80 protein-coding genes are annotated in these 101,526 nt (G+C 45.5%); 47 read left to right on the top strand and 33 right to left on the bottom strand.

All coding sequences use genetic code 11. The features are described from left to right. Positions 1-456 (bottom strand): helix-turn-helix domain-containing protein (locus JFC06_RS08855; protein WP_198334752.1); only part of this gene is annotated, 456 nt, incomplete at its 3' end. 74 nt (positions 457-530) lie between these two features. On the opposite strand from JFC06_RS08855, the gene tnpA reads away from it, so the two are divergent. From tnpA to JFC06_RS08835, 4 genes are all read left to right on the top strand, one after another. Further along, entirely contained in the window at positions 531-929 is a 399-nt protein-coding gene (gene tnpA, locus JFC06_RS08850; RefSeq protein ID WP_198334751.1) for an IS200/IS605 family transposase, read from the top strand. 131 nt (positions 930-1,060) lie between these two features. Then, positions 1,061-1,384 carry a hypothetical protein gene (locus JFC06_RS08845; RefSeq protein WP_193006756.1) on the top strand — a complete coding sequence of 108 codons (324 nt, stop codon included), beginning with the start codon at positions 1,061-1,063 and terminating at the stop codon, positions 1,382-1,384. 91 nt (positions 1,385-1,475) lie between these two features. Next, positions 1,476-1,805 (top strand): hypothetical protein, encoded by a 330-nt coding sequence (locus JFC06_RS08840; RefSeq protein WP_198334750.1) that lies wholly within the window; start codon positions 1,476-1,478, stop codon positions 1,803-1,805. 35 nt (positions 1,806-1,840) lie between these two features. Next, positions 1,841-2,155: a TusE/DsrC/DsvC family sulfur relay protein gene (locus JFC06_RS08835; protein ID WP_193006807.1), complete on the top strand. Its 315-nt coding sequence runs from the start codon at positions 1,841-1,843 to the stop codon at positions 2,153-2,155. An 88-nt stretch (positions 2,156-2,243) separates the two neighbouring features. Here the strand turns inward: JFC06_RS08835 and JFC06_RS08830 are convergent, their stop codons facing one another. Next, positions 2,244-2,804 carry a tRNA (cytidine(34)-2'-O)-methyltransferase gene (locus JFC06_RS08830; protein WP_198334749.1) on the bottom strand — a complete coding sequence of 187 codons (561 nt, stop codon included), beginning with the start codon at positions 2,802-2,804 and terminating at the stop codon, positions 2,244-2,246. 257 nt (positions 2,805-3,061) lie between these two features. Between JFC06_RS08830 and JFC06_RS08825 the strand changes: the two genes are divergently transcribed. Further along, positions 3,062-3,202, top strand: a complete 141-nt coding sequence (locus JFC06_RS08825; RefSeq protein ID WP_193006759.1) for an entericidin A/B family lipoprotein — start codon at positions 3,062-3,064, stop codon at positions 3,200-3,202. A 101-nt stretch (positions 3,203-3,303) separates the two neighbouring features. Here the strand turns inward: JFC06_RS08825 and hemW are convergent, their stop codons facing one another. Beyond that, the gene (hemW, locus tag JFC06_RS08820) at positions 3,304-4,647 is read right to left on the bottom strand and encodes a radical SAM family heme chaperone HemW (protein WP_198334748.1); all 1,344 of its coding nucleotides are present in this window, start codon (positions 4,645-4,647) and stop codon (positions 3,304-3,306) included. Between the two features lie 358 nt (positions 4,648-5,005). On the opposite strand from hemW, the gene JFC06_RS08815 reads away from it, so the two are divergent. The 4 genes from JFC06_RS08815 (at position 5,006) to accC (ending at position 9,488) form a co-directional block, all read left to right on the top strand. Continuing rightward, entirely contained in the window at positions 5,006-5,497 is a 492-nt protein-coding gene (locus JFC06_RS08815) for an EVE domain-containing protein (RefSeq protein WP_198334747.1), read from the top strand. A gap of 307 nt (positions 5,498-5,804) precedes the next feature. Then, positions 5,805-7,172, top strand: a complete 1,368-nt coding sequence (locus tag JFC06_RS08810) for an MATE family efflux transporter (RefSeq protein WP_193006762.1) — start codon at positions 5,805-5,807, stop codon at positions 7,170-7,172. A gap of 400 nt (positions 7,173-7,572) precedes the next feature. Continuing rightward, positions 7,573-8,001 (top strand): acetyl-CoA carboxylase biotin carboxyl carrier protein, encoded by a 429-nt coding sequence (gene accB, locus JFC06_RS08805; protein ID WP_193006763.1) that lies wholly within the window; start codon positions 7,573-7,575, stop codon positions 7,999-8,001. 125 nt (positions 8,002-8,126) lie between these two features. Continuing rightward, positions 8,127-9,488, top strand: coding sequence for an acetyl-CoA carboxylase biotin carboxylase subunit (gene accC / locus JFC06_RS08800; RefSeq protein ID WP_193006764.1), 1,362 nt, complete (start codon positions 8,127-8,129; stop codon positions 9,486-9,488). A gap of 120 nt (positions 9,489-9,608) precedes the next feature. Here the strand turns inward: accC and JFC06_RS08795 are convergent, their stop codons facing one another. Together JFC06_RS08795 and leuA are read right to left on the bottom strand one after the other, a co-directional pair. Then, positions 9,609-10,220, bottom strand: coding sequence for a hypothetical protein (locus tag JFC06_RS08795; protein WP_198334746.1), 612 nt, complete (start codon positions 10,218-10,220; stop codon positions 9,609-9,611). Between the two features lie 315 nt (positions 10,221-10,535). Continuing rightward, positions 10,536-12,320, bottom strand: coding sequence for a 2-isopropylmalate synthase (gene leuA / locus JFC06_RS08790; protein WP_198334745.1), 1,785 nt, complete (start codon positions 12,318-12,320; stop codon positions 10,536-10,538). A gap of 217 nt (positions 12,321-12,537) precedes the next feature. Here leuA and JFC06_RS08785 point away from each other — a divergent pair, with 217 nt between their 5' ends. After that, a complete protein-coding gene (locus JFC06_RS08785; RefSeq protein ID WP_198334744.1) occupies positions 12,538-13,026 on the top strand; it encodes an Lrp/AsnC family transcriptional regulator in 489 nt (162 codons plus the stop codon). A 10-nt stretch (positions 13,027-13,036) separates the two neighbouring features. Here JFC06_RS08785 and JFC06_RS08780 read toward each other — a convergent pair whose 3' ends face one another. The 5 genes from JFC06_RS08780 to JFC06_RS08760 all read right to left on the bottom strand — a co-directional run bounded on the left by JFC06_RS08780 (position 13,037) and on the right by JFC06_RS08760 (position 19,345). Beyond that, entirely contained in the window at positions 13,037-14,287 is a 1,251-nt protein-coding gene (locus JFC06_RS08780; RefSeq protein WP_198334743.1) for a YbfB/YjiJ family MFS transporter, read from the bottom strand. 93 nt (positions 14,288-14,380) lie between these two features. After that, on the bottom strand, positions 14,381-15,733 hold the full coding sequence (locus tag JFC06_RS08775; RefSeq protein ID WP_198334742.1) for an ABC1 kinase family protein: 1,353 nt from the start codon (positions 15,731-15,733) through the stop codon (positions 14,381-14,383). A gap of 76 nt (positions 15,734-15,809) precedes the next feature. After that, a complete protein-coding gene (locus tag JFC06_RS08770) occupies positions 15,810-16,604 on the bottom strand; it encodes a HesA/MoeB/ThiF family protein (RefSeq protein ID WP_198334741.1) in 795 nt (264 codons plus the stop codon). Between the two features lie 147 nt (positions 16,605-16,751). Then, positions 16,752-17,624 (bottom strand): peptide chain release factor N(5)-glutamine methyltransferase, encoded by an 873-nt coding sequence (prmC, locus tag JFC06_RS08765; RefSeq protein ID WP_198334740.1) that lies wholly within the window; start codon positions 17,622-17,624, stop codon positions 16,752-16,754. Between the two features lie 59 nt (positions 17,625-17,683). Next, on the bottom strand, positions 17,684-19,345 hold the full coding sequence (locus JFC06_RS08760; protein WP_193006772.1) for an AmpG family muropeptide MFS transporter: 1,662 nt from the start codon (positions 19,343-19,345) through the stop codon (positions 17,684-17,686). 744 nt (positions 19,346-20,089) lie between these two features. Between JFC06_RS08760 and katG the strand changes: the two genes are divergently transcribed. The 5 genes from katG (at position 20,090) to JFC06_RS08735 (ending at position 27,742) form a co-directional block, all read left to right on the top strand. Beyond that, positions 20,090-22,282, top strand: coding sequence for a catalase/peroxidase HPI (katG, locus tag JFC06_RS08755; RefSeq protein ID WP_198334756.1), 2,193 nt, complete (start codon positions 20,090-20,092; stop codon positions 22,280-22,282). A 286-nt stretch (positions 22,283-22,568) separates the two neighbouring features. Then, positions 22,569-23,498, top strand: coding sequence for a LysR substrate-binding domain-containing protein (locus JFC06_RS08750; RefSeq protein WP_193006773.1), 930 nt, complete (start codon positions 22,569-22,571; stop codon positions 23,496-23,498). Positions 23,499-23,703: 205 nt separating this feature from the next. Beyond that, positions 23,704-26,247 (top strand): membrane-bound PQQ-dependent dehydrogenase, glucose/quinate/shikimate family, encoded by a 2,544-nt coding sequence (locus JFC06_RS08745; RefSeq protein WP_198334739.1) that lies wholly within the window; start codon positions 23,704-23,706, stop codon positions 26,245-26,247. A 292-nt stretch (positions 26,248-26,539) separates the two neighbouring features. Further along, positions 26,540-27,544 (top strand): LLM class flavin-dependent oxidoreductase, encoded by a 1,005-nt coding sequence (locus tag JFC06_RS08740; RefSeq protein WP_198334738.1) that lies wholly within the window; start codon positions 26,540-26,542, stop codon positions 27,542-27,544. A gap of 45 nt (positions 27,545-27,589) precedes the next feature. Further along, positions 27,590-27,742, top strand: coding sequence for a hypothetical protein (locus JFC06_RS08735; RefSeq protein ID WP_193006776.1), 153 nt, complete (start codon positions 27,590-27,592; stop codon positions 27,740-27,742). A gap of 222 nt (positions 27,743-27,964) precedes the next feature. On the opposite strand, the gene JFC06_RS08730 is transcribed toward JFC06_RS08735, so the two are convergent. The 6 genes from JFC06_RS08730 to ispF all read right to left on the bottom strand — a co-directional run bounded on the left by JFC06_RS08730 (position 27,965) and on the right by ispF (position 33,501). Then, entirely contained in the window at positions 27,965-28,924 is a 960-nt protein-coding gene (locus JFC06_RS08730; RefSeq protein ID WP_198334737.1) for an AEC family transporter, read from the bottom strand. A gap of 113 nt (positions 28,925-29,037) precedes the next feature. Continuing rightward, complete coding sequence (locus JFC06_RS08725) at positions 29,038-29,247, bottom strand: ChaB family protein (protein ID WP_198334736.1); 210 nt, start codon at positions 29,245-29,247, stop codon at positions 29,038-29,040. Between the two features lie 183 nt (positions 29,248-29,430). Beyond that, positions 29,431-31,329: a tRNA uridine-5-carboxymethylaminomethyl(34) synthesis enzyme MnmG gene (gene mnmG / locus JFC06_RS08720; RefSeq protein ID WP_198334735.1), complete on the bottom strand. Its 1,899-nt coding sequence runs from the start codon at positions 31,327-31,329 to the stop codon at positions 29,431-29,433. Positions 31,330-31,574: 245 nt separating this feature from the next. Further along, positions 31,575-32,111, bottom strand: coding sequence for a hypothetical protein (locus JFC06_RS08715; RefSeq protein ID WP_198334734.1), 537 nt, complete (start codon positions 32,109-32,111; stop codon positions 31,575-31,577). 384 nt (positions 32,112-32,495) lie between these two features. Beyond that, positions 32,496-32,846 carry a Grx4 family monothiol glutaredoxin gene (grxD, locus tag JFC06_RS08710; protein ID WP_198334733.1) on the bottom strand — a complete coding sequence of 117 codons (351 nt, stop codon included), beginning with the start codon at positions 32,844-32,846 and terminating at the stop codon, positions 32,496-32,498. Positions 32,847-33,000: 154 nt separating this feature from the next. Further along, on the bottom strand, positions 33,001-33,501 hold the full coding sequence (ispF, locus tag JFC06_RS08705; protein ID WP_193006781.1) for a 2-C-methyl-D-erythritol 2,4-cyclodiphosphate synthase: 501 nt from the start codon (positions 33,499-33,501) through the stop codon (positions 33,001-33,003). Between the two features lie 361 nt (positions 33,502-33,862). On the opposite strand from ispF, the gene mnmA reads away from it, so the two are divergent. Together mnmA and purB are read left to right on the top strand one after the other, a co-directional pair. Further along, complete coding sequence (gene mnmA / locus JFC06_RS08700; RefSeq protein ID WP_406947930.1) at positions 33,863-34,975, top strand: tRNA 2-thiouridine(34) synthase MnmA; 1,113 nt, start codon at positions 33,863-33,865, stop codon at positions 34,973-34,975. Between the two features lie 74 nt (positions 34,976-35,049). Next, the gene (purB, locus tag JFC06_RS08695) at positions 35,050-36,441 is read left to right on the top strand and encodes an adenylosuccinate lyase (protein WP_198334731.1); all 1,392 of its coding nucleotides are present in this window, start codon (positions 35,050-35,052) and stop codon (positions 36,439-36,441) included. A 121-nt stretch (positions 36,442-36,562) separates the two neighbouring features. Here purB and JFC06_RS08690 read toward each other — a convergent pair whose 3' ends face one another. After that, positions 36,563-36,757 (bottom strand): NF038104 family lipoprotein, encoded by a 195-nt coding sequence (locus tag JFC06_RS08690; protein WP_198334730.1) that lies wholly within the window; start codon positions 36,755-36,757, stop codon positions 36,563-36,565. Positions 36,758-36,888: 131 nt separating this feature from the next. Between JFC06_RS08690 and JFC06_RS08685 the strand changes: the two genes are divergently transcribed. Beyond that, positions 36,889-38,061, top strand: a complete 1,173-nt coding sequence (locus JFC06_RS08685) for a cupin domain-containing protein (RefSeq protein WP_198334729.1) — start codon at positions 36,889-36,891, stop codon at positions 38,059-38,061. A gap of 174 nt (positions 38,062-38,235) precedes the next feature. Here JFC06_RS08685 and JFC06_RS08680 read toward each other — a convergent pair whose 3' ends face one another. The 3 genes from JFC06_RS08680 to JFC06_RS08670 all read right to left on the bottom strand — a co-directional run bounded on the left by JFC06_RS08680 (position 38,236) and on the right by JFC06_RS08670 (position 44,196). Next, complete coding sequence (locus tag JFC06_RS08680) at positions 38,236-38,928, bottom strand: 1-pyrroline-5-carboxylate dehydrogenase (protein ID WP_193006786.1); 693 nt, start codon at positions 38,926-38,928, stop codon at positions 38,236-38,238. An 11-nt stretch (positions 38,929-38,939) separates the two neighbouring features. Beyond that, entirely contained in the window at positions 38,940-42,191 is a 3,252-nt protein-coding gene (putA, locus tag JFC06_RS08675; RefSeq protein ID WP_198334728.1) for a bifunctional proline dehydrogenase/L-glutamate gamma-semialdehyde dehydrogenase PutA, read from the bottom strand. A gap of 709 nt (positions 42,192-42,900) precedes the next feature. Then, the gene (locus JFC06_RS08670; RefSeq protein WP_193006788.1) at positions 42,901-44,196 is read right to left on the bottom strand and encodes an NCS2 family permease; all 1,296 of its coding nucleotides are present in this window, start codon (positions 44,194-44,196) and stop codon (positions 42,901-42,903) included. A gap of 455 nt (positions 44,197-44,651) precedes the next feature. On the opposite strand from JFC06_RS08670, the gene tolQ reads away from it, so the two are divergent. The 5 genes from tolQ to JFC06_RS08645 all read left to right on the top strand — a co-directional run bounded on the left by tolQ (position 44,652) and on the right by JFC06_RS08645 (position 50,267). Then, positions 44,652-45,386 carry a protein TolQ gene (tolQ, locus tag JFC06_RS08665; RefSeq protein WP_198334727.1) on the top strand — a complete coding sequence of 245 codons (735 nt, stop codon included), beginning with the start codon at positions 44,652-44,654 and terminating at the stop codon, positions 45,384-45,386. Continuing rightward, entirely contained in the window at positions 45,383-45,841 is a 459-nt protein-coding gene (tolR, locus tag JFC06_RS08660; RefSeq protein ID WP_198334726.1) for a protein TolR, read from the top strand. The genes tolQ and tolR overlap by 4 nt, the downstream gene beginning before the upstream one ends. Positions 45,842-45,916: 75 nt before the next feature. Then, entirely contained in the window at positions 45,917-46,909 is a 993-nt protein-coding gene (locus JFC06_RS08655) for a cell envelope integrity protein TolA (protein ID WP_198334725.1), read from the top strand. 136 nt (positions 46,910-47,045) lie between these two features. Continuing rightward, positions 47,046-48,338 (top strand): PD40 domain-containing protein, encoded by a 1,293-nt coding sequence (locus JFC06_RS08650; protein WP_198334724.1) that lies wholly within the window; start codon positions 47,046-47,048, stop codon positions 48,336-48,338. Positions 48,339-48,860: 522 nt separating this feature from the next. Next, positions 48,861-50,267 (top strand): nucleobase:cation symporter-2 family protein, encoded by a 1,407-nt coding sequence (locus JFC06_RS08645; protein WP_193006793.1) that lies wholly within the window; start codon positions 48,861-48,863, stop codon positions 50,265-50,267. Between the two features lie 80 nt (positions 50,268-50,347). Here JFC06_RS08645 and JFC06_RS08640 read toward each other — a convergent pair whose 3' ends face one another. After that, a complete protein-coding gene (locus tag JFC06_RS08640) occupies positions 50,348-51,013 on the bottom strand; it encodes a TetR/AcrR family transcriptional regulator (RefSeq protein ID WP_198334723.1) in 666 nt (221 codons plus the stop codon). A gap of 497 nt (positions 51,014-51,510) precedes the next feature. Between JFC06_RS08640 and uraD the strand changes: the two genes are divergently transcribed. The 6 genes from uraD (at position 51,511) to JFC06_RS08610 (ending at position 57,004) form a co-directional block, all read left to right on the top strand. Continuing rightward, complete coding sequence (gene uraD, locus JFC06_RS08635) at positions 51,511-52,032, top strand: 2-oxo-4-hydroxy-4-carboxy-5-ureidoimidazoline decarboxylase (protein WP_198334722.1); 522 nt, start codon at positions 51,511-51,513, stop codon at positions 52,030-52,032. 115 nt (positions 52,033-52,147) lie between these two features. Next, positions 52,148-52,513, top strand: a complete 366-nt coding sequence (uraH, locus tag JFC06_RS08630) for a hydroxyisourate hydrolase (protein ID WP_198334721.1) — start codon at positions 52,148-52,150, stop codon at positions 52,511-52,513. Between the two features lie 141 nt (positions 52,514-52,654). Next, positions 52,655-53,974: a urate hydroxylase PuuD gene (locus tag JFC06_RS08625; RefSeq protein ID WP_198334720.1), complete on the top strand. Its 1,320-nt coding sequence runs from the start codon at positions 52,655-52,657 to the stop codon at positions 53,972-53,974. Positions 53,975-54,306: 332 nt separating this feature from the next. Further along, positions 54,307-55,287, top strand: coding sequence for an allantoinase PuuE (gene puuE, locus JFC06_RS08620; protein WP_198334719.1), 981 nt, complete (start codon positions 54,307-54,309; stop codon positions 55,285-55,287). Positions 55,288-55,352: 65 nt separating this feature from the next. Next, the gene (gene alc / locus JFC06_RS08615; RefSeq protein ID WP_198334718.1) at positions 55,353-56,474 is read left to right on the top strand and encodes an allantoicase; all 1,122 of its coding nucleotides are present in this window, start codon (positions 55,353-55,355) and stop codon (positions 56,472-56,474) included. Further along, complete coding sequence (locus JFC06_RS08610) at positions 56,474-57,004, top strand: ureidoglycolate lyase (RefSeq protein WP_198334717.1); 531 nt, start codon at positions 56,474-56,476, stop codon at positions 57,002-57,004. The genes alc and JFC06_RS08610 overlap by 1 nt, the downstream gene beginning before the upstream one ends. Before the next feature lie 102 nt (positions 57,005-57,106). Here JFC06_RS08610 and guaD read toward each other — a convergent pair whose 3' ends face one another. From guaD to JFC06_RS08570, 8 genes are all read right to left on the bottom strand, one after another. After that, positions 57,107-58,531, bottom strand: coding sequence for a guanine deaminase (gene guaD, locus JFC06_RS08605; protein ID WP_198334716.1), 1,425 nt, complete (start codon positions 58,529-58,531; stop codon positions 57,107-57,109). 83 nt (positions 58,532-58,614) lie between these two features. Further along, entirely contained in the window at positions 58,615-59,661 is a 1,047-nt protein-coding gene (locus JFC06_RS08600) for an XdhC family protein (RefSeq protein WP_198334715.1), read from the bottom strand. Continuing rightward, positions 59,654-62,227, bottom strand: a complete 2,574-nt coding sequence (gene xdhB, locus JFC06_RS08595; protein WP_198334714.1) for a xanthine dehydrogenase molybdopterin binding subunit — start codon at positions 62,225-62,227, stop codon at positions 59,654-59,656. Before xdhB ends, JFC06_RS08600 begins: the two co-directional genes overlap by 8 nt. An 80-nt stretch (positions 62,228-62,307) precedes the next feature. Continuing rightward, a complete protein-coding gene (locus JFC06_RS08590) occupies positions 62,308-64,008 on the bottom strand; it encodes a xanthine dehydrogenase small subunit (protein ID WP_193006805.1) in 1,701 nt (566 codons plus the stop codon). A gap of 700 nt (positions 64,009-64,708) precedes the next feature. Next, positions 64,709-65,863, bottom strand: coding sequence for an RNA-guided endonuclease InsQ/TnpB family protein (locus JFC06_RS08585; RefSeq protein ID WP_198334713.1), 1,155 nt, complete (start codon positions 65,861-65,863; stop codon positions 64,709-64,711). 462 nt (positions 65,864-66,325) lie between these two features. After that, entirely contained in the window at positions 66,326-66,943 is a 618-nt protein-coding gene (locus tag JFC06_RS08580; RefSeq protein ID WP_193004811.1) for a flavodoxin family protein, read from the bottom strand. Positions 66,944-67,059: 116 nt separating this feature from the next. Then, entirely contained in the window at positions 67,060-68,034 is a 975-nt protein-coding gene (locus JFC06_RS08575) for a polyphenol oxidase family protein (RefSeq protein ID WP_198334712.1), read from the bottom strand. Between the two features lie 98 nt (positions 68,035-68,132). Continuing rightward, positions 68,133-69,371, bottom strand: a complete 1,239-nt coding sequence (locus JFC06_RS08570; RefSeq protein WP_227670174.1) for an RluA family pseudouridine synthase — start codon at positions 69,369-69,371, stop codon at positions 68,133-68,135. Positions 69,372-70,090: 719 nt separating this feature from the next. On the opposite strand from JFC06_RS08570, the gene JFC06_RS08565 reads away from it, so the two are divergent. The 10 genes from JFC06_RS08565 (at position 70,091) to yfaE (ending at position 84,050) form a co-directional block, all read left to right on the top strand. Next, a complete protein-coding gene (locus JFC06_RS08565) occupies positions 70,091-71,275 on the top strand; it encodes an outer membrane protein assembly factor BamD (protein ID WP_198334711.1) in 1,185 nt (394 codons plus the stop codon). A 191-nt stretch (positions 71,276-71,466) separates the two neighbouring features. After that, positions 71,467-73,635 carry a DNA primase gene (locus JFC06_RS08560; protein WP_198334710.1) on the top strand — a complete coding sequence of 723 codons (2,169 nt, stop codon included), beginning with the start codon at positions 71,467-71,469 and terminating at the stop codon, positions 73,633-73,635. Between the two features lie 526 nt (positions 73,636-74,161). Beyond that, positions 74,162-76,084 (top strand): RNA polymerase sigma factor RpoD, encoded by a 1,923-nt coding sequence (gene rpoD / locus JFC06_RS08555; RefSeq protein WP_198334709.1) that lies wholly within the window; start codon positions 74,162-74,164, stop codon positions 76,082-76,084. 280 nt (positions 76,085-76,364) lie between these two features. Further along, positions 76,365-77,291 carry a bestrophin family protein gene (locus JFC06_RS08550; protein ID WP_193004816.1) on the top strand — a complete coding sequence of 309 codons (927 nt, stop codon included), beginning with the start codon at positions 76,365-76,367 and terminating at the stop codon, positions 77,289-77,291. Between the two features lie 262 nt (positions 77,292-77,553). Continuing rightward, positions 77,554-77,931: a YbeD family protein gene (locus tag JFC06_RS08545; RefSeq protein ID WP_198334708.1), complete on the top strand. Its 378-nt coding sequence runs from the start codon at positions 77,554-77,556 to the stop codon at positions 77,929-77,931. A 513-nt stretch (positions 77,932-78,444) separates the two neighbouring features. Further along, a complete protein-coding gene (gene nrdA / locus JFC06_RS08540; RefSeq protein WP_198334707.1) occupies positions 78,445-80,721 on the top strand; it encodes a class 1a ribonucleoside-diphosphate reductase subunit alpha in 2,277 nt (758 codons plus the stop codon). Between the two features lie 122 nt (positions 80,722-80,843). Continuing rightward, positions 80,844-81,899, top strand: a complete 1,056-nt coding sequence (locus JFC06_RS08535; protein ID WP_198334706.1) for a DUF2971 domain-containing protein — start codon at positions 80,844-80,846, stop codon at positions 81,897-81,899. 241 nt (positions 81,900-82,140) lie between these two features. Continuing rightward, on the top strand, positions 82,141-82,518 hold the full coding sequence (locus JFC06_RS08530; protein ID WP_198334705.1) for a hypothetical protein: 378 nt from the start codon (positions 82,141-82,143) through the stop codon (positions 82,516-82,518). Positions 82,519-82,615: 97 nt separating this feature from the next. Then, complete coding sequence (nrdB, locus tag JFC06_RS08525; RefSeq protein ID WP_198334704.1) at positions 82,616-83,749, top strand: class Ia ribonucleoside-diphosphate reductase subunit beta; 1,134 nt, start codon at positions 82,616-82,618, stop codon at positions 83,747-83,749. 34 nt (positions 83,750-83,783) lie between these two features. Beyond that, the gene (gene yfaE / locus JFC06_RS08520; RefSeq protein WP_198334703.1) at positions 83,784-84,050 is read left to right on the top strand and encodes a class I ribonucleotide reductase maintenance protein YfaE; all 267 of its coding nucleotides are present in this window, start codon (positions 83,784-83,786) and stop codon (positions 84,048-84,050) included. 89 nt (positions 84,051-84,139) lie between these two features. Here the strand turns inward: yfaE and JFC06_RS08515 are convergent, their stop codons facing one another. Next, positions 84,140-85,468: a S1C family serine protease gene (locus JFC06_RS08515; protein ID WP_198334702.1), complete on the bottom strand. Its 1,329-nt coding sequence runs from the start codon at positions 85,466-85,468 to the stop codon at positions 84,140-84,142. 331 nt (positions 85,469-85,799) lie between these two features. Between JFC06_RS08515 and JFC06_RS08510 the strand changes: the two genes are divergently transcribed. Both JFC06_RS08510 and JFC06_RS08505 read left to right on the top strand, forming a co-directional pair. Then, positions 85,800-86,633: a Nif3-like dinuclear metal center hexameric protein gene (locus JFC06_RS08510; protein WP_193004826.1), complete on the top strand. Its 834-nt coding sequence runs from the start codon at positions 85,800-85,802 to the stop codon at positions 86,631-86,633. 1,025 nt (positions 86,634-87,658) lie between these two features. Then, positions 87,659-88,867 carry a transglycosylase SLT domain-containing protein gene (locus JFC06_RS08505; RefSeq protein WP_193004827.1) on the top strand — a complete coding sequence of 403 codons (1,209 nt, stop codon included), beginning with the start codon at positions 87,659-87,661 and terminating at the stop codon, positions 88,865-88,867. A gap of 119 nt (positions 88,868-88,986) precedes the next feature. Here JFC06_RS08505 and JFC06_RS08500 read toward each other — a convergent pair whose 3' ends face one another. The 3 genes from JFC06_RS08500 to JFC06_RS08490 form a co-directional block, all read right to left on the bottom strand. After that, the gene (locus JFC06_RS08500; protein WP_198334701.1) at positions 88,987-91,950 is read right to left on the bottom strand and encodes a LysM peptidoglycan-binding domain-containing protein; all 2,964 of its coding nucleotides are present in this window, start codon (positions 91,948-91,950) and stop codon (positions 88,987-88,989) included. 279 nt (positions 91,951-92,229) lie between these two features. Beyond that, a complete protein-coding gene (locus tag JFC06_RS08495; RefSeq protein ID WP_193004829.1) occupies positions 92,230-92,724 on the bottom strand; it encodes a nuclear transport factor 2 family protein in 495 nt (164 codons plus the stop codon). Between the two features lie 418 nt (positions 92,725-93,142). After that, positions 93,143-94,450, bottom strand: a complete 1,308-nt coding sequence (locus JFC06_RS08490; RefSeq protein WP_198334754.1) for a CNNM domain-containing protein — start codon at positions 94,448-94,450, stop codon at positions 93,143-93,145. 339 nt (positions 94,451-94,789) lie between these two features. Between JFC06_RS08490 and yajC the strand changes: the two genes are divergently transcribed. The 6 genes from yajC (at position 94,790) to JFC06_RS08460 (ending at position 101,378) form a co-directional block, all read left to right on the top strand. Beyond that, positions 94,790-95,119: a preprotein translocase subunit YajC gene (gene yajC / locus JFC06_RS08485; protein WP_193004830.1), complete on the top strand. Its 330-nt coding sequence runs from the start codon at positions 94,790-94,792 to the stop codon at positions 95,117-95,119. 369 nt (positions 95,120-95,488) lie between these two features. Then, positions 95,489-97,366: a protein translocase subunit SecD gene (gene secD / locus JFC06_RS08480; RefSeq protein WP_193004831.1), complete on the top strand. Its 1,878-nt coding sequence runs from the start codon at positions 95,489-95,491 to the stop codon at positions 97,364-97,366. A gap of 9 nt (positions 97,367-97,375) precedes the next feature. Next, entirely contained in the window at positions 97,376-98,647 is a 1,272-nt protein-coding gene (gene secF / locus JFC06_RS08475) for a protein translocase subunit SecF (RefSeq protein WP_193004832.1), read from the top strand. Positions 98,648-98,866: 219 nt separating this feature from the next. Then, a complete protein-coding gene (locus JFC06_RS08470) occupies positions 98,867-100,279 on the top strand; it encodes an MATE family efflux transporter (protein ID WP_193004833.1) in 1,413 nt (470 codons plus the stop codon). 18 nt (positions 100,280-100,297) lie between these two features. After that, positions 100,298-101,026: an AzlC family ABC transporter permease gene (locus JFC06_RS08465; protein WP_227670173.1), complete on the top strand. Its 729-nt coding sequence runs from the start codon at positions 100,298-100,300 to the stop codon at positions 101,024-101,026. Continuing rightward, a complete protein-coding gene (locus JFC06_RS08460; RefSeq protein ID WP_193004834.1) occupies positions 101,019-101,378 on the top strand; it encodes an AzlD domain-containing protein in 360 nt (119 codons plus the stop codon). Before JFC06_RS08465 ends, JFC06_RS08460 begins: the two co-directional genes overlap by 8 nt. Positions 101,379-101,526: the final 148 nt, after the last annotated feature.

Below are 101,526 nucleotides of genomic sequence, written 5' to 3'. Positions count from 1 at the left end.
ACGGCAGTATTTATCAAACTGAACCAAGCGAATGGAGTCACAGCCATCTGCTTTGTGTTTAAATTGTGGCATCAATGGGCGAAGTTGAATCTCTGTGCCATTAGCCAGCTTAAAGAACTTGGGCTTTTTGGGTTTCTTTTTATTTTCTTTTAATCTGGCGTGTACTTTTGGGTCAAAGAATCGTGACCAAGCAGACGCAAGATCACGTACCTTTTGTTGTAAGGTTACGGCATTAGAGCTAGATTTCAGAAAGGCAAAATCAGGGTTGTTCTTTAAGCCAGCAATTTTATTAACGAGGTTGGTGGCATTGATAAATTCATTTTTAGCAAACATCTCAAATGAGATTGCCAGCATGTGATTCCAAACAAAACGCGCTGAGCCGACAAGATTATTTAGAATAATCTCCTGCTCTATAGTAGGCTCAAGCCTAAATTTATACGCTTTGTTGAGTTTCATAAATGCTTTCTTTATTAATGAGTATGTATTTGATATTATGCTTATAATACTAGCATTTAAGGATATTTGTTGCAATGAGTGAGATATATAAAAATCGCCATGCCGCCTTTAATCTTCACGTTCACTTAGTTTTTATTACTAAGTACCGAAAAAAGGTTTTAGGTGAGTTGCATCATGAGTGTTTTAGTCAGTGTGTGGCTGAGGTCTGTAAAAGTTTTGATGCTGAGCTAAAGGAATGTAACGGTGAGGCGGATCACATTCACATGCTTATCCAGTATCCACCAACAGTGCAATTAAGCAAATTGGTTAATAACTTGAAGTCAGTCACAAGTAGGCGAATGAGGGGAGGTTTTATTGATTTAAGAGCAGCTTATTCCAAGCCTGTGCTTTGGTCACGTTCCTACTTTGCAAGCTCTTGTGGCGGTGCGCCATTAGATATTATTAAACAATATATTCAGAACCAGCAAGGCTAGCCAGCGATGCAAAATTCACCGCCACCCTAATGTCGGGTGGAGTCCTCTTTTGCTTTTTTGATAGACTGCAATGTTATAAAACGGACGCTACGATATCGATCCTAGCCGATCAAACAGATTAGGAACCAATCATGAAATTATTAATTCAGCTGCATACGCCGACAGAGATGGCCAGCTATGAAGGCTGTGCGCTTGCGCTAACGTTGGCTACCTTTGGCCATGAAGTACAGCTGTATTTAGACGCCCCAGTCTTTGGCCTATTGATGCAACCTGAGTCACGCTTGCATGGCATGATTCAGTCGCTTGAGCTGTACGATATGCCAGCCGCTTGGCTGCCTGATGATGTCTTTAGTGGCTGGGCCATAGGGATGTTGCCAGCCGATTTGGCCTCACAACTGACACTAGTTCCGGATGTGATAAACTCGCAAGCCTTTGAGCAGATACTGAGATTCTAATGGCAATACTCTCTGTTTAACCCGATATGAGCTGCCCTGTTTGATACGAGAATATTTGATACTAGAATAACTACCGCAATTGGACATCATTATGACAACATTATATCAATTACACAGTACCATGGACACGCTTAGGCGCAGTACCGAAGAGATGTCGCGCACGTGGCGTACTGGTGACAGTATTGTCTTGCTTGGCACCACGGTCGCTTTTATCGATTGGTTCGATGCCTACGTCGCTGATAGCGAGATACAAGGTATCGCGGGCATTTACGCACTAGCCGATGATGTGGCTCAGCTCACGACTAATACCAGCGCCAAGTTAAATCTATCCGCTAAATTAAGTGGTGTGTTGACAGACACAGAGTGGGTCAATCTGACTCAAGACAATCAGTTTGATAAAGTCGTGACCATAGCCTTATGAGCAACAATAATATGACCACCCCTACTATGACCGCTATGAACATTGAGCTAGATCAAGATGGCCATTTGTGTGACCATACTCTTTGGACACCCGATATTGCCCAGCAACTGGCGAACACGTTAGATGTGGATTTAGGCACTGAGCATATACAGATTTTGCAACAAGTACGGGCGTTTTTTGCTAAATTTAATCACGCGCCAGCGACAAGGCCGCTCATTAAGTGGCTACAAAAAACCTTGCCGGAGCAAGACATCAACAATCAAAAATTGCAGCAATTATTCAATACTGGCTTGGTCGCCCGCCATGTAAATCGCCTTGCTGGCCTGCCTAAGCCGCCTAATTGTTTATAAAAACTATTGTTTATAAAGACTAATGGGGACTGCTCCGCTCCGCATTAGTCCTTTAGCATTTTGAGCACACCAGTCAGCATCTGAGTGTTTATTTTGAGTCATAGACGGTTAATGTCTCATAACCGATACTACGGCCTTCATCGCCACGAAAGCCTTGCTGACGCCATATCTCATACAGGCATATTGCCACGCTATTGGACAAATTTAAACTGCGTGAATCAGCCAGCATCGGCAATCGCAACCAATTGCTCGCACCAATATCTTCACGAATCTCATCTGCCAATCCGGCGGTTTCAGAACCAAAAACCAGCGCAATATTAGGCATTAAAGCCTCACCTGTGGCCCCAGCCTCTTGCTGACCAATAAAGTCATAGTCATAGAAAGGTTGACTCAGTTTGGTGGTCAGAGCGGTAACGGTTTGGCAGTCAGCAGCTTGTAGTGCCTGTCTTGCTGCTGTCCAATCATCATGTAATTGTAGATGGGCATACTCATGATAGTCCAAGCCTGCACGGCGTAGCTTTTTATCATCAAGCTCAAACCCTAAAGGCCTGACCAAATGCAGCTGGGCGCCCGTATTAGCACATAACCGAATAATATTGCCCGTGTTACTAGGCATTTTGGGGGCTACCAGTACAATGTGAATGGTCATACTAACTCCTTAAGTGGTAAAGCCGAACTATGGTGAAATTGATGAGCTGTGTGTAAATAAAAGTTACAGTTTACTGGCAATAATTACATTTTGATACTGGGCAGCGTTTTTAACTTTCTCTATGATGTCTGTAACGGATAGCGAGATAATAGTTATACATTATCAGCGTGTCTAATACCCCTCAGTGAAGCTTGCGCCCAGCGCTTAGCGTCACTGTTATTATTTTTAACAACCCATTTATTTTTGAGGATACTATTATGAAAAAAGTAATCATCGCATCTTTAACTGCTATGTTTGTTCTAACTGGCTGCAACACTTTTAAAGGTCTAGGCCAAGACGTAGAAGGCGCTGGTGAAGCAGTAAGTAACACAGCGACAGACGTCAAACAAAAAATCTAAGTACTCACTTCTTAGACTTTTAAAAGGGCTTATCATTTATTTGATAAGCTCTTTTTTTATCCTCTTATCTTTTGACCCAAGAGTACGGGTAAAAGACCGTGCTATAAAAATGCTCGTAATATCTGATTGAGATAACGCTGTCCTAACGCTGTCGGCTGTAGCTGCTCAGAGCTGTCTATCAATAATCCCTGCTCCACGAGTTTGCTCACTTGTCCTGCAATGTCCTGATAACCAACTCCCGTTCTTGCGGTAAACAATGCCCAATCTACCCCGCCGTGTAACCGTAGCGCATTTAGCATAAACTCACTAACCAGCTCATCACTAGCAATCTTTTGCCAGCCCACCATTTTTGGTGCATTTTGGTGAGTATCAGAGTGCGCAGCTGGTTGATAGCGCATACCGTCTTGAAGCATATAATCTTTAGGCAAACGTGATTTGCTAAAACGATAAATACCTGCCTCTGCCAACCAGTCATTCTCTAGCACTTTATCTTTGTCGGACGGTCTCGACTCGTTACTATCTCGTGCTGAGGCGTTGTTGCCTATTGACACTTTGCCATGCGCGCCTGCGCCAATTGCGAGATAATCACCAAATTGCCAATAATTAACATTGTGCCGACATGGTTTATCTGATGCGCCCGCCCAAGCGGAGACCTCATAATTGTTGTAGCCCAATTGCTGTAGTAAGGTTTGACCTGCTTGCTCAATATCCGCCAGATTGTCTTCATCTGGCAGTATAGGCTGGCTACGATAAAACACGGTGTTGGGCTCAATCGTCAACTGATACCAAGAGATATGCGTGGCACCTGCATCGTGCGCCATTTGTATGTCAGCCAGCGCTTCATCCATGCTCTGCTGCGGCAACCCATGCATCAAATCCACATTGACCCGCTCAAAGCCAGCCGCACGCGCGGCCTGAATGGCTGATAATGCCTGAACAGGATCATGTATACGCCCAAGCGTTTGTAATTTATCAGCAGCAAAGCTTTGCACACCAATCGATAAGCGATTGATACCCACACTCAAATACTGGGCAAAAGGTGCGTGCTCTAGCGTGCCTGGATTGGCTTCCATCGTCACTTCGATGTCATCAGCAAATGTAAAGACATGGCGTAGGCCAGAAAATAGTCGTTGATACTGGGCAATGGGCAGCAAGGACGGGGTCCCCCCTCCAATAAATATTGAACCAATCTTGCGCCCTTGAGACAATGACTGTTGCATACTTGCGTCTAGCAATAGCGCATCTACGTACTCGTCATACATGGAGAGTTGGGTATCTATCGGCAGCTCGTGCGAGTTAAAATCGCAATAAGGACACTTTTTGACACACCACGGGATATGGATATAAAGCGCTAGTGGGATATCCTTTACGTCTATCGTGCCCACAGTGGCGTTATTAGGCGGGCTGATATTGTCTGATACGTGAACAGGTTTGGTATTTGACATAATTGAATGTCTCAATAAATGGTTAGCTGCTGTGATTAGCAAAAGTAGCGCTAGGATAACGGCTAGACCGCATAAAGAAAAGCACGATGATAACAAAAGTATCCATAAAGCCACTTACAAAAATGGGTGTTAATGCTGGTAACTTATCGGCAAGATATAGTCGATACAAGACATAGTTTTACGTTAATGTTGATGTGCGGCTGGGATAAATGCTGCGCCGCCTCTGTCAGCGTAGACACAGCATACAAGTAATCTTTATTCCAGTAGCTGTATATGATGTTTATGGTGGATTAACGCTATCCACAGCGCTTTGATATAAAACGGCTAATCAATAGCCAATAATGGAAGGAGGAAATAGATGGCTTACTGGTTGATGAAATCTAACCCTAAGTTTTTTGGGATTGAGGATTTGCGACGGTTAGAAACAGACAGTTGGGATGGTGTCCGCAACTACCGCGCCCGCAATTTTATGCGCGATGATATGCGTGTTGGTGACAAGGTTTTCTTTTATCATTCTAGCGCCAAACCCTCGGGGGTGGCTGGCATCATGACTGTCAGTAAAGCAGGCTATCCTGATCCCACACAGTTTCACCCTGAGCACCGTCACTACGACCCGCTCGCAACCGAAGACGCACCGCGCTGGTATATGGTCGATGTGACTTTTGAGCAGGCCTTTGTAGACGTTCTACCTTTGTCAGAACTGAAGTTTTTGCCCGCGCTTGAAGACTCGCTGTTGCTTAAAAAAGGCTGTGAGCAGTTGACCATTATGCCACTAGAGCCCAAACATTGGCATGCCATTATGGCCATGGCAGAAACCCTAGATCTTCTATCAGGTGACGCAAAACTTTGATGGTATCCATAAACCTTAATACCGTTGGTCAATTAAAACCACCGGTGAAGAAGCCGTTGACATCATACCCCAGCTTCTTTACCATCTTATTTATTTATGACCTGTCAATCTACTGCTTGGATTGACGGGTTATTTTTATTTTTGTGCCTTCACTTTTATTTTCGTACTCTGTTCATATGGGCTTGCTCATATTATTTATCGGAGTATTATCGGCACTATTCCTATTTTACTGTCTCGCTATTAACTTGTTGATGGCAGTGTTTGCTCATCAATAATAATGACTGCAAAGAATAAAAAGTTGCTCACTATGGTTTTCCCATTATCTTTTAGAGATTTCAAAAGTTACAGTTTACGTTTAGGCGTGCTTGCACTGCCTATTTTAATCACTCAGTTTTGCCAAGCAGCCCTTGGTGTAGTCGATGCCATTATGGCAGGTCAAGTTTCTGCGCTGGACTTGGCGGCTGTGGCTGTTGGCTCTGGGATTTGGCTACCACTGTTTTTATTAGCCACGGGTGTTTTAATCGCAACCACGCCTCTGATTGGTGAGGCGATAGGGCAAGATCAGCACAGTCAAGTACCCCATATCACGCAACAATCTTTATGGACGGCTGGCGTCATTGGTATTATTGGCTTTATTGTGGTCAATTTAGCACCAAGTGTACTTGGAATCATGGGTGTACCTGAAAATATCCAGCCGATTGCTACGCAGTATTTACATGGCGTGTCATTTGGCTTCCCAGCGCTGGCAGTCTATGCCGTGCTACGCAGTTATTGCGAGGCACTTGGGCGACCTGAGCCGGTGACCGTTATTAGTATCATTGGCCTGCTGGCCGACATTCCTCTGAACTATATTTTTATTCATGGTCTGTTTGGAATGCCTGAGATGGGCGGGGCTGGTTGCGGGGTCGCGACGGCCTTAGTGTTATGGATAAACGTGCTATTACTTGCCGCTTACACCAGCTTCACTAAGCGCCAGCAATTTGCCAGCACACGCTTTTTTTATGCCTTTGCTAGTCCGAATCGCACACAGATCAAAAAGCTGCTTAAGCTTGGTATACCTATTGGCATATCCATTTTCTTTGAGGCCAGTCTGTTTAGCTTAGGAGCGCTGGTCATTAGTCCTTTGGGTGAGTTGGCAACCGCCTCACACCAAGTGGCACTGGCCGTAACGTCACAGCTGTTCATGATACCTATATCGGTCGCCATGGCTCTAACCATCATGATCTCCAATCGCTTTGGTGAAAAAAACCTGATGGCGCTACGTCAAGTGCAAGCCACTGGTCTGATATGGACTGTATTGATCGCGCTCACTTGTATGCTGGGAATATGGCTATTTAGACCACAACTGGCAGCCGCCTTCACTGACAATCCATTGGTGATCGCGCAATCTATGCACCTACTTATCTTTGCGCTTGCTTATCAGCTGTTTGATGGGTGGCAAGTGAACGTAGCGGGTATATTACGCGGTATGCAGGACACCACCGTCCCAATGTGGGTCACGCTGTTTTGTTATTGGCTGGTTGCTTTACCACTCGGTATTTACTTAGTGCGCTTTACTGACGTCGGTGCACAAGGGTTTTGGATGGCATTAATCACAGGTCTATTTTTATCCTCTATTCTACTGACCCTACGACTGCGCTATCAACAAAAACGCTTAACCACAATCTGGCGTTGATTTAGGGTATGTTGATTTAGAGTATAGTTATAAGGCTTTAAAGTGATACAGAGCTACGGGCCAAGTTTCTTTGCTGTCTCTGTTACGCTTACAAATAGCGAGCTAAAATTTATACCCATAACATGAGTATCAGTGTAACCATTTTATGGAGTGCTAACTATGTGCCCGTTCAAATGTCGTCACTAGTGATAATGACTAGCACTCCATGGGCACATAGACTATGATAAATCATTGAATATTTCTTACTCGCAAGCCCGCTTACGTCATAATATGTAAAAAAACTCAGTTAACAACTGTACATCGATTGCTCATTGCCATGAATATAGGTATCATTAGCAGTTATCTACACAATATTTAGTTACACTATTTCTCGAATTTAGTACAAGGCAAGATTAAAACTATGGATATTGAAAAAATACGCACCCTAATTGCACTCATGGAAGAAAGCGAACTGGTTAATTTAGAAATCAGCTCAGACGACGAACATATCAGCTTGACTCGTCACTATGATACGCCCGCCCCTACAATGATGGCCGCTCCTACTGCAGGCGCGGCGCCTATTGCTGCTGCGCCAAAACCAGCAGAAAAAGCGGGTAGCGTTGAGACGTCTCCCATGGTTGGTGTTTTCTACTCAGCACCAAGTCCGAACGATCCCCCATTCGTAAAGATTGGGCAAAAAGTTCAAGCCGGTGATACCTTAGGCATCATTGAAGCCATGAAAATCATGAACCCTCTTGAAGCGACTCAAAGTGGCATTGTTGATGAAATCTTGGTAGATAATTCTGAAGTGGTACAGTTTGGCCAACCTGTCATACGCTATAAAGCGTAACGCTATTTGCCACCCTTTACTTCATTATGACTGATGTCTTTTGATATGTGTCACGTTATCTTTAATAGTACGATGCCATATATCGAGACTCAGTCGATGACTGCCGCTTCGACAAGGATGACCCCATGATAAAAAAACTGCTCATCGCCAATAGAGGTGAGATTGCCCTACGTATTGTTCGAGCTTGTAAAGCACTTGGAATAGAAACCGTTGGCGTCTATTCCACGGCTGATGCAAACTTGATGCATTTGCGCTTTGTTGATGAGGCAATCTGTATTGGCAAACCTAATGCCAATCAAAGCTATCTTGATATCAATACCATTTTGACCGCCGCTGAAATCACCGGTGCTGACGCCATTCATCCCGGTTATGGTTTTTTATCAGAGAATGCTGAGTTTGCTGAACAAGTTGAAGAAGCAGGCTTAACCTTCGTTGGTCCTAACGCTGATCACATCCGCCTAATGGGTAATAAAGTCTCAGCGATTAATGCCATGAAAAAGGCCGGCGTGCCGACAGTGCCAGGCTCTGTGGGTGCTGTCACACTACATAATGCCGAAGAACAAGCGCGCAACATTGGCTTTCCGCTACTGATTAAAGCGGCTTCTGGTGGTGGTGGTCGCGGCATGCGAGTCGTTGAGCGCTTTGATGAGCTCGTCGGACAAGTACAAGCCGCAAAGCAAGAAGCTGAGCTGTGGTTTGGCGATGATACCGTCTATATGGAACGCTATCTACAAAACCCACGTCACGTAGAAGTACAGGTACTTGGCGATGGTAACGGTAATGCTATCCATCTATACGATCGGGACTGCTCATTGCAGCGTCGTCACCAAAAAGTACTAGAAGAAGCCCCCGCTCCTGATATCCCTGATGACGTTCGTGAGCCCATCCTAAAAGCTTGCGTAAAAGCTTGTGAGCTGGTGAAGTATCGCGGCGCCGGTACGTTTGAGTTTTTATTTGAAAATAACGAATTTTTCTTTATCGAAATGAATACTCGGGTACAGGTTGAGCATCCAGTCACTGAAATGATTACTGGTATTGATGTGGTCGTTGAACAACTTAAAATTGCTGCGGGCTACGGCTTGTCTTATCGTCAAAGTGAGATTGAGATTCAAGGCCATGCGATTGAATGTCGTATCAATGCTGAAGATCCAGCGACCTTTATGCCGTGCCCTGGTACGGTCAACCAGTTGTTTGCCCCCAGTGGCGCGGGCGTGCGCTTTGACTCACACTTGTATCCTGGATACGAGATACCGTCGTATTATGATTCATTGATAGGCAAACTTATCTGTCATGGTCAAACCCGCCAACAAGCGGTCTCTAAAACGCTCCATGCCCTTGATGAGCTAGTGATTGAAGGTATCAAAACCAACATACCCCTGCATCGTGATGTCATTTTGGCCGATAAAAACTTTGTTCATGAAGCGCAAAACATTCACTATCTTGAAAGAGAGCTTTTAACCGCAAACCAAGCCAAAAAACCAGCATAACTTTGGCCATAAGCACTCTGCCATAACTTATACACATTAAAAAACCGCTATTGAGTAGCGGTTTTTTAGTGTAATCGAATGGATCTTTTCATAATCGATACGTTTTGTTCACGTCACTGCTTAGGGTAAAATTCTATTGAACCTCATAAAGCATTCTTTACCATCAGGGTCAGCACACCACTGCATGTGATTGTCATCATGATTTAAAAAGGCAATCAACGCTTCATCGGTCTGATCAATCTGATTACCAGAACAGTCTACTTCGTTGTTGTCATACACTGTTTTAAGCGCAATAATAGGCAGCCCTTCTTCACGGTGTGTGATTAAGTAGCGGCCGTACGTCCATTCTTTGCCACTAACTGACCACATCTCATTGTCAGCGCCAAAGTTATATAGCTCACGGCATTGGTTAGATTTTTTAGCAGATGCGATTAATTTTTTATTGGTATTGGGCTGTGTACTAAGAACACGTTTTTCTTCTTGAGTCAGAACCCCACCTTCTGTACCAGCAATCACTTTAGGTTCGTCACTCTTCGCCTTTTGGCTGCCTCTTAATTTAGCTTCCGCTTCTTTTGTCATCGTGACGCCACTATCTAAATCTATCTCCCATTGTCCAGCAATAGCCGGGCTAATGTGAGTGGTAATGGTCGGTTTGGTGATCACTTCACCATTTGCTGGCAATGACGCCAGAATAGATGCCAATGAAAATGAAGCAAATGATAGAGGTTCCATAATTAACCTTTTAATTATAATAATGTGCGCTATGTACATTAGCGTAAGTCTTAGACACCAAAAACACAAGTAACATTATGCTATTCGTCGCGATGTCTGCAAAAAAGACACGATAGATCATGATAACAACTTAGTGTGCTTTGTGTTGACTTACCTTAAAAACAATACAATTGACGTATCGGTCTATATCGAACTGCGTATCATACTAGCACTCTTATTTACTCAAAAAAATAACGTCATCGCTTTACTTGCAAGACACAAGAAGCAATGACGTTGAGAAAGAGCTAGTGTTAGCTGTTAAACCACCCTGTGACGTTAAGCAGCTGTAGTACTTACTGCTTGAGCAAAGGCAGATAAAGCGCCTTTTAGCATGGCCGATACCGTACTGCTGCAAGTACCAATGCCTGAGTAAACCTCACCATCTACATTGAGCTGAATGTAAGCTGCGGCATTCGCATTGGTCTTGTTATCACTATTGGTATCATCATCGATACCGTTACCGCTGTTGTGATGCGGATTAATCGCATGCTCAGCATAGTTAATAATGTGGAGTGATTTACCCGTGTGCTGTGCAAGACCATCAATAAATGATGATAATGGGCCATTACCGGTGCCATCAATATTGATGATTTCACCGTTCATTTGCACTTGACCGTTAAAATAAACGTCACCGCCTTTATTGTTAACACTATAATCTAATAGTTCAAACTTGCCTTGCTGTAGATACGTATCTTCAAAAGTCTGTAAGATTTCATCGTTCTGTAGCTCTCGCGCCGCCATTTCAGCTTGCTTTTGTACCACACCGCTGAAGTCAATTTGCATCCAGCGTGGTAAGTTAAAGCCATAGTTACGTTGTAAAATGTAGGCGACGCCGCCTTTACCAGACTGGCTATTAATACGCACCACATCTTGATAGCTGCGACCAATATGCGCCGGATCAATTGGCAGATAAGCCACATCCCAAACATTGTCGGTCTCATCTTGATGCTTCTCATTATAATCGAGAGACTTCTTGATGGCGTCTTGATGCGAACCGCTAAAGGCTGTAAAGACCAACTCGCCCACATAAGGATGACGGGGGTGCAAAGGTAAATTATTGCACTCACTCACGACCTGTACGATTTCGCTCATGTTACTGAAGTCCAGCTCAGGGTCGATGCCTTGGCTAAATAGGTTCATGGCCATGACCATAATGTCCATGTTACCCGTACGCTCACCGTTACCTAATAGCGTACCCTCGATGCGATCAGCACCAGCAAGGACGCCAAGTTCAGCAGCGGCCACCGCACAGCCACGGTCATTATGCGTGTGCAAACTGATAATCACATGCTCACGCTGGGCAAGGTTTCGGCAAAAGTATTCAACCTGATCGGCAAACACATTAGGCATAGAGGCCTCAACGGTCGCTGGTAAGTTAAGAATCACTTCCTGCCCTTGCTGTGGCTGCCATACTTCACAAACCGCATCACAGACTTCTACGGCATAATCCGTTTCTGTTTGGCTAAAGCTTTCAGGCGAGTACTGGAAAACCCATTCAGTCTCAGGATATTTAGCCGCGTACTCCACCAACAAATTGGCGCCCGCAATAGCAATCTCTTTAATCTCAGCTTTATCTTTACCGTACACTTTTTCACGTTGTACACGGCTGGTTGAATTGTAAACATGAACCACCGCACGCTTTGCGCCCTTTAATGATTCAAAGGTACGAGCAATCAAATGCTCACGAGCCTGTACTAAAACTTGCAACGTCACATCGTCAGGCACATGATTTTCTTCGATGAGTTTACGAGCAAAGTCAAATTCAACCTGTGCAGCTGACGGAAACCCGATCTCAATTTCTTTAAAACCAACGTCTACTAACGTTTTAAAAAAGCGCATTTTTTGTTCGATGGTCATCGGATCAATCAGCGCCTGATTGCCATCGCGCAGGTCCACACTTGCCCATATTGGTGACTTCTCAATCGTCTTGCTCGGCCAAGTGCGATCTGGCAGTGAAGGCGCAAACGCAAAAGGACGATACTTACGGAAGTCAAAAGCGGCGCTTTTTGGTGTCATCTTTGCAGTTTTTGAGGCTACATGACGTGTGGCTTGGTCAGACATAATCAATCCTTAGATGAGGTGGGCATTTATATTTTTGGCTGAAGGCTGCGATGAGACCATCTGTTTATCATACGAGACAACCCATACTTATACCATTATAATATCAAAATTTTTAGCACAGAAATCAGCTTTCTGTCATTAAAAACCTAACCTTTTTAGTGAAAAACATCTGATAACTGCCTATAATTAGATAAATGCACTAATAAATTAGCATATTATGCCAAACAGCCATTCTGATAATGAACTCTTAGCCGATATAGATGAGACCGATAGACAGTTATTACGCTTATTACAAACGCAGGCACGCATGAGTATTACTGAGCTTGCCGAACGCGTCAACTTATCAGCCACTCCTTGCGCGCGCCGTATTAAACGTTTAGAGGAGGCAGGGATTATTACCGGCTATCATACCAAAACGGATGCACAACAACTGGGCTACCCACTAGCGGTCTTTATTGCGATTAGTATGGACCGTCATACTGCCGAGCGCTTTGAGCAATTTGAAACGAAGATCCAAAGCTTTGATGAAGTCGTCAGCTGTAGTATTGTCACTGGTCGCACAGAAGATTATCTGATTAAAGTTCGGGTGCGTGATATGGCGCATTATGAAGAGTTTCTCTTACACAGACTAAATCGTATCGAAGGCGTCGCACAAGTACACACCAGTTTTGAGTTGCGAGAAGTATTTAGCCGTAGTGTAGTTTAGGTCATGCTCATCAGCTTTCGCGGTTGGTTTGCCGACGGAACAATAAAAGTAGTATCAAACCAATAAATAGACCTATAGCGGCAACGAGTAGCCCGGCATTGAAATTGCCGTTTTGCCCTGCTAAGCCCACTGTCACCAATGGCCCTAAAAACTGTCCTAACGCATAGGCCAGTGTGGCCAGCCCTATGAGCAAATTTGAGTAAGCGGGATTGATATTTTTAATCAACGTCAGGGTCATTGATACCATACCAACGAAAGTCAGCCCTAGAATGGCGGCATTACCATACAGACCCACAGCACCGTCAAACCAGAGCGGCAAACACATGCCAAACGCTTGTAATATGGTTAAGCCTATTAAGGTTTTTATTTCCCCGACTCGTTTGGCTAGGGCCCCCCATAAGGGGTTAGAGAGCATCGCAAAAATACCCACAACCAACCAAATGAGTAGCCCAGCATACGTCTGCGTTGTGAGGCGCTGGGCGGCCATAACAGGTAAAAAAGTCGCAGACGTAATATAGCCAAACCCTGCCAGCACATAGCTTGCTGACAATAAAGCAATGGCTTTATGATGACCCGCAATAGCTTCGTACAAGGCGTGTTTAAAGCTTAAATACGTTTGATATAGTGAGAGGCGCGGACTGGCATGATTTAAATCGATAGGGTCAGAGTTCTTGGGCCTTATGGCACAGAGTAACCATAAAAGCGGCAGGCTACTCAACCCCGCCACTAGCCAAATCACATCAAAATGATAGCCTAATACCAATAACCACCAAGTCAATATAGCCGAGGCACTGATCCCAACACCGATACCGGCATAATGTACTGCTGAGAGTACCGATCGGCGTGCAAGGGTTAAGCTTTGAATGACAAAGGATGAGCTTAAAATCATCGCTATCCCGCTTGCAACACCTGCCAACAGCCGAATCATATACCATAGGCTTAATGACATATCGGGCACAACCAGCAGCATCGTCGTCACGACACTCACCACCGTCCATAGCATCATTGCTTGCCATGTCGAGCGCTGAGGGACAAACATAGCAATGAGTGCGCCGATAAAGTAACCGATGTAATTGATGGAAGCAAGCCAGCCTGCAATCGTCGTCGATAACGACAGTTGCACCATAATATCAGGCAAGGTGGCGGTAAACAAAAAGCGCCCATAACCCATGACCACTGCCATGCAATAAAGACCGATAAAAGCAATAGCGGTCTCATTGGTAATCGTAGGAAACGCACGGCTTTTGAAAGCAGTCATCATGACAGAGCCATTTTGTGGCAGCTAGCACACAATCCTTTGTGTTAAAACAGTCGAAAGCAGTAACGAGCAGATCATTTAAAACATTATGAAAAATTAGGACACATCCAACGTTGACGCTGTATCCGTCTCGGTCTTTGTTTGTCCGAGCATTTGTACGCGCTGATCGTTGAACATATCCATGTCAGGCGCAAGTGTACGCATAAAGCGATCAAAATAGAGCATCTGCTTGGTCAACAAAGCAAAGTCACGGGGAAAGTGAATACCGTGACGCTTACCCACTTCGACAATCTCAAGCATCATTGTATTAAGCTCATCGGCTTGCTCTTTACTGTTAAAAGGCACACCGCTAGTAAAGGCTTTGTCTTCTGCCATGATATTTTTCATCATACGCTGTAAATCATCCCCCAGCGCCACCACGTCCACCTGATTGCCACCATGAGTCATTTCCATATCGATCATATGGCGCGCCATCGCTTGATAATCACTGTCCTGCATCGCTTGCATCATACCCATACACGCGCGCCAGCTTTCTGCTTTTAACTTGCCAACGATACCAAAGTCCAAAAAGCCAATGCGACCATCAGTCAGTAGCATTAAGTTCCCAGCGTGTAAATCAGCGTGGAAACTATTGCACAGCATAAGACTGGCAAACCATGTATTTAAAGTATCTGCCATAACTTGCGCAGGATCCGTGCAGTACTGACGCATTAGCGACTCATCTACCATAGAGACGCCGTATAAGCGACTCATGGTCAGTACCCGCTTGGTCGTTAGCGCCTCGTATACTTTTGGGGCCACCACACGGGTATTCCCTGATACCGCTAAAAACTGCTGAAAATCTCGAATATTCTGCGCCTCAGCGATAAAATCTGTCTCAGCAAGCATACGCAGACGGATCTCATCGATAATCGGCGCGATGCTGGCAAACTTCATCGATGGCATCAGTATCTCAAGCAATTTGGTGACACCATGCAAGACGCCTAAATCCGTCTGCATGATGGTCTCGACACCAGGTTTTTGTACTTTTAGCACCACCTCATCACCGTTGTGTAGACGTGCCGCATGGACTTGAGCGATAGAGGCTGATGCTAACGGTTCTGAGTCAATATGGGCGAACATCTCGTCAAGCGTCAGACCATCAATCGCCAACTCGTCTGTTAATACTTGCTCAATATAAGCGTAAGACAATGGCGTGGTTTGATCCAAACAGCTCTGGAACGCGGTGACATAATCACGTGGAAACAGTGAGGGCGTACTGGCAATAAACTGACCAATTTTGATATATGTCGTACCTAACTGCTCAAACGTCTCTTTGAGTAGCATCGCGTCAGGCTTTTCACCTTTGGCGACTCTTAGCGCCGATAGACCAGCAACACTCGCCGTCTGGCGAACACGATTCACAACATTAAAAGTGTGCTTTAATAAATGCGGACGATGAATTTTCATAAAAAACAACTATGGTAATAAAAAGAAGGTTAAAGGACAGGCAAGCATGCGTTAAACAGTCAGTGTTCAATAAAGATTAGTGACTGCTACAGACAGGACACTCTAGATCTTTGCGATAACCCATCAGCCGTTGCTGCATCTGCTTACCATCCCATAGTAGCAGCTTGTTTGTCAGTGGATTTTTGGTTAATCCCAAGTATTGCAAGGCGGCATTGGACTGTAGGTTGCCCATAATGGCCGTGGTACTGGCAAGCACGCCTGAATTGGCGCAAGTACGCTCATCACTTGCTTCATCAAGTACCACTGAACCAAACACACAGTGATAGCAACCCGTATTTAGATGCGGTTCAAACAACGCCAACTGCCCTTGCATTGCAATCGCTGAAGCCGACAATAGCGGAATTTGATAGCGCACACTGATGCGATTGATAATGTCACGCGTGGCAAAATTATCCGTACAGTCTAAGAGTAAATCAGGCTTACTCACTGCCATATCGAGCAACTCATAAGCGTTGTCTTCATTCAATCGTGCCACCGTACCGTGCGCCGTTATCAATGGGTTGATAAGCTTTAGCATTGTCGCCGCTGTCTGGGCTTTGGGTTGACCGATATTTTCGGGCAAAAACAACGTTTGCCGCTGTAAATTACTCGCCTCAATCACATCATCATCAATCAGATGAACCTGTCCCAGTCCTGCTCGCACCAAGGTCTCAGAAGCGGGACAACCGAGGCCACCTGCACCAATGATTACCACGCGCGCAGACTTCAATCTTAGCTGAGCATCAATATCCCAGCCATCAAGCAATATTTGCCGCGCATAACGCAGCAACTCTTCATCTAATAACTGCCCTGTCTCGAGTGAGTGCGTCATACTTATTTGAAACCTATGATTTATTTGAAACCGATGATTAAACAACTTTATTATGATAAAACTGACTACTGATTAAAAGAGACTATCAATTAAAAAATCTTCAACGATGATCATTATCTATTAAAGCGATGATTGTCAGCTATCTGCTTATTGACTCTGGCCAAGCGTCACGCGATCATTACCGCCATAATCTTGCACCGTCTTGACGGACTCAAAACCATTATCCAAAAACATGTGACGGACAGCAGCGCCTTGGTCGAAACCGTGTTCAATCGCTAGCAGCCCCCCTACGCGTAAATAAGGTAATGCTTGCTCTACGATATGTTCGATATCAGCCAAACCCTGCTTGGGTGCACTTAGCGCACTGATAGGTTCGGCTTTTAGCTGTGCTAAATGCGCGTCTGCCTCATCGATGTAAGGGGGATTGGAGACGATGACATCGAATGAATTTTTCTCATACATAAAAAGCTCGTTATACCAGCTGCTTTGTATGAATTCAATGTTGGCGACATCATTGACAACGGCATTATGCCGAGCAACGTTAAGCGCTTCTTGCGATAAATCAACCGCCACCACTTGCCAATTATCATGCTTTAATTCATGCGCAAGACTGATGGCAATACAACCTGAGCCAGTGCCTAAATCAAGTAGTTGTTTCTTACTGGTACACGTTGGCTGAGTACTTATCCAGCCTAATACTTGCTCGACCAATACTTCCGTATCAGGCCGAGGTATCAGCGTATGCTCATTGACAGTAAAGTTAAGGGACCAAAACGCTTGCTGACCCGTTAAATAGGCCAGTGGCGTCCCTTGCTGCATTTTAACCACACCCGCATTGAACTGCATAAGCTCACTACTCGTCAGCTCATAGCCTTCATCAGTGAGTAAAAACAGCGCAGGTTTATGAATGACATGGAGTAACCAATCCGTTAGCCAAAACGACGGTAACTGATTATCCGTGTCGCCATTCGTCAGTTGCTGAATGTGCTGCTTTATTTGACGAATGGTTACTGTGGTCATAAATTACTCTTTAAATATTGTAGGTGATAAACAAACTAACGTACTACTGAGTCCGTCCGCTACTCTGATGCGCGTGGTGGCTCTTTGGTATCTGTCAAGTTCGGATTGGCCTTGGCAAGTTTATTGGTGACGTCGTTACCACCGTCATCATTGCCATCATTATCCCCGTAGATATCATCGTTGTCACCAATGACGATATGTTTATCAACCAGATAAATCAGCACCAAAATTGGAATACCGATGGCAAAGGTGAAAATAAAGAAGAATGGATAACCCATATTATCAACAATAGTACCTGAATAACCGCCCAATACTTTCGGCAGTAAGGTCATAAGCGATGAAAAGATGGCGTACTGTACCGCCGTAAAACGAATAGACGTCAGTGCGGATAAGAAGGCGATAAAGACCGCACTGGCCAATCCTGCCGCTAAATTATCAAAAATCACCGCCATGTACATCACAGGCAAGCTGCCTTGATGATAAGTCAACAGCACAAACAATAAGTTGGTCACACAGGCCAAAATCGCGCCGACCATCATCGCTTGCATCATGCGCAGCTTTTGCGCCATGAGGCCACCTAAAAAGCCGCCCGCAATCACCATAACGACCCCAACTAACTTCACAGCGTTGGCAATATCTGTTTTAGTAAAGCCCATATCGAGATAAAAAACGTTGGAGATCACGCCAGCGACGATATCAGATATGCGGTAGAGACCAATCAGCGCCAGCAGTAACAGGGCTTTTTTGCCGTAACGACGAAAAAAATCTGCAATAGGCTCGATCCATGTCGCTCTTGCTACCTCTTCTTTGACCACGCCGACTTTTACTAGTGCATAACCAATGACTAACGCGGTAGTCAAACTCAACGCCAAATGCACCATTTCAATTAAAAAGCCCCATAGCGCGCTTTCAGTATCAGGCAGTATGGCCCCAACATTGGCAAACACCATGACAAAACCAATCACTGATAAAGCAAAGACCAAGACCAAACGCGTGTAGTCTGACGTCTGGCGCGGGACACGTACCTGCTCACTCACCGGCTCATGAATGATGAGCGTAGTGACCACACCAATCCCCATAACACCCGCCATAATCCAGTAGGTATTACGCCACGCCTCATAGCTATAAAGTGCTTCTGTCGAGCCAAAATAGTCTGCTAAGTACAAAGCGCCTGCGCCCGCAACAATCATACCCAAGCGATAGCCCGCCGTATACATCGCCGATAGTACAGACTGTAAACTTGGCGGTGCAAGCTCGATACGGTACGCATCGATGACGATGTCTTGCGTGGCAGAAGAAAAACCAAGCAGGACGGCACCAACTGCCATCCAAACCAGACTGCTTTCATCGACTGGATTGACACTAGCCATCAAACAAATGGCCAGAATAATCAGTAATTGAGCGACCAATATCCAGCTGCGGCGACGACCCAATAATTTAGTTAATATAGGCAGCGGTACCGCATCGACCAGCGGCGCCCAAATAAATTTGAACGAGTAACCCAAGGCGGCCCAGCTAAACATGGTCACGACGCTGCGATCGATACCTGCTTCACGAAGCCATAGTGACAAACTTGAAAAAATAAGCAGAATTGGAATGCCAGCAACAAAGCCCAAAAACAACATGATAATAGCGCGGCGATCGAGATACGCTTTCGCCGCCTCACCCCATGATTTTTTGGCAACGGTTTGGTTGGGTGGTACAGATTTGACAGCAGACATAATCACTCACTAACACTTGGGACAAAGAACACAACTGCGCACAATTTTTATCAATCATTTTTATCAGATGTCGACCATGAGGATCGATAAAAATTGCTTAACGTTGCACAAATACGGCCGTTACAACAAAATTCAATTATGGTACTTGAGAACGCCTACCTTGACTAGATGTTTTTGCATTAACTGACTGATTGCAAGGTTTAGGGAGGGCTTATTTTTCATAGGGTAACGCAGATGACGCTAGCTTTTCATTAAGGTTACATTGACCGATGTTTTCCTTTCTATCTTCTCTCATTAAAGATGGCTAGCAATTCACTACTTTACGTGTAATATATAAGTATAGGTGACAGTAGCGCCAGATCATTTAGCGATAGCGAATAAGGACGTTGATAGCGCATTGATAATTTAAAATGTTAAGATTTTTCACGATTAATTATTTAAAACTTATAATCCTTATATATAAGTTTTATAAATTATAAATACTTAGTTATGCTTAGTACATAAGCAATGGTTATGACGATTAACTGTTTATCCACCCTATCACCATAGTCTAGGAGTTACACAATGACCGACTCAACCGCTACCCCAAATGATAAAAAAGCGACGCCAGACATGGAGCGTTGCCCTGTAAATCACAACAGCAGTACGGCTGCTACTAACACCACCTATGATCAAGGTGACGACCAAGGTCCCACCATTCATAGTGAAAATATAGATCACGCTCACGCGCCACAGCGCCCTAGTATGGGTGGCTGCCCTGTCATGCACCAAGCCCACACCACCACTTCCTCTGCCGCCACTGATTGGTGGCCGAACAGTTTGAATTTAGACATCTTGCATCAGCATGACAAAAAGACCGATCCGATGGGTGCGGATTTTGATTATACGGAGGCTTTTAAGCAGCTAGATTTAGAAGCGGTTAAGCAAGATTTAAAAAACTTAATGACTGAATCACAAGAGTGGTGGCCAGCAGATTGGGGCCATTATGGTGGTCTTATGATTCGTATGGCATGGCATTCTGCTGGTACTTATCGTCGTGCTGACGGTCGCGGCGGCTCTAATACGGGTAACCAACGCTTTGCCCCATTAAACAGCTGGCCTGACAATGTCAACCTTGACAAAGCCCGTCGCCTATTATGGCCTATCAAGAAAAAATACGGCAGTAAATTGTCTTGGGCAGATTTGATGATTTTAGCAGGCAATATGGCCTACGAATCAATGGGTTTTAAAACCTTAGGTTTTGCTGGTGGACGCGCTGACATTTGGCATCCAGAAAAAGACATCTACTGGGGTTCGGAGCGTGAGTGGCTGGCCGCTACCGAAAATCGTTACGACAGCGATGAAAACCGTGAGTCGCTTGAAAACCCATTAGCAGCCGTACAGATGGGCTTAATCTATGTCAACCCTGAAGGTGTGGATGGCAATCCTGACCCACTAAAAACCGCTAAAGACATGCGTACTACCTTTGCTCGCATGTCCATGAACGACGAAGAAACTGTGGCATTGACCGCGGGTGGACACACCGTTGGTAAGTGTCATGGTAATGGCGATGCGACTGTATTAGAAGATGAACCAGAAGCCGCTGATGTGACTGAGCAAGGCTTAGGCTGGCGCAACCCTAAAGGTCGTGGCAATGCAGGCGACACCGTTACAAGTGGTATTGAAGGTGCCTGGACAACCAATCCTACTCAATGGGATCATGGCTACTTCGAGCTTTTGTTAGGTCACAACTGGGCATTGACCAAAAGCCCAGCAGGCGCTTGGCAGTGGGAGCCGACCGACATCAAAGAAGAAGACCGCCCGCTAGATGCGCACGATCCAAGTGTACGCCGCAACCCAATCATGACTGATGCGGACATGGCCTTGATCAAAGACCCTATATATCGTGAGATTTCAGAGAAGTTTCATCAGAATCCAGACTATTTCGATGAAGTCTTTGCAAAAGCATGGTTTAAACTGACGCACCGTGATTTAGGTCCTAAGTCTCGCTATTTAGGCCCAGACGTACCAGAAGAGGACTTTGTCTGGCAAGACCCTACTCCAACAGGCAACACTGACTTGACGGCTGATGATATTGCAACTTTAAAATCGCAAGTGTTAAATAGTGGGCTGAGCCGCCGTGAGCTAATCATCACGGCATGGGATAGCGCACGTACTTTCCGCGCCTCAGACTATCGCGGCGGCGCCAACGGTGCGCGCATTCGTCTAGCACCGCAAAAAGACTGGGTAGGTAACGAGCCAGAGCAGCTCCAACGTGTGCTTGAGACGTTAACACGTATTCAAACGGAATTTAGCAAAGACGTCAGCTTAGCTGACCTGATTGTTTTGGCTGGTAATGCGGCGATTGAGCAAGCCGCAGACGCCGCTGGCGTAGACATCACTGTCCCATTTAAAGCGGGACGCGGTGATGCAACCGACGCCATGACTGACACGGACTCATTCTCAGATTTGGAACCTTTACACGATGGCTATCGTAACTGGATTCAAGGTGAGTACATCGTATCACCTGAAGAGATGCTGCTCGATCGCACTCAATTGATGGGCTTGACCGCGCCTGAGATGGTGGTGCTGATCGGTGGTATGCGCGTCCTAGACACCAATCATGGTCAAAGCCAATATGGCGTCTTCACTGAACGGGCGGGCGTGCTGTCCAATGACTTTTTTGTCAACTTAACGGATATGAACTACACTTGGCATCCTGTAAAAACAAGCGATAACACAAGCCGTACCGCTAATACTTATGAGGTACGCGAGCGTAGTACAGGAAAAACCAAATGGCAAGCCAGCCGTGTGGACTTAGTGTTTGGCTCAAACTCTATATTGCGTTCTTACGCTGAACTGTATGCGCAAGACGACAATTTAGAAAAATTCGTTCATGATTTCGTCCGCGCTTGGAACAAAGTCATGAATGCGGATCGTTTTGATATCGCTGAGTAAGGTATTAATTCACTCCAACCTTAGTGATTGAATGTACAATCGATAAACCGCTGTCTTCTAGAAGACAGCGGTTTTTTTATGCAGTCAGGGCCGCTTATTTCCCATCATTCCTGCTTATCTTTAAATAAATGAGAAACTCTATATTCCCAATTATTATAAATTGATAGCTATTTATTATATACAAGAATAATAACTTTGTTTTACACTACTCCTTTACGACATATTTTTACCTTTTCATTTTATGTATACAGACAGGGTTTGTATATTTACACAATAGGATTCAATAATGGCAATCGATGTAGTGGTCAATCAGCGGCATTTACAAATTCAGCTCAAACAGCTGGAGACAGTATGGCATACGGTGATTAATGGCTATAACTTAAGCCAAGCAGCGACAGTACTGCACACCAGTCAATCGAGCTTGTCAAAACACATTGCTGCGCTTGAGAATCAACTTAAAACCGAAGTTTTCATTCGTCAAGGCAAACGGCTAACCGGCTTGACTTCTATGGGCACAGCCCTCATGCCGCACATCGAATCGATATTTGCTGAAATCCGTACGATTGAAAACCTTAGCCTTGATTTTAACAATCCAAATATCGGCACACTAACCATTGCCACCACTCACACGCAGGCGCGTTATGTGTTGCCACAAGTGGTCAAAGAATTCAAAGATCGTTTTCCTAAGGTCAATTTGATCCTCCAACAAGCAGATCCTGAGACCATCGCGCAGATGGTCATTCGTGGTCAAGCGGACATTGGTATTGCCACCGAGTCTCTACTTCATAACAGTTACCTCAGATGCTACCGATACTATGACTGGACGCATCGCGTCATCGTACCAAGCGATCATGAACTTGCCAACCAAGCGTCTATTGACTTACCAACTCTTGCCAGCTACCCCATTGTCACCTATCACGGCGGCTTTACGGGACGCGGGGCGATTGACAAGACTTTTGAGGAAGCCGGCTTAGAGCCAGATATCGTCATAGCAGCGCTCGATGCTGATGTGATCAGCACCTACGTGGGTCTTGGTTTAGGCATTGGTATTATCGCAGAAATGGCATTTGAGCCGAGCCACTATCAAAACTTAACGGCCATTCCAGTGGATCATTTTGGCCGCTTCACCAGTTGGATGGCCGTACGTGATGACGCAGAGATTCGCCAATACGGTCGTGCCTTTATGGAGCTGTGTCAGAAACAATTTGACAACTAAAACAAGGCGGCTAAACCGCTGGTGTCACCTTACCCTACCTTTACCGAGCTTATGTATAAGTGATAAAATAGAGTCTAGAATGTTATTCAACGTTTGATTTGTTTTTTATTTCTGCATGTATTGCTGGACGCCTAGACATTTAATTGTGCCTGGGTGTCGATCACTGCATGTCCATTTGCTCTTATGTAAACAGGTGATACCGCTCATGGAAAAACTCGTAGCGATCATTATGGCAGTTTTTGCCGCCCCTTTGCTGATCGGCGGCGCTTATCTGCTCTCTTTAGGGGGCAGTCCCTATTATGTTATTGCTGGCATCACGATGCTCATCACAGCATTTTTATTGTTTAAAAGACATTGGAGTGCTTACGGGCTCTACACTGTCTTTATTATTGCCACTGTCGCTTGGGCACTTTGGGAGTCCGGCTTTTATTGGTGGGCACTAGCGCCTCGAGTCGGCTTTCCACTCATATTTGGCCTGTTGATGTTGTTGCCTTGGGTAGCTAATAAGATGCACGGCAAGAAAACCCGAGTATCGGCAGATACTACTAACAGCGCGCTAAATAAAGACAATTTTAAGAAAAACCCTCTTTATTATTGGGGTCTGTTAGCCAGCGTTGGTGTTGGTGCCCTGCTTTCTTTTGGCAGCTTAGCAAACAACGCCACAGACAAATTAGGCGAACTTGATTTAACCGCCACTTCAACTGATACGTCTGCCAGTCTTGGTGACCCACTATCAAATGGTGAGCAAACGTCAGAGGGTGAATGGAGTGCATATGGTCGTACTGACTATGGGCAACGCTACTCTCCTCTGACTCAAATCAACACCAGTAACGTTAAAGACTTAGAGCTTGCTTGGCAAATCCAAACAGGCGATGTAAAAGGTCCTAATGATGTCGGTGAGACGACCTATCAAGCCACGCCCCTAAAAATCGGCAATGCCTTATTCATGTGTACTCCGCACAACTGGGTATTGGCATTGGATGCAGACTCTGGTGAGACCTTGTGGAAGTTTGATCCTAAAGTAGAAAAAAACCTACAACGTCAACACCAAACGTGTCGAGGCGTGTCCTACTATGCTGGTCAAGCGGATGCTGATAACGTCGTTGCAGACACCAATACGGCAGCAAGTGGCAATAGTAGTGTCATCAACACTGCTACTAGTAAAGCGACCACCAGCAATGTGATGGTACAAAAAGTTGCGGGCAACACTTTTGATAACGCCTCGACTCAATGCGATGCCAAAATCTTTATTCCTACCTCTGATGCCAAATTATACGCACTCGACCCAAACACTGGACAACGCTGTCAAGATTTTGGTGACGATGGTGCGTTAGATTTGATGCATAACATGCCCTTTAAGCAAGCCGGTTATTATTATTCGACCTCTCCACCGATCGTCGCAGGCGGTGTTATTATTGTGGCGGGTGCAGTCAATGATAACTATGATGTCAACTCACCCTCTGGTGTTATCCGTGCTTATGATGTCAATACTGGCGAGCTCATGTGGAACTGGGATTCAGGCGATCCTGACAAAACAGCACCTTTTGACGTCAATGATCCAACCCAAGTTTATCGCACCAGCTCGCCAAATTCATGGTCGACAGCCAGTGCCGATGAAGCGCTTGGATTGGCGTATTTCCCAATGGGTAATCGTACGCCCGACCAACTAGGTAGCTATCGAAACGCCGCTGAAGAAAAATACGCGACGTCCGTTGTTGCTTTAGATCTCAAAACAGGTGAAGCACGCTGGGTTCAGCAGTTTGTTCATCACGACCTTTGGGATATGGATACACCTGCCCAGCCCACGTTACTGGATCTAGACACCGCCGATGGCGTGCAGCCTGCCCTTGTCGTTCCTACTAAACAAGGCGATGTCTATGTCCTAAACCGTGCGACAGGTGAACCCATTGTACCGATCAAAGAGCGCCCAGCACCACAAGGTTATCTGGTAGCAGGTGAACACGCCGCTCCCACGCAGCCTTACTCTGCTTTGAGCTTTGAGCCTGAGCCACTCACTGAAAAAGACATGTGGGGTGCAAGCTTAATTGATCAGATGATGTGCCGTATTGAATTTAATCAGCTCAATTATGATGGTCGTTATACGCCACCATCGGTTGAAGGCACTCTAGTCTATCCTGGCAATTTCGGTACCTTTAACTGGGGCGGTATTGCTGTCGATCCTAAAAATGGCGTAATGTTTGGTATGCCAACTTATCTGGCATTTAAGTCAAAACTCATTCCTAGAGACAATCTTGGTGATGCAGAAACCAATAAAGGTGAACAAGGGGTTAATGCCAATAAAGGCGCAGACTATGCGGTAGAAATGGGACCCTTCTTATCACCGTTAGGCGTACCATGTCAGCAGCCACCATGGGGCACCATAGCAGGGGCTAACCTAGCGACCGGTGAGATTGCCTATCAGCGTAAAAATGGTACTGTACAGGATTTATCGCCTATTCCACTAAAACTGGAGCTGGGTGTTCCTGGTATTGGTGGACCCATTATTACCCAAGGGGGCGTGGCATTCTTGTCAGCTGCTACTGAAAACAATTTCCGCGCTTATGATTTAAAAAATGGCGACGTGTTGTGGAATGTGCGCATCCCCGCAGGCGGTCAGGCCACGCCAATGACCTACTTGAACTCTAAAGGTGAGCAAATGGTAGTGTTGGTTGCTGGTGGACATGGTTCAGTTGGCACAACTATTGGTGACTATGTCATGGCCTATAAACTTGCCGATCAAGCCGAATAGTATTATGTGTTATTGATCAGACCGTTCTAGTAATCGTCCAGTTTTTTGTTTTAGAACTGGATAAACCAAAAAAGCAGGTGACTCGGTCACCTGCTTTTTTTGTGGCGTACGCCTACTTATCAATAAAACTATTAACGATTAAGCGTACTTCCGATTAATCGCCATGCAGCGCAATGCAAAGTCGCGTTGCACGGTTTGTTATGATTTATTAATACTTGCTAGATCTACTTGAAACTAGCACTGACCACAAGCATATCAATAGAAAATAATTAACTATTTTACTGGATGATTTATGAGTAATACAATCCCCTTATCCTTTTTAGATCTCGCACCCGTTCCTGAAGGTAAAACCATCGCTGAAGGCATCGCTCAAACTGTCGAGACAGCGCAGCAAGCAGAAAAATTCGGTCTAAACCGATTTTGGATGGCAGAGCACCACAATATGCCAGGTATCGCTAGTGCGGCAACCTCAGTACTACTCTCGCATATCGGTAGTCAAACCAAGCGCATACGTATCGGTGCAGGCGGCGTTATGCTGCCAAACCACGCGCCTCTCGTGATTGCCGAGCAGTTCGGTACATTACAGGCACTGTACGGAGACCGCATCGATTTGGGTTTAGGCCGCGCCCCTGGTACGGATGGCGCCACTTTTCAAGCATTACGTCGGCAAATGAAAGACGCTGAGCGTTTTCCTCAAGATGTGCAAGAGTTGATGTATTTTTTAGGCAATGATACAGAAGACAGTCCTGTCCAAGCCTTCCCTGGAGCGAATTCCAACATTCCTGTCTGGATTCTAGGTTCTTCTCTGTTTGGCGCCACCTTAGCCGCACACTTTGGGCTGCCTTATGTGTTTGCCTCTCATTTTGCACCGCAAATGCTCGCTCAAGCGATTAGTACTTATCGTGAACAATTCAAACCATCAGCGTACTTGGACGAACCTTATGTGATGCTGGCCGCAAACTTGCTACTGGCGGATGACGATGCGACCGCCCATTACCATTTTACCTCAGCTCAGCAAAGTTTCGTACGTTTGCGTCGAGGTGAACGCGGTCAAATGCCAAAGCCGACTCATGATATGGACAGTATTTGGAGTTCTGCTGAGAAAATGATGGTAGATAATGCGTTGTCAGTGTCCTTTATTGGTTCTGTACAAACCGTCAAACCAAAACTTGAGGCGTTTATAGCCACGCATCAGCCTGATGAACTGATCGTTACGGCCAATGTCTATGATCAGGCAGCACGCTTGCGTTCACTTGAACTTACATCTCAGCTAAAGTTGTTTACTTTACAATCGTAAATAGCACTTGCATAATTATTGATAAACTATAACGAGAAAAAGGTCATGGAATTTTCTACTTTTATTGGTTCATCGATATTTTTTTACATTGCAGCGTTGTTCGTCGTGACGGTAGTAGGGGTTTATTTTACCTACCGAGTCAGCCCAAAGCGCAAACAGCGCCGAGAAGATAAGCGCAATCGAGACAATTTAAAATAAGACAAGCCCTCTTTTCTGATTGAAAAAGAGGGCTTTTTCTATACGCATGAGTAACACACTCACATGTCACACGCTTGCAGCAAGTTAACGCTCACTCCGCATATGGATATTCGGTGGAACTATTTGGTTTAATAATGGCAGTGTGAGTGTACCAATGCACCTCTCCTTATTGGGCTTACTTGTATAGTACGACGCTAATATTGCATGACGCTAAAAATAATCTTACATTAGACCTAACACACGTAAGATTGCGGCCCCAATCGCCATGCCAAACATCCCTACGACCGTGGTAAACGCTAAAATATTCGCCGCAAGCACGTCATTGCCACCCATAGCCTTTGCCATCACATAGCTGGCTGCTGCAGTTGGCGATGCCACCATCAAAAAAAGCACGCCCATATGTACACCGGATAAACCAAATCCCAATCCAATCGCGATGGCTATTAATGGAGCAATAACAATACGCCCAATACTAGCCTGCATGGATAATCCTGACGGGTGTAGCATCGACTTCAAATCAATACTGGCACCAGCGCAAATCAATGCTAACGGCAATGCAACTGCTGCTAGTAAGTCGCCCGTCGTATGAATGACACCGGTAAGCGGTGGTAACATGAACGCCTTATACGCAAATGCAGCCACCAGCGCCAGTATTAAGGGATTGGTAAATAGCTTTTTAACAATCATCAAACTACGACTGCGTAACGTATCATCCACCTTTTTAGAGACACGGCTCAGGGTAATGACGGCTAAAATATTAAACAGTATCGTGACCACCCCCATATATACAGCACCGATACTTAATCCTCGCTCCCCATAGGCATTCGCAACGGTTGCTAGTCCAATAATGGCCATATTGCTCCGAAACACGCCTTGGACAAACACGCCTTGATCGGCAGGTTTACCAACAAAACGCTTGGCGTAAAACTCTGCCCCAATAAATAAAATAAAGGTCACAAGAATGCCAGCAACGATCAACGTGATTTGCTTACCATAATCAACGTCGCTATCGACCACGCTAAAAAACAACAGACATGGCAAACAGTAGTTAAAAACAAAGCTTGACGACTGGTCGATAAAGGTTTTGCTGGCTTGTCCGTGTCTTTGCATAAAAAAACCCAACCCCATCAAAGCAAGGTTGGGCAGTACGATAGTAATCGCAAATATAATAGCTTCAATCATAGATAAGCTCAAATCAACCACGTACTCAAAGCCATGTTATTGAGCCATGAGAGCATGTGTGATATAGGTCAGTGTAAGTAATTAGGTAGATGGAATCGTCACTGATTCAGTATTTATTTGTGATCTGGTTTTTTTACCCATTTACCATCAGAATTTTTCTGATAAACATTTTCAACGGCTGCCCATGCAATAGCAAACCAGCGTGACTCCTCATCGTACTGTTCGCTCGCACTATTAAAAGCCGCTTTGAATATCTCTTGAGCATGTTTGGGTAAGTTGTCTTTTACCTCGTCTGGCAAGTCTGATAATTTATCGTAAGGCATAAAATCGCTCCTTTTCTGTAAGAAACTAGCATCATTGACTACTAACTTCCATTCTACCCATTATTTCTTCTCAAAACAGCATAAAGACGGCCTAAGTTGTTTTGACATTGTTACCGTTTAGACATAAAAAAAGCTCACAACGTTATCTCATTATGAGCTCTTTTAGGTTCTTTTACTGATTGCTTACGATAAATTTAATGCCGTTGCTGCCTTTTTTTGTTTTTTGACCGTCATTGCTAGTAACTGTACAGCAGCCGGCGTCACACCACTTATCCGTCCCGCTTGGGCAAGCGTTGCAGGGCGCACTTGCGTGAGCTTTTGTACAATTTCATTTGATAACCCAGAGACCACCGTGTAATCAAAATCCACCGGCAGCGCGGTATTTTCCAGACGCTTCATCTGATTAATCTCATCGGACTGACGATCTATGTAGCCTGCGTATTTGACAGAGATTTCTATCTGCTCACCCACCTGTGTATCGACTTTTGAGTCAGTGATAGCAGCGATGTCAGCAAAATGAATCTGCGGGCGTTTTAGCAAATCAAAGGCCGTCGCTTCTTTTGATAGCACCTCCCCTGTTTGCTCAGTCACTTGCTGCCCCAAGGCATTGGTAGGCGTGGCCCACATGTCTTTTAGGCGTGAGGACTCTGTGGCGATCGCCTCCATTTTTTCTTGGTAGGCCTGCCAGCGCACATCATCAACCAAACCAAGCTTACGACCCGTCTCAGTTAGGCGCTGATCAGCGTTGTCTTCGCGTAGCAACAAGCGATACTCAGCACGACTGGTAAACATACGATATGGTTCCGTGGTGCCATGGGTAATCAAATCATCCACTAAGACACCAAGATAGGCTTCATCACGGCGCGGTGTCCACGTCTCAAACTCACTATTGTTGGTGGTTACTAACGCCGCATTCGTCCCTGCCAGCAAACCCTGCACACCCGCTTCTTCGTAGCCTGTCGTACCATTGATTTGACCTGCAAAGTACAAACGATCAATAGATTTGGTTTCAAGCGTTGGCTTCAAGCTCTGCGGATCAAAGTAATCATACTCAATCGCGTAGCCTGGACGAGTAATATGCGCCTTTTCTAACCCTTTCATACTATGGATAAAGTCTAGCTGCACATCAAATGGCAAACTGGTCGAAATACCATTCGGATACAGCTCATGCGTGGTCAACCCTTCCGGCTCGATAAATATCTGATGACTGTCTTTATCAGCGAAACGATGGATCTTATCTTCAATAGAAGGACAATAACGGGGTCCGACACCTTCAATTTTGCCAGAAAACATGGGCGAACGATCAAGATTCTCACGGATGATGTCGTGAGTACGAGTATTGGTATGCGTGATATAACAGTTAACCTGTTCAGGATGCATAGCAACATCACCCATATAACTCATGACTGGGAGCGGTGTATCGCCTGGTTGTACCGTCATGACACTAAAATCAACGCTGCGCGCATCAATACGAGCTGGCGTACCCGTCTTAAGACGTCCAACTGGCAGTTTCAGCTCACGCAAACGATCGGCAAGCTTGATAGAAGGCTGATCGCCTGCGCGGCCACCATTTGAGTTTTCAAGGCCAATATGGATAACCCCGCCTAAGAAAGTCCCTGAGGTCAACACCACCGTTTCGGTCTTAAAAATAATGCCTGTAGAAGTCACAACTGCGGTAGCACGACCATTCTCTACCAAGATATCATCAGCGGCTTGCTGAAATAAGTCTAAATTTGGCTGGTTCTCTAACGTATGACGAATCGCGGCTTTATACAAAATACGATCCGCTTGCGCACGAGTGGCACGGACAGCCGCACCTTTACGACTGTTCAACACGCGAAATTGAATACCCGCTTTATCCGTCGCAAGCGCCATCGCTCCGCCCAACGCATCAATTTCACGTACTAGATGTGACTTACCGATCCCCCCAATCGCTGGATTACAGCTCATCTGTCCTAGGGTCTCAATATTGTGTGTCAACAGCAAGGTCTGCGCGCCCATACGTGCGGCAGCCAAAGCAGCTTCTGTACCAGCATGACCACCACCGATCACTACCACGTCGTAATTTTTTGGATATTGCATGCATGCCTCGCTTGAATGACGCTATTTTCGCCGATAAATTATTGATAACAACAACTTACTGCCTGATTAATGAACGTCAATCGTATTTTATAAACGGATGATATAAGTCTTTAAAACTTAAATAGATAACCGGTAATTATAACAATTTTTTGACGTTTAAAAAACGTTAAGACAAAAACCATTAAAATTAAATGATAGAAAAACCCACCCATCAAAGCGGCCGGGCTACCTCTCAATTATCCACATTAATTTGACGAATTACCGGGACTCAGGGGTACGATTTGATCTGATTGACCACTAGCCAGCATATGGTGACTGCCATAACCTTCTGGATTGATCTGCAAATACGCATTCATTTGTCCAATAGCGTCACCATCATCACTGGCTAAAATCTGTTCTTTAATGATGTCAACTGGCGGTAGCGGTAAGTTTTTGAGCAGGGCTAAGCGTTGCTGATTGTCACCTTTATTGACCACAAGCTCAATCAGCTGGCGCGCATCAATCGGCAAATCTGACGTGCTTTGTGCCAGTAGTGCCAAATGATAAGCGCCAGCAGGATCTTGATCTGCAACAATACGCTGCTCAATAGCAATATAAGTCGCCTCTGTCGCACCGCCTGCCACACTCAACTGATGAATACACTTAAGGGCTGAGTTGGCTTCGTTGCTTGCGATCTCAATGATACGCACAGAGTCATTTTTTAGGCGCTCACGACGCTTTTCGATAAGTGCTTGCTCGGCCGCGGCTTTTTGCGCTTGTTCATCAAGTGTTTGATTACTCATAAGATTCTCTTTTTTGTTAATTGTACTTACAGCCAGCTTTAGATAAAAAGCCCATACACTACGACGCGCAACTGAGATAAATTGTCCTTGCTTGCTGTGTCTGCGCAGACAGAGTCGATGAAAAATTTATCTTGGTCGCGCTATATTTATTTTATAGCGGATTAACTATGTTATTTATTAGCCACTGTCATTTCGCTTATGTTAACCCCTATATGGGGTCAAAACCTGTAAAAGCAATAAAGGGCAAAAACAACAAAAAACCCAAATAGCCATAAGACTACTTGGGTTCGTGGTGCTTCAATAGCAAAACGGATTCATGTATCACTGATTTTTAAAACATCATAACAATGCCATAAATAGTAATGCCATAAACCTTTTTTAGTATTAAGCAGCTGGGCTATTGGCTTCGACCAATGGTTTTAGTTCACCTGACTGATACATCTGCAAAATAATATCTGATCCGCCCATCAATTCACCGTCGATCCACAACTGTGGGAACGTTGGCCAATTGGCGATTTTTGGCAACGTGGCACGAATTTCTGGATTTTCTAAGATATTGACAAACGCAAAAGGACGACCAATCTGAGTCAATACTTCAATAGAACGGGCAGAAAAACCACACTGCGGAAATTGCGGCGTGCCTTTCATATAGATAATAACTTTGTTGTCACGGATTTGGTCACGAATCAGTTGTTCGACATCATTTGTAGCAGTATTTGGGGTTTGCTCACTCATAAAAACTCCTATTGATAAGGCGGTACATTAAAAAGGCAATACATTAAAATAGCGATATTGCAAAGGTATTGGATGACAATATGGCTGATACATGGGGCGAGTGCCGCCATATTACAAGCACAATTGCTATATTGGCATAAACAGCCGTTAAACGTTAAACTTCGGTAGCGTTAGAGACCAATAATACCACGGCATTGGCCATAATGCCCTCTTGGCGCCCTGTGAATCCCAGTTTTTCAGTGGTAGTGGCTTTAACACTGACATTACTCACATCGGTTTGTAGGTCGCTGGCAATGTTATCGCGCATGGCTTGACTGTGGGGCGCAAGCTTTGGGCGCTCACACATGACCGTGATATCAGCATTACCAAGCTTATATCCGGCCTCTCGTACCTTGCTATAAACGTAGCGTAGCAACACTCTCGAATCCAAACCAGCGTGCGCCGCGTCTGTGTCAGGGAAATGCTGACCAATATCACCAAGCGCCAATGCCCCAAGCAATGCATCTGCGAGCGCGTGTAGCACCACATCACCATCAGAGTGTGCCAGCAAACTGTGGGTGTGCTCGATGGGCACACCCGCTAGTATGACATATTGCTGCTGCTCTCCATTATTGTGAAAAGCATGAACGTCGATACCTTGTCCAATTTTTATCATTATTATTCCGAATTAATAAATTGTGATTAAAATTATTCAAAACCACTATCTGAATTTTGAAAGCGATTTTCCTCACAGTAAAATGCCATAGGTCGCCACCAGTTTCAATTAACTGGTATAATGTGACGCTTATTTTATCATAATACCAAATCCAAAAGAAAAACTGGCACTGTCAACTTGCTAAGACGATCCATTGTCGTCGTGCTCTTACTGTCTGCGCCGTTATAAATTTTGGAAAAAGTATAAATAGTTGAGCCGTTCTATGTCAGCCATCCTACCAAACTCAGATACTTTTACCGCCCATCGTCCTTTAACGCTTGCCGATATCGACAATCCAAATGCCAAACATGTGATTGTGGGTATGTCAGGTGGGGTCGACTCTTCTGTCTCGGCCGTCTTACTCCAGCAGGCAGGCTTTAAGGTAGAAGGCTTGTTTATGAAAAACTGGGAAGAAGACGACGGTACTGAGTACTGTACCGCGATGGAGGACTTAGCAGACGCGCAAGCTGTGTGTGATAAGATCGGCATCAAGCTGCATACGGCTAACTTTGCCATGGAATATTGGGATCGGGTTTTTGAGCACTTCTTAGCAGAATACAAAGCGGGTCGTACGCCCAATCCTGACATACTGTGCAATAAAGAAATCAAATTTAAGGCGTTTTTAGACTACGCGTTAACCCTTGGTGCTGACTATATTGCTACCGGTCACTATACGCGCCGCAGTGTGAACTATACCAACGCAGAGGGTACGCTTGTCGCCCAGCTATTACGTGGACTGGATAATAATAAAGACCAAAGCTACTTCTTACATGCGGTGGGCGGCGATAAGATTGCCAAAACGCTATTCCCAGTGGGCGAGCTTGAAAAACCTGTGGTGCGTCAAATTGCTGAAGCGCATGATCTGATTACCGCAAAAAAGAAAGATTCTACCGGTATTTGCTTTATCGGTGAGCGCCGTTTTAAAGACTTCCTACAACAGTACTTGCCTGCACAAAAAGGCGACATTGTCACGGATGACCATAAAACCATCGGTACTCATGATGGCTTGATGTACTACACGTTGGGTCAACGTGGCGGCATCGGCATTGGCGGCGTCAAAGACCGTCTAGAAGAGCCGTGGTTTGTATTAGCCAAGGATTTAGATAAAAACCGTTTAATCGTTGGCCAAGGGCATGAGCATCCCATGCTGATGAGTAATGAGCTGCACGCTTACAAGCTTGACTGGATCGATGGTCTGCCACCAAACGATATCTTTAGCGGTGAGGGACTCCGCTGCATGGCAAAATCTCGTTATCGTCAGCCAGACCAAGCATGCCGTGTGTTTGCGACAAATGCTGATGGTAGCGAAGTCCGTGCGGTATTTGACAAGCCGCAACGGGCGGTAACCCCTGGTCAGTCAGCGGTATTTTATATAGATGAAGTGTGTTTGGGTGGTGGCGTGATTGCCTCTATCGATGCGCCTTGCGGATTTTAATTTTTTTGTATTTTGATGTCTTTTTTCCTTTTTCTGAGTCACTTCCACTCCCAATAACCACTTGAGGTATTGCTATGACCCCACTTACCGCACTCTCCCCAATCGACGGCCGTTATGCGTCCAAAGCGGACAGCTTGCGCCCGTATTTATCTGAATTTGGTCTGATTAAAGCCCGCGTTACGGTAGAAATTCGCTGGTTACAGTCACTAGCGGATAATAGTGCCATTGGTGAGTTAGCAGCGTTTGATGCGGATACCAATGCTTTTTTAAACAGCATTGTCGATGACTTTAGTGAAAGCGACGCGCAAGCGATTAAAGACATCGAAGCCACAACCAATCACGATGTAAAAGCGGTTGAGTACTTTATCAAAGATAAATTCCGTGGTCAGGATGCGCTCATTGACTCATTAGAATTCATTCATTTTGCCTGTACCAGTGAAGATATTAACAATCTATCGTATGCGTTAATGCTCAAAGACAGCCGCGAGATTGTGGTCGCTAAAATGCAGCAACTGATCGATAGCATCACAGACTTGGCCGTTGCTCATGCCGACCAACCAATGCTGTCACGTACGCATGGTCAAACAGCCAGCCCAACGACGCTTGGTAAAGAAATGGCAAACGTGGCTTACCGCCTCGCCCGTCAAATCAAGCAAATCGGTCAAGTTGAACTACTGGGTAAAATCAATGGCGCAGTCGGTAACTATAATGCGCATTTTTCAGCATACCCTGAGGTTGACTGGCAGACGCATGCAGAGCAGTTCATTGATGAGCGTCTAGCGCTGACTTTTAATCCTTATACCACGCAAATTGAGCCACATGATTATATCGCTGAGTTGTTTGATGCGGTAAAACGTTTCAATACCATCTTAATCGATTTTAACCGTGATATTTGGCAATATATTAGCTTAGGCTATTTTAAACAGCGCCTAAAAGACGGTGAAGTGGGATCTTCTACCATGCCACATAAAGTCAACCCGATTGACTTTGAAAACTCAGAAGGTAACTTGGGCGTTGCCAATGCTATGCTTGCACATTTGGGTGAAAAGCTACCCATTTCACGTATGCAGCGCGATTTATCTGATTCAACGGTTCTGCGTAATATTGGTGTTGGTCTGGCACAAAGCATGATCGCTTTTGATGCGTGCTTAAAAGGCGTCAGTAAGCTTGAATTAAATGCCCAGCGCTTGAATGACGATCTTGATCAAGCACAAGAAGTGTTGGCTGAGCCAATTCAAACGGTGATGCGTCGCTACCGCGTAGAAAACCCATACGAGAAGCTAAAAGCCCTAACCCGCGGTAATGCCATGACTCGTGAAGCCATGCTGACGTTCGTTGAAAGTGATGAGTTGTCTGCGGTAAGCGACGCTGACAAAGCTCGTCTACGCGAGATGACACCTGCTACCTATACAGGTAACGCTGCGGAGCAAGCCCGTACTATTAAAGAGTGGATTGCCAAACTTTAATAGTCGCTAAGCACAGATATAAATGGGTTCGACTGACCATCCATTTATGTCTCGATAGATAACAACCTTACTTTGGATACTATGATTGGTCTTTAACCATACATAGTGGATGGGTAAGGTTTTATTTTTTATCCTTTTTGTCATTATCATCGTCACTGTCACCCGGTATAATAGCTTTCCCAACAGCGACGGTGCCTTTGACCACGCCTTTGGTGGTTTTATAAGCGATTTTAGCGGGCACGGTAACAATCTTATGGACACAGGCTTGTAGTAAAAAAACGCTGCTGATGATCACGATAAAATGTAATTTTTTCATAAACTTCCTACAATTGATTGGCTGCTCTGACAGTAATCATCAGATAAGCGACAATCATAAACCATTCAAACCGTCCTATAAAGCGCCCTTTACTATTAACCTCATACCCATTTTCAAATACGGATGTATCAATGACTTCTATGCCACTTTGTTTACCGGAATCTATCACGCCTGAGCAGTTTTTAGCAGAGTACTGGCAAAAAAAGCCGCTACTCATCAAACAAGGCTTACCGCAACTAATTGACATGTTTGAACCCGAGGACATGCTGGGCCTTGCGCTTGAAGAAGATGCTTCCGCAAGACTGCTGACCCAAGCAGCCAGTAAAAAAGAAGGTCAGGCGCAGTGGCAACTGAAAAAAAGCCCATTGACGGAAGCGGATTTTGCCAACCTGCCAGAACAGTGGACCGTACTGGTACAGAATCTTGAGCAATGGTCGCCAGAGCTTGGTCAATTATGGCAAGCGTTTGGCTTCATCCCGCAGTGGCAACGTGATGATATTATGGTCTCATACGCCCCTAAGGGTGGCTCGGTTGGCAAACACTACGACGATTATGATGTGTTTTTAGCGCAAGGATATGGCCATCGCCGTTGGCAGTTGGGCAAATTTTGTGATAAAGACACAGAGTTTGTCGCTGACGAGCCAATTCGCCTCTTTGATGATATGGGCGAGATTGTCTTTGATGAAATATTAGAAGCGGGTGATGTACTCTACGTACCGCCGAAACTGTCTCACTTTGGGGTGGCACAAGATGATTGTTTGACCTTCTCTTTTGGCTGTCGTCGGCCAAACTTGATGCAAATCATCGACAGTATGGCTGATATCGCAACCAACGACAGTGACTTGTTTATCCCAATGTTGCTCCCCCAAATGCTGCAAGCGTCAGGTGAGCTGCAAACGCATAGTATCGATGCGATCAAAGCTCAATTATTACAAATGCTGCAATCGGAGCGCGGTGATCATATCATTCGTCAAGCCGTCTCTGAAGTGGTTAGCAAGCGTCAATACGATGCCCTGATGCCAGAAGACACCTTAGATACTGACGAATTGCTGCAGGCTTTAACAGAGGGTGCAGCCCTACAAGCGGACTATAGTAATCGTCTGCTCTATAATCAAACCCATGATGGTGTCACGCTATATGCAAATGGTCAGCGTATTGATGGTCTTGATGAGGCGGCAATGGCTGTACTTATACGTTTGGCAAATGGTGAGCGTTTATACGGTCAAGATGTGCAGGACGTAGATCCAGATGAGTTAAGCGAATGGTTAGAAAATGGCTGGATTTGGATAGAGTTTGCTGAATAACGTTTAACCTAACAAGTCTGGTTGAGTGTGATAACACTGCATACTGTATATAAACACATAAAAAATCGATGCCTGAATACTGTTCAGACATCGGTTTTTTATTTTCTAGCTTTCAACACGATGGTAATGACGCTTAGCGTTTATAAAGGCTAAGCGCAACTTTAATGAAAACCTCTACTCTGTACCAAGCTCAAGTAAGCTTGCATTGCCACCGATAGCAGTGGTATTGATTGTCTTGACGCGCTCAGTGACAAAGCGATGCAGATAGTCTGGTGTGAGCATCTCTGACAAGCCTTCCATATCAGTGACCGCAATCACTTGCGTCAGGATACCATCGGTATTGGCCAGCTCTTGACTGATGGCTTGCACTTCATCTCGATTGCCTGAAACAGCAACTTGCGCCAGACGGTCGATATACAAAAGCGTGATCGTTTGCGAATCGTTAGCAACGCTCAACACATCATCGCTGATACCTGTGCCGTAAAGTATGTTGGCCGCTTCAACACACATCTCATCTTGGCTTGGGCAATGCAAAATAACTTCATTGCCCGTTAATAACGCGGCGATGAGCTGGCCTAACACTGCCATTGCTCTCGCTGACTCACCGCCGATGACCATCGTTTTACCACGGGCGGTCACATACAGATCGTTAGATTCACCAGTCGCGCCCGTCATGCGATGCACTTCATCCAAACTCGGCGCCGCACTTAACAAGTGATTGAACAGGCGCTTTGCCTTATTGGCATCCCCTGTAAGCAATGCCAGCTTTGGTACGGCCGCTTGCAGGTAAACGGCGCGATTCACTGCGCCAAGCAATCGCCAAGACTCACAAACCTGGGCATGATTTTTTTTGAATTCAGTCGCCATGTTGCTACTCCTTACGCGATTTCTGTTTGAATGGGTGTGGTATTATTTTGAGACGCTGTTTGCTCAGTGGTTGACTGGTCTGTGCTTAACTGCATCAAACGCGCGACATAGTGTGGACCACCGGCTTTGGGTCCAGTACCAGACAACCCACAACCACCAAAGGGCTGAACGTTTACGACCGCGCCAATCTGGTTACGGTTGATGTAGGTATTACCCACAAAAGCACGACGCTCGATGTGCTCAGCCGTATTTTCGATGCGGCTGTGGATACCCAAAGTCAAACCAAACCCTGTTCCGTTGATGGCATCAATCAGTTTGTTTAAGTCACGCGCTTGATAACGCAGTACATGCAGGATGGGGCCAAAGTGTTCGCCCGCAATCACATCGATACTTTTTACTTCAATCGCGGTTGGTAAAACAAAGGTTGACTGCTCCTGACTCACGACCGAGCTGGCACTCATCGGTGTTTGTGCCAAAATAGTAGCCGTTGGCTCCGCGCTCATACGTTCGATATGGGCTTCAAGACCTTGTTTGGCATCGTTATCAATCACTGGGCCCACATCTGTAGCAGCATATAGTGGATTACCGACCACCAGCTCAGCCATGTTCCCTTGCAGCAGCTCGATCAAATCATCGGCCATTTCCTCTTGCACGCACAATATACGACAAGCTGAACAACGCTGACCTGCTGAACCAAAGGCAGATAACACAGCATCTTTCACGACTTGTTCAGGCAACGCTGTCGAATCGACAATCATGGCGTTTTGACCGCCAGTCTCAGCGATAAACACAGGCAAATCACCGCTGGTTTGCGCATGATCATTTAGGCTTTGATTGATACGTTGAGCGGTTTGGGTTGAGCCAGTAAAAATAACTCCGGCAATGTTATCAGCCGCTGTGAGTGCACCACCAACCTCGCCTGCCCCAATCACTAACTGCAAGGCTTCTGTTGGGACGCCCGCTTGATACATTAACTGTGCCCCAAAATGGGCAATCAAACTGGTTTGTTCGGCCGGTTTCGCCACCACCGTATTACCCGCTGCTAACGCTGCCATGATTTGGCCAGTATAAATAGCCAATGGGAAGTTCCAGGGGCTGATACACACAAAGGTGCCACGTGGTTTATAAGCTTGACGAGACGGCTTACCTGCCAAATCTGTAAACTCATATACCACCTCGTCTAAACGCTCGGCTTCATCAGCATAAAAACGGCAGAAATCAACCGCCTCTTTAATCTCATCAATGCTGTCTTGCATGGTCTTACCAGCTTCCACTTGGCACAGCGCCATCAATTCAGCGTAGTTTTCTTCGAAAAGATCGGCAGTTTTGCGTAGTATTTCAGCGCGTTTACTGGCGGGTACTGTTTGCCACGTACTTTGCCCTGCTACGGCCGCATCGATAGCCTGACGGGCGATTGCTGCATTGGCATAGGTTACCTCACCAGCCCTGACTTCATTGTTCCAAGGCGCACGGACGGTCTGACGGTCAAGCTTTTGGGCGACGCCATCAGCCTCATACTCATCAATGGCTTTACCATTGATAATAGAAGTGGCCGACCAGGTTTTATGCAAATGACTGTCGATAGCAGATTTAAATAGTAGCCACTGCGACTCTACAAATATATTGGGACCAAAGCTCGCACGTCGTGTACCGTAGATCTCTAGTGGTAATGGAATATCTGGGTTGTGCAACGTCGCATTGGTCAGCAGCTTGTCATAGGGATGTACCGTCAGTTTATCAATCGGGTAAGACTTATCTAGCAACTGATGCACAAACGAGCTGTTGGCACCGTTTTCGAGCAAGCGGCGTACCAAGTACGGCAGTAAGTCTTTGTGTGCCCCAACGGGCGCGTAAATACGCACAGGGATTTGATAAGCTTGTAAAATATGATCATAAAGTGCATCCCCCATACCGTGCAGACGCTGGAACTCAAAGTCCCTATGTTGACTCATGGTCATAATGGACGCCAGTGTATGCGCGTTATGAGTGGCAAACTGCGGCCAAATTAGCCCGCGTAGATGGTCTGACAATAAGAAACGCGCACAAGCAAGATAAGCCGTATCCGTTCCTTCTTTGCGCGTCCACACAGGATAACCTGACAAGCCTTTTTGTTGAGCAAGTTTAATCTCAGTGTCCCAATACGCGCCTTTCACCAGACGTACTGGAATACGGTCACCCACTTCTGTTGCCAGACGCGCAAGCCAGGCCAAAACAGCAATAGCACGCTTAGAATAACCTTGGACCACGATTCCTAAACCGTCCCATCCAGCCGTCAAGTTGTCACGGTACAAAGACTCAAATAGCTTTAAAGAAATCTCAAGACGGTCGGCTTCTTCCGCATCGATACTGATATCAACGTTCACTTCACGTGCCGCTTCAATAAGCAATAAGCAGCGTTGACGTAGCAGTCCCATCACTTGCGCTTCTTGCGTGGCTTCATAGCGTGGATGCAATGCCGATAACTTAATAGATACCGAAGGCTTTGGCATACCTTCTTTGACTTTAATACTGGCAGTGGCTCTAATCGCATGCAGATAGTCATTGAAGTATTTTTCCGCATCCTTATGGGTAATCGCCGCTTCACCTAACATGTCAAACGAGTAGGTATACCCTCTATTGCGATACGGTTGACTGTTTTTATTCGCCTCTTCGATGCTCTCACCCAAGACAAACTGATGACCCATAATACGCATGGCTTTTTGCATCGCACTACGAATAACAGGTTCGCCCATTTTTTTGGTCATGCGATCCAAAAATCCGGATGCGGTGGTGTTACTGTCAATACTCACGACACGGCCCGTCATCATCATACCCCACGATGAGGCGTTGACCATAAAACCATTGTCATTTTTTATATGTTTTTTCCAGTCAGCCACACTCATCTTGTCATGAATAAGCGCGTCAGCCGTATAGTTATCTGGTACTCGAATCAGCGCTTCTGCCAAGCTCATAAGCAAGATACCTTCTTGGGTATCAAGGCTGTACTCGAGCAACAACGAATCAACCATCTTGACAGCTTTGCCATCATTACGGACATGCTCAACCAACTGGCGCGTTTGCTCAGCAGCAGCATTGCGTTCATCCGTACTAGGTTTGGCAAGTGGCAATAATTGAGACAACCAGCGATCTTCATCGGCGCTATACAATGGCGAAATACGCGCATGCAGCTCTTCTGATGACTGGGCAATATACTCTGGCGACAGCAAATCGACAGGATCAAATAAAATCGGCTCTTCTGGGGTAAACTGGTCTATTGGGTTCATAACAACTCCATAACTATCGTTTAAAAACCATAATAAATGGTGCTTTAGGCATTCTGATCGTCCTGTCTCACTGCTTATGACTACCATTAACCTAATAGTGGTCATTAACTGATACTCACAGCAATAATCAAAAGACCAAACAGCACCATCACAAAACGGGAAAATCCAGCATAGGCTGGAAATGGTTAAGTAGGTCGTTCGAGTGTTAAACGGGCTACGTTAACAATACAAAGGCAACAACAAACAGTTAAGCGGCATTAGTGCCTTCTTCTTGTTAGTAGTGAAAGGAGTGTGATGGTCAGACTCATTAGTGGCTTATCAAAATAACGATAAGGAAACATCGCGTTGATTATCACTAAATCTGCCATCTTATATGACGCTAATTCACTGTAAGAAAAACCTCTACGGCGTTGATTGAGGTGATGCGCTTAACTTGGGCATGGTAGCATGAAAAAAATTTTCAAACTAACACTATTTATTATTTTCACAAATTAATATATTGCCAAAAAACCAACCAGTTATCAGTAGTTTACAGACTATGACGCGTTGGTTACATTTTGCTATTTACTGTTTAGTATTGGGGTTTAATTGTAGTCCATATTATTAGGCTGTTGCCTAAGACGATGTCGCTGTCAAAGAAAAACCCTCTTGATCTTTTATGATCAAGAGGGCGAGATTACGAGAGCCGTCCCTGAGGTAAAAATGTGTCTTATAAAAAGACAATCTTAAGTAATAAAATGATGGTTAATAACCATACCGCCACACTAATCTCAGAGAACTTGCCCACAATTGCTTTAATCGCCGTAAAAGTGATGAAGCCGAGTGCAATACCGTCCGCGATAGAGTATGTCAGCGGCGTAAAGAGCAATACCACCACCACAGGCGCCGCTTCTGTGAGGTCACCCCAGTTGATGTCTTTTAGTGTGCCCATCATAAGGACAGCCACATAAAAAATGGCACCAGCAGTCGCGTAAGCGGGGATCATTCCCGCTAATGGAGAAAAGAAAACACTTAATAAAAATAACACCCCAACCGTGACTGCCATCAAGCCTGTACGGCCACCTGTCGCAATCCCAGCGATACTTTCCATATAGCTAGTCGTCGATGAGGTACCTAGTAATGAGCCTGCCACAGTCGCTGTTGAATCGGCTAATAGTGCCTTGCCCATATTATGGATATTACCGTCTTTGTCAGTCAGGTTGGCCTGTCTCGTCGTCGCAATCAAGGTACCTGCGGTATCAAACAAATCCACAAACAAAAAGGCAAAGATCACACTGATCATACCGACATCGAACGCCCCAGCAATATCAAGCTGTAGCAACGTTGGCGCAATTGAAGGCGGCGCAGAGACAATCCCAGAAAACTGTGTGTAGCCTGTTAGTAAACTAATCAAAGCCACCAGTAAAATACCGATCGTGACCGCACCTGGGACTTGCTTGTAAGACAAACCGATAATAACAATAAAACCCAACGAGGCCATTATAGGACCAAATGACGTCATATCACCAAGGCCAACTAAAGTCGCATCGTGACTTACGATAATGCCGGCGCTTTGTAAGGCAATAAAGGCTAAGAACGCACCGATACCAGCGACTACCCCATTTTTAAGAGACATTGGAATGGCATTAATGATCGCTTCACGAACTTTAAACAAGCTGAGCAGTACAAAGATACAACCAGACAAAAACACGGCACCTAACGCTGTTTGCCACGCATAGCCCATACCCAGAACCACGCCATACGTAAAGAAGGCGTTGAGACCCATACCAGGGGCTAACGCCACCGGTAGGCGAGCATAAATACCCATGATAAAACAACCTACCGCGGCCGCCAAACAGGTGGCCACGAATACAGCGCCTTTGTCCATACCCGCATCTGCTAATACGTTAGGGTTGACAAAGATAATGTAAGCCATTGTCAAGAACGTGGTTGTACCAGCGATGATTTCTGTTTTGATCGTGGTATTGTCACCATTAATCCCAAAATAGCGTTCAATTGCATTCATAAGTGTCGCCCCGACTGGCCAGTAAAAAGTTGCCACTACCTAAAATTCAACATGATTTTAGCAAAAAATAATGATGCCACAATTAAGAAGAACGTAGTAACAAAGCGTAACATATTAGACGAGTTATCTTACAAACTCAATCTCTGATAGTGTCTAATTCGTATAAAACTATCATTTGCGTTGACTGAAAGATACTGAGCAAACACCTACCTTTGTATTTGGCACAAACGTAGTACTTCGCTTCTATGGTGACTAGAAAATACTGACAAGTACCAAAAGTTGGATACGTCGCATTTTCGATCGGTTTAACACTTTAATAAATGACCTTTTCTGTATTTAGCAGTACACTAGGCGGTTGATATCAGTATGCAGAATGATCGCGCGACTCTATTTTTAGTTAGCGACGTTACGATTTAATCTGCGTATCGCACCATGCCAGTTATTATTCATTATCCATGAGCCCATACATGCCTGAATCCTTAAATATTATCGACCTTATTACTCAAGCCAGCCTTTTGGTACAGATTGTGATGGCGTTATTGCTGTTAGCGTCTCTACTTAGCTGGGTGATTATATTTCGTATGAGTGCGCGGCTTGGTACAGCCAAAAACTTCGATCAACAGTTCGAGACTTGGTTCTGGTCAGGGGAAGATTTGGCCAAACTCTATCAAGGGGTGCAAGGCTCACCTGAGCGCCAAGGGCTTGAGCAAATTTTTTATGTCGGGTTTTCGGAGTATTTAAGAATGCATAAAAAACGCCAACCCAAAGATGACATCATCGATGGTGTTGAGCGTAAATTACGAGTTGGCTTAGGACGACAGCAGCAATTGTTAGAGTCAGGGTTAACAACCCTAGCGAGTATCGGCTCGGTTGCCCCTTATATTGGGTTATTTGGTACCGTCTGGGGCATCATGAATGCCTTTTTGGGGCTGTCACAAACTGAGCAAGCGACGCTAGCTTCTGTCGCCCCCGGTATCGCTGAAGCCTTAATCGCCACTGCCATGGGTTTATTTGCCGCTATTCCAGCCGTACTGGCCTATAACCACTTCACGGCTAAATCTAGTCGCCTCTATGACTCACGGGCATTATTTTGTGATGAAATGACCGGCATGCTCCAGCGTGAGACCAGTGCAGAACACATCGCTCATAAAGAGACCCAATCTACTGCCAGCCAGGTGAGAGGGTTATGAAGCAAAGTCCCTATCGCCGTGAAAAAAAAGCGCTGAATGCGGAGATGAACGTCGTGCCTTATATCGATGTGATGTTGGTGCTGCTCGTGATATTTATGGTCACCGCCCCGATGCTGATTACGGGTGTCGATGTGGATTTGCCAAAAGAGCAGACCAATACCATGAGCCAAAGCCAGCTTCCAGTCATTGTTTCTTTGACCGATAGCGGTGAGATTTTTATCAGTTATGAAAATAACATCGACTTGCCCATTAGTGAGCCCGAGCTGATTGATACCCTATCCAATCTGCAAAACCAAAGTAGCAATGCTGGTGCTCAGCCTTTACAAGTCATGATTAACGCTGACCAAAACAATCAGTATGGCGCCATCATGACACTCATGGCAACCTTACAACAAGCCGGTATTGAAAAGGTCGGTTTGTTAACCGGTGCACCCTTACCCACACCCACATTGTAATAAACCCTATGCTTAGCAGCGCTTGTTATAATAAAGTAGACAATTTGATGACCCTCGTTTTTGAGTATCCCTATCATGCGTAACGCTCCTACCGTTTATGTGCCAACCCAACCTGAAGGTAACGGGCTAACATTGCCGACGTTGCTCAGTGTGTTGGCTCATGCTCTGGTGATTGGCATACTCATTTATACCTATCAACATACCGACGTAGAAACCACTGGTAGCATCGAAACCGTCATGGTGTCACCTGAACAGCTGGCTGAAATGCAAGGACAAATATTGGCCAATCGTGCAGCAGCGGCCAGTGCGATACAGACCAAAAGTGATGCAACCAGTACCCCACAGACAGAAACCTTTGATGGTGGCGCTAGCACTCAAGCCCCAAGCCAGCCAAATTCTCAGCGCGAGCCTGTCTTTACGCGCACTGAAGATCCTACCAACCGCACCATGCTAATGAGCGAAGAGCAGCATCAGCGCGTGCTTGAGCAAAACCAAGAATATGAGCGCCGTATGGCTGAGTGGGCCGCACAACTAGATGAGTCAGTGACAAAAGAGCATGAGCAAGTCGAACAAGACAAAAAAGAGCAGCGCATAGAAGAACAAAAAAAACTGGGAGATTTTCGTAGTAAACAAAATACTCAGCCTAGGATTACGCGCCCTACTGAAAATGATCGCAATATAGAAATCAATACTGGCAGCGCCGGTAAAACCTTTAGTCTATCAGATGGACAGTCCACCATTTCTGGTGATATAGCAACGTCTAGCCCTACCAAAGGCAGCAGCCAATCTGCCTCAAGTGGTAATCGCGGTGCAAGTAACAGCGAAATCATCCGCTTAATCAAACGCAACTATCATCCGCCTACCGCAGCGAGAGGCTCAACTCAGAGTGCCACGCTCACCATCACCGTCAACGCTAGCGGAAATATAGTCAATGTGTCGGCGTCAGGGCCTGACAGTGCCGTCAATGATGCAGCCAAACAAGCCGTATTAAACACGGGCAAACTACCAATCGACACTGATGACCCGAAATACCCCACCTTTACCATACAGTTTAAGGGCAGCAATTAATCAGTTGCTCACATCTTATATTATTGATAACGTTACATTAAGTGGCTTGTACCGCAAAATATCCTGTCTTATCTTAATGATTCGCTAATCACCTATAAAAATGATAATCACCCTATTTTAGGAGCTCAACCGACTCATGCATACCTATAAGAAACTATTCGCCTCTTTGCTTGCTTCTACCTCGACTCTGCTCATTTCGCCTAGTTTGCTTGCCGCGCCTGTTGTCTTAGAGTTGGATTACGAGATTCCTGTCCAAAAAAATCAAGTCGCTTTTGTGCCATTTGCGGGTGATTCTGTGCTATCGCCGATTGTCTTAAACGATTTGAGTAAAACAGAGCTAAAAATCACCAGTCAGAACTTACCACAGCAGCCGCATAACAGTAGCGAGCTGGCAGGTACGTTGCCGGTATGGCAAAGTATGGGAATTCCTTATTTAGTCGTCGGTAATACTCGCAGCAATCGCGGCAAAATAGTGACCAATTACGAAGTGATTGATGTAAAATCTGGGCGGGTTATTGAGGGCAAGCAAAGCCTAACCGCTGATAACAATAAAGACAGCATGCGTTATGCAGGCCATGTCATCGCTGATAAAGTGTATGAGCTGATTACGGGCGTTCCAGGTGATTTTTCAGGGCGTATTGCTTATATTGAAGAAGTTGGCACTGGAAAAGGGAAAGTATCACGTTTAAAGGTCATGGATGCAGATGGTGAAAACGCCAAAACCATTACTGAAGTAACAGGCTCTATATTCTCACCAACATGGTCGCCAGATGGTAACCGTATCGCTTATTCGGTACAACGTGATCAATCTTATCCAGTCATTTATGTCCAAAATGTGAGTGGCGGTGGAGCCAGAGCGTTAACGCCTTTTGCTGGCAGTAATTTGAGTCCCGCGTTTTCCCCTGATGGCAGCACCATACTGTTCTCAAGCAGCTTTGAAGGCAGCGCCGATATTTATGAGATGAGCGTCAGTGGCGGACAGCCAAGAAGAATCACCAACTGGCCGAGTAGTGAAGTACAGCCAAGTTACGCACCTGACGGCAAATCTTTTGTATTTGTTAGTGATCGCGCAGGATTCAATAAGCCGCAGATTTACCGTTACGAATTTGGTTCAGGTCGTACGTCTAAAGTCTCAAGTAGTGGCTATGCGACCAGTCCACAGTTTAGTAGCGACGGCTCTAAAATTGCCTTTCTAAATGGACGCTCAGCCGCCATCATGAATAGCAACGGCGCCATCACTGCCAATTTGGGCAATACTGGTATCGATGAGGCACCAAGCTTTTCTCCCAATGGTAAGCGCGTGGTATATGCCTCCACCCAAGGCGGCAAAGGTGTGCTAACGATTAAATCACTTAACGGCGGTGAATCATTCGGCAAATCTGGTCAAGGTGTCATCCGCTCACCCGTGTGGTCATCTAGCCCTCAGTAATCTTTTATTTGCCAAAAGCATTCTATTGGGTTGAGTCTCAAAAGGCTGGCACAGGATATTATTAAAAACAGTCTATCAACCTAATGATAAAAAGCAGCCCCAATCACAATAATTGTGATTGGGGCTGCTTTTTTATGACGTATCACTGGACAGCACGCTAATAAGGTGACGGTTAGCACAAAGCTATGGCGCTATCGCAACTGCCTCATTCGAAATCACGCTCCTTCTCCCCTTCCCTGGGTAACAAATGAGTAAACGCGCAGGATCGAAAAAAAACATTGCAATGGTTTGTATTTTGCATATATCCTAAATAGACCTGACTAATTGGTCAGGTTATTACAGTAATAGCCAACAAATATCACACAGGTTTGTGGGCTGTTTCAAACACGGATGTGTGCCCCTATTGTTTAAATCGAACAAACAAGTCAAGAACTGGGTTTAACTTTTACCTACTGATTTATGACATTGTCTGATCTCTACAGTTAAGCGGGTGCTAAGCAGTTACTTTAGGAGGAAACCACCATGAGTGAAAACGATCCAGCAAACACCGATTTACTGTATAGACTGCATGACCGTCCTACCCCCCTTAAAGCCTCTTTAGGTGCGATACAGCATGTACTTGCTGCTTTCGTCGGTATCATTACCCCCTCGCTCATTATAGGCGGCACCTTAGGCTTAGGAGAACATATTCCCTATCTTCTTAGCATGTCGTTAATCGTGTCTGGGGTGGCAACCTTCATCCAAACTCGCAAAGTGGGCCCTGTCGGTTCTGGCTTGATGGCGCTCCAAGGAACTAGCTTTGGCTTTTTAGCCGCGGTGCTTACCGCAGGATTTGTGGTAAAAAACCGAGGCGGTGGTCCTGAGGAAATTTTGTCAGTGATCTTTGGGGTCTCATTTCTCGGTGCATTTGTTGAGATTTTTCTGAGTCAGTTTATTACCAAACTCAAATCCTTTATGAGTCCTATTGTGACTGGTTGCGTTATCGTCACGATTGGTCTGTCTTTGACTAAAGTAGGTCTAACGGATTTGGCGGGTGGATTTGGGGCTGAGGATTTCGGCAGTATACCGAACCTGCTCTTGGGTGGTGGCGTGTTGGCAAGTGTGGTACTTATTAGCATTATCAATAATAAGGTCATTCGTTCTAGCGCTATTTTTATCGGTTTGATGCTCGGTCTGCTCGCAGCTATGTTTATGGGGCGTATCGACTTTTCCTTGGTCGCTGAAGCGGCTTTTTTTACGGTTCCTATCCCCTTTAAGTACGGCTTTGGTTTTGACTGGCAGGCTTTTATTCCGGTTGCCTTTATGTATATCATTACCAGTATTGAAACCTCGGGCGATCTGACTGCAACTTCGATGATTTCAGGTGAACCGATTAAAGGCCCTCTATACGAGAAACGTATTAAAGGTGGTGTGTTGGGAGACGGTGTCAACTCTCTGATTGCGGCGGTGTTTAACACGTTCCCTGTGACCACTTTTAGCCAAAATAACGGTGTAATCCAGATGACTGGGATTGCCAGTCGCTATGTCGGTTTTTATGTCGCTGGTATTTTATGCTTGATGGGACTCTTCCCAATCCTTGGGGCCATTTTTACTCAACTGCCCAAACCTGTCGTTGGCGGGGTCACGCTGCTGATGTTTGCCACGGTCGCAACTGCGGGTATTCGTATCCTATCTACCGTGAACTTCACCCACCGCAATGTCTTAATTATTGCCACTTCGTTGGGGCTAGCGACAGGCATTGCGTTCGTGCCTGACGTGCTCTCACAAACGCCGCAGTTTTTTCAAAACATCTTTGGTTCAGCGGTCACCATGTCAGGGATTGTGGCGATCACACTTGATATGATTCTGCCAAAAAACTACGGTGTCGAGTTTGATACTGCCGCGCAACATGCTGATGACGGCTTAAAGCCGATTCGCGAAGTGGCGTAAGACAGATATCTATTAGTAAAAGAGGTGCGATAGGACCAGTCTACGCACCTCCTCCGCTAATAAACATGGCTTAATTACAGTCACTCAAGGCCACAGCCTCGCAGGATAAACGGCACCAAAAACTCTGATGCCCGCGCTTCATCCTCTGCATCATAAGTCGCCTTATCCATCAAGCCGACAATTTCGATCTCAAACTCTGCATAACGCTGAGTCGTGGCCCAGATCAAAATCAATAACTGTAGTGGGTCGTCAATCGCAATCTTACCTTGTTTGTGCCACTCCCTCATCACTTGCGTTTTATCGTGCACCCACGCTTTCATGGTTGTCGACATAAAATCATGTAAGTGCGGTGCACCGCCAATGACCTCAAGGGCAAACAGTTTATGACGGTTAGGATTCACAAAGGCTTGATGCAATTTGGTCCGCACAAATTTTTCGATGACTGTTTTGGGGTCACTGTCTACCGTCATGGTGACCAAGCCTTCATTCCACTCTTGGATGATAGAGCGCAATACGGCTTTATACAGATTTTTTTTATTTTTAAAGTAGTAATGCACATTGGCTTTGGGTAATCCTGCCCGATCAGCAATCCCTTGCATGGTGGCACCGCGAAAACTTTGGAGGACAAACTCCTCTTCGGCGGCCGCTAAGATAAGCGCTTGATTGTGCGCGCGCGTGGTTTGTTGACTACGATGCGAGGGCGCATCAGTAGAGAGCATGTTGACCTTTTGGTTATTTTGCGTCATAGCGGTAGTGTCTCATTCCAAGTGGCAGGTTCGAAAAAGTAGTCGCTATATTCCTTTGTGTATTCTGATATCAGAGCACAGATTTTGGGAATATAACAAGCTAAATAAAAATATTTATTATAAAACAGTTGACCAATTAGTCAGGTTTTAGCAAAATGGGGGCTGTAGATCACTCACCTTATGACTAAGATGACTCGATCATGTCATTTATACGGCCAAAGTATCAGTGTTTTCTCTGTAAATCTGTTTCATATTGTCAGTCCATTATGAGGTAAACATCAGCAAGCGGAATACAGTCTATACCCTCACGTGATTGACAAGACACATAATATCGTCATTTGACTTTGAGTCGGTCCTAAGACCAAAAACATCAATCCCTTAAACGTCTGTTTCTACCCTTAAGTTTATGCAAATAACCAGGATGTTTAAACCACTATTAAGCAATCACTGTCCGCTACGTGTAGTGGGCTGTCCTAACACAATAAAAGGAAGTCATCGTGAGCTTAACTTTAGCGCAATTTAACACTCTGTCTCAAGAAGAAGCCATCGCACGACTCTTAACCTGCTGTACCAGTAGTAACTGGGCACATCAGCTTGCCTGTGCACGACCCTTTATAGACCAAAATGCGCTATTAATGAAGAGCGACGATATCTGGCATAAGCTACAAACCAATGAGGATGACTTACTAGAAGCCTTTGACGGCCATCCACAAATCGGTAATGTCGCCTCTTTAAAAGAAAAGTATCGCAACACGCAAAGTAGCGCAGCACATGAGCAATCAGGCGCTAACAATGCCGAGGATGACGTACTCGAAGCGCTCGCACAAGGCAATCAAGACTATCTGGATAAATTTGGTTTTATCTTTATTGTCTTTGCGACGGGTAAAAGCGCCCAGCAAATGCTTGATCTGCTACTAGCGCGTCTGCCTAATGATCGTACCACCGAACTTACCAATGCCGCCGCTGAACAAAATAAAATCACACGTTTGCGTTTAAACAAGCTCTTTGGCACCGCTTAGATGGCTAAGCGAATTTCGCTAAAGCGTGTCATCGTGTCTTTTACAGTGGCCCATTTATAAAATACGCTCGCAATATCACTCTATTTACGTTTCTACTAAATACAAAGGAAGTTTTATGTCTGCCACCCTATCATCGCATATTTTAGACACTCATCTTGGTAAGCCTGCCGCTGGTATCGCTGTTACCTTACACCGCGTACATGGCAGCGGCGTCACGCTTTTGGCCCATGGTACGACCAACGCCGATGGACGCGTCACACCAGACAGTTGGCAGTTTGACACCGCCATCGATAGCACTGAGTGTCAGCTAAACATCGGACGCTATACCGTGACGTTTGATACCCTGTCTTATTTTGATACCCAGCAGCTGACAGCATTTTACCCGCAAGTTGTGATCGACTTTATGGTAAACGATGCCAGTCACTACCACGTACCACTACTACTCAGCGCGCACGGTTATAGCACCTATCGCGGTTCATAGTCTGCTTACTTATCGTCTGAGGTGTATCTTATCTATCGTTAATGTTAAACATATGCCTATATATTTTCTGGCATCATTATCACACCTCATTCCCTTGTATCAAGACATTTTATTAAGACACCATCATATTAAAGGACACTTATGGGCGCCTATCTTCTCGAATGGTTGAGTTTATTTTTCCGCTGGTTTCATGTTATCGCTGGGGTGGCATGGATTGGCGCTTCTTTTTATTTTGTGTGGCTTGATCTCAGTCTACGTAAGCCGCCGCAGTGGAAAACAGATAAAGGGATTTCTGGGGATCTTTGGGCGGTGCATGGGGGTGGTTTTTATGAGATTGCCAAGTACAAGCTCGAACCAGAAGAGATGCCAAAGACGCTACACTGGTTTAAATGGGAAGCATATACCACGTGGCTGACTGGGGCGGCGATGATGTCTATCGTTTATTATGCCAATGCCACTGCCTACCTGATCGATCCAAGCAAAATTGCCTTTACCGATGTTGGTGCCATTGCGACAAGCTTACTGTTTTTATTCGGCAGTTACTTTATTTATGAAGTCATTGTACGTAGTCATTTAGGTAAAAACGCATTAATTTTTAGCACCCTTATTTTTATCTTACTGGTCATCGCAAGCTGGGGCTCTTACCAGCTCTTCAGTGATCGCGCTTCCTTTATTCACATTGGGGCGATTTTGGGTACGGTGATGGTCGGCAATGTGTTCTTTGGTATCATGCCAGCGCAGCGCGCGCTCGTTGATTGTGTCCAGCGCGGCGAAAAGCCCGGTAAAGAAGTGGCTGAACTGGCATTACAAGCTAAAAACCGCTCACTGATGAATAACTACTTTACGCTACCGCTCATCTTTACCATGATCAGTAACCACTATCCAATGATGTATGCTCATGAGCAAGGTTGGTTGGTATTGGTCTTCGTCGGTGTCATTACCGCAACCGCCCGCCATTACTTTAATCAAAAACATTTGGGGCATAAAAAACCGCGCTACTTAGTCATTCCGGCGATACTGACGGTATTGTTGATTATCTGGATGCGCCCCGAGCCAATTGAGCCAGCCCCTGTCACGCCTGCTACGGCCTCAGTAGTGCCTACGGCCAACAATAGCACCCCACCAGCGACAAGCGCTGTTACTGACACAAACGCTGATACTGATGCGACTGTTAGTACTAGTACCACCACTACTGCAGCAGTACCAGTAAGCGCTTCGGCAGATGACGCTATGATGAATGTTGTGCATACGCGCTGTAGTACTTGTCATGCGGCTCAGCCAACCCAACAAGGCTTTGCGGCGCCTCCAGCAGGTATTATTTTACAATCGCCAAATGATCTAAAAACCCATAAAGCGAAAATAGTGACTGCCGTACAAACCGGCTATATGCCGCTTGGCAATATCACGCAGTTAACCGATGCAGAGCGCCAGCAGCTCGTGGCATATGTATCGGCACTTTGACTGGCAAACCAACACAGCGTTGTTTTTGATCAGCAGCGCTTATATAAGTAGACCATTTACAAAGATTTGAGTAGCAAAGAAAACATGTGCAAGTACGCCACTGAGTAGGCTGAGCGAGTCTCACAAAGCGAATCATATTTTTTGAGATTGATATGGTCAATATTGAATAAAATGGATACACGATACTATGCTGCGTGACTGGTACAAATTTTTCTGGCTTGCTGTGCCTACGCCGCTCGATGCTACAAAAAATTTACCCCAGCCCCGCGGTATCTTTCTTATGTTAATTTGACTATACAATGACTGCTTTAAGCGATATAGGAACCCTAATAATGACCCAAAAAATTACGAGTGATTTTGATCACAGTACGTATCCCCGCGACCTAAAAGGCTACGCTGACAACCCACCAAAAGCCAACTGGCCAGGTGGCGCAAAAATCGCGGTACAGTTTGTATTAAACATTGAAGAAGGCGCGGAAAACAGCGTGATTCATGGCGATGGTCAGTCAGAACGCTTTTTGTCTGACATCTTAGGCACACCAGAATTTAACAATCGGCATCAGTCTATCGAGTCTGCGTTTGAATATGGTAGCCGTGTCGGTGTTTGGCGCGTACTAGATGTGTTTAAAGAATACGGCTTACCAATCACCACTTTCACCTGTGCAGCAGCGGCCGAAAAGACACCACATATTATCGAGCGGGTGTTAGAAGATGGCCATGAGATCGCAAGTCATGGTCTGCGCTGGATCACTTACCAGTACATGTACCGCGAGACTGAGCGTGAGCACATTCGCTGTGCCACCAAAATATTTGAGCGTATGCTGGGCGGGCAGCCACTCGGCTGGTATACAGGTCGTGATAGTCCAAACACCCGCGAGTTAGTCGCTGAACAAGGTGGTTATATCTACGACTCTGACTCGTATGGGGACGAGCTGCCTTACTGGCTTGATGTCAAAGTTCAAGATGGCAACACGATCACCCGTAAGCCGCATTTGGTGATCCCTTATAGTTTAGAGACCAATGACATGCGTTTTTCGTCCAGTCCAGGCTTTACCCATGCTGAACCGTTTTATCAGTATCTCAAAGACAGCTTTGATACCTTATATGAAGAAGGCGCGCACACGCCTAAGATGCTCACCATCGGTCTGCATTGCCGTATTATTGGTCGTGCTGGACGTATCAAAGCGCTAAAACAATTCTTGCAATACATCACCAGCAAGCCTGACGTGTGGATATGTCGCCGTGATGACATCGCCAAGCATTGGTATGACAACCACCCTGCTACGCCCGACAATACCGCCAACTGGATGTAGTCCCACATTTGTCATACTAGCCGCACACTATCAATAAATCCCATTACCAAATAACAGGAATCATTATGAGTCAAAGTACCTTAGAAGTTGGACAGATCATCTCCGCCAATAATTTGCCTGATACCTTGCCTACATTTACCAAAAAATCAAACGTTGCGGACAGTCGTTTGGGGGCAAAATCATTATTTGCCACCGATGATTTCTTTGCAGATAAAAGCCGTATCTTAAACCCGGACGCGCCTGTATTTATGGTAGGCAAGTTCGATGACAATGGTAAATGGATGGACGGCTGGGAGACGCGTCGCAAGCGCTATCTGGGTTATGATTACTTAGTTATTCAACTTGCCCGCCCGACCAAAATTGCAGGTCTTGACATTGACACCAGTCACTTTACGGGTAACTTCCCCTCCTCAGCCAGTATCGATGTGTTGTACGCGCCAGAACTCCTACAGCAAGATGATGCTGAACTTACCAGTTTGAACAAAGAAGACTGGGATAGTAAAGACTGGCAAGCGCTTGTTGATATGACACCCCTAAAAGGTCATAACCATGAGTTTATCGAGATCCATAACGACCAAACCGTGACACACCTGCGTTTGAATATTTATCCAGATGGCGGCGTTGCCCGTCTGCGCGTCTATGGCGATATCCAGCTTGATGCCAGTCTTAACCAACAAGGTGAGACGATCGATTTGGCAGGCGCTTTAAACGGTGGCCGTGCCATCGCCAGTAATGATGCGCACTTTGGTGCGGCAAGCAACTTATTGTTACCGACCAAAGCCCCTAATATGGGTGATGGCTGGGAGACTCGTCGTCGCCGTGAGCCCGGTAACGACTGGTGCATTATTGCCTTAGGTCAAGCGGGTGTGGTTGACGCCATCGAGATAGATACCGCGCATTTCAAAGGCAACTATCCTGATAAAGTCTCGATCCAAGCCGTCTACGCACCAAACACCCCAGAGCAAACCTTAGTCACCCAAAGCATGTTTTGGGAGACCTTGCTTGAGCCGCAAAAAACCAACGCCAACGATATCCACAGCTTTGGCAAAGATCAGCTCAAGCTTGACCAACCCATCACTCATATTCGGGTCAACATCTTCCCTGATGGCGGTATCAGCCGCGTGCGCGTTTATGGCAAAGTGAATACCAGTGTTGATACTAATATTGATAGCAAAGAGGCCAAATAATGACTGTCACCCTAACGGCTAAGCCTTTAACCAAAGCAGGCTTTGCCCCATACGGCTCGGTTATTGAACGGTATAGTGCTGATGAGCAAACATCAGACAACTGCTATGAGATCAATAATGGCTATGCCGTTCGCCATCATGCGCTTGCCGCAAGCAAGCTCGATGGAGGCACCGTTGGTATGAGTATCTTTCGAGCCAAAAAACGTGAGAACCCTATTGCGCTCTCAGTGATGGAGTATCATCCATTTGGGACGCAAGCATTTGTATCGATGGAAGGTCAAGATTATATCGTGGTCGTCGCTAAGGCTGGCGCGTCGCCACAGTCGCCTGATGATCTAGCGGTGTTTTATGCCAAGTCTCATCAAGGCGTACAGTACGATGCCAATGTCTGGCATCACCCGCTATTGGCCCTTGGCCGTGACAGCGATTTTTTGGTGATTGATCGTATCAATGGCGATGGCAACAATTGCCATGAAGTAGATATCACTGACTGGCAGGTGTTTATCGAATTAGAAGACGAACACAGCTAAGCGATCGTTAAGCACAGTTCAATAAGCATAGTCCAAACCGATAAAAGCCCCGTTTATATTTATCATAAACGGGGCTTTTCGTTGCGAGTATTTTTCACTAGTTTATAAAGCGTTAGATTTTTGGTAGCGACTCACGCCCGCGACCACTGTCTGCTCAATCACTCTATCATCACCCAACATCATCAGCACAAATAGCTGCTCTTCGAGCGTGTTGGTCTGTGCCATACGCCGTTCCAGTAATGCCGTTGCCCCTGGATTAATCACGACAAAATCCGCTTCTTTACTGGGCATAAAGTTGCCGATCTTTTTGTCCAATAAGAGCGACTGGGCATTGCCCAAAGTAATTTGATACAGTCCTTGATGCGCGGACAGTGGGTTGCTTTGTAATTGTTGAACTTTATACGCCTCTGATAAGGTAGTCAGCATCGACAGACTCGTTCCCGCCCCCACATCAGTGGCAATGCTCACACCTGTATAACTTAACGTTTTAGGTAAATCGAACAGACCGCTACCCAAAAACAGATTGGACGTGGGACAATGCGCTATTTGTGTGCCAGTGTCACGCAGACGCTCGTACTCAGATGTCTCAAGGTAGATACCATGGGCCAACATTGTGCGGCGACCCAGTAAACCCATATCATCGTAGACATCCAAATAGCCTTTATGATTGGGATAAAGGGTTTGCACAAAAACCACTTCATCACGGTTTTCGGCCAGATGCGTCTGTAAGTAGACACTGTCATAACTGGCATACAAATCACCCGCCATACGTAGCTGTTTGGGCGTCGACGTGATCGCAAATCGCGGGGTAATCGCTACATGCTGACGTCCGCGTTCATGCCAGTTATCAATGATATCTTGGGTGTCTCGAATACTTTGCTCGGCAGGAACACACAGCGGCGCAGGCGCGTTTTGATCCATCAGGACATTGCCTGTGATCATACGCGTATTAAGCCTATGACTTTCCGTAAAAAAGGCCTCCGCTGATAAAGGATGACTGGTAGAAAACACCATGGCGCTCGTCGTACCATTGGCCAGCAGCTGGTTTAAAAAGAACTGAGCCGTATCGTGCGCCACTTTTGGATCACCAAAATTGGCTTCGGTAACAAAGGTATAGTTATTGAGCCAGTCAAGCAACTGCTCACCGTATGCGGCAATCATGTCTATCTGCGGATAATGCACATGGGTATCGATAAAACCTGGCATGATCAGCTTATCACGGTGGTCATGTATTTTTACCGGTTCTCGGCCTTCTTGAGCTGCTGTATCAGCGTAATCCGCTAACATGGCTTGACGGCTGCCATAATCCACGATACAACCCGTCGCGTCATCCACAACCAACGCACCATCAGCGATATACTCAGGACAAATGCGCACGCCCTCGATAACAGGGAGTAACTCTGTGTCTGTAATGACTGTCGGCGTTTTGAGAGGATCAGGCGCATTGCCATCAGGTACAGTGCGTAGAGTAAGATCACTTTCAGTCAGATAGTGTAGCAGTCGAGCTTGATAAATGTGTAAGGTCATTCGTGTGTCTCACATGGCTGAATGATACTGAGCGCTTCAATTAAAGGTGATAAGATTGTACTTAGTGAGTAGCAAATTCAAGTTCAGAGGCTAGCCTGATGATACTGTTGTAAAAGCTGTGCAACGATTGAAACCGCAACAGCCATAGGCTCTTTACCCCCAACCTGCAACCCAACTGGCATGACTAACTGATCCACTATTTTTTCACTATAACCACGCTGGATCAGACGATCTCTAAAACGCTTGGCTTTGGTTGCCGAGCCAATACAGCCGATGTAAGGCATCGAAATGGATGAGCAGCTACTGTCCGTTAAATCACGGTCTAGTGAGGGGCTGTTAGCGACCACGGTATCTAGTGCTGTCCGCACCAGCTCAAAATCGACACTATGATCATGAGTCATAATCAGAATAAACCGCTGACCGCCTTGCTCGATAAATGGGCGCACAAAATCAGTAGGTTCATCATCGATATGGGGACGAATGTGCGCTGGCAATTGGTAAAGCACTGATTGATTTTCTGCTGCTTGCGCCTGTCCATTTTTATGAATAGCGGCGGTTTGGCTAGCGGTACTGGTGCTGATTTTATTGATCAAATAACGCTCAAACATCTCTGGACGACTGTCCACCCAGTCCACCTGACAAGGCAGCTCAGCGAGGACAGTCATTAGCGCAGCAGCCACATGTCCTGCCCCAAAGACCAGAATCGACATCGGCGGCGTCACATTAAAACACTCAAACATCACCGTGACACTGCCCCCACAGCATTGTGCGAGCTTTGCTCCCAGTGGATAGTGCTTGGTGTAAACAGCATCGCGGCGCACAGCTTTAGCAGGCTCTGTAGGCCCCTTGCAGCTTATCTCAGCACCTTTGAGCTTTATCTCTTTTGATACTGTTTCGGCCATCTCGCCGTTCAAAAGTTGCCGCGCGGTGGTAACTACGTCGTGTTCCAAACCGCCGCCGCCGAGCGTGTCCACAATACTACGCTGCGTGACGATCATTTTTGCCTGCAGCGCTCGGGGGGCCGACCCATTCACTGCTACGATCGTTGCCAAAACGTGGGCAATGCCTTGCTGCTGATATTTCGCCAAACCGTCATACCAGACGACTGGTGTTGCTAACGACTCATTCACTGTGCGCAGGCCCTCTTGCCCCTGCTACATTTGGATGCTCTATCGCCTCAGGCTGATCATCCACTTGCCTGCCCTCGACCTCCGCTGGATCGATGTCTTTGGCATGACGCACGTCTTGCGGCATCGCCTTATCATTATAAAGATCGCTGTTTTCTTCCGCACCCTTGATTAGACTCAAAACCGTATCGGTGTCTACTTCAGCATCCACTTCCCAAGGGGTGCCCTGCATACGCATGACTGACTTCAGTACGGCTTCTGGTGTCGCAGGCATGGTCAGCTCTGGGTTTTTCTGATAATCACCAAGACTGGCAACGGCATTATTGATAGCGCACCAAACGCTTGCGGCCAACATAAATGGCGGCTCACCCACCGCTTTAGAGTTATAAATCGTCTGCTCGCTGTTTTTTCGGTCATACAATTTGACACTCCACTGCTTGGGCAAATCATGGGCAGTTGGAATTTTGTAGTTGGCAGGACTGTTAGATGCAAGCTTCCCTGTACTATCCCAAATCAGCTCTTCAGCGGTCAGCCAGCCCATTCCCTGAACGAAGCCACCTTCAATCTGCCCAATATCAATAGCAGGGTTGATCGACTGCCCAGCGTCATGCAGTACATCACAGCGCAAAACTTGATACTCGCCTGTCAAGGTATCAATCTCAACCTCAGCGCAGGCTGCGCCCAATGCAAAATAAAAGAAAGGACGACCCCATGCTTTAGAGCGATCATAAAATATCTTGGGCGTTTTATAGTAGCCGGTAGACGACAAGCTAATCCGGTTTTGATACGCCAGCTGGATCATTTCAGCAAAAGTGAGTGTCTCTTTGTCACCGATATAGACATGATTTTGCTCAAACCGAATGGCTTCTTGCGCCACTTCAAAGTGCTCAGCCGCAAACTCAACGATACGCGCCTTAATACTCAGACAAGCATTTTGTGCCGCTTTACCATTAATATCTGTACCTGATGAGGCCGCAGTTGGTGAGGTGTTCGGCACTTTGTCCGTACGCGTCGCTGATACTTTAACGGTATCTAAGTCCACATCAAACTCATTGGCAACGATCTGGGCAATTTTGATATATAGCCCTTGTCCCATCTCTGTCCCGCCGTGATTGAGGTGGATACTGCCATCGGTATAAATATGTACCAGCGCGCCTGCCTGATTGAGGGTCTGCACGGTAAATGAGATACCAAACTTCACTGGCGTCAGAGCGATACCAAGGCGTTTGTCGCTACCTTCAGCGGCGGCTTGTTGATTGGCTTTTATGATTTGCTGACGGCGTGTCTCATAATCACTGTCTTTGGCAAGCTTGCTCATAATGGTGGCCAGATCAAAATGCTCAATTGTCTGCCCATAGTGAGTGCTTTGACCATTTTGATATAGGTTTGCCAAGCGCACTTGCAGCGGATCTTGTCCCAACGTATAGGCAATATGATCCATCATATATTCAGCCGTCATCAACCCTTGTGGCCCACCAAATCCTCGATAAGCAGTGTTAGATACCGTATGTGTCTTACAACGATGCCCTGCCACATGAGCCGCAGGATAATAGTAGGCATTATCACAGTGGAACATCGCTCTATCGACGATGGCATCGGACAAATCCGGTGAGTAGCCACACAGTCCAGCCAATTGCATGTCGACGCCTAGTATACGACCAGACTCATCTAAGCCGACTTCATAGCGATTAGCAAACTCATGGCGCTTACCGGTCACGACCATGTCATCTTGCCGATCTAAACGCATGCTGACTGGCACATTGTGACGTTTAGCGACGATACCGCACAGACACGCCCACGCAGCAGCTTGCGTCTCCTTACCACCAAAACCGCCACCCATACGGCGCACGACTGTATTGACCGCGTGGAACGGCAAATCCGTCACTTCAGCGACGAGTTGCTGTACTTCACTCGGATGCTGTGAAGACGTATATACCTCTAGTCCACCATCATCACAAGGCACCACATAAGACACTTGTCCTTCTAGGTAAAAGTGCTCTTGCCCGCGCATATGAATATGACCTTCAATACGAACTGGCGCGTTCTCAAGTGCAGTCGCTGCATCACCGCGCTTCATAAAATGACTCGGGCGCACGTACAGCTCTTGCTCTAATGCCTTATCAATACTCAGCACCGCTGGTAGTGGCTCATACTCTACCACCGCTTTCAGAGCTGCTTTTTTGGCAGCGCGATGACTGGTTGCCACCACCACAAATAGCGTCTGACCCACGTATTCTGTGAGTTCATCCACCATCAGTGGCTCACCATCAAACACCGCACCAATGTCTGTCTGTGCCGGTAAATCTTTGAAGCTTAAGACATCCACGACGCCATCAGCGTCTCTGACAGCGCTTAAATCCATATTCAATACACGGGCATGGGCATGATTACTTTTACCCACTGCCAGATGCAGAGTGCCTTGTGGTTTTGCGATATCATCCACATAGGTCGCTGTCCCCATCACATGGCTGATCGCACTGTCATGCTTGGCTGAGGTGCCAATTTTGTTTTTTGGCGGACGTACACGGCGGATACTGTAACTGTCAAATAAGGATGAATGGTGGCTCATAGCAAATCTCTTCTATTAGTACGCTTTTATGAATGCTGCTGTTTATTTTGGCAAATATCACTACTAGATTGCTCTGGCCATCAAACGCTCTCAGCCTGTAATTCTTTTACCAATTGCTTGCCGCACTTTACCAACAGCCGCTGTACCACATGGGTGCGATACTCCCGGCTGGCTCTGACATCAGTCATTGGTGTCACATCGGCGGATAACACTTGTGCTGCCTTCTCAAAACTCGCAACTTCGGTAGCTTGACCAATAAGCGCTTGCTGACACTTTGTGGCCAACAGAGGTATTGCCGCCATGCCGCCTAAACCCAGCTTTGCGTTTTCAATAGACGTGCCATCTGCTGACACATCGATTCGTGCAGCCAGCAAACACGCCGAGATATCATCTTCATAACGTTTGCTAATTTTATGAATAAATAAGTGCTGGTTGTCCTGCATCAGGGGAAGATGGATAGCGACAACGTAACTGCCTGCTTGCAGCTTGGTCTTTTTATAATCTAAGAAAAACTCTGATAACGGTATGATCTCATCCGTATAAAGCGCGTTACTCTTATTGGCTTCACTACCTGTCTTGGCTTCACCGCCTGAGTTTTCGCGATTAAGCGCGCAATGACGCAAATGAATGGACGCATCCAACGCCAATAAAATCGGTGGCAAATCCCCAATCGGCGAGGCGTTGGCTACATTACCACCAATGGTGCCCATATTACGAATTTGCGGTGAGGCAATACGCTCAAACAGTTGAGCAAAGACCGGAAAATACTGCTCAAGCACAGGTTGCATCTGCTGGTAACTCATACCAGCGCCTATCACCAATGATTGGCGTTTGGCTTGATGATTACTCGATTTATCACTATTTGAGTCAGACAGCGTCCAAGATTTTAGAGCCTTAACCCCTGAGAGCTGAATGATGACATCATGATCGACCAAGTGCTGTGTGACACTCAATCCTAAGTCTGTACCACCTGCCCAAATAGTTGCCTGAGGATTGGCAGCTAACAGCGCATCAAGCTCATCTAAGGTTTTTGGGATATATAACTGCCTTACAGCATCAATCAGGGCAGGTTCAACAGTCATAGATGCGCCATCGTTTAACGCAGCTGCCACTGGCGCCTCTTTAGATACTGCTGACTCTTTTGTACTTGCCATGACATCTGTCGCTAGAGTGCTGGTTAAGTCTTTCACCGCTGACTGCTCGGCCTCTCTTTGCTGACCAATATCGCTCATCAATAGGCCTGCTTCGATAATAGGCCGGTACCCTGTGCAGCGACATAGATTGCCAGATATCGAGGCAACCACCTTCTCATAGCTCAGTTGGTTGGCTGTGGCGCTCTGGCCCCCCACCTCTTGATTTTTCTGCATACGATTGTTTTCGTAGACACAAGCAAGCGACATCACAAACCCAGGCGTACAAAAACCGCACTGCGACCCATGACACTCCACCATGGCTTGCTGCGCTGGATGCAGCCACGCACGTTCTGGATGATGCTCAGGATTGTCCGCCAAATAAGACGCTGTCATAAGATGGTGACCATCCATGAGCGACACCAAAGTGATGCAAGAATTGATGGTATAAAACGGTTCGGCATTACCTTGCGGCTGACCTGCCACAGGTAGGCGCTGCACCATGACCGTACACGCCCCGCAGTCGCCACTACCGCAGCCTTCCTTGGTATCCGTTTGGCCTTCATGCAATCGTAGATACTCAAGCACCGTCGTATTAGGGTTAAGCTGGGTTAGCTCATGGCGTTTCCCATTCAAATAAAAACTAATCATAGCAAGACTCGGCTAAAATAAAATAATAAATATAAGCATAAGGCTTAAGGACGTGAACGGCTGGCATACTAAAATCAAGTGCTTGACTTGTATCACATGGCAATCATTTAGACAGCGCTTCTTAGCGATCGATACGAACCCACATACTGAGCACGCTGATGACTACAATACTCTATTATGTTAGATAAAGAAGGTTATTACACACCATGATCCATCAAACTTAAAAATATAAAGACATCCCTTTTCTCTTGAAAGCGTGGCATTAAAGGTAGCGGCAATTGTGTGTCAGTCTCGATAGAAAACTGACACCAGATGATACTTGACTATTTGGTCAGCTTTCAACATATTATCACTATTCTTATTTAGAATACAACCCATTCGCACGTCCGTAAAAACTCTGGACAGGGGCTTGTATTTTGGATGATACAGAGGGTTAGTAAAACGTAGAGAGGGTTTACGAACAGAAAAACCCCTACTATCATAAATAGATCATTTTCTTTAAAAGTAAAAGTTCCGCATACATCGCTTCTAACCGTTCCAAAAATCTTACTCAAACCTAACTAATATTAACTATTAGCCAGATTTGACGTTTTCTTTCTACTTCACTGTCACGCGCTACTTCTCGTTTGAGACTTAGACTGACCACGACTCCACAGACTTTTTTAATTGGCGATGGAACTCACCGTCCAATAAAACGCGGTTATGCGGCTGTTAAGATGACAGTCGCGTTATTTAAAATATTGATGCTGGCGTTGAGGTCGCGGTCATGTTTTGTCTGACAGCTAGGACAGATCCAGTCGCGCATCTTCAACGTCAGCTCATCTTTACCAAGGATATGATTGCAGTTTGTACAGGTCTTGGAGCTGGGATAGAAGCGCCCAACTGACTTTACCGTCTTGCCTTGCTCATTGGCTTTGTAGATAAGCTGTCGCTTAAATTCAAAGAAACCCAAATCACTGATCGCCCGTGACAATCTGCGGTTCTTGACCATACCTTTGACGTTTAAATCCTCAATTGCCATCACATCGAACGCTTTAACCAAATCAGAGGTTATTTTATGCAAAGAATCTTGCCTAATGCATCTGATCTTGTAGTGCAAACGAGAGAGCTTGGTTTTCGCTTTTTCTCTGTTTTTACTACCTTTCTTCTTGCGACTGAGCGCTTTGTTTAGCGTTCTTAGTTTTTTAAGGTTTGCTTTTAGTGGCTTTGGTGCTTTGATTTTAGTGCCGTCTGATAAAACCAATAAATCAGTAATACCAAGGTCTATACCTGCGATTTTTCCAGTTCTAACCACTTTTTTAATCGTATCGTCAATCTCAACGGCCACACTGACAAACCACTTACCGCCCCGCTTGGAGATGGTGGCTGACATAATCTTACCGTCAAAACGTAGCGGCTCTTTCATACGAACCCAGCCTAGATTGGGTATGCGAATGGACTTACCTTTGATAGCGAATTGGTCATTAGACAGACTAAATTTATCGTCACGCCCTTTCTTACGAGCCGTTGGGTATTTCGTGAGGCCTTTAAAGAAGTTGTTATAAGCATCACCCAGCTGCATGATTGCTGCTTGCGGAGCGCATTTGGTGACTTCCAGCATATAAGGAAATAATTCACGCTTAATAGCATTCAATTCGCGTCTGAGCTTCGCTTGTGAAGGTTTATTTAGCTTTTTGGTATCAATCTCAATACCAGTCGCCAAACACGCCTCACGGTACGCCTTGTCAAGCGCATACTGCCGTTGCCACTCGTACAAAGCCCAGTTGTAGGCTTTTCTCGCCACGCCGCAAGCACGAGCAAAGTGATTTGCTTGTACGTTGTTGGGTTTGAGTTCGATGATATGACCACGGATCATAATGCTTTTTTAACTTCTTTTGGTTGATAGATGAATTGCTTATTTTAATTATAAATAATTAAGATTAGATAGGTTTTAGGTAACTGTTTAATAACCCTCTGCTACTGAGAGGTTTTTATATATAATGGTTCAAAACCCACTTTATTCCTTACCGTGATCGTGTTTGCTCATACGCAATAGCCACTATATTGGGTCAAACTGCCTTCTGAGACACCATTATGAAATCGTTAACCGTTATCTGTTTAGCTACCACAACCATGCTATTTACAGGCTGTCAATCATTTCAATTCGTTGAAAGTCCCATTCCTGTCAAAAATCTCCCTGCTACCACCATCGTGGTTCAAAGTGGCACTCCATAAAATAAGAAAAACAAAAAAGGCAGATATCGGTTTGATATCTGCCCTCTAACTTCTATAAAACATTGTTAATGACTTAATAACAGCAACTGAATCATAGGCTACGTTAGCTTTTTGAAGCGGCTGGCTGATGCTTAATAATGGTTTTGGCCAAATGATCACCAAACCAAATGGCCGTATCGATATCACCAGACCCAGGTGTTTCTTCAGGTGGCCCATCAAGTGACTGGGTCATTAAGCCCAAAAAGCTAGATAGACGGTTCAAATCATGTTCCTCATGACCTGTTGGCATCAGTGGTAAGCCAATCCAGTTCATGCCATGCTGCATAGCATATAGAGCAATCTGCTGTAATACCGCCAGTTTGTCACCGCTTAATCCACCTGAATTGGCAAAAGCGGCGGCCCACTTACCTTCCCATTTACGGTGATACCAGCGCTTTGAAGTCTCATCCATAAAAGTCTTAAATTCAGCCGTCACGCTACCCATATATACAGCACTGCCGAACACCAACAAATCGGCCTGATCGAGATAGTCCCAATCGACATCATGGACATCCACGGCTTTAGCTTGGGTTTCTGGCAGTTGCTGGTGTGCACCTTTGACTATTGCTTCGGCAACGCGCTTAGTATGACCATAGTTACTGTGGAAAATAACAGCAATCGATACATTGGGCACGTGGTCAGTGGTTGTGGACGTGAAAGACGGCTCGGTAGATTTATTCATACAAACTCTAATAATGGCTATAAATGATGGGATAAAAATAATACAAATGAATGGGCGAAGTCAGTTAGACAGGCTCAGCGTTTGCCTAAAACCTCTACACAACACATCGCATACTCTCATACAGAAGCAGCGCGTGCAATAACCAGCGCCATACGCCCCGTAGCAGGCTGCTGTAAGTGTGTCTGACGCCGATAGGAGTAATAACGGTCATCGGCATAACTACAGTGTATAAGTGACTCATGAGCTAACCTCACACCAGCGCTACTTAACTGATCTGCTGCCAACTTTGGTAAATTCAGCTTAATTTTTTTTGCGGCGCTTGTCGCGTGAATTGTCGCTTTATCAACTGTCTCAGGTAAATGCGGCGCCTTGCTACCATTCTTGCTGACATCATCCGAATGGATAGCATATCGCTGATCAAAACTATCAATGCTCGCTTTAGTCAGTGATGTATTTTCTATGCACCCTTTTAGTAGCTGATCGCGCACCTGAACACCAACTTCATAGTTATCCTGACTAATGCAAACGCCAATCCAAGCCTTGATCTCCCCAGACTCCTTAAAGCGTTTTACCGTTGCTGGAATAATTCCAGCAGCCAGCCCCTGCCAGCCTGCATGAATCGCTGCAATCTGTCCACTCGTAGGTTGATACAAGACAATGGGGACACAGTCCGCTGTCATAATCGCCAGTCCAAGACCTGTCTGTTGACTGATCATCGCATCTGCGGCCACTGGCTGCATACTGAGGGCAGTGGCATCGACATCATGGATTTGCTTACCATGAATCTGATTGACCCAGTGTAAGCGTTTGATAGGTATGTCTTGGAAGCGCTGCGATGATAGGGTGAAAAACTGCTCATTAATGGCAGCCAATAGGCGCATGCGATTGTCCAGCACCTTTGTTGCCTCATCACTAACATGCAACCCTAAGTTCAGCTCACCATAATTGGCGCCATTGTGCGGCTCTAACTGCTGATTTTTTAAGTCAAAATCGCTGGCACTCACAGTCTCAGCATTAGTAAAAGCGGCCGTCTGAAAAACAGCCACATCATCAATTTGCGTGAGCAATGTTATTGGAAGTTTATTTATCATGCCAATTTACCACTTAGTGAGTCGTCTTTGTCTCATTGACAGCTGTCTACTGCTTTTCCTATCCGTGACGAGAGCTTTTACCGTACGGTTAAAAATGGCTATTCGTCATCATAGCCATCGCTAAGCACTGCTATTAATTGCAGCATATCTTCAGGGAGGGGCGTTGTCACTTCAATATCCTCACCTGTCGCCGGATGAACAAAGCCTAGGGTATAAGCGTGCAAGGCTTGACGGGGAAAGTTACTAATCGCTTGACGCTGCGCTTCTGTCAGACCTGCACGCAATTGGCGACGGCCACCATAGACACGGTCACCTACTATCGGATAAGTTACATGACTCAAATGCACACGAATCTGATGGGTACGCCCAGTCTCAAGTCCTACGTCTAATAGACAGTAGTTTTCGTTCAGAGGTGTGACGTTTAATAAATGCGTGACGGCCTCACGTCCTGCCGTCATTACGGTCATTTTGGTACGCTGATTGCGATGTCGACCAATCGGTGCATCAATGCGGCGATGACGTAATAAGCTTGCTGCATCCCCTGCCACCACACACTGGTAATGGCGATAGACTGACTTGTCTTTTAGCTGCTCCATCAGTGCCATTTGAGCCGGCTTGGTTTTACCAATCAGTAGTAGCCCTGAGGTGTCTTTGTCAATACGGTGCACCAGCCCTGCACGCGGCAAATGATGCTGCTGTGGATAGTGATACAGTAACGCATTGACCAAGGTGCCCGTCTGATTACCAGCGCCAGGATGTACGACCATACCAACAGGTTTATTAATCACCAATACATCATCATCTTCATAGACGACGTCGATATCTATATCTTCTGGCTGATCTTCGCTATGCTGCTCCAGCGTGGTCGATAGATGCAACACATCGTCTGCCTTGACGCGGACCTTAGGTCTTTGCACACTACCGTTATAGAGTAAACTGCCATCACTGATCCAGCCTTGTAGCTGTACACGCGAAAAGTCTGTAAACACCTGCGACGCTACCTTATCAATACGCAGACCTGACTGATCTTCTGTGACAGTGTGCGTCATATCCACAATCACCGGCACTGCTTGACCGGCTACTGTGGTCTCGTCATCATCGCTATCATCAACGTCTTCATTAATGTCATCGCTACCCTCTTCGAGCACGTCGTCATCATCGAGCACCTCATCTTGCCTTTGCTCATCAAGCGCTGTCTGATTATCGTCAGGTAACTCACTATTCTTTAAAACATCATTTGGCATTGGTGACTCTTGTGCTGATGAATCAATATCTAACGATTGATTCGGTGGTAAATGGGTAGTTATAGCATTATTATTCATAGCAGATATATACATAACAAAGCCCCTGAAATCGTTTGGTCAGGCAACTTTTGAGAAAATGGTTAAAGAAGCTGTAATCGCAACTTTATAAAAAACAGACTGCCCCTCGCGGATTAATGGCACATGATAAATATAATCGTTGCCAAAAACAGTAGAGCCAGTCCTGCAATAGTGTACCATGCTGAGCGCTTAAGCCCTATAGAAGCTGTGTGTTATCTGTCATTTTTTGATGATAACGTCATGTCTCAAACAATCATGGCCAAAATGGCTAACTCTCTAAAATATGACATTGCTGTAATTTACTGTATATTTATCAGTGACAATGACATTCGACATCGCTCATGATAGTCGCCCATGTTAAAATACCAAATGCAGACAAGACACGACTATCACGTAGCTTGCAAGCAGTAGTCTGTCGAGGCAAAAAATAGACGAAACAAACGTTATTCTATAAAGTATCGCCATATTTTGCTGTATGCTATGGCATTGTATTTTTAAAACAACTGTATTTTAACGTTAGCTGTGGTGATGTGGTATTGACCCAAGGCCCGAGTAACACGGACGGGGCCAAAACCTCATTAGATAAAAATCACGTTGATGTCGCGTCCGCTTCATGATGAACGTACTCAATAATAGACAGTTAATTGATACCATAAGCATCGTTTTTTATTATTAACCTTTTATATAGCATAGTAGCGCTGCTGCTATTGTGCATCTTGTGTCGGAGAAGAAGTATGCAAGCTGTTGGCAATACGTTTATCAAACTGTCCTCAATAACCCTACTGGCGTTAAGCGTCAATCTAGTGGGTTGTCAGACTTTTAAAAATTTAACCGGCGGTGCAGACGTCGATGCGGTAGAGACGGCCGAAAAGTCAGAGCAAGGTTATTATAACGATGCGATCGCCCAGATTGATAAAGGTCGCTATACCCAAGCCATCGAAGATCTGACCAATCTACGCACTTTCTATCCTACTGGACAATATGCCGAACAGGCGTTGCTTGATATCATGTATGCCCAATATGAAAGTGGTAAATATGAAATGGCAGCGGCCAGCGCTGAGCAGTTCATCAATCTCTACCCTTCTAATCCACAAGTCAGCTATGCCTACTATGTGCGCGGCGTGGCCAATATGCAAGGCTCATCAGAGGGCCTAAAACTGTTTAAGCTAAACCAAGCTGAGCGTGATACAGCGTACTTACGCATTGCCTTTGCAAACTTCCAAGAGCTTATCAACAAATACCCTAATAGCCCTTACACACCAGATGCCGCTCAGCGCATGACCTTTATTTACAATCAGTTTGCTGAAAGTGAGATGAGCGCTGCCAATTGGTATATTGAGCGCGAAGCTTACGTGGCCGCTGTCAATCGTGCCAAATGGGTGTTTCAGTACTATCCACTCAGTGAATCTATTCCTGAAGCCATCGCTGTTCTCGCTTATAGCCATGACAAATTAGGTCTGACGGACTTGGCAAATGAGTACAAAACACTATTACAAATTAACTATCCAAATTGGCTAACCAGTGACGGCCGTGTGAGATTAGAGACCAAACGTGATCGCACTTGGCTTAACAAATTGACTTTTGGTCAGCTTGGCCGCTCAAGTATGCAAGACACCTCAGTCGCAACGGGCGAGTACAATGGTGCCACCAAGACGCAGATGATTCGTAACGTCAACCAATTAAGACTGCCTAGCGACAACACTACCAATGCGCCTGCGGTCAATACCTCGGCTGTACGTAACGCCGGCATCAATGTGGGCTTAGGTCTGCCGGAAGCGTCTACAGAACGAGTCACCAGCCAATCAAGCACTGGCTCTACTGCTCGAGAAGCGACCGTTGATCCGCAAAACATGAATCCTACGCGCCGTACAACGCTACCTGAAACGAATACGGATACAGATGTGGGTGATGAGGACTAGTTAAATCAGATTAAGTGACTTTTTTTGATTTTATACCGTCGATTGCACATCATAAATAATAAGGTCAACGCTCTGTTGGCCTTATTTTTCTGTTTTTACTCTACAATGAATTCAAAGTAAAAGAATGATGTAAAAAAGCACGGTACTGTCTATGCCCCAACATAATTGACCTATGGTAAACTGTTTTTTGTATGAGCATTCCTAATCATATCCTCGAGCAACTAAATAGCCAAGCTGATTTAATCAGCATTATTGGGCGACATACCACGCTTAAACGGGCGGGGAGTGAATTTAAGGGCTGCTGCCCTTTCCATGGGGAAAAATCGCCGTCTTTTTATGTCAATCCACAAAAAAATATCTACCATTGCTTTGGCTGTAGTGTCGGTGGCAACGCCATCAGCTTTTTGCGTGACTATGAAAACTTAACGTTCATCGAGGCGGTCAATGAGCTGTCAAAGCAGACTGGTATTGAGGTACCACAAGAAGAGCGACAAAATGTCAGTTATCAGCGTAGCGCCCCTAAACCCATTGTCCCACCTGTGCCTAGCCCAGCTATAGCTCAAGACAACGTCAATCAAAGCAGTGTCAATCAAGACAAGGTTAATCAAAGCAATATTGACCAAACTCCTCAAGCGTATGCAGACGCCCCTGCCTACAACGATAATGCAAGCTATGGGGAGTATCCACCGCTAGATAACTACGCCTCTGCGCCTTACCCCCCTGATACTTATGATGCAGACTATCAAAGCGGTAGTGACCACCACAGCGATAATGGGTATCCGCCACCATGGCTAACCGACACCAATGGAATGAGTGACCCACATGGTGTGAGTAGCCAGTCTGAAGAAGACGGCAACCTGTATGAGCTATTGGCGCAAATACAGCAGTTTTATCAGCACAATCTCACAACCCACCCTCATGCCAAGCATTATTTTTTATCGCGCGGTATTACCGAGGAGATTTTTGAGACTTTTGGTTTGGGTTATGCACCGTTTGGTTGGCAGCATCTTGAGCATCAGTTTCCGCAAGATATCGCGGGACTAAAGGCACTCGGTTTAGTGCGCCAATCAGAGTCTGGGCGAGACTATGATTTACTGCGTGATCGCGTCATTTTTCCTATTCGAGATAACCAAGGCCGTACTATTGGTTTCGGTGGTCGTGCGCTCGATGACGAGGTAAAGCCCAAATACATCAACTCCTCAGACTCGCCAGTTTTTCATAAGCAGCATGTGCTGTACGGTTATTATGAGTCGCGCCAGCAGCGTGCCGATAGCTGGCTTGTGGTCGAAGGCTATATGGATGTCATCGCCCTTTATCAAGCCGGCGTTTATGGCGCTGTCGCCTCTATGGGTACAGCGATTAATGAAAGTCAGATATCACGGCTATTAACGCTAAACCCTACTTTGACATTGAGTTTCGATGGCGATAGTGCGGGACAAAAAGCCGCTTGGCGTACGCTTGAGGTGGCCCTGCCTGTGCTGGCGGATGATAAAGAATTGCGGTTTTTAACCTTACCCAATAATCATGACCCTGATACTTTTATCAAAAGTCAGGGCGGCGATGCCATGCGCGAGCAAATCGCTAATGCCATGCCGTTGTCCCAGTACATTTTTGCCTATCTAAGTGAGCGTTATGATTTGACCTTGGCAGAAGGCAAAGCCAAGCTGATGTCGCAAGTGCGCGCCTTAACCACCGCCTTACCCAAAGGCAGTAGTTTTCGTTATTTGCTCAACAATGACATTTATCAAAAGCTTGGCGGCAAGCGCAGTCAAAACGTCGAGGCCAAAGATGCACTGTTAGATTTTGACGGTGACATGACCATCAGTCAGCAACTGCAACTTTGTTTTTTATTCCAGCCGCGCGCCCTCACCGAGGACCCGATTGAGTCTATTTGGCGACAGGCAGGTATCCATGATTTACACCTGCCTGCCCATATTAAACAAAAAGCGGCGCCCGATATCCTGCGTCCGCTTGCTTGGGAAGACCTGCAAGACACCGCCTTACTTGACATCGTCAGCACCATCAAACGTTGCCTTAACTATTTGCCAAAAGACGCCAATGCGGCCGCGCATTTTGTCTTATCGAATGTGAAGCCGCTTACCCAACAGATGCTTAGCCGTAGCTGGGGCGGATTTTATAAAACCTTAACGGCAAGAAATGTTTTAAGCTTGGATGAGCTCATTGAAAACTTAGTGATGCAGCTACTTAAACTACATTTGCAAAAAAAGATGCAAGAGCTGATAAAAAATCCCGATCATATTAAGCTGGCGATTGTCCGTAAGCAGTCACAGTTATTAAATGACTGGTTACGCGCCCAGCAAGCCGAGCAGTCAGCACAAATGGTCACCGTTCAATCTTAGGTCTTACGCTTAATTTTTATTTCTCAAACGGTCGCCCTTTAAAAGTGTCAATGCTGCCCCCACTACTAGTGATTATACCCAGTCGTCATGGCCCCATTTAAAAGCGTGCCAAACAGGCAACTGATCGTAAATAAACCGCAAAAAACGGTCGGTAGCTATCACTACCTCGTGCTTGATTACGGTGGTCTGTGTTAAACTGTGTCGCTGTGTATTGACAGCACTGCTTAACGACTGTAAGCAGGCAGCGTTAAGCGTAAGTTTTGGGTGTTATTTTTAAGTATCAGTTTTTAGATCCTATGATTTTTTAGATATTGTTATTTTGAAGACTTTTTAGCTTTTCTAATTTTTAGCTGTTTTTTAGCATTGTTATTGTAGTGTTTTGAGCCTTTATTCATATCAACTCATTTTTGATATTATTGACAACCTCTACGCCCCATTTTGATCAATCGATTGATAAGATCAACGCAGCCAGCAAGCGATAGCGAGTCACAATATAAAAATGTCCGATGCAAGTAAGCGAGTATTTATGAACGATAAGTCAGTTTCTAAGTCCACATCTCAACTGGCCACCTTAATCCAAATGGGTAAAGAGCAAGGGTATCTTACCTATGCTGAGGTGAATGACCAACTGCCCGACTCTATTACCGAAAGCGATCAGATCGAAGATATTGTGCAAATGCTGACGGATGTTGGTATTAAAATCTTTGAATCTGCTCCCGATGCCGATGACATCTTGATGAACGATGATTCAAGTGATGATGACATGGCAGCGGACGAGGCGGCAGCCGTTTTGGCGTCTGTTGAGACTGAGCCGGGTCGCACCACCGATCCTGTCCGTATGTATATGCGTGAAATGGGTACGGTTGACCTACTTACCCGTGAAGGTGAGATCGCCATTGCCAAGCGTATCGAAGAAGGTATTCGTGACGTGCAGCACGCCATGGCCTACTGGCCAGGTACGGTGCAGTTCGTCCTTGATGAGTATCAAAAAGTACAAGAGGGCGAAAAGAAACTTTCTGACGTCATCACAGGCTTTTTAGACCCTGAAACCGAAGAAGACAAGATTGCCGCGCAAGAAGCCAAAGAAGCGGCGAAAGAAGAGCGCGAGCGGATCAAAGAAGAGAAAGAAAACCCGCCTGTGATCAAAGCAAAAGCCAATGCCAAAGCGGCCGTGTTTGACGATGATGACGAAGATGACGACGACGTTGAAGAAGAAGCCGAAGAAGAAACCAGCGGCCTTGATGCAGAAGAAGTGCGTTTGCGTTTAGAAGAAATCGAGAACTTGTTTATCAAAGCCAAACAAGCCTTGCTGGATTATGGCCGTGGTAGCGTACAAGCTGATGACGCTTACGCCCTACTCGCAGAACGCTTTATGATGCTAAAGCTAAACAACCGCTTGTCTGATCAAGTGATGGCCATCATGCATGACGTCTATGACGATGTGCGTAAGCAAGAGCGTCAAATCATGCGTTTGGTCATTCGCCGTGGTCGCATGCCGCGCGAAGAGTTTCGTAAAACCTTCCCAAGTAACGAAACCAACGTTGATTGGCTCATTGAGCGCATCAAGGGTAAGCCCGCTTTTGCTGGTACACTAGAAAAAGTCACCGATGATGTTATTTTGCTACAACGCAGAATTCGTGATTACGAGCAACAGCTCGACATGAAAATCCACGACATGAAAGATGTGGCACGCCGTATGGCGGTTGGTGAAGCAAAAGCTCGCCGCGCGAAAAAAGAAATGGTTGAAGCCAACCTGCGTTTGGTGATCTCTATCGCCAAGAAATATACCAACCGTGGTCTACAGTTCTTGGATCTCATTCAAGAAGGTAACATTGGCCTGATGAAGGCGGTCGATAAGTTTGAATATCGCCGTGGTTATAAGTTCTCAACCTATGCCACGTGGTGGATTCGTCAGGCAATCACCCGCTCTATCGCTGACCAAGCCCGCACTATCCGTATTCCTGTGCATATGATTGAGACCATTAATAAGATAAACCGTGTCTCACGTCAGTTGCTACAAGAAATGGGACGCGAGCCAACCCCTGAGGAATTAGGCGAACGCTTAGAGATGGACGAAGTCAAAGTCCGTAAAGTGTTAAAAATTGCCAAAGAGCCTATCTCAATGGAGACCCCAATCGGTGATGATGAAGACTCACATCTAGGCGATTTTATCGAAGACTCGACTATCTCAAGTCCTGTCGATGATGCAACGTCTGCTGGTCTACGCGAAGCCACGCGTGATGTACTCGGTAACCTCACTGAACGTGAAGCGCGTGTGCTAAAAATGCGCTTTGGTATCGACATGCCAACTGACCACACCCTAGAAGAAGTCGGTAAGCAGTTTGATGTAACGCGTGAGCGTATTCGTCAGATTGAAGCAAAAGCATTGCGTAAATTACGTCATCCTTCACGCTCTGAGCACCTGCGCTCTTTCTTAGAGAATGACTAAATTTATTGGTAAGTTCTAAACCTATATAGTGGGTTTTAAATACTAAACAGTAAACACCATAAGAAAGCTGAGCCTGTCTCAGCTTTCTTATGTCAACGACGCTTCTACTTTTAGACAATTACTTTTAAAATACAGACGTTTTTCACCCATAGTAATCTATAACAAATAGTAGTCGCTAACAAATTGATGGCAGCTTAAGCTTTATAGGTTTTGACTGTCTCTTGGAAACCTACTGTACACTGAACAGCGCATATATGTACCCCATCGCTAGGAAACTGACATGATTGTCCGGCAACAACCCCATCCTTTCAAAATATTTTTCACGTTCCGTGGTTCAATCATTCCAAAAATCTATCCACAAGTTTTGCTGATTACCCTGCTCAGTACTTTAATTACGATTATTCAGCACTGGATTCCCAACTCTTTCCCCTACTATGGTACGGCGACTTTTACCTTATTAGGGATCGCCCTTTCGTTGTTTCTCGGGTTTCGTAACAACGCGAGCTATCAGCGTTGGTGGGAGGCGCGCAGCTTATGGGGACAGCTGGTTTATGAGTGTCGCAGCCTAACCCGCCAAATGCTCTCTTTTATAGATGACGAGTCCGATAATGGACAGCGTACCCAACAACGTATGGTGTACCTGACCATCGCCTTTACACACGCTGTGCGCCATCGCCTTCGTGATACTGAACCTTGGCAAGACATCGAGCGTTTTGTTGACCCAAAGCATCATGCCAGCATGCGCCAATCGCATAACGTACCCAACTATCTGATGCGTATGATGGGTAAAGAGCTTGGAGAGATTCGACGTCAAGGGCTAGTGTCAGATCACATAATCCAGAATATGGACGAGCGCCTGACCTCTATGACGATTGTTTTGGCAGCCTGCGAACGTATTCATAACACGCCGCTGCCTTTTGCTTATATGCTATTGGTGCATCGCACAACCTACCTGTATTGCATCATGTTGCCTTTTGGCTTGGTGGCATCCCTAGGTTGGGCAACGCCTTTGATTTGTGCAGTGATTGCTTATACTTTTTTTGGTTTAGATGCCCTCAGTGAGGAGCTTGAAGAGCCTTTTGGCTTGGCTGCCAATAAACTGCCCCTGACTGCATTGTCACGTACGATCGAAATCAACTTGTTAGAAGCGCTGGGAGAAACGGACATTCCGCCTGATATCGCGCCTATCAATGGCTATTTGCCATGATCGGTTGACTTGATAGGGTTGATCCTAAATAAAAGAAAAGACATCCTCCCATTCTTGTCAACAATCTATTGCCATAGCCCTCACGGCCCTTGAATAATCGCCCATATGCCACTATAAACAGTGAATAAAGTGACTACCCTTAACAAAGACACTCGTCCAGAATTAAGTCCGTCCATTAAAGACTGAGCACGGCAGCGATTCTTAGTTGGGTTAAGACCACTATTTCCATATTTGATATTTTCATAAAAATGAGGCACGCATCATGAGTGATGATCCAAAAGACAACAGCCAAAATCCAGTAAATAAAAAATCGGTCAACGTGACCGAACTGGCTCCCAATGCAAGCGCGTTACGAGGCAAAAAGACCGACATTCAAAACCCTGAGCTTTGGGATTTTCCAATGAACTATCCGCTAAGCATCATTGGTCACGAAGGCGAGCACGACAACTTGCTCAATGAAGTGAAGCTTATCTTGGGCAGTCAGTTCCCAGATTTTGACTTGGCTTCCATCGAAGTCAAACCGTCTAGAACGGGCCGTTTTCACTCAGCACGTGTCAATTTATACCTCACAACCGCCGATCAGGTGAATACGCTTTATGCATCGCTTGATAATGCCAAAACCGTCCGCATGGTGGTTTAAATAAATAATGGTTTTTTAAAATAACCAGCCCCTTTTTCGTCCAAATCGTCACTCGCTAGTAATAACATATGGGTGGCGATTTTTTGTGGTTTGCTGTACAATCTGCGCCCGCATTGTTACTCAGGTGACCTGTGTTATTAGCCAACAATAACCGAGAGAATAAAAACAAATCGTCACGATATTTTTACAAAAAATTTATTATTTGAGTCAATCGCGCCTAACCCTTGTCCCATCGTCCTTTGCCAAAATATGGGCCGTCTACAACCTCGCAGCAACATAGTTTTGGTCTAAAATCAATATAGCATTTTCAAAATTTTCCCGCTATATTGTGCCTACCTACTAACAAACACGCTATATGTAGTACTCAGTGATTTTAATCATTATTATGAGTAGCGGTCGCTTTTTGCCTAAAGAAAATCATCTACCGCAGCAGAACGTACTAGCGTTATAAAGCATGCCTGCCAAGTATGAACCGTGCAGCATCATTATAAGCAATCCAATTAAGAGGACAACATGACACATATTGATAACATCCAAGTGACCAAACGTGACGGACGTTTAGAGCCTATTGATTTAGACAAAATCCACAAGGTGATTGCGTGGGCAGCGGACGGCTTGGATAATGTGTCGGTGTCGCAAGTTGAACTAAAATCGCACATTCAGTTTTATGAAGGCATTAAGACTCGTGATATCCACGAAACCATCATCAAGTCAGCAGCCGATCTGATCTCTGAGACCACGCCTGACTATCAGTATTTGGCCGCGCGTTTGGCTATCTTCCATCTGCGTAAGATTGCTTACAACAGATTCACACCGCCTCATCTTTACGATCACGTCAAAACCCTAACAGATGCTGGCAAATACGATGAGCATATCCTAGCTGACTATAGCCGTGCTGAGTTTGATGAATTAGAAGAGTACCTCGACCACTGGCGCGATATGAATCTTGCCTATGCAGCGGTTGAACAAATGGCGGGTAAATACCTCGTCCAAGATCGCGTGACCAAGACCGTTTATGAGAGTCCGCAGTTCTTATACATGCTCGTTGGTATGTGTCTGTTTGCAGGTTATGACAAGTCAGACCGCTTGTATTACGTCAAACGCTTCTATGATGCGACCTCAGAGTTCAAAATCTCGCTACCAACACCCATCATGTCAGGGGTGCGTACGCCATCACGCCAGTTTAGCTCGTGTGTATTGATCGAATGCGGTGATAGCCTAGACTCCATCAACGCAACCACTAGCGCCATCGTACGCTACGTATCACAGCGTGCGGGTATCGGCATCAACGCAGGTCGCATTCGCGCACTTGGTAGCCCAATCCGTGGCGGCGAAGCGCAGCATACTGGCTGTATCCCCTTCTATAAACTGTTCCAAACGGCCGTGAAATGCTGCTCACAAGGTGGCGTCCGTGGGGGTGCGGCGACTCTGTTCTACCCACTATGGCATTTAGAAGTGGAGTCATTACTGGTACTCAAAAACAACCGCGGCGTTGAAGACAACCGTGTGCGTCATATGGACTACGGTGTCCAGTTAAACAAAACTATGTATACCCGTTTGATTAAAGGTCAAGACATCTCGCTATTTTCACCAGGCGACACACCTGGCCTCTATGATGCGTTCTTTGAAGATCAAGACAAGTTCGAAGAGCTATACACCAAATACGAAAACGACCCGAACGTGCGTAGCCGTCAAATCCCAGCCGCCGACTTGTTCAGCCTAATGATGCAAGAGCGCGCCAGCACGGGCCGTATCTATATCCAAAACGTCGATCATTGCAACACCCATAGCCCATTTGACGCGACCGTTGCGCCGATTCGTCAGTCAAACCTCTGTATGGAAATCGCGCTACCGACCAAGCCGATGGACAACATCAATGATGAATCTGGTGAAATCGCGCTTTGTACGCTATCAGCGGTCAACTTGGGTAAAGTTGAAAACGTCAGCGACATCGAAGAGCCAGCCGAGCTGATCGTCCGTGCGCTTGACGCCCTGCTCGACTATCAAGACTATCCCGTCAAAGCGGCTCAAAACGGTAGTATGCGCCGCCGTACGCTAGGTGTGGGCGTGATTAACTATGCTTATTACTTAGCTAAGAATGGCGCACGCTATTCAGACGACAGCGCGCTTGGTCTAACCCATCAGACGTTTGAAGCATTGCAGTACTATCTCTTGAAAGCATCAAACAAATTGGCAAAAGAGCAAGGCGCGTGCCCTGCATTCAATGAAACCACGTACTCGCAAGGCATCTTGCCAATTGATACGTACAAAGCCGACTTGGATAAAATCTGCCAAGAGCCGCTACATCTCGATTGGGAAACGCTACGTGGCGAGATCACCGAGCACGGTCTACGCAACTCGACCCTAACCGCTTTGATGCCGTCTGAGACCTCAAGTCAGATCGCCAACGCGACCAACGGTATCGAGCCACCACGTGGTCTGGTCTCTATCAAAGCGTCAAAAGATGGCATCTTAAAGCAAGTCGTGCCTGAGATTGACAAGCTAAAAGATCAGTACGAGCTACTGTGGCAAATGCCAAACAATGACGGTTACCTAAAGCTGGTCGCCATCATGCAAAAATTCGTCGATCAAAGTATCTCTGCCAATACTAACTATGATCCCGTTCGTTATGCAGGTGGCCGTGTACCGATGAAGATATTGCTAAAAGATTTACTAAACGCTTATAAAATGGGTGTGAAGACGTTGTACTACCATAACACTCGTGATGGTGCGAACGATGCCCAAGCGGATATGGAAGATGATTGTGCTGGCGGTGCATGTAAGATCTAGGTTTGCAAGAGAAGCTCTTTAAATAGAATTTCTGATGGATGGCGGGTTTGGCTTTTGGGTTGAGCTCGCTGTTTGTTATTCTTATAGCAATGATTTTGACTATCATTAAATAAGGATTTTTTATGTTAGTGAAATATCTAGGCACTACAATTAATGAAAAAAACGAACATACACCCCGTGCTGAATTTCTAGAAAATGGCTTGTTTAGAATGACACAACCTAAATTTCTAAACGATAAAGGTAGTGAAGCGAAGTTTTTTCCATATTTTGACAAGTTTTCGCCTGCTGATATGGCTTATGCTAGAAAGTGTTTCTTTCAATTTAACACTGACTTAAATCCTGAAGAGCCATCAGATGAAGAGCTGATTAACCATTACTTAAAACCTATTGGTAGAACCTACAATCTTGAGGAGTTTCCTACCCTTTTAGGTTTTACAGAGTATGATTCAGTTGAATCATACAACCAAGCGCAACGAGAAGACTTGGAAAAGGCGGTAGAAGGATTTAACAATTTTATTTTAGAAGCTTTGAGCTGCCATATAGGTGTTTTCTCATTATCAAAAAGTGCTAACAATGAGTTGATGTGGACACATTACACCAATGAAGGTAAGGGATTAGCTGTCACTTTTAAAGAAGAACATCCATTTTTCAAAAATTTTGGACTTCAAGACGTAAGTTATAAGGAAGAGGACAGAGCTTTTATTACTTACTATAGAGGTACTACTAGAATAAATGGAGAATATGCAAAAAGTTTTGAATTAGATGAGAGTATGAATTTATCAGAGATTTACAAACTAGTTTATCAAGATAAGAATAAGTACAAAGAACTTGTAGACAGGTTATTGTATTCGAAATCTAACAAATGGAGCTATGAAGAAGAGAGAAGAATACTTTGCCCTCTAATATCTTGTGAAACAAAATCCAAGACAACTATTGAGCCGAATTTTGATCTAAAATTACCTGATAATTTATTAATAAATCTACCTAGCTACCCAGAAATTTGTCTTAAAGAAATACCGTTTGATGCTTTTAGTTCTGTAATTTTCGGTTACTCAGTTAATGAAGTACAAAAACAAGAAATAATTAGCAAGGCTCAGCAGAATCCTCTTTTAAAGCATTTGAAGTTCAGCCAAGCTAAGTTTGATATTTTTGGCGATATCAATATCGTAGACTTATAATGAATAAGTCTTTACAGAAATATAAGCCATGCCATAACAAGGCTTTTTAGCCGCGACTATAGCGGTATCCTGCTGACGACGATGGCGATGTAGTCTATGTCTGGGAGTGGTCGCTCGAATGTTGGAACACTAACAGACACGATAGACTGCACGCCAGCGGCAAAGCAGATACAAGCGGTAGGCGGGATTGGCTACTGTTATCATTAAAACATATAGATAGAACTAAAACGACGGAGGTCATGTGCAATATACCGCAATCATCAAAGACGGTGGTTTGTTTATCCCAAATGTGTTTTCAGACCTAAACCATGGGGGCTCGCATATCGTACAAGTAGAAGTCGACATCGCAGACGTGCGTGAGCAGTTAGACGCAAATGCTGCCGCAAAATCAGCTAAGAAACCGCTAAAAAGACAGCCAAAAAAAGACACACAGAAACTGTCCGCTAAACAAACGCCCAAGCCATCATCCAAGCAATCCCCAGACGTGGATTTGGATACGCTACGCCAGAGTGCTGTTGACGAGCTAGAGGGATTGGACGATAGTGAGCTGAGCGAAATTTTTAAAGCCTATATGAACGATGGACAAGCACCAACCCAGATATCACTAGAGAACCTCTAATCTAAAAAGCTATCAACCAAAAATTTGTAATATAATCACATCAAACCCAGTCAAATCCATTTAAATCAATAACTGTAACAATGATAAAGGCAGTCCCATGACTTACTCGATTTTTTCTCAAACGCCAAACAATGCGCTAAAAGAGCCGATGTTCTTTGGTCAGCCCGTCAACGTGGCGCGCTATGACCAACAAAAGCACCCAATCTTTGAGCAATTGATTGAAAAGCAGCTGTCGTTTTTTTGGCGTCCAGAAGAAGTCGATGTATCACGTGATCGTATCGACTTTAGCAACCTGTCATCGCATGAGCAGCATATATTTTTGAGCAATCTTAAGTACCAGACGCTACTCGACTCTATTCAAGGTCGTAGTCCCAATGTGGTGCTACTGCCGCTCGTGTCTATTCCTGAGCTTGAGACGTGGATTGAGACGTGGTCGTTTAGCGAGACCATTCACTCGCGCAGTTATACCCATATCATTCGTAATATCGTCAATGACCCCAATATTATCTTTGATGACATCATGCAAAACGAACACATTCTAGAGCGTGCCTCTGATATCGCTCAGTACTATGACGAGCTGTACCGTAACTCGCAGCTATATAGCTTGTACGGTGCGGGCACGCACAACATCAATGGCGAGCAAGTCACCGTCGATCTAAAGTCTCTGAAAAAACAGATGTATCTGTGCATCATGGCGGTCAACGTTTTAGAAGCCATCCGTTTTTATGTGTCGTTTGCTTGCTCGTTTGCCTTTGCCGAGCGTAAGCTGATGGAAGGCAATGCTAAGATCATCAAACTCATCGCGCGTGACGAAGCGCTGCATTTGACAGGCACGCAGCATATGCTGAATCTTATGCGCAACGGCCGTGACGATCCTGAGATGGTTGAGATTGCCAATGAGTGCTACGGAGAAAGTATTGAGATCTTCCGTAAGGCCGCCGAGCAAGAAAAAGAATGGGCAGGTTATCTATTCAAAGACGGCTCGATGATTGGTCTAAACAAAGACATTCTGTGCCAGTACATCGAATACATCACCAACTTGCGTATGGAAGCAGTTGGCTTGCCAGCGGCATTCCCGAACTCAAAATCAAACCCGATTCCGTGGATCAATACCTGGTTGTCGTCTGATAACGTGCAAGTGGCGCCGCAAGAGACAGAGATTAGCTCATACTTGGTGGGTCAGATTGACTCTGATTTATCAGACAGCGACTTTGATGACTTTGAATTATAAGAGCTTTGAATTATAAGAGCATAGGATTAACACTATGACTTGGGTAATGACCAGTAAAAAGCAATTTTACTTGCACGATGATGAAAGTCTGCTCGATGGGCTACTACGCACAGGCCACGAGGTCAATTATCAATGCCGCGAGGGCTACTGCGGTAGTTGCCGTGTCAAGCGTATTGCCAGCTCACACACCATTGATTATCCATTTGCGCCACTTGCCATGATTGAAGAAGATGAGATCCTTCCTTGCTGTTGCCGCGTGCGAGGGGTGATTTACATCAATCATGAGCCAATCATAAAATAAGGCTAAAAACAAAAGCGCGTTATCTCTTAGATAACGCGCTTTTTTCTTGTCTATAAAACGCTCAGCGTCCCTATTTATTAAAACAGTCCTTATAAGGGTGCGCCATTTCTTTCAAATAACTGTAGTAGCTCTTCGCGCATACGGTCACGCTCTGCTTCTGACATCATAGGCACCTCTTGTCTCTGATCTTGTAGATTTGGTTGACCTACGCCCCCAAGCGTTTCGTCATGAATCACCACTGGCCGCTCAACAGGCTCTTGCTCTGGTCGCTCTTCTAACAAAATAGTGACCTGCTTATTTTTACCATTACGCAATACCTGAGCATCAAGTTCAGTATCTGGTGATTTACGAGCAACGTATTGGATTAGCGTATTGGCATCCGTCATCTCAACACCATCAATAGTCAAAATGATATCGCCAACTCTTAGACCACTTTTGGCAGCAGGGCCTTGCTCAATCACGTGTAGCACCTCTACACCTGTTGACGTTTCAAGTTGTGTCGGATCGCGCAATTGTGACTGTATCTCAATACCCAGCCAACCACGACTGACTCGGCCATCTTTAATTAAGGCGTTCATCACTTGTTCAACCAGTGCCGTTGGAATGGCAAAACCAATACCCATCGAGCCACCAGAGCGGGAGAATATGACGGTATTAATGCCGACCAATTCACCACGAGCATCAACCAGCGCCCCACCCGAATTACCTGGGTTAATCGCCGCATCGGTTTGAATGAAATCCTCAAACTTATTGACACCAAGTCCCGTACGCCCAGTCGCCGAGATAATACCTTGGGTCACCGTTTGACCCACACCGAAAGGATTACCAATCGCTAGGGCCAAATCACCCACACGAATAGGATTTTCACGGAAACCCAGCGGCGTTAGCCCCGTCATATCGACTTTGATGACGGCCAAATCACTATCAGGATCGGTACCAATAATACTGGCGCGGCTTTTACGGCCATCATTAAAGGCGACGGTAATCTCATCTGCCTTTTCGATGACATGAGCGTTGGTCACGATATACCCATCCTCTGACACAATCACACCAGAGCCTAAGTTAGTATTGCCCTGCTCTTGTGACGGACCACCATGAAATTCAAAAAAACGGCGTAAAACCGGATCATCCATATAAGGGTGCTCTGCCATCGTTTGCGTGGTATAGATATTCACGACCGACTGCGACGCACGGGCGACCGCATTATGATAAGAAGAGATAGGCGCTGGCGTATCAGCCACAGGCTTCGATGCTTGCTGTTCAGCAGTCGAGGTCCTCGGCGGCTCCCACGTGGCCTCCGATGTCGTCTTCATACTCGTAAACAACCAGATAAATGCTGCAACCAGTATCAGCAATAAAATCCAAGGTAACCATTTTAATAAAGACGCCTTGTTGCTGGTGTTCCGAGATGACGACATATAAAACCTCTATAAATTTGAGACAAACAGACGAAGATAAAGACGGCAAACAGCGTGTTATTGACTAAATATAACGCAACCAGTCTAACACTTAACTAAATACCTACGGTTTACCGATTTGACAGGCTCGCGCTCTTAAATTATAACGCCCCGCACGGCTAAGTGGTAACGTATCGTGTACCATTTCAGTTATTCGCTTTCTCTCCTCTTTTACAGCACCATGTTAAAATAGCGCTATAAAGACCATTCATTATGAGCAACCATCTATAATTTTTGATGTTTGCTCCAGTACCATCACAACAAGAACATAACGACAAAAAAAGGGAAAACCATGAGCGCCACTCGTATTTTAACCGAATCCACCCCTTCTACCATTAGCGTACAAGAATTAACGCGATTTTGCGACGATTACTTATCGGCTGATGCTTTTAGAGACTACGCGCCAAATGGTTTACAAGTCGATGGTGGACGCGCTATTCAGCGTATCGTCACTGGTGTCACTGCTTGTGAAGCGTTGATTGACGCGGCCATTGCCGACAAAGCAGACGCCATTATGGTGCATCATGGTTATTTTTGGAAAGGCGAACCTGCGCCCATCACCGGCATGAAAGGCCGGCGTATACGCAAACTCATGCAGCACGGTATCTCTATGATTGGCTACCACCTACCGCTTGATGCCCATCCGCTGATCGGTAACAATGCCAAACTGGCCGACATGCTAGGCATGACCATCACGGGTGCCCTATATCCTAATGAGGCGCATCCTGTTGGTAACATAGCCACTTGCCCACCGCAGAGCGCTCAAAATCTCATTGCCCACATCACCCAGGCCCTAGGACGTGTACCACTACATATTTCTGCTAACGATAGCGCCCACAACAGTACAGACGCTAACATGGAGCATAACAGACTGATCGAACGTGTGGGTATTTGTACTGGCGGGGCCCAAGACATGATTGAGCAAGCCGCATTGATGGGCTGTGATGCGTTTATCTCGGGTGAGATATCTGAGCGTACCACTCATATTGCACGAGAGCTTGGCATTGATTATTTTGCTTGTGGGCACCATGCAACAGAACGGGGCGGTATAAAGGCGCTAGGAGATCTTATTGCCCAGCAGTTTGGGTTGCCAGTGACTTTCATTGATATTGACAACCCCGCCTAACAGGACTCCCCCACACCGCTATTTTTGCCTTTATTGTTTAGATATTTACGCCAAACTTATTTAGTTTATTACCTATATTAGACAACTTTGACTGGTTTTTGCCATTTCTACTTATTAATAATAGCGCTATTTTTAACCGTCTATAGTGCTATTGTTAAGTTTTATCGCTAATTTCTTAACCACACTTGAATAATCTAGGGAGTATCCGCATATTATTACCTGAAGAAAGAATGTCTTGTCATGAGACTTCCCATTTATTACAGCCTCCGGTTATGGCGCTTAAATGATGGTAAATATCCAAAACGCCTTGTTTTAAAAGGTACAAGAGATTTTGGATTGTCTGCTAAATAGTGTGTTGTGTTTGCACAATATGTGGTTAATAGCATAGTACACCTTCGTTTTAGTAGCTCAATAACGGTATTGCATCACTTGATTGATAGCTTATTTTATAAGCATTTTTTCACTATCAAACAAGATTCCTTGCCTGCCCTTATTGCGGAACAATGCAGTGTTAGTACCTGTTTATTCAGTTATAAATGAATGAGTCGGCAGGTACTGACGTTAGCGTAGTAATGATTGAACGACTGTCTAACGAGTATGAATAAAAAATTACTGTGTCGCTCAATTTATCTACGGCTTTGTTTTGTTAACTTATTCATGACCTTACCTGTGTTTAATCTGACGTTGTTTTACTATTAGCAGTATCTACCATCGATGAAGGAATCATCTGATTTATACCCTTCGCGTTGTTTTGCACCCAAATTTTGGTATTGGTGCTTTGAGAGCCGTATTTTCGCCCTCTTAAGTGACACGCCAGTAGATAATGAGCTAATAAAATACGCCACCGCTGCCTTTTATAAAGGGTTTATGAGCGGCACTAGGGTTAAACAAAGGATGTCACGCTTTTATTATGAATGAAGCAGCGTGATGTTCTCTAAAATGTAACAGTGATGTGTGTGTCTCTAGTAAACGTACACTCATTCGCATTTTACGGTAAGCAGGATGGCTAAAATCAGGAGACATCCATGCAGCGTATTACTTATCGTGTAAAAGTATCTGCGCAAGGGGCAAAACGCCGTATTTCTTATTTACTGCGTCCATCTAAGCGCCTACTGAACACTAAAAGTAACATCGTTTCATCCGTTACCCCGACGACATCGTCGCGTTTTGCCCGAACCAAAAAGCTGGCGCAGGTCTCTAGTATCGCGCTGCTTTCTCTACCTGCCCAAAGTCTCACGACAATGGGAACGCAGGTGCGAACCTATGACAATGTCATGCTACAAAACACCTTAACCGTAGCCGCGGTTCCAGGCGACAGTACTTATTTTGCCACTGATGGTTTCCAACATGGTTTTGGTTTTGATTTGGTGCGTACTTATGCGGACGAGCTTGGTGTTGATATTGATCTAAAAGCTTATGCCAATGAGGAAGCGGCCCTAAAAGCCATAAGATCAGGTGAGGCGGATATGGCATTAACTACGGCCAGTACCAAATTAAAAAGCCAGCTTAATTTGTCGTCTATTAATGTCAGTTGTGGTTATGATGCCAGCTTAACAAAGAACGGCTTGCACCCAAAGGTTAGCTGGACATTTAGCTCACCCAATGACCCACTCTCAAAAAAAGCCAGTTACTTCTTGTGTGATAGCATCAAATTACAAAACACGCAAAAACTGGCTGCCTTCTATAATCAAAACTTATTGAAAGATGCTTACAGTCAAGATCATTTCCAAAGAACACTGACAGAAAAGCTGCCTGATTATCAGTCTTCTTTTGAAGAACAAGCCCGCAATTACAATCATGACTGGGAGCTACTGGTCGCCATGGGCTATCAAGAGTCTCATCTTGATGCCAATGCGGTATCACCCACTGGGGTACGCGGTTTAATGATGCTGACCAATAATACGGCCAAAGCGATGGGTGTTTCAGACCGCGTTGACCCTTATCAAAGCATCGGCGGCGGTGCGCGCTATTTAGAGCAAATGAAAGGTGAGTTTGCTGATGTGCCAAAGACTGACCGTATTTGGTTTGCGCTTGCTGGCTACAATATGGGGCCAAACGCCATAAAAAACATTCAGCGTAAATTAAGAGATCAAGGTATCGATGATAAAAGCTGGGCCAACGTCTATGCCTATTTAGCTGACAATAGAGCCTCTAATAGCCGCTATGGTCAAGCGATGCATTATGTGAGTAATATCAGAAGCTACCTTGAGACGATAAAGACTCAGACCGTTTAATCAACAAACACTGTGGCACGTTTTTAGCTAAAAAAAGCGGCTCTTATAAAGAGCCGCTTTTTTGTGCAGGTTGATTGACTGTTGATCAGTTTACACTGACTATCCCCATCACGCGCTTATTAGCGATTGGGGACGGTGAGACGTTGACCACGTTGTAACATAGTATCAGCCGCTATATTGTTCATCTCAGCCAGCTCTTGCGTAGACACGCCATATTTACGCGCTAGTCCAATCAGACTGTCTCCTGAACCAACGGTATAGCTGACAGTCACTTTTGGTACTTTAAGCGTTTGTCCACGCTGTAGTTGTGCATTGGTCGCCAAGTTGTTGGTCGCAGCCAAGTCTTCTACCGAAACACCAAATTGACGTGCTAGCGCTATCAAACCATCGCCTGATTGCACTTTGTAATTTTCCGTATTGCCCAGTTTTTTGCCATTACTACTCGCTGTGCTAGCAGAGCTGCTATTGCTTTGAGTGGTACTAGAAGCCACAGCAGCGCTACCACTAGCGGGAATAGTAATGGTACGACCGAGTATCAGATTGGAGTTCGTTGTTAGATTGTTTGCTGCTGCTAAATCACTTAAGCCAATATTATAGCGTTTCGCAACACCTGTTAAAGTGTCCCCTGATTTTACTTTATAACTGACTTCTTTATCATTTAGTTGACGGTCTACCAACTCTTTAGAGGCTGGTACTTTGATGGTTTGTCCACGTTGCAAGCGAGCTTTGGCACCAAAGTTGCTGTTCACTGCCGCAAGCTCTGTTGGGCTGACTCCCACACTATTCGCAATTCCGATTAAGGTATCGCCTGCTTTTACTTTATAGTTGGTCGTCGCCACCGAGCCTGAATTACTCGTGCTACTCGTGCTTGTCGCCGAATTAAAGTCAACGCTAGCAGGTACTTTAAGCGTTTGACCGACGTACAATGAGTCTGTGGCACCAATTCCATTTAGACTAGCTAACGTAGCTGTGGGAACATTAAACTGACGTGCTAACGCTATCAAACCATCGCCTGCTTTTACTTTATAGTTTTTAGTGGCCGTGGTCGATTTGCTTGGTTTAGTGGACGGTGCGGCAGGTGTCGTCGCAGGCGCCGTCACTTTGCCTGGTATTAACCATAGCTTTTGCCCTCTAAGTAAGTCGGCACGGCTGCTTAAATTATTGTAGCTGGCGAGCTGAGTGACGGACAAACCAAAGCGATTCGCCGTACCAATCAGCGTATCGCCGCCTTGTACGACATAGCTATCTGGCTGCTTTGCCGCTGCATTATTGGCATTACTTAATGGCTCAATAGTTTTGGCATTATACAAATACAAGGTGCTACCAGATAACAGCTTGGCACTGGCATCTATTTGGTTCCACTCTGCGATATCACGCCAATTCACACCCGCACGACTGGCTATATTAGACAACGTATCCCCACGTTTTACCGTGTAAGTGGTACGCGTACCTTGCGGTTTTGGCTTACTTACCGATGTCTTCGCAAAGCTAAGTCTCTTCTCTTCGCCACTGGCTTCTAGAATCGACTGCTGTGTCTGTACGGCTGATAAATTGATATTACCATCCGCATTGACCACGTTGGTCTCAGACGTGTTGTTTCGAATTTGGGTAGCAATAAAGTCGCGCTCTTCTTTGCTTAGCGGCGGTTCTTGGACAATGGTATTGTTCTGTGTGATCTGCGCAGAGGTAGTCGGTAGACTGTTGCTGCTTTTAAGTTCAGCGTTGATTTTACTCGTTTCCGCCGTCGTCAATGGTGGCTCAGTACGGACCGAGGCATTGTTGCTATAAACAGAGCTGCTCGTCTGTGTGGCGGATGGTGAGATATAACTTGTCGTTTGCTGAGGTACGCTAGCGTTAGCGGCATACTCAGCCAGAGCACTACCAGTCGTTGGCAATGACGAGCTACTGTACGGTTTGCTATTGTAACTTGGCGTTGTCGTTGGGCTGCTCGTGTTACTAGACGCGAGTACATTGCCTGTACCGTTCCCTCTTAATAAGCTCAGTTTGGCGTCAGCATTGAGGCTAACATCGTTAGGAATAATAACACGCTGCGGCCCTGAAGAATCGACGCGTCCTGATGTGAGCGCTGTGTTTAATCTTTCTAGCTCATCATAAGTCACGCCAGTGAGCTGTGCCACCTCAGACAAGCTGACACCATAGTTAACTGGTACGCTACGGAAATGCTGTCGGTTGGCAATGGCTGGTAGATACACGCCATACTGTTCAGGTTTGGCAACGATTTCGGCAACAGCCAAAAAGCGCGGCACATAGTTCATGGTTTCAGTCGGTAATCTAAGTGACCAATAGTCAGTGGGTAAGCCTTGGGCTTTGTTGGCATCAATCGCCCTTTGCACACGACCTGGGCCAGCATTATAGGCGGCTAATGCCAACTCCCAACTCCCAAACTGATTGTGTAGCGCAGTTAAAAAGTCATAAGCGGCACGCGTTGATTCAATCACATCACGGCGACCATCGTAGGTACTGCTTTGATTCAAACCATAAATTCGACCAGTACTTGGAATAAATTGCCACAAACCTGCGGCGGCAGCACTACTGGTACCACTTGGATCGTAAGAGCTCTCAATCACTGGTAACAAAGCCAGCTCTGTTGGAATATTACGACGTTCAGCTTCTCGTACAGTGTGATAGATATAGCGACTGGCACGCGCAGTCAAACGGTTGAGATAGTCCTGCCTGCTGGTAAACCAACTTTTTTGTCCCTCGATACGCTGATTATAAATCGGCTGACCACCATTCATACGATACCCAGCACGCAGACGATTCCATAAATCACCGTACTGCTGAATGGCAAGTTTATTGCCTTCTACCATCGTCATGTCAGTGGCTTCTAGTAAGTCGGCCAACTCGTCCAGACTGTCCGCATCCAAAAACGCAGTCGAGTAATCATTACTACTTGACGTAGTGGCTTGAGTAGCAGGACGTTTGGTAATGACAGATGAGCTATTGGTCGCACCCTTTTTTACCGCTGACGTGTTACTACAAGCACTGATAAGTAAAGTGGATACCGCAAGCGTCAACGGCAACGCAATAAATGAGCGAGAATTTGATAGCACAGTAGACATGATATTGAAAGTTTCCTAACGACAAGAAGTGATAAGATAAAAGTGTTTGATAGTACAGTACTCAATGTAAAGCAAAGCCCAATTTAATACAAACAGATAATCGCCATCAGTTGAGTCAGCATTCTAATTACTCACCTAAGAGAACTAACGGTTCGATATATTGAGCCGATAATAACTATTGAGAGCTGCTTATTGGCTTTACGACAAGCCTTGTTAAGGGATCAACCGTGTTTAATTAATAGAAGATAAATACCGTTTTGATTAGGGCTTGATTAATATTTAATTAATCGTTACTTGTGATACCGCACGCAGTAGCACGGCATTGCCCGTTGATGCCGACAGTGTCACTCTTGATGTGGTGATAAATGAGACTTTTTGGCCATCCTTGACCCAGCTTTCATTGGTTGTGACATTGGCTTTGGCCTGCGCCCCTGTAATGACGATGTTATCTACCGAGATATCATAGCGATAATTAGAAGTGTTACTCCAGCTGTTTTGCAACAATCTCAAATAAGCATCTTTATCTAAGCTGGTAGATTTCCCTTTTCTAGACATCGAAATGAGCGCATCATCAGCCACAAGACTAGCGACTTGGTTGATATTTTGGTTATTTGCTGATGTCTTCATGGCCGCGACATAATTTTGCACCAAAGCTTCGGTCATGGTTGCAGCTTGCGCACTGATACTGACAGTACTCGCCACGGCAACTACCGCAGCCACACTAGCACTTTTCACTAATAGCGCCAAAAGCCCTTTTCCCCACAATCGTTTCATGATTATCCTTAGTGATACTGTTTTCGTTATTGTCACTCATTGTTGACACGTGCATTGTTGACACATGGTCACATCGTGACGATTAGCGCGCTTTTCTCAGTTGAGCCAGTCAGTTGAGTCAGTAGTTTACATTTTGGCCGTCATGAGCAATCGATTGAATGCTTTTACGACCATGCTACCTTCCGTTTAAACGACAGGTTTTTAACCATCACTCTTTTAACAGTCACGATAGCTTATGTGTATCATAGAGTGAGACTATCATTCAATTCTCACAGTTATGTGACACCCTGTGTAATTATTGCGTATACCGACCCATAAGTGGTGGAGGCTCCAAAGATAGCAATAATATCCTACTTTTCTATTTACTATGGGTCATCCACGCCATTCTAAAAGTAAATGACTCTAAAACCAAGCCTACCTAAAACTTAGTATCAGCACTATTATCTTCATAGTGCTCATCATCACTGAGCTTCATGCCCAGACGCTCTACCCGTCTGTCCATCATTTGTCGAGCTAAGGCCTGCATATCTTCAACGCGATCTATTTCATCGACAATCTCAAGGCCCAATAACGTTTCAAACACATCCTCTAAAGTCACCAAACCTTTGACCTCGCCATACTCACCAACCGTAATCGCAATATGAATGCGGTTTTTTAACATAAGCTCTAATAAGTCAAACAGTTTCATTTTTGAGAATACAAACGTAATGTCGCGCTTAAACTGGGTCAAAGGCTTATGCATCGCATGATTAACTTTTGCTAATAACATGTCTGTTTTTAACACAAAGCCTGTAATATTGTCTAAATCACCATCATAAATGGGCAACCGTGAAAACGTAAGTTTGGGGCGATCCACCAGTAATTCAGCAACGGTTTTGTTCTCTTCAAACGCTAGCATGACCGAACGCGGGGTCATGATGTCCTCGACCTTAATAGCGCCAAACGCCAGTAAGTTACGAATAATACGCGATTCTAATGGGTCGATTTGACCTGACTCTTCACCAATACTAGCAAGCGCCGCAAACTCACGACGGCTAAACGTTTGTGGTTCTTTGCCGCGCACAAGCAGCTTCGTTAGCCGCTCTGAGACCCAAATGAGCGGATACAGTAGTAGAATAATACCGCGAACGAAGTAGGCAACGATACCGCTAAGCTGACGCCAATACATAGTTCCGAGTGTCTTTGGAATAATCTCGGATAAGAATAAAATAGCCAACGTCATAATCGCAGAAAACAGCCCAAACCAAGCACTCCCAAATACAATCGTAGCTTGGGCGCCCGCGCCAATAGAACCTAAGGTATGAGCCACTGTATTCAAGGTCAAAATAGCCGCTAACGACTGATCGATGTTATCAACCTTTAATTGTCTTAGCATGTTTGCTTTTTTTGGATTTTGTTCTTGCACATCAGCGATATAAGACGGTGTCATACTGAGTAGTGAGGACTCTGCTAAAGAACAGACAAACGAGATGCCGATGGCGACCACCACAAACAATATCAGTAGCAGTACACTGATAGCCGTTGGCTCTGCGAGGGCTTCTGTGGTTGCTACGCCCCCCACTGCAAAGGCAGGATAAGGCAATAGCGTCATGAGCATGGCAAACAATGCCGCTAGCCGCGAGACGGGACTCCTACGATCAAGAGGCTTGCAATGGCGCGTTGTCGGAGGAGGTTTAGCAGACGCTTCTTTATGAGCGCGCGCACGACACAAACGAGGGAAAAGCATAAAAGTGGTGAACAAGTTCGGTAACCTAAACAAATAAGAGGAAAAAGGGACAGTAGTCTAATAAACAAAGACGACTAAACACAAATAACTACTGCCATTTGATAGTAGCACTGATGCTACTATTTCACAATAAGACACTGTTTTTATGTCTTTATTTTTTGATACCCTTTATTTCCCTACGATGACCTATCAGCCTGTTAATAGGTGAAGTTTGCTCCACTTTCAGCGCTTTGCCAGTAGAAAAACATTCTCAGCCTATTATTAACAGTTACCAAGTCTGGGATTTTTTGTTACTATGCGTTTAATTTTATTATTGTCCATGACTTACTGAGAGAAACTATGAGCTTATTTATCCAAGCTGCCCATGCTGCCCCAGAAACTGCAGGTGCTGCGTCCCTATTTGGTCAAATCCTACTGCCTGTCGCTTTTTTTGCAATTTTCTATTTTTTGGTGATTCGCCCGCAGTCTAAGCGTACCAAGGAGCACCGTGCCATGGTCAACTCACTGACTGTGGGTAGTGAAATCATCTTTGCTGGTGGTTTAATGGGTCGTATTAAAGACTTAGAAGGCGACTATGCAGTGGTTAGCCTAAATAACAACACAGATGTAAAGGTACAACGTGCTTCAGTTATTTCAGTATTGCCGGCTGGCACTATCGAAAGCGTTTAATTATTACTAGCTTTTTAGTAGTGATTTTTTAACAGTCGTATCCTTAATGGATATAACGACTAAAAAATGACCGTACATTGTTTACGGTCATTTTTCGCTATTAAAGCAGTGAGGGAAAGTGGCGATAGTCAGCTTACTTTTCCAACACACTGTCCTTATCAGTTTCCTCTATAAGATTTATGGTGACTAGATAAAGATACCTCTGTATTATTTGCTTTACTGTTTTACGCGTTACTATCATCGCGGATGATCGCAATGGTGCATTACCATGAGTGCTGAATACGGCATTCGACCATCGCTATCGCTAACTTCCCATCTGCTAACGTGTGGCCCACGTCGCCAGTCGTTTATCAACCTAAAGAAGTGATTATGCAATATCCCGCTTGGAAATACTTACTTATTGCCGTCGTGCTAATCATTGCCGGTCTATATGCTGCCCCGAACCTCTACCCTGACGAACCTGCCGTGCAGATTACTAGCGCAGCCGCAGGTACACAGCTGTCTGAAGGTATCTTGACCCAGTCTCAGAGCTTGCTTGAAGAGGCTGGACTGAACAATCATGATGGCACGTTTGAGGGCAACAGTGCGCTAGTACGCCTTGACAATCCAGTCGACCAGCTAAAAGCACAAGAAGTGCTACGTCAGAACTTAGGCGAAGACTATGTGGTCGCGCTTAACTTGGCGCAGACGACCCCGCAGTGGCTACGTGATATCGGGGCAAAACCGATGAAACTGGGTCTTGATTTACGGGGCGGTGTACGTTTTGTGCTAGAAGTCGATATGGATAAGGCGCTTGAGCAGCGTTTGACCAGTGCTAGCCGTGATATGCGTCGTGAGCTACGATCTGAGCGAATTGCGATTAAAGGCATTAAAACTGAAGAACGAAGTGTGGTACTACATTTTGCAGATACAGACACGCGTAACCGTGCACAGAACGTGCTACAAGGTTCGATGGGCAACACGTTTAGCTTGCAATCTTCAATAGATGCCCAAGGTCCTGCGTTAATTCTAGCCTACAACGATGCCACACTCGATGAAATCAACAGTTATGCGGTCAATCAAAACTTAACGACCTTACGTAACCGTATTGCCGAGCTCGGTGTGACTGAAGCTTTAGTACAATCACAAGGTGCTAGTCGTATCGTCGTTGAGCTACCAGGTGTACAAGATACCGCAGAAGCCAAGCGTGTCCTTGGACGTACTGCCAACCTTGAGTTCCGTATGGTCGCTGAAGACAGCGAAAACTACATGGGTGGTATTCCGCCTGCAGGGACTGAAGCCTTCCCATTTGAAACACTCGATGGCCCCCCTGTATTGCTTGAGCGCCAAGCGATTGTGACTGGTGATAAAGTGACCAATGCGCAAACTGGCGTTGACGAAAGCGGCTCTCCTGAAGTGAGTATTACCTTGGATAGTGCTGGCGGTAAGCTCATGCAGAACGCCACACGTACTGCTGTTGGTAAGCAGATGGCCGTATTGTTTATCGAAAACAAGCAAAGAATCACTTATGAAGAAGACCCAGCAACTGGCGAGACTGTTGAAGTTAGAACGCCTTATGCTGAAACCAAAGTCATCAACCGTGCCAACATTCAAGCGGTACTTGGCTCATCATTTCGTATTACTGGTCTTGACAGCAGTGCGGAAGCCGCCGAGCTTGCCCTTTTGTTACGCTCAGGCGCACTTGCTGCACCGATGTACTTTGTAGAAGAACGCACCATCGGCCCATCATTAGGTCAAGAAAATATTGATAAAGGCTTGTTCTCTACTCAGGTCGGTTATCTTTTAGTCTTTGTCTTTATGATTATTTTCTATCGTCTGTTTGGTGTTATTGCTAACGTGGCACTAGCTGTGAACGTTATTATTATCATTGCCATTATGTCCATTTTAGGTTCCTCACTGACCCTGCCTGGTATCGCTGGTATCGTCTTAACCATCGGTATGGCGGTCGATGCCAACGTGCTGATCTTTGAGCGAATACGGGAGGAGATTGCAAACGGGGTACGGCCAAAATCCGCTATCGTGGCAGGTTTTGACCGAGCATTTAGTAGTATTTTCGATGCCAACATTACCACCTTATTGGTCGCATTTATTCTATTTGCAATTGGTACTGGCCCGATTAAAGGCTTTGCGATTACGCTAGCTATTGGTATTGTCAGCTCACTATTTACCGCTATTTTGGTCACACGTGCGCTGGTACAAATTGCTTACGGTAAGCGTAAATCTATCAAACGTTTGAGCATCGGTTAGGAGAACACTATGGCGATCGATAAGAACAATCCTCTAGAACAGCAAAATACCCCAGATCGGAATGGTTCAGGTGGCTCAGACACTACTAATGCCAGCACGCGCCGACGCAAAAAACCACGCCGCGATGGTAAAGGCAGTAACACCCAAACCAATAACCCGGCCACGGCAAACACGAGTAAAAATAAGACTCGCCGTAGTGGTAAAGGTAGCGGAAAAACCAGTCAAGCATTGGCCACGCAAGCCCTTGATACCAACACCGCTATTGACCCTGATTTAGCACTGGGTGATGCAGCTGACGATGCAGCCGCACAAGCTGAAGGTGGTATCAAAGCCGTTGGTAACCAACGCATCATTCCATTTATGAAGATAGAAAAGCCAATGGCGATTTTGTCTTTACTGATGGTCATTGCTAGTATTATTGCTATCGCAGTAAACGGTCTGAACCTAGGGCTGGATTTTACTGGTGGTGTCTCCGCAGACGTGCGTTACGAGCAGCCTGTTGAGCAGGTTGAAGTCGTGCAAGCGTTGGCTGATAACGGTTTTGATGATGCGGTGGTGCAGTACCTTGGTACGCGAGAGGAGCTACTGGTACGTCTGCCGCCTCAGTCTGACAACATCGATGGACTTAGTGCCAGCCTGACTCAAGCTTTAGCCCTGCCTAATAATACTGCTGAGATCAGTAACGTTAATATTATCGGTAGCCAAGTTGGTAATGAAGTTTACTTAAACTCAGTCATGGCGTTAGCATTGGCACTCCTTTGTATGCTCGGTTACGTTGCCCTACGTTTTCAGTTTAAACTGTCTCTTGGCGCGGTTCTATCGCTGTTCCATGACGCTATCGTGACTATTGGCGTTTTTGCCTTATTTGGTTTCCCATTTGATTTGACCGTCTTAGCAGCTATTTTGGCGTTGATTGGTTACTCACTGAACGATACTATCGTCGTTTATGATCGTATTCGTGAAAACTTCCGCCGTGTCCGGGGTATCACACCGCGCCAGACCATTGATTTATCGTTAACAGAAACCCTGCGCCGTACGATTATGACCATCTCAACCGTCTTATTGGTTGTCCTTGCTATGATGTTCTTAGGCGGTGATGGCCTGTACTGGTTCTCAGTGGCGCTCTTCATTGGTTTACTTGCTGGTACTTACTCATCCACTTATATTGCAAGTTCAATCCCACTGCGTATGGGTCTATCGCGTGATGACTTTATCGTAAAAGTAAAACCAGAGTTTGAAGAAGAAATTGTCACTTTTAATGATCCAAAAATGTTTGAATAGAATAATGATCAATAATACCCAATCGTGATTCGTTAAACGGTTGATTGAACGGTAATGACGTTTAATAAAGGCACCTGACTCGTGAATAATGAGTCTAGGTGCTTTTGTCTTTGTAGCTGTTTTTTGCTGAATGAGCAAAAATGCTACGCTTGCCTCGTGGCGTCAATTAACGAACCGCACTCTCTTTATTGTTTAAGCATAAACGAGTCGAAAACACCAATGACTATCTCGCCGCCATCTAGCACGATGCCACCGATTGATACCCGATATACCCGTATCATTGCTATTGCCTTGCCCGTATTATTGGCCAACTTGGCCATGCCGTTACAAAGCGTTATCGATACAGCGATTGTGGGCAATATGAACGATACCGCCAAACTTGCGGGTATGGGCTTGGCCATACAGTTGTTGTCCTTGTTACTCGTCAGTTTTAACTTTTTACAGTACGCCTCGTCTGGGCTGTCGGCGCAAGCGCTGGGAGAGTTGGCCAACCACGGTGATAGTCCTATAAACGCCACGGCAACGTCATCACCTTTGACGCCATCCCCCCTACTGTCTATTTTGCAACGTGCCTTACTATTGGCCTTTGTTATCGGGGCTATTTTGCTACTCGCAAAGCCTTGGCTGATTGACGTCGGTTTACAAGCTTTATCAGCCAACCCTGCCAGTGGTCTTGCGGCAAAGACCTATTTAGACGTACGCTTTTGGGGGGTTATCGCTGAGCTGATGAACTTTGCCTTTATTGGTTGGTTTGCCGGTCAAGGCAAAACACGTTATATGCTCTATCAGCAGGGCTTTATTGCCATCCTTAACGTTGGACTAACTTTGTTCTTTGTCTTTGTGATGCAGATGGGGTTGGTTGGTGTGGCACTGGGCACCACCATCGCATTTTGGTTGGGTGTGTTATTGGCTTTATGGCTCAGTCGTCAACATCTGCAAATATCTTGGTTGGCACTGTTTGAGGCTGATCGGCAACATTTCACTAAAGAAAAGATGCTTAGGCTATTTTCACTTAATAAAGATATTTTTATCCGTACGCTTATCTTAACGTTAAGCTTTGCTTGGATTACGCGTCTTTCCGCCCAAGGTGGCGACGTCATACTGGCTGCCAATGCCATTTTACTGCAAGTACTTAGTATCTCAGCCTTTGCCCTTGATGGCGTGGCAGTATCCGCTGAAACCTTGAGCGGTCAAGCTGCGGGACGCCGCGATTGGACGCGTTTTCGTGTTATCGTGATGCGCACAGGTGTGGTCAGTTATGGGCTGGCCGTGTCGTTAAGTGCGACATGGTGGCTTGCCATGCCAACGTACTTGCAATTTATGACCAATATCGACTCCGTCTTTGCGCTTGCTTATGATTACCATCTTTATGCAGTACTGCTACCCATCGTCGGGGTCGGCGCCTATTGGTTGGACGGCATATTTTTTGGCTTAACTGCTGGTAGTGTGATCCGCAATGCTGCTCTGATACTAGCCGCTATATTTTTCCCCCTTAGCTGGCTGCTCTATCAGCAGTGGGACATGACAGGCATTTGGCTAAGTGTCTGGTGTTTATTGTTATTGAGAATGATTATTTTAGGTGGCTTCTTGTACCGCGCTCAGCAAACAGGTCGCTATGAAAAATTACAGTAATAAAGGTTAGGATATTACGTGACGACGCATTCAAATGAATTAAATCAGCAGTTTGAAGCCCGATATGACTGGGCTGAAGGCTTCAAAAAAAGCTTGCCAGTAGCCATGGGCTATTTACCGGCAGGCATTGCCTTTGGGGTGCTGGCACAAGTTGCTGGACTCCCTATATGGGCAGTCATTATGCTTAGTGTCATTCTATATGCAGGCGCTGCTCAATACGCTTGTTTGCCGATGCTAAGCGCTGGTTTACCGATTGGCAATATCGCAACCAACATTGCCGCTATTAATTTGCGCCATGTGTTTTATGGTATGCCATTACTGCAGTATCTACCAACACGCAAACTTGCCCGAACCTATTGCTTGTTTGCACTGACGGACGAGACCTTTTCGGTCATGACCAGTTTGCCGAATGAGGTACGGTCAGCTTTGATACTGCCGATCAGTCTTTTTAACCAAAGCTGGTGGGTGCTAGCAAGTGTGATTGGCGTAATGATCGGCAGTACACTCAGCGATTTGGTCCCACACTTGGATTTTGCCTTGGTTTGTCTGTTTGTCATTTTGGCTTATGAGCAGTTTCAAAGTATCAAACGTTATTTTCCCATTGGCATTGCTGTAATCTCTTTAGCCGTAGCTTCTATTTTCACTAGCAACTGGCTGTTGTTGGTAGCGATTACCATTTGTATGCTATTAATTTTAGCCCGTGGTTTTTGGACACAGCACAGCTTGCTAGGAGAAACCGATGAGTAGTAGCTATCTTATTTTTGCCACTTTTGCGATGGCCGCTGTTACCTTTATGATTCGCGCCCTTCCCGCTTTGATCCCTAAGCAGCTTTTGGACACGCCTTGGCTCCATCGACTGAATGAGAGCTTACCGCTATCAGTCATGGTCTTGCTTATGTTAACCAGCCTCTCTTATCAGGACTTGTCTGCGTCTACTGATCTAAATAGCGCAGATTTACATTTGCTAATGGCACAAGTTGGCGCGCTACTTTTGGTGTTATTAATTTATCATATCAGCCGTCAGCTACTGGTAAGTATGGTCGTCGGTATCGCTGCGATTAACGGCTTGCTGTGGATATTCACCAATTTTCTAAGCTAACAGCAGTACCAATCATTAAGACCAATCGATAGTGCCAATTCACCATCATAATCAATCGTCCTATCTAAAAAAGGCTGCATTCTAATAAGAATATGAACTGACCCCCAAATGTTGGACGGTTTAAGTTTATATCAAGGACTGAGTTCTG

Origin of the sequence: Psychrobacter namhaensis, assembly GCF_016107545.1 — a bacterium.
In the GTDB taxonomy this organism is placed as follows: Bacteria; Pseudomonadota; Gammaproteobacteria; order Pseudomonadales; family Moraxellaceae; genus Psychrobacter; species Psychrobacter namhaensis.
The sequence above is the reverse complement of the archived record's forward strand: the minus strand, read 5'-3'. Positions and strand labels throughout refer to the sequence as shown.

Excerpts from the sequence above, each read along its gene's own strand:
- JFC06_RS08535 (WP_198334706.1), top strand. The coding sequence starts at position 80,844 with ATGTTAGTGAAATATCTAGGCACTACAATTAATGAAAAAAACGAACAT.
- katG (WP_198334756.1), top strand. The coding sequence starts at position 20,090 with ATGGGTGGCTGCCCTGTCATGCACCAAGCCCACACCACCACTTCCTCT.
- JFC06_RS08645 (WP_193006793.1), top strand. The coding sequence starts at position 48,861 with ATGAGTGAAAACGATCCAGCAAACACCGATTTACTGTATAGACTGCAT.
- JFC06_RS08560 (WP_198334710.1), top strand. The coding sequence starts at position 71,467 with ATGAGCATTCCTAATCATATCCTCGAGCAACTAAATAGCCAAGCTGAT.
- putA (WP_198334728.1), bottom strand. The coding sequence starts at position 42,191 with ATGAACCCAATAGACCAGTTTACCCCAGAAGAGCCGATTTTATTTGAT.
- JFC06_RS08470 (WP_193004833.1), top strand. The coding sequence starts at position 98,867 with ATGACTATCTCGCCGCCATCTAGCACGATGCCACCGATTGATACCCGA.
- JFC06_RS08685 (WP_198334729.1), top strand. The coding sequence starts at position 36,889 with ATGACTTCTATGCCACTTTGTTTACCGGAATCTATCACGCCTGAGCAG.
- JFC06_RS08750 (WP_193006773.1), top strand. The coding sequence starts at position 22,569 with ATGGCAATCGATGTAGTGGTCAATCAGCGGCATTTACAAATTCAGCTC.
- JFC06_RS08505 (WP_193004827.1), top strand. The coding sequence starts at position 87,659 with ATGCAGCGTATTACTTATCGTGTAAAAGTATCTGCGCAAGGGGCAAAA.
- JFC06_RS08625 (WP_198334720.1), top strand. The coding sequence starts at position 52,655 with ATGGGCGCCTATCTTCTCGAATGGTTGAGTTTATTTTTCCGCTGGTTT.
- tolR (WP_198334726.1), top strand. The coding sequence starts at position 45,383 with ATGAAGCAAAGTCCCTATCGCCGTGAAAAAAAAGCGCTGAATGCGGAG.
- JFC06_RS08640 (WP_198334723.1), bottom strand. The coding sequence starts at position 51,013 with ATGACGCAAAATAACCAAAAGGTCAACATGCTCTCTACTGATGCGCCC.
- JFC06_RS08715 (WP_198334734.1), bottom strand. The coding sequence starts at position 32,111 with ATGAGTAATCAAACACTTGATGAACAAGCGCAAAAAGCCGCGGCCGAG.
- nrdA (WP_198334707.1), top strand. The coding sequence starts at position 78,445 with ATGACACATATTGATAACATCCAAGTGACCAAACGTGACGGACGTTTA.
- JFC06_RS08840 (WP_198334750.1), top strand. The coding sequence starts at position 1,476 with ATGACAACATTATATCAATTACACAGTACCATGGACACGCTTAGGCGC.
- alc (WP_198334718.1), top strand. The coding sequence starts at position 55,353 with ATGAGTCAAAGTACCTTAGAAGTTGGACAGATCATCTCCGCCAATAAT.
- JFC06_RS08810 (WP_193006762.1), top strand. The coding sequence starts at position 5,805 with ATGGTTTTCCCATTATCTTTTAGAGATTTCAAAAGTTACAGTTTACGT.
- nrdB (WP_198334704.1), top strand. The coding sequence starts at position 82,616 with ATGACTTACTCGATTTTTTCTCAAACGCCAAACAATGCGCTAAAAGAG.
- JFC06_RS08590 (WP_193006805.1), bottom strand. The coding sequence starts at position 64,008 with ATGATTAGTTTTTATTTGAATGGGAAACGCCATGAGCTAACCCAGCTT.
- JFC06_RS08565 (WP_198334711.1), top strand. The coding sequence starts at position 70,091 with ATGCAAGCTGTTGGCAATACGTTTATCAAACTGTCCTCAATAACCCTA.
- JFC06_RS08785 (WP_198334744.1), top strand. The coding sequence starts at position 12,538 with ATGCCAAACAGCCATTCTGATAATGAACTCTTAGCCGATATAGATGAG.
- JFC06_RS08845 (WP_193006756.1), top strand. The coding sequence starts at position 1,061 with ATGAAATTATTAATTCAGCTGCATACGCCGACAGAGATGGCCAGCTAT.
- secF (WP_193004832.1), top strand. The coding sequence starts at position 97,376 with ATGGCGATCGATAAGAACAATCCTCTAGAACAGCAAAATACCCCAGAT.
- JFC06_RS08795 (WP_198334746.1), bottom strand. The coding sequence starts at position 10,220 with ATGGAACCTCTATCATTTGCTTCATTTTCATTGGCATCTATTCTGGCG.
- JFC06_RS08550 (WP_193004816.1), top strand. The coding sequence starts at position 76,365 with ATGATTGTCCGGCAACAACCCCATCCTTTCAAAATATTTTTCACGTTC.
- JFC06_RS08825 (WP_193006759.1), top strand. The coding sequence starts at position 3,062 with ATGAAAAAAGTAATCATCGCATCTTTAACTGCTATGTTTGTTCTAACT.
- JFC06_RS08570 (WP_227670174.1), bottom strand. The coding sequence starts at position 69,371 with ATGTATATATCTGCTATGAATAATAATGCTATAACTACCCATTTACCA.
- JFC06_RS08670 (WP_193006788.1), bottom strand. The coding sequence starts at position 44,196 with ATGAATGCAATTGAACGCTATTTTGGGATTAATGGTGACAATACCACG.
- rpoD (WP_198334709.1), top strand. The coding sequence starts at position 74,162 with ATGAACGATAAGTCAGTTTCTAAGTCCACATCTCAACTGGCCACCTTA.
- JFC06_RS08830 (WP_198334749.1), bottom strand. The coding sequence starts at position 2,804 with ATGACCATTCACATTGTACTGGTAGCCCCCAAAATGCCTAGTAACACG.
- leuA (WP_198334745.1), bottom strand. The coding sequence starts at position 12,320 with ATGTCTGACCAAGCCACACGTCATGTAGCCTCAAAAACTGCAAAGATG.
- JFC06_RS08835 (WP_193006807.1), top strand. The coding sequence starts at position 1,841 with ATGAACATTGAGCTAGATCAAGATGGCCATTTGTGTGACCATACTCTT.
- JFC06_RS08760 (WP_193006772.1), bottom strand. The coding sequence starts at position 19,345 with ATGTCTGCTGTCAAATCTGTACCACCCAACCAAACCGTTGCCAAAAAA.
- JFC06_RS08460 (WP_193004834.1), top strand. The coding sequence starts at position 101,019 with ATGAGTAGTAGCTATCTTATTTTTGCCACTTTTGCGATGGCCGCTGTT.
- JFC06_RS08770 (WP_198334741.1), bottom strand. The coding sequence starts at position 16,604 with ATGACGCACTCACTCGAGACAGGGCAGTTATTAGATGAAGAGTTGCTG.
- yfaE (WP_198334703.1), top strand. The coding sequence starts at position 83,784 with ATGACTTGGGTAATGACCAGTAAAAAGCAATTTTACTTGCACGATGAT.
- JFC06_RS08740 (WP_198334738.1), top strand. The coding sequence starts at position 26,540 with ATGAGTAATACAATCCCCTTATCCTTTTTAGATCTCGCACCCGTTCCT.
- yajC (WP_193004830.1), top strand. The coding sequence starts at position 94,790 with ATGAGCTTATTTATCCAAGCTGCCCATGCTGCCCCAGAAACTGCAGGT.
- JFC06_RS08515 (WP_198334702.1), bottom strand. The coding sequence starts at position 85,468 with ATGTCGTCATCTCGGAACACCAGCAACAAGGCGTCTTTATTAAAATGG.
- JFC06_RS08580 (WP_193004811.1), bottom strand. The coding sequence starts at position 66,943 with ATGAATAAATCTACCGAGCCGTCTTTCACGTCCACAACCACTGACCAC.
- xdhB (WP_198334714.1), bottom strand. The coding sequence starts at position 62,227 with ATGAGCCACCATTCATCCTTATTTGACAGTTACAGTATCCGCCGTGTA.
- JFC06_RS08775 (WP_198334742.1), bottom strand. The coding sequence starts at position 15,733 with ATGAAAATTCATCGTCCGCATTTATTAAAGCACACTTTTAATGTTGTG.
- puuE (WP_198334719.1), top strand. The coding sequence starts at position 54,307 with ATGACCCAAAAAATTACGAGTGATTTTGATCACAGTACGTATCCCCGC.
- JFC06_RS08650 (WP_198334724.1), top strand. The coding sequence starts at position 47,046 with ATGCATACCTATAAGAAACTATTCGCCTCTTTGCTTGCTTCTACCTCG.
- secD (WP_193004831.1), top strand. The coding sequence starts at position 95,489 with ATGCAATATCCCGCTTGGAAATACTTACTTATTGCCGTCGTGCTAATC.
- JFC06_RS08815 (WP_198334747.1), top strand. The coding sequence starts at position 5,006 with ATGGCTTACTGGTTGATGAAATCTAACCCTAAGTTTTTTGGGATTGAG.
- uraH (WP_198334721.1), top strand. The coding sequence starts at position 52,148 with ATGTCTGCCACCCTATCATCGCATATTTTAGACACTCATCTTGGTAAG.
- JFC06_RS08500 (WP_198334701.1), bottom strand. The coding sequence starts at position 91,950 with ATGTCTACTGTGCTATCAAATTCTCGCTCATTTATTGCGTTGCCGTTG.
- JFC06_RS08490 (WP_198334754.1), bottom strand. The coding sequence starts at position 94,450 with ATGCTTTTCCCTCGTTTGTGTCGTGCGCGCGCTCATAAAGAAGCGTCT.
- purB (WP_198334731.1), top strand. The coding sequence starts at position 35,050 with ATGACCCCACTTACCGCACTCTCCCCAATCGACGGCCGTTATGCGTCC.
- JFC06_RS08780 (WP_198334743.1), bottom strand. The coding sequence starts at position 14,287 with ATGATGACTGCTTTCAAAAGCCGTGCGTTTCCTACGATTACCAATGAG.
- hemW (WP_198334748.1), bottom strand. The coding sequence starts at position 4,647 with ATGTCAAATACCAAACCTGTTCACGTATCAGACAATATCAGCCCGCCT.
- JFC06_RS08585 (WP_198334713.1), bottom strand. The coding sequence starts at position 65,863 with ATGATCCGTGGTCATATCATCGAACTCAAACCCAACAACGTACAAGCA.
- JFC06_RS08655 (WP_198334725.1), top strand. The coding sequence starts at position 45,917 with ATGCGTAACGCTCCTACCGTTTATGTGCCAACCCAACCTGAAGGTAAC.
- JFC06_RS08730 (WP_198334737.1), bottom strand. The coding sequence starts at position 28,924 with ATGATTGAAGCTATTATATTTGCGATTACTATCGTACTGCCCAACCTT.
- JFC06_RS08575 (WP_198334712.1), bottom strand. The coding sequence starts at position 68,034 with ATGATAAATAAACTTCCAATAACATTGCTCACGCAAATTGATGATGTG.
- tolQ (WP_198334727.1), top strand. The coding sequence starts at position 44,652 with ATGAGCCCATACATGCCTGAATCCTTAAATATTATCGACCTTATTACT.
- JFC06_RS08690 (WP_198334730.1), bottom strand. The coding sequence starts at position 36,757 with ATGAAAAAATTACATTTTATCGTGATCATCAGCAGCGTTTTTTTACTA.
- mnmA (WP_406947930.1), top strand. The coding sequence starts at position 33,863 with ATGTCAGGTGGGGTCGACTCTTCTGTCTCGGCCGTCTTACTCCAGCAG.
- prmC (WP_198334740.1), bottom strand. The coding sequence starts at position 17,624 with ATGACCACAGTAACCATTCGTCAAATAAAGCAGCACATTCAGCAACTG.
- JFC06_RS08735 (WP_193006776.1), top strand. The coding sequence starts at position 27,590 with ATGGAATTTTCTACTTTTATTGGTTCATCGATATTTTTTTACATTGCA.
- JFC06_RS08745 (WP_198334739.1), top strand. The coding sequence starts at position 23,704 with ATGGAAAAACTCGTAGCGATCATTATGGCAGTTTTTGCCGCCCCTTTG.
- tnpA (WP_198334751.1), top strand. The coding sequence starts at position 531 with ATGAGTGAGATATATAAAAATCGCCATGCCGCCTTTAATCTTCACGTT.
- JFC06_RS08680 (WP_193006786.1), bottom strand. The coding sequence starts at position 38,928 with ATGGCGACTGAATTCAAAAAAAATCATGCCCAGGTTTGTGAGTCTTGG.
- mnmG (WP_198334735.1), bottom strand. The coding sequence starts at position 31,329 with ATGCAATATCCAAAAAATTACGACGTGGTAGTGATCGGTGGTGGTCAT.
- JFC06_RS08610 (WP_198334717.1), top strand. The coding sequence starts at position 56,474 with ATGACTGTCACCCTAACGGCTAAGCCTTTAACCAAAGCAGGCTTTGCC.
- JFC06_RS08510 (WP_193004826.1), top strand. The coding sequence starts at position 85,800 with ATGAGCGCCACTCGTATTTTAACCGAATCCACCCCTTCTACCATTAGC.
- JFC06_RS08725 (WP_198334736.1), bottom strand. The coding sequence starts at position 29,247 with ATGCCTTACGATAAATTATCAGACTTGCCAGACGAGGTAAAAGACAAC.
- accB (WP_193006763.1), top strand. The coding sequence starts at position 7,573 with ATGGATATTGAAAAAATACGCACCCTAATTGCACTCATGGAAGAAAGC.
- JFC06_RS08545 (WP_198334708.1), top strand. The coding sequence starts at position 77,554 with ATGAGTGATGATCCAAAAGACAACAGCCAAAATCCAGTAAATAAAAAA.
- guaD (WP_198334716.1), bottom strand. The coding sequence starts at position 58,531 with ATGACCTTACACATTTATCAAGCTCGACTGCTACACTATCTGACTGAA.
- grxD (WP_198334733.1), bottom strand. The coding sequence starts at position 32,846 with ATGAGTGAGCAAACCCCAAATACTGCTACAAATGATGTCGAACAACTG.
- accC (WP_193006764.1), top strand. The coding sequence starts at position 8,127 with ATGATAAAAAAACTGCTCATCGCCAATAGAGGTGAGATTGCCCTACGT.
- ispF (WP_193006781.1), bottom strand. The coding sequence starts at position 33,501 with ATGATAAAAATTGGACAAGGTATCGACGTTCATGCTTTTCACAATAAT.
- JFC06_RS08495 (WP_193004829.1), bottom strand. The coding sequence starts at position 92,724 with ATGAAACGATTGTGGGGAAAAGGGCTTTTGGCGCTATTAGTGAAAAGT.